Origin of the sequence: Bacillus sp. FSL R7-0685 (genome assembly GCF_038002425.1) — a bacterium.
In the GTDB taxonomy this organism is placed as follows: domain Bacteria; phylum Bacillota; class Bacilli; order Bacillales; family Bacillaceae; genus Bacillus; species Bacillus subtilis.
Genome location: NZ_JBBOCN010000001.1, coordinates 1,433,348 through 1,548,690, shown reverse-complemented (window position 1 = coordinate 1,548,690; position 115,343 = coordinate 1,433,348). Strand labels below are relative to the sequence as shown.

The window sequence follows — 115,343 nt, the reverse complement described above, 5'->3', positions numbered from 1 at the left end:
AACTGATAATCAGCCGCAGCAGCTGCCAGCATGACTCCCGTCACACCGCCGAGCACAAAGGATGGAATAAATGAGACAGCATACAGCATAGCGGTTGTATACTTCACATTTCCTCCCCAAATCGTCAACAGCCAGTTAAAAATCTTAATCCCGGTCGGAATCGCGATAGCCATTGTTGCAACCGCAAAAATCGCATTTGCAATCGGGCCGAGACCAGTCGTGAACATGTGGTGCACCCAAACCATAAAGCCCAGAAAGCCAATGAGCACGATTGCAAAAACCATTGAAGAATAGCCAAACAAACGCTTTCTGGCGAACACAGGGATGACCTCAGAAAAAATACCGAATGCAGGCAAAATTAGGATATAAACTTCCGGGTGGCCGAAGATCCAAAATAAATGTTCCCAAATGACCGTATTTCCGCCAAGCTCCGGATTAAAGAAATTGGTTCCGAACAGCCGATCCAGCATCATGAGAGCCAATCCAACCGTAAGCGGCGGAAACGCGAACAAAATCAATGCCGAGGCCACAAATGTCGTCCATGTAAACAAAGGCAGCCTCATATACGTCATGCCCGGAGCCCTCATGTTGATAATCGTGGCCAAAAAGTTAATCCCGGCTATCAGCGTCCCGAGCCCCGATATTTGGAGTCCGAGGACGAAAAAGTCTATGCCGTGCCCTTTAGAATGAAGCGAAAGTGAGGCATATGACGTCCAGCCCGCATCTGGCGCTCCGCCCAAAAACCAGCTTAGATTTAAGAAAATGCCCCCGAAAAAGAAGAGCCAAAAACCAAGCGCGTTTAAAAATGGAAACGAAACGTCCCGAGCCCCGATCTGCAAAGGCACAACCGCATTCATCAAGGCAAATAAGAGCGGCATCGCAGCCAGAAAGATCATCGTCGTTCCGTGCATAGTCATTACTTCATTGTACGCTTGAGCACTGAGAAACGCATTTTCCGGCTTTGCAAGCTGAATTCTGATAAACATCGCTTCAATTCCCCCGACAAGAAAGAAGAATCCCCCTGCCACTAAATAAAGAATCGCGATTTTTTTATGGTCCACCGTCGTCAAATAATCCCAAAGCATAGATCCGCGCGTCCGCTTTTCTGTAAGCGCATTCAACATATGTGACCTCCCCCAATATCTCCCTTTCTTCCCTACTTGCTTTCCGCTTTTAAGCCTTTTAAGTATTCATAAAGCGCATCTGTTTCGCTGTCTGAGAGCTTTGGATATGTGCCTGTCATTTTGTTCCCCGGCTTTATGCTGTCAGGGTCCTTCAGCCAAGCCTTCACATTTTCTTTGTTGGCCTCTTTCACCCCTGCCACTTTTGTCCTTTCACCGAAGGTCGCCAAGTTAGGTGCCGTTCTAGCGGCTTCTGCACGCTTATCATTCGGCTCTACCGCATGGCAGCTCAGGCAGTTTTTCTCTTTAAACAGTTCTTCACCCTGCTTAGCCAAATCGCTCTCTGCTGTAGACTTATAGTTCTTCATTTCTTTTGTCCAGCCCTGAAATTCTTTTGCAGACATCGTCTTCACCTTAAAATCCATCAGCGCATGTGAAGGGCCGCAAAGCTCTGCACACTTCCCAAAAAACATATCTCCTGCCTCTTTGCTTCGTTTTGAATCAAATGTCAGGAAGAACTTATTTTCATTATCCGTATTCGTATCAAGTTTTCCTCCAACTGAAGGAATCCAGAAGGAATGTTTTACATCAGAGGCTTTTAAATTAAAATATACACGCTGATCTGTCGGTACAATCAGCTCCTGGCTTGTGATAATGCCGTAATCAGGGTACTCAAACTCCCACCAGTATAAATTTGCCCTAACATTGACTACAAGAGCATCCTCAGCTTTGCGGCCTTTTTTATCCATTGGTGATGTGTCCGCTAGCTCCAGCGTATATAATACAACAGGAATCACAAGAATAATGAGCAGCAAAATCGGGATCACGGTCCATGTGATTTCTAAAAATTTATTCCCCTCTACCTGTTTCGGTATCGTGTTCTCACCGACCCGTGATCTTCTGAATCTCACAATCACATAAAAGAAGATAACAGATACTACTGCAACAACAACCACCATAATCAATGTGCTGAGCACTGTCAGGTCATACTGTTTATCAGCCACCTCGCCAGCAGGCTTGAGCGTGGATAAAAAAGGTTTTCCACATCCGCTTAATAGAAGCGGCACTAAGGCTAATAATAAAATAAGACGCCAATGCTTTACCATTTCACCCAACCCCTTTTCTGGTCAATACAAAGGCGGAAAGCGGATCGAAATCTATCGCCATCCAACCTATCACCAATAAAGCACTTACATTTCCTCTTCTCTTAAATTATGAGTTTTTTTACTCAAAATGCCATCTATGTATAAAAGTAAAGCCGCCTGATTAAACAAGAGGTCAAGGCGGCATTTACTAGTTGTCATCGTTTATTTTGAAGCGATAAAACAAGCATCATATCTATTTTTTAGAAAAGCGTCAAGACAACCATGGCAACGAAATAGATTGTCATGTAGTTAAGCGAGTAAACGAACATCTGCGTTGCCCACTTCATGATATTCTTGGAGCGGAATCCCATTAAGCCAAGAATCAGCCAGCCGATATTTAACAGCAAGCCGAGAATGACAATCGGAAGACCCAGGCTACCAAGGAAAAACGGAAGCGGCATCAGGCACGCAACCCACACAATAATTTGTCTTTTTGTCACTTCAAAACCGTATACGACAGGAAGCATCGGAATATTTGCAGCTCTGTAATCCTCAGTTTTCTTAATAGCCAATGCTAAGAAGTGAGGAATCTGCCAAATAAATAAAATCATGAATAACACCCATGCTACGACACCGATATTCCCTTCCACTGCCGTCCATCCAATAAGCGGCGGCACTGCACCGGAAACGCTTCCTACTACTGTGTTAATCGTATAGCGGCGTTTCGTCCACATTGTGTACAATACAACATACGTAAAGACTCCGATAAAACCGATAACAGCAGCCATGACAGTTGTCATCAGCAGCATGATCAATCCTAAAGCAACCAGCAAAATTCCAGACCATAACGCCTGACTCGGCTGAATTTTACCCGTAACCGTCGGTCTTACTTTCGTACGCTCCATAAGATGGTCAATGTCCCGGTCATACCAGTTATTGATCGCGCAGGAGCCCGCAATAATCAGTGAAGACCCGATTAACGTAAGAAGAACGGTGTTTATATTGCCTAAAAAACTCAAACCGGAAATATGCAGTGCAAGCCACATTCCAGTGAAAGTCGTGATGAGGTTAGAATTGACGATCCCTATTTTAATAAGGGACAGAAAATCTTTCCATGCCGTTGTTTCTTCAATTTGTCCGTCTATAGCTGTATCATTTAAGATTCTGGAGTTAGCCATAACGTAAACCTCCCTTACAAACCTAACGCAGGAGAATAAAATAACCTGCAACTCTATCATACAAGATAACATCTTGTAAAAAAACATCCTATTAAATATTAAACGACAAACAGGAATTTATTTGTGAACTTTTTATGAATTTTACCAAAGATGAAGGCAATCTCCAAATCGGCATTGCGTTTACCTTATTTCTATCAGACCCGGCATGAATAATCAAGTGTACATTTTCCAGAAGCCGTCATTCTATTATATTTTTGTGAACAAAAGGCTCTGGGAATTGCCACAAAACACATATTCGCTTACACTTGGAACGTATATAAAATTGCAGCAGTATGTTGAGAAGGTGAATATTGTATGAATAAAGCATTAAAAGCTCTCGGTGTTCTGACGACATTTGTCATGCTAATTGTTTTAATCGGGGGTGCCCTCGTTACAAAAACAGGTTCCGGCCAAGGATGCGGCAGACAGTGGCCGCTGTGTCACGGCCGTTTTTTCCCTGAACTGAATCCGGCTTCAATTATTGAATGGAGCCACCGATTCGCAAGCGGAATCTCTATTATCCTTGTGCTAAGCCTTGCGTTTTGGTCATGGAGAAAAATCACGCCGATTTTTCGTGAAACAACGTTTCTCGCGATCATGTCAATTATCTTTTTATTTCTTCAGGCATTGCTTGGCGCATTGGCTGTCGTATTCGGTTCGAACGCGCTGATTATGGCGCTTCACTTCGGCATCTCATTAATTTCTTTTGCTTCAGTGCTTATTTTAACATTGCTCATATTTGAAGCTGATAAATCAGTCAGAACACTGGTTAAGCCGCTTCAAATCGGCAAAAAGATGCAATTTCACATGATAGGAATTTTGATATATTCCTATATCGTTGTGTATACAGGCGCATATGTAAGACACACTGAATCAAGCCTGGCATGCCCTGATGTGCCGCTGTGCAGCCCGCTGAACAATGGACTTCCGACCCAATTCCATGAATGGGTGCAAATGGGCCACAGAGCAGCAGCCTTACTGTTATTTGTATGGATTATTGTTGCCGCTGTTCATGCTATTATCTCCTATAAAGATCAAAAACAGATCTTTTGGGGATGGATCTCATGTCTTATTTTCATTACATTACAGGCACTGTCCGGGATTATGATCGTATACACTGAACTGGCTCTGGGCTTTGCACTTGCCCACTCGTTCTTTATTGCCTGTCTGTTTGGCGTTCTATGCTACTTCTTATTATTGATTGCTCGTTTCCGTTATGAATCTAGGCAATCATAAGGACTCAAGACCAAAGCCTTAGGCGGCTTTGGTCTTTTTTCGTGTCTTGTTTTGGCGCTTTATTGTTTCAATGGCCAGCCTTTGCTGAATTTGATGATCAGTGAGCAGCTCACTTCGGTCTGTCCCCTTTCTTATCGTGATTATAGAAATTTCATATGGATCTATAGCCCGCGAACATAAGTATTAAAGCCTTTTAAATCAGATAGTGCTTAAAGAAATATGCATGGCATACTACAAAGCATCTAAAATATTGGCTGTATAAGTCTCTATTTATTTTGGGCTTGTGACAGTATTGTATAATCTCTGAAGTACCCTTATATCTCTTCTAACCATCTGTTTCACTCCACATTTTCTATATAAAAAAACAAGAGTGTATATCAAATGATATACACTCTTTGTTTATTATGCTTTTTCAATTTCAAGGAGCAGATCTCCCGTTTGGATCGGCTCACCATTTTTCACATGAACCTGCTTGATTGTTCCTGAGAAAGGCGCCTGAACCGTTGTTTCCATTTTCATCGCTTCATTAATCATCAAATGATCACCTTTATTGACTTTTGTGCCTGCTTCAGCCAATACCTTAATAACTGTTCCAGGCATAGAAGCTGCGATGTGGCTTGGATTTGTCCGGTCTGCTTTCAGCCTTTCCTGAACGGAAGACTTAATGCTTTCATCTTTAATGACTACTTCACGCGGCTGCCCGTTGAGTTCGAAATAAACGACGCGGGTGGCATCAGGCTGAGGCTCACCGATTGAAATCAGCTTAACGATCAGCGTTTTGCCGCGCTCAATTTCAACTTCTATCTCTTCACCTAATGTCATACCGTAGAAGAATGTCGGTGTATCTAATACCGAGATGTCTCCATAGCTTTCTGTCGTTTTCACATAATCAGTGAAGACTTTAGGATAAAGGGCATATGCCACAGCATCCTGATCTGAAATTTCCAAGTTATGCTGCTCTTTAAATTCCTGTTTGATCGCTTCAAATGACACCGGCTCAAGCAGTTCGCCCGGTCTGACTGTAATCGGCTCCTGCCCTTTTAAGATCAGCTTTTGCAGTTTTTCCGGGAATCCGCCATGAGGCTGGCCGATATTTCCTTTGAAAAGCTCCACGACAGAATCAGGGAAATCTAAAGATTCACCTTTTTCGTAAACGTCTTTTTCAGTCAGATTGTTTTGCACCATGTAAAGTGCCATATCTCCGACAACTTTTGAGGAAGGCGTTACCTTGACGATGTCACCGAACATATCGTTCACGCGTCTGTACATTTCCTTGACTTCGTTCCATCGGTCGCCAAGGCCTACTCCCTTGGCCTGCTGCTGCAGGTTGCTGTATTGGCCCCCTGGCATTTCGTGTTCATAAATTTCAGTATGCGGAGACTTCATTCCGCTTTCAAATTCACTATAATATTTACGCACCGCCTCCCAATATTGGGACAGCAATTCAACGCCTTGGACATTCATTTCCGGACGGCGGTCGTTGCCTTCCATCGCATGATAAAATCCGCTCGCGCTAGGCTGTGACGTTAATCCCGCCATTGAGCTGACCGCCACGTCTATGATATCAACGCCGGCTTCAACAGCTTTCGCATACATATAAATACCGTTTCCGCTCGTATCATGCGTATGAAGGTGAACCGGAATGTCGATCGTTTCTTTCAACGCAGAAACGAGTTCATATGCAGCCTGCGGTTTTAACAGCCCTGCCATATCTTTAATCCCGAGAATATGGGCTCCGGCCGCCTCAAGCTCCTTCGCCATCGATGTATAATATGCAAGGTCGTACTTCGTCCGGTTCTTGTCAAGGATATCTCCCGTATAACAAATCGCAGCTTCTGCCACTTTGCCGGTATCCCTAACAGCATCAATGGCTAACGTCATCCCTTTTACCCAGTTTAAGCTGTCGAAAATACGAAACACATCAATACCGGATTGAGCTGATTGCTTCACAAATTCTTTAATCACATTGTCCGGATAATTCGTATAGCCGACCGCATTTGATGAGCGAAGCAGCATCTGGAATAAGGTATTCGGCACTTCTTTGCGAAGATCTTCCAAACGCTTCCACGGATCTTCTTTCAGGAATCGGTAGGCTACATCGAAGGTCGCGCCTCCCCACATTTCCATACTGAATAGTTCAGGCCATAACGCAGCCGTCGGATTTGCGATTTTTTTCAAATCATGCGATCTGATTCTAGTTGCCAATAACGATTGGTGGGCATCCCTGAATGTCGTATCAGTTAAAAGGACAGATTTCTGCTCCTTAACCCAATTTGCAAGCCCTTCTGCACCTTTTTCATCAAGAATTTGCTTTGTTCCTCTGGCAGGTTGCTGATCAACGTCTACCTTTACGCTTAACGGTTTGTCAAACGCCGGTTTTTCTTTTTTCCCGATTCCAGGGAAGCCGTTCACTGTCACATTGCCGATGTAAGTGAGCATTTTCGTTCCGCGGTCTTTTTGTTTAGGGAATTTAAATAATTCAGGCGTTGTATCAATGAAAGACGTATCATATTGCCCTGTCAGGAACTTCTCATGTTTTGCAACGTTCTCAAGGAACGGAATGTTCGTTTTTATGCCTCTGATTCTAAACTCCTGAAGGTTTCGTACCATTTTGGCAGCTGCCTGTTCAAACGTTAAAGCCCAAGTTGAAAGCTTAACGAGAAGTGAATCATAGTATGGTGTGATCACGGCGCCCTGGAAGCTGTTTCCGGTATCAAGACGGACACCAAAACCGCCGCCTGAGCGGTAAGCCATGATTTTTCCTGTATCAGGCATGAAGTCATTTTGCGGATCCTCAGTCGTAACCCGTGACTGAATGGCATAGCCGATTGTAAAAATGTCCTTTTGCTCAGGAATATTTACTTTTTTGCTGTGAAGGCTATGCCCTTGGGCAACAAGGATCTGAGTTTGAACAATATCGACACCAGTAATCATTTCTGTTATCGTGTGTTCAACTTGTACGCGAGGATTTACTTCAATAAAGTAGAACTCGTTGTTTGCAACAAGGAATTCGACCGTCCCCGCATTTATATAGTTTACATTTTTAGCAAGCGCAACTGCCGCCTCACAAATTTGATCCCTTAATTCAAGTGACAGCGAGACACTCGGCGCCACTTCAATGACCTTTTGATGGCGTCTTTGAACGGAACAATCCCTCTCAAAAAGATGGACGACATTTCCCTGCTTGTCTCCAATGACCTGAACCTCAATATGTTTCGGATTCTCAATTAATTTTTCTACATAAACTTCATCATTGCCAAAGGCTGCTTTCGCCTCTGATTTAGCACGCTCATATGCTTCTTTGACTTCACTTTCAGATCTGACAATCCGCATACCGCGGCCGCCGCCGCCAAGCGAGGCTTTAATGATGATCGGATAACCGTTAGCTTGTCCAAATTGTTCGACGGCTTCAAGCGTTTCGGCAGGACCGTCGCTTCCTGGAATCACGGGGATTCCCGCTTTTTCTGCCTGCTCACGCGCTTTTACCTTGTCACCAAACATATCGAGATGCTCGGATTTTGGCCCTATGAATACGATGCCTTCTTCTTCACATCGTCTCGCAAAATGAATATTTTCAGATAAGAAACCGTATCCCGGATGAATTGCATCGACTTTGTTTCTTTTCGCAATATCAATGATACCTTCAATATCCAGGTAAGCATCAATCGGTTTTTTCCCTTCACCGACCAAGTATGCTTCATCCGCTTTGTACCGATGGTAGGAACCGGAATCTTCTTTTGAATAGACCGCAACTGTACGAATATTCAACTCGGTACACGCCCGGAATATTCGGATTGCAATTTCTCCCCTGTTTGCTACTAATACTTTTTGTATCGATTGCTGAGACAAACTTTTCTCCCCCTTACCCGAATGGAATATAATCTATCATAGCGGAATATCCTTCCCCTGTACACACTTGTTTTTTACTGATAAACAGTTTTTTTGAGCTGTTTCTTTTTCATTCCCTTCGGTGCCAAGGGCTCTTTCTTTTTCTTATTCTCTGAATATTTCACAAACATGCTGATATTCGCTAATATCCCCATACTTCCCAGCAGCAGCACCAAAGAAGAGCCCCCGTAACTGATAAATGGCAGCGTAACCCCTGTAATCGGAATTAATCCGCTGACACCGCCAAGGTTAATAAACGATTGTATGGCAATCATGCTTGAAATGCCGATCGCCAGAAGACTTCCAAAGGGGTCCTCGCATTTTCTGGCAATATAAAAACCTTTTATGACGACAAAACCCAATAAGAAAATCACAAACAATACCCCAAAAATGCCGAGCTCTTCAGCAATGACAGCCATAATAAAGTCAGTGTGTGATTCAGGCAGATATCCGTATTTTTGGATACTTTCACCGAGCCCCAGGCCGAAAATGCCGCCTGAGCTGATCGCATAATAAGAATTGATCACTTGCAAACCTGATGAATTTGCATACTTAAATGGGTCTTCAAGACTCTCAAAACGCGCCAAACGGCCCTTGGTTAAAATTTGATCCTGATTTAAATAGAGAATCGGGCTGACTAAAATGAAAACAATTCCGCCGAGCAAAAGCAGCCTCACCAGCGTCTTTCCGCTGAAGCCGGAGCACAAGATCATGCACGTCGCAATCAGCCCTATAATCATGGCTGTACCGAAATCAGGCTGCATGGCAATTAACCCGCAAATCACAAGCGTCATGACTACGGGAGGAGCTACACCCGTTAATAGATGGTCAATATAGCTTTGTTTTTTGGCATATACGGCTGCGAGGTATAAAATCACGACCAGTTTCACAAACTCCCCCGGCTGAATACTCATTCCGCCGATTTTAAACCAGCTCTGCGCGTTTCCGGCAACATGCCCGAAAACAAACAGTGAGATAAGCGCAAGAACAGATACAAGCAGTATCCCCTTCTGAAACTTTTGATGGGCCAGTGCTTTATAAGGAAACAACGCCATGAGAATAAATAGAGCGCCACCCGCAATTAAAGCAAACAGCTGCCGCATGAAGAAAAAATTACTGCTTACTCCATACCGGGAGACAGCCGTAATCATGCTTGAGCTGTATACCATCACTAAACCGAATCCGCATAATAAAACGATTGCGAATATCAGTGAGTAATCATAAGATTTTAGCATTTTTTTTAACATAACATCCTCTTCCCTGCTTCTAACTTCCATTATCTATGGTTTTTATGTATTTATCTTTTTTATTTTACTACAATTTATCAAACGAGACGAAGAATCTCTATACGATTCGGAAGGAATGTGTAAAAAAAGACCGTCTTTTATGAGATGAGAGAAAAATAGCGGTTATAAAAAAACCCAAACTGTTAATAAGTTTGAGTTTTATCATTTATTTAGCTGTAAACGCGTCATGCAAAGCAGACAATTCGCGCTCCAATGTGTATAAAAGGTCTTTACCGTCTTTTTCATTAACCAATCCCAGGCGGACAGCAAAATCGATTTCCCTCGAAAGCCCGAACATTTGAGTATCTAAAACCTCTTCATATAGAGGACATTGAGGCATCGTTAAGTTATCCATTTGTACTCGGATCAGCTTCAAAATCTTCTCAGCGTCCACTTTTAAGAGTTCAAAAGCTTTTTGCCGATGGTCAACTATCATCTCTGAAGCCAAAAGTATCCCTCCGTTCCCCAGGCGAGTACCTAATTCTTCTATTTATCATAAAGGGTATCAACAGAAAATGCAAGAGGATTTAAGCATATGACATAAATTAAAAAATACTCAGCCTGTACATCTCAGACATTATTTCCAAAAGCTTTACACCTGCAATGCTGTTCCCTTTTTCGTCTAATGCGGGGCCGAATATGCCGATCCCGAAATCGTAAGGCGAAATGCCCATAATCCCGCCGGATACGCCGCTTTTCGCAGGAATTCCGACCTTAATTGCGAATTCCCCGCTTGCATTATACATTCCGCACGTCACCATAAATGTTTTGCAAATTCTAGCGACATCTTTTGAGATGACTTGCTCCCCAGTCTCTGGATGTCTGCCGTTCAATGCAAATACAGATCCGATTTTCGCTAAATCCAAGCTGTTCATCTCAATCGCGCATTGCTTCGTGTATAAATCCATTACTGCCTCTACATCATCTTCAAAAATGCCGTACTGCTTCATATAATAACACATCGCCCGATTAATCATTGAAGTGCTGTATTCAGATTCAGCCACTTCCCGGCAGTATGTAATCTCTTGGTTGTTTGTCAGCCTTCTGATAAAAGAAAGCAAATAATCAAGTCTCTCTTTTACCGTTCTTCCTCTTATCAGACTTGTCACTACCAATGCCCCGGCATTAATCATAGGGTTTAACGGCTTGCTCGGATTCACTGTTTCGAGCTTGATAATTGAATTAAACGGATCACCGGTCGGCTCCTGTCCAACATAACTGAAGACCTTATCTTTGCCGTATTCCATTAACACCAAAGCAAGGGAAAGGACTTTCGATATACTTTGAAGCGTAAATGTTTTTTCTACGTCACCTGCTGACAGACAAACATTATTGGAATAATAAATCGCCACTGACAGGTCGTGTTTATCAGCTTTTGCCAAGGCGGGAATATAGCTGGCTACCTCCCCCTTGTCCGTTACTTTTTTCGCCTTTTTCACTAAGGCTTCAAGCTCATCATTATGCCGGCATACCATGCAAACACCCTCGTTCCCTCAGCATTTCAATACACATAATTTGTACACAAAGTGACAATTCATGCGAAAACTTTTATAATTTTGAGAGAAGGGGGTCATATCATGAGCGTTATCCAAGTAAAAGGCAATGTTACATATCCAATTACCATTGATCCAAGCGTATGGATTTTTGATGATCGCAAATTTTCGTTTGACCGCAAAGGGGACAGTCAAGACACATATTTACAATCAGCCGGGGATGAATCCGACCTTGATCCGGAACGCGTCATCAGAGAGGGGCGAATCGCGCCGCCTACATTAAAGACGGAAAAGCAATATGAGAAGCAAAAACTGATGAACGGCAGTTTCGCAATGAGACTTGGGACTGTCCTGAAAAATGCTGAGCCGAACAGCTCTGCGACACAATGTGTATTTGTCACAAGTTCGGGAAAGGCCGCCGTTTCTCTGGAAACCGCTCTGAACAGTATTGTCCATTTCAGTGAGGCAGGCAAGCCGATTCAAGAAGGCGGCCCCGTGCATATTTACTTTGAAGACCCGGTTCATCACAAACAGCCGATTACCGACGTAAAAGAGATCGAAATCATTTAATGTTACAGCAAATCAGCTGCGAGCTGGGCGAGACCTGATCTCTCACCTTTTAACAGCTTCACGCTGCCTGAGATGGGTTGTCCTTTAAACCGCTCAACCACATAGGCTAAACCATTGTTCAGACTGTCTAAATATGGGTGATCAATTTGTTCAGGGTCACCCATTAAGACAATTTTACTGCCCTCACCGACTCTCGTCAGCAAAGTTTTCACCTCATGCCTGGTCAAATTTTGCGCTTCATCAATGATAATAAATTGATCTGGAATGCTTCTCCCTCTGATATAAGTCAGCGCCTCTACCTGAATTGAGCCAATTCCCGCCAAAATAGCATCAAGCTCCCCCGGTTTTTTCGCATTAAACAGAAACTCTAAGTTGTCAAAAATCGGCTGCATCCAAGGCTTTAGCTTTTCCTCTTTTTCGCCTGGCAAATACCCGATGTCCTTGCCAACAGGAACAATCGGCCTTGCGACGACCAGCTTTTTATATATTCCCAAGTCTTCTGTCTGTAATAGCCCTGCCGCCAAAGCTAAGAGCGTTTTGCCGGTTCCCGCTTTGCCGATCAGGGTGACAAGCGGAATATCTTCCCGCAGCAAAAGCTCTAATGCCATTGTCTGCTGTACATTTTTCGGCCTGATTCCCCATATATGTTCATCATCAAATACGAGTCTTTTTAATACCGTTCCGGTTTTATCTGCAATTCCGACTGCCGAGGAGGATCCTCCTAGCTCATCCTTCATTAAAGCAAACTGATTCGGATAAAACGCATGCTGTTTCACATCGTTTACTGAAATTTGATTTTTTCCGTAAAAAGAGCTGAACAGCTGCTGGCTGATATATAAATCTTTATAGCCGCTGTACATTTCATCATTGTCCACAACCCGGTCATTCAAGAAATCTTCAGCAAGCAGTCCGATTGCGTCGGCTTTAACCCTGACCAGTACATCCTTACTGACGAGGATAACCGGCCTGCCATTTTCCTTGGTTTCTTCCTCGAGGCTTAAGTTTTTCGCAACGGCTAATATGCGATTATCGTTCGTCTTTTCAATAAAGATCTCTTGCAGCTGGTGAAACGAACGATGATTCAGTTCAATTCTCAGTGTGCCGCCGGTGTCAAGCGGTACATGCTCATGCAGCCTGCCCTTTTGTCTTAGCGCATCGATTAGCTTAGATACGTGCCTTGCATTCCTCCCAACTTCGTCCATATACCGTTTTTTTGAATCAACCTCTTCTAAAACGACAGCAGGGATGACAACCTCATTTTCTTCAAAAGAAAATATCGCGTTAGGATCCTGTAATAACACATTCGTATCTAACACATAAATTTTACTCAAGTCTCAGCCTCCTGATATAAGGGTCAAAGTTCTTCCTGCTTCTCTTTTGATGAAAAAGGTGAATGCCTGCTAAAATATATGTTTTTGTGCATAAAGATAGAAGGTTAATTCAACAATAAAATTAATGAAAGCATTTTAAGGAGGGAACCCGCAAGTGCGAATTCTTTTCATTATCATACAGCTGACACTTATCCTGTCCGCTTGTGCCTATCAACAAGGAAAACAGGGTCAGAATGTTGAAAAAGAATCAACAAGACAGCAGGAGACTAAACCGATTCACGTAAAGGACACAACTCAAGAAACAAAAGACAATGGAACAAGAACCGATATTGCCAAGCATCTTGTCAGCGTTGCTGAAAAAAACCCCGACGTCAAGGATGCAACAGCCGTTGTGCTGGGAGGCTATGCTGTTGTTGGGATTGATGTCGATGATACTTTGGACAGAAGCAAAGTGGAAACCATTAAATATTCTGTAGCTCAGGCGCTAAAGAATGATCGATATGGCGCAAACGCAGTGGTCATTGCTGATCCCGATACGGTCAGCCGCCTTCGTGAAATGAGCAGAGAAATCAGCGAGGGCCATCCGGTAACAGGCATACTGGATGAATTAGCTGCAATTGTCGGCCGAGTGCTTCCCGAAGTGCCTAACGACGTGATTGACAATGAAGACGAACCGCAAACAAAGCAGCAAAATGACCAATTAAATAGAAAACAGCAGCAGGAAATGGAGAAGGAGCAAAACGATCAATCTGATCATCATATGAAAAAGAACAACAATGACTAAGCTATAGCCTTGCGCTTTAGCTTTTTCTTATTTTGGACAGCTTCTGATCCGTGCTATAATACATGTTAGTGAAAGAGGTGATATGATGAGGGTCAAATGTTCTATTTGCGATAAAATTGAAACAATTGATGATGATACCCTGATCGCGAAACGGCTTCGAAACCGCCCGATCCATACATATATGTGCCAGGAATGCCACGATCGGATTGCCAAAAAAACAGAGGAACGGCTGAAAACGGGAAAATTTACTTTTCACCCGGGACAGCAGAAAAAAGAAAAAGTCAAAAAATAAAGCGGCCGCTTAACCATACAGAACACAAAAAAGACTCAGCTTTCAGCTGAGTCTTTTATGATTTTGCAGACTGTCCTTTTTTCGACTGATACAGCCGGATTTTGTAAATGATTAAAATCAGCGCAGCGACGACCAATCCTTCTGCCACGGGCAAAAACACCCCTAAAAAAGTCAAAACAGTGCAGCCCAAAGCCAAAAATACATACACCACTGCAGATTTTAATACAGGAAGCCGTTTAGCAAATCCAAGCTTAAATACAATAACGGCCAACACAAAAATCGTGCCGTACAGCAGCCACATGCCTGCCGCAGGCTGCCGGTCTACTTGATATAAAGCGGCGAAGAACGACAGACGTTCGCTTACGTCATTCAAAAAGATTCCCTCCCCTGTAAACGTACGGGTTCTATCTTTTCAAATTCTGCACGAGATTAAGACAATCCTGCTGTTTTTTTCTTTTTAGCTGCTTTTTCACGTTCGTTCTTATTGAGGATCTTCTTTCTTAAACGGATGGATTCAGGTGTTACTTCACAATATTCATCTTCGTTTAAGTACTCTAGAGACTCCTCAAGAGACATGATGCGCGCTTTTTTAATTGTAGTTGTCTGATCCTTTGTCGCAGAACGGACGTTTGTTTGCTGTTTCATTTTGCTGACGTTAACAACAAGGTCATTGTCACGGTTATGCTCTCCAACGATCATTCCTTCGTATACTTCAGTACCCGGCTCAACGAAGATGACACCGCGGTCTTCAATTCCTTGAATACCGTATGATGTTGCTTTTCCGTTTTCCATTGACACAAGTACACCTTGACGGCGTCCGCCGACTTGGCCCGCCTGCATCGGCTGGTAGCTGTCAAACGTATGGTTCAAAATACCGAATCCGCGTGTTAATGATAGGAATTCTGTAGAGTAACCGATCAATCCGCGGGAAGGAACTGTAAAGATGAGACGGACTTGGCCGTTTCCGTTGTTGATCATATCAACCATTTCGCCTTTGCGGGCACCCATTGATTCCATGACAGAGCCAGTATGCTCTTCAGGAACATCAATTTGCACACGTTCAACAGGCTCACAGCGTACGCCGTCGATTTCTTTGATAATAACTTCAGGTTTTGACACTTGAAGCTCATAGCCCTCACGACGCATATTTTCAATTAAAATTGACAAGTGCAGCTCACCGCGTCCTGAAACAACCCAAGCATCAGGAGAAGCTGTTGGCTCAACACGCAAGCTCACATCCGTCTGAAGCTGTGATTGAAGACGCTCTTCGATTTTGCGGGCCGTTACATATTTGCCTTCACGGCCTGCAAACGGACTGTTATTCACGACAAATGTCATTTGAAGTGTCGGCTCATCAATGCGAAGCACCGGAAGCGGATCTTGATGGTCTACAGGACATACTGTTTCACCAACGTTGATATCTTCCATCCCGGAAACCGCAACGAGGTCTCCCGCTTTTGCTTCTTCAATTTCCACACGCTTTAAGCCTTGGAAACCAAAAATCTTTGTAACACGGAATGACTTTGCCGTTCCGTCAAGCTTCATAAGAGAAACCTGCTGTCCGACTTTCATTGTGCCGCGGAATACGCGTCCGATTCCGATACGGCCTACATAGTCGTTGTAGTCAAGAAGGGCAACTTGGAATTGAAGCGGCTCCTCTGCATTATCAACAGGTGCCGGGACATGCTTAATAATGGTTTCATATAAAGCTTCCATGTTTTCATCCTGTTGTTTCGGATCAAGACTCGCTGTTCCATTAATCGCGGAAGCATATACCACTGGGAACTCGAGCTGCTCTTCATTAGCATCAAGCTCAATGAACAGATCCAGAACTTCATCGATAACTTCCTCTGGACGAGCAAAGTCACGGTCAATTTTGTTTACAACAACAACAGGGTTCAGGTTTTGCTCAAGAGCTTTTTTCAGAACAAAACGAGTTTGAGGCATACAGCCTTCATATGCGTCAACGACAAGCACTACGCCGTCAACCATTTTCATAATCCGTTCTACTTCTCCCCCAAAGTCTGCGTGTCCAGGGGTGTCCAAAATATTGATACGTGTATCTTTATAGTTAATCGCAGTATTTTTCGCCAATATTGTAATGCCGCGTTCGCGTTCAAGATCATTAGAGTCCATTGCGCGTTCAGCAACCTGTTCGTTGGCACGGAACGTACCAGCCTGATGTAAAAGCTGATCGACTAGAGTCGTTTTCCCATGGTCAACGTGGGCAATAATCGCGATGTTGCGAAGATCATTTCGAAGTTTCACTTTTTCATCTCCTAAAAAAATTAGATAACTTTCATATTATATCACACATCCTCTTTAAAAGCGTCACGTTTTTCTGTAAACTTAATATAAGACGTAAAAGGGGATGGAATTTATGAAAAAAATGAATTGGCTTTTACTATTATTTGCATTTGCAGCGGTTTTCAGCATTATGCTGATCGGCGTCTTTATCGCTGAAAAAAGCCCTGCAGGCATTATCGCCAGCATTGTACTTGTTTGCGCTGTCATGGGCGGCGGATTTACATTAAAAAAGAAAATGCGCGAACAAGGCTTGCTTGATTAAAAGCATTGCCCCACCGGCGACATTGTAATCAAAAAACACCGCAAAGAAAGCGGTGTTTTTCATTTCTTAAGCCTTATCTCCCCTGTTTCTTAGTCAGGAAGATGCAAAACAGCCTTCATACATAGACAATCGTTCTAACGATCACACGTGCAGCCTTCAAAAAGTAGTTCGGCAACGATACACATAAAATACCATAGCGCCTATTCCTCCACCGGAAACTACTCCCTATAATGGAATTTGTAGCACAATTCATAAAAGGGAGAGAAGAAACATGAAGAAAACATTTGTAAAAAAAGCTATGTTAACGACTGCCGCAATGACATCAGCTGCTCTATTAACGTTCGGTCCTGATGCAGCCAGCGCAAAAACACTGGTTGATAACACTGCTGTTCAACTCCAGCATCAGGCGAGCACTAACGAAGATCTCAATACATTCATTGATATATTAAATCAATGTATATACGAACAAGACGGTGTATATTATTTTGACAGCGAAAAAGCTGTCGAGTTAGGAATGACAAAAGAAGAGGCTCAGGTAATTGCTACACTCTGGGAATCGACATCAGAATTTTTCAGCATTGTTTCACAATGTGTGTATCTCGAGGATGGAAATTACAAATTTGATACAGAAAAAGCAGTTGAACTTGGCTTCACAGAAAAAGAAGCACTTGCACTTGAACAATTTTTCTCCGCTGTTTCTCTCAAGATTCACATTCTTCAAGCAGCCATTGTGCTACAAGATGATGTGTACAGCTATGATAAAGACGCAGCGCTACAAGCAGGTGCAACGCCACTGCAAGCTGACGTTTATGAAAAACTCTTCAGTGCCATGTCACAAGAACAGCTTGCCGCTATTTACGATATGATTCATCCCCAGGCTTAATGTGAAAAAGCGCTTGCCGGAATCGGACAAGCGCTTTTTTTATATCAGCAGTTTGATGATCAGCATCATGGCAACCGCCGCTCCAAACCAGCAGGCAGCTTTCATGATCAGTAATCCATAGTACCTCTGTTTAAAACGCAGTTCTTCTTCCGGCAGATAAGCCTCCTCAACGGCCTGTTCGCTTTCCAATTCAAATGGCTCAGCCATCGTGTCATACATGTCTCTGCAGCTGCTGCACATTTTTAAATGCTCTTCTATAACGTGTTCCGTTTCTCTTTTACAATCACCTTCAAGATACAGAGGAAGCAGGTCTCTTACTAGAAAACAGGTCATATCCGCTCCTCCTCTCTACTTTTCGTCATGTTTTTCTTTAGCTCTAATCTAGCCCGGTGCAATGTGGTTTTCACCTTAGAAAGACTCCATCCTAATATCTCAGCGATTTCTTCATAAGAAAGCTCTTGGAATTCTCTTAAAATCAAAACGGATTGATGCTGATCTTTTAACTTCAGGAGCTCCTGCCGCAGTGTTTCGCTTTTCACCGTCCGTGACAGATACTGTTCAGGCTGGTCATAAGTTGTTTGCGTTAACCCTTCATTTTTGCTGATTTCAGTAAATTGGTATTTGACATCCCTTCGGTACCAATTGATAAAGGTATGATGCGCAATGGTGTAGAGCCATGTTCTAATGGAAGAATGCCCCCTAAACGAAGCCAGACCGTTAAGAGCTTTCACAAACGTGTCCTGCGCTAAGTCCTTGGCTGTTTCAAGATGATGAGTCCTTCTGAATAAATAATTTAAAATTTCTTGATAATACTGCCGATACAAGTCCTCAATGGAATCCCTATGCTTCATTAAAAGTAAAACCACACCGTCATCCAAATGGCCAATAAAATGAAACAGATATACATGGAAGACAGGTATACTTTCATATATCTGATTTGGCTTTCTTCTTCAGCACCGGGACTTCTCTTTAAACAAGTTTTACTCTTTAAGTCTTCCGCATTCTTTTGAAATAGGGATTCATGCTGTTTCATCCATTCCATTGATTCATCCTCTAGCTCTCCTTCTTTATACAGGTCGTATAAGTCTACAAAAACAGACTCTTTTTCTTTATGATTCATAAAGACTTTTCACCTCTTGTGTTTCTCCATCCACTACATAGGCATCGTGGCGATTTGAACCAAACGGCTGAATAATGATCAGCCATGCATAATGCCGTTCATCCCCTCTTTGAACGATAATCGGACGCATACGCTTTTTGTAAATGACATCCTGATATAGAGAAGCTACTTTTTCGTAAGCCAATGTTCCATTACGATACGTATAGGGGAATGACTGATCAGGTGTATCACTGTATACATAAACGTTTAGCTGACCTTGAGCTTCAACAAACTCATATGTTTTAGAAGAATCAGTATACATCACCATGTCACCCTGACTGCTTTTTTTCTTCTTTTCTGATCCACGAGCATCGAAGATCGATAATATCTGATGCTGCAGCCGGCTGTTAGCCATTGAGATATTCTTTTTCATCGGAAGCGAAAGACTATGTAAACAACCGGATTCGCCCTCAAATTCCAAAACAATTCCACCTTTTGTTTCCACTCTCACCATGCTTCCGAGCAGGCTGTCGCTTTCAATATCAGTGATCTGATAAGGCTGTTTTGATATGTTCAGCGCTGTAAACATTTGTTCCACTTTGTCGTTAATGTCTTGTTCCGTTATATGAACATGCAGAAGAGAGTCAAGCTGATAAATCGAAGGATCTTCACTAAACCCCATTAAGGTTTCCTTTTCCCAATAAAATACCGCGCCATCATCAGCAGGATCTTTTTTTTGAAGTTGGTTTTTCAGGTATATACGTACGACTGTCTGGCCGTCCTCATTTGATACCTTTGTTTCGATATGATCCTTATGTAACACACGTCCGTGTCGCTCAAGGAAAGCGATGGACTTTCGCTTGTACTCCTGATTCGTTAGCTTTTTCCCATGCGCTTTTTGTAAGTATTCATAATTACGAATCAGCTGCGATACTTCATCTACCTCAGCTTTATAACTCTTGCTTTCAAATGAGTAGAAATAATGCACATCCATGTTTGTATCGTGCAAATAAAGTGTTTCATCCGTAGGAAAAAATGACTTTAGTATCTGTTCCGCTTTTTCTGATGAAATGTGCTCCCCGACAAAATTGAATGAATCATGGACATTTGCTGGCTTTGATACAGCGAAAGCAGCCGTTCCTATGTTATATATCGGATTTAACAGCAGGACAAAAAACACCATGACAGCCATCGTCACCCACTTATTCACACGCACATAAACCTTTCCTGACTTTTGGAACAGATGATAGCTCATCAAAAATCCCGCCATTGCCAAATAAATCGTATATGGCATTACTGCACCATAATCTTTTGAGATTTGATTGGGATATGGCGCAAGCAGCAAGACAAGCATTCCGATAATCAGCGTATAAAATAAGCCTAGTAAAATCTTATTTGTTCTCCAATACAGCTTGAAAAACACAACATTCAACACAATAGGAAGAGTAATAATGAAAAACAGAAACACGAATGCAATTGGCTCGACTCCGTCCGGATTTTCCTTCCAATACGTAAAGAAACTGAATATCATTTGTACGATTGGCAAACTGACAACGGCAAGGTCGAACGTATAAAATTTACCCTTTCCGCCATGATCACGCGGCATCAGCATATAGTGAAAAGCCGTCAGCAGCACATATCCGTATAACAAAAAATGCAGCAGCGGCAGCAGTTCTTTTCCGTCCTCTCTTAAGTAAGCGCTGGTGAAGTTTGTTGATTGCACCTGGTGAATAAGTTCAACAGACACTCCCGCCAGCAGCACAATCCGCAATATAACACCCGCCATGAACATTGTGCGCTGCCGGTTTATTTTGGGATGATGCCCCAAAAGATATAAGCCCGCCAGAACAACAATTGACCATTGAATCAGCAGGGTGCTTTGTCTGCTTAATATAAAATAACGTTCGAAATGCAATACATAATGACTGAATAACTCCAACACGAACAACAATCCTTTACTTCTTATTAAGGCCTCATTCGGTTAGACAGCGGACTTTTCAAAAAGTTTCAAGTTGAAACAAAAATATCTCATCTTCCCCTTGATATGTAAAAAACATAACTCTTGAGTGAACCGTCACATGACACTTGACTCATCTTGATATTATTCAACAAAAACAAACACAGGACAATACTATCAATTTTGTCTAGTTATGTTAGTTTTTGTTGAGTATTCCAGAATGCTAGTTTAATATAACAATATAAAGTTTTCAGCATTTTCAAAAAGGGGGATTTATTGTGGGTTTAGGTAAGAAATTGTCTGTTGCTGTCGCTGCTTCGTTTATGAGTTTATCAATCAGCCTGCCAGGTGTTCAGGCTGCTGAAGGTCATCAGCTTAAAGAGAATCAAACAAATTTCCTCTCCAAAAACGCGATTGCGCAATCAGAACTCTCTGCACCAAATGACAAGGCTGTCAAGCAGTTTTTGAAAAAGAACAGCAACATTTTTAAAGGTGACCCTTCCAAAAGGCTGAAGCTTGTTGAAAGCACGACTGATGCCCTTGGATACAAGCACTTTCGATATGCGCCTGTCGTTAACGGAGTGCCAATTAAAGATTCGCAAGTGATCGTTCACGTCGATAAATCCGATAATGTCTATGCGGTCAATGGTGAATTACACAATCAATCTGCTGCAAAAACAGATAACAGCCAAAAAGTCTCTTCTGAAAAAGCGCTGGCACTCGCTTTCAAAGCTATCGGCAAATTACCAGACGCTGTTTCTAACGGAGCGGCCAAAAACAGCAATAAAGCCGAATTAAAAGCGATAGAAACAAAAGACGGCAGCTATCGTCTTGCTTACGACGTGACGATTCGCTATGTCGAGCCTGAACCTGCAAACTGGGAAGTCTTAGTTGACGCCGAAACAGGCAGCATTTTAAAACAGCAAAATAAAGTAGAACATGCCGCCGCCACTGGAAGCGGAACAACTCTAAAGGGCGCAACTGTTCCTTTGAACATCTCTTATGAAGGCGGAAAATATGTTCTAAGAGATCTTTCAAAACCAACAGGCACCCAAATCATCACATATGATTTGCAAAACAGACAAAGCCGCCTTCCGGGCACGCTTGTCTCAAGCACAACGAAAACATTTACATCTTCATCACAGCGGGCAGCCGTTGACGCACACTATAACCTCGGTAAAGTGTACGATTATTTTTATTCAAACTTTAAACGAAACAGCTATGATAACAAAGGCAGTAAAATCGTTTCTTCCGTTCACTACGGCACTCAATACAATAACGCTGCATGGACAGGAGACCAGATGATTTACGGTGATGGCGACGGTTCATTCTTCTCTCCGCTTTCCGGCTCATTAGATGTGACAGCGCATGAAATGACACATGGCGTCACCCAAGAAACAGCCAACTTGATTTATGAAAATCAGCCAGGTGCATTAAACGAGTCTTTCTCTGACGTATTCGGGTATTTTAACGATACAGAAGACTGGGACATCGGTGAAGACATTACGGTCAGCCAGCCTGCTCTTCGCAGCCTGTCCAACCCTACAAAATACAACCAGCCTGACAATTACGCCAATTACAGAAACCTTCCAAACACAGATGAAGGCGATTATGGCGGTGTACACACAAACAGCGGAATTCCAAACAAAGCCGCTTACAACACCATCACAAAACTTGGTGTATCTAAATCACAGCAAATCTATTACCGTGCGTTAACTACGTACCTCACGCCTTCTTCCACATTCAAAGATGCCAAGGCAGCTCTCATTCAGTCTGCCCGTGACCTCTACGGCTCAACTGATGCCGCTAAAGTTGAAGCAGCCTGGAATGCTGTTGGATTGTAATATTAGAAAAAGCCTGAGATCCCTCAGGCTTTTATTGTTACATATCTTGATTTCTCTCTCAGCTGAAACGACGAAAAGATGCTGCCATGAGACAGAAAACCGCTCCTGATTTGCAAAAAGAGGGATGCAGCCGCAAGTACGCATTTTATAAAAGCTAATGATTCAGTCCACATAATTGATAGACGAATTCTGCTACAGGTCACGTGGCTATGTGAAGGATCGCGCGTCCAGTTAAGAGCAAAAACATTGACAAAAAAATTTATTTATGCTAAAATTTACTATTAATATATTTGTATGTATAATAAGATTCTCCTGGCCAGGAGAATCTTATTTTTTGTGGAGGATCATTTCATGAGGAAAAATGAGTCCAGCTTAACGTCTTTGATTTCAGCGTTTGCCCGTGCTTATCACAGCAAATATGACACACCTCTTATTTTTGATGATTTTATCGCAAAAGATCTCATTAACGAAAAAGAGTTTATCGACATCAGTAAAAATATGATTCAAGGAATATCGTTTTTCAACAAAGAGATCGCCGAACGTCTTCAAAATGATCCTGAAAAAATATTAAAATGGGTTGCACAAATCCAGCTGTCTCCCACGCCACTAGCACGTGCTTCTTATTGTGAAAAAGTCTTGCACAACGAATTAATCCTGGGGGCAAAACAGTATGTCATTCTTGGAGCGGGGCTGGATACCTTCTGCTTTCGGCATCCAGAATTAGAAAACAGCTTACAGGTTTTCGAGGTTGACCATCCGGCTACACAGCAATTCAAAAAAAATAAGCTGAAGGATGCAAATCTGACAATTCCGGGTCATCTTCATTTTGTTCCTATGGATTTCACCAAAACGTTTTCGTATGATCCTCTCTTAGATGAAGGATTTAAAAACACAAAAACATTCTTCAGCCTTCTCGGAGTGTCTTATTATGTAACACGGGAAGAAAATGCAAGCTTGATCAGCAATTTATTTTCTCATGTCCCGCCTGGAAGCTCTATTGTTTTTGATTATGCGGACGAAACACTTTTTACAGCAAAAGGGACGTCGAATCGAGTTGAACATATGGTGAAGATGGCTGCCGCAAGCGGGGAACCGATGAAATCATGTTTCACTTATCAAGAGATTGAACATCTGTTAGAGTCATCTGGTTTACTGATCTATGAACATCTATCACCAGACGACATTAATGACCTTTTGTTTAGTAATCGAAAAGACAATTTGTCAGCGTTTGAAACGATTCATTATATTCATGCGGTAAAAAAATAATTTTCAAATTATCAGAAGCCTCTCAATGTTTGAGAGGCTTTTTATTGAACCCGCATGCAACAAATAAGCTGCCATTATCATATGGCAGCTTCTGCTAAAGGCTTCACCAGGATCATAAATGATTTGCCTTTCTCATCTTTTTCCGTTTTCAGCTGTTCAAAGCCGCATTGGCTTAAAAACAGTATCCATTCCCTGCGCTCAATGGGAACTCCCGCAAACATCGCTTTATGTTTCGCTCTAAGCAATTTGCTGATCTGTTCAATGATCATCTTCGCATGTCCCTTTTTTTCTTCAGCCGGGTCAATCAGAACCGTTCCGAGCCACGGCTTACCGTTTGAAGGAGACCACTCGAGATGGTAGCTGACGGCAACAGGCATACCGTCTTTTTCCCATACAAGCCATGAACCGTTGTACATGGAGTAGGAAATGATATAGTCTTCTGCATCTTTATCTCCAAACTCCTCCTCTTTCCATACAGGATGAGCCTCCGCGAGCTTTTCTAACAAGCTGAGATCATCCTGCTCAAATGGCCTACTTCCCAGCATGAAGATACTCTTCAAATATCGTTTTATGTATAGATGGATTTCCGGCTAGCACACTGTGGTTTTCTAAAAAGGTAAACGGCTCTCCTTCAATGGTCGTATAGGTGCCTCCTACTTCATTTAGCAGCACACAGCCGGCTGCGTAGTCCCATGGCGCAAGCCGCATCGTGATGTAAGCATCTATTCTTCCTGCCGCGACATTTGCCAGCTCTAAAGCGGCAGAACCGTAGGAGCGTGTGCCTCTGACTCTTTTCACGAGTGGCGCTAACACACTTTGATCAATTCTTCTGTTTTCCGTTACCCATGTTGCATTAATGGCAAGTATCGCTTCTTCAATGACGGTTTCTTTTAATGGAGCCAGCTTCGTTTCATTCATATAAGCTCCTCTGCCGCTAAATGCGTGATACAACTCATCGTGCACCACATCATAAATTAAACCGATTTTCCCTTCACCGTTTTCAAAAATCCCAATGGAAATCGCAAAATTTCTTTGCTGGTGCACAAAATTCATCGTCCCATCAATCGGATCAATAATCCATACGACTCCCTCAAGTGAGTGGATTTTGTCTCCTTGCCCCTCTTCACCGAGTATCCGATGTCCCGGAAAAGTTTCTTGAATTCGATTAATGAAAAACTTTTCGGTTTCTTTGTCAATATTGGTGACTAAATCATTCGGATTTGATTTCGTTTCAATTGTCAGGCTTTCATGCATGGATTGTGTAATTCTCGCGCCTGCTTCTCTTATCCACTTCTTTGCAATCTCATCAATTTCCGTCCAATTTGTCATTCGTTCGTACCTCTCTTCTATGTAGACCTTTTATTTTATAGGATACTGATAACGGCAATGAAAAAGCAAGGAAAATGAAAAATATCCCTTCTCACGTAAAAACGAACCATTCATGCGGTTCGTTTTCACTATCGCTTTTTTACCCGTTAAGACGAATCCATTCTTTTCTAAGTCGCTCAAGTTTGTTTTTGCTTTGTTCAATCTGCTCTTCATTTTCTTTCTGCATTGCTTCATATAGGGTTGCCAATTCATAATCAACCTCTAGTCTCCAGACAGCAACACGATTGTTTTTCTCTTCCTTAAATCCCTCTTTTACAACTTGCCTCATTGTCTTTCGCCCCTTCCAGAGATCATTTGTTTGTAAAAAAGCATCCCATTTTGCCATTCAACAATGATTACTTCTTATATCGTATGATTGTTCTATTTACGCGCAACATGATTCTGAAAATTGTGTGTTTACCTACTCGTTTATTACCACATTTCCCCTTACTTCAAACGCGCTCAATCTTTTTGAAGCTCGTATGAACTGTGATAAAATATGTATACTTAGCATGAAGGAGGAAGATCATGACACAAATGCGTTTCACTGAAGAGGACTTTAACACATTTACAATAGAAGGCTTAGACGCGCGCATGGAAGTATTAAAAAAGACGGTCCGTCCGAAGCTTACAGCTCTAGGCGAACATTTTGCCCCAACTTTATCAGCTTTAACCGGAGATGAAATGTTTCCGCATGTGGCAAAGCATGCAAGAAGATCCGTCAATCCCCCTGCTGACAGCTGGGTGGCGTTCGCAAACAGCAAAAGAGGCTATAAAAAACTGCCGCATTTCCAAATTGGTTTATGGGAAAGCCACGTCTTTGTGTGGTTTGCGATTATTTATGAATCCCCTATCAAAGAAGAATACGGCAAATTGCTTGAAATGAACCAAGAAACCATTACGAAAAATATCCCTGACAGCTTCGTTTGGTCTGCAGATCACACAAAACCGGGAGTACATAAACAGTCTGAAATGGACAAGGAACAGCTGAAGACACTGTTTGAGCGTTTGCAGACTGTAAAGAAAGCTGAGCTGTTATGCGGCATCCAGCTCCAAAAAGAAGAAGTGCTGAATATGAATAACCAGGAATTCCTTCAGCGTATCGACGATGCCTTTAAGCAGCTTGCTTTTCTGTACCGTCTCACCCAAAAAGTATCACAAGCATAAAAAAGAGCCGGGATATCCCCCGGCTCTTTTTCTTACATCTTAATCTTCGCGATATCAGATTCTCTCGCCTGTTTGACCGTGCGATAAGGAGAATATGTACTTTGTTCCTCAAACTCGCCGCATAGCTTTTTTTCCTCGGCCTTCCCCGGTACAATTTCCTTGAAACGGCGGTAAGCTTTAAGCAGTTCTTCACGATCCGCCCCTTTTTCATATGCAAGCTCAACCTGCTGGAAAAATGCAATCACATCCACTGCTTCTTCGGTTGTCCAATCTTCATTCATCGGATATTGATACTCCATTTTCTTCACTCCTTGTAGATTTACTTCCCTTAAGAGAAAGCATCTTCATTTGATCATAAATTGTTCTTTACATTCTTTCAAGTTCATAATATAATTCATTTGTTTTACGTCTAAAAGACGGTTGAGAAACTGATTTTAATACACACTATTATGCATAGGTATGATTACAAAGGTGGGAAAACAATTGTCGCAACATGAAACACCCTTATACACAGGACTGAAAAAGCATGCAAGCAGACAGCCTGTTCAATTCCACATTCCCGGCCATAAAAAAGGGGCAGGAATGGACCCAGAATTCAGACAATTTATCGGTGAAAACGCGTTAAGCATAGATTTGATTAATATTGAACCATTAGACGATCTGCACGCGCCAAAAGGCATTATTAAACAAGCACAAGATCTGGCTGCTGAAGCATTTGGCGCGGATCATACATTTTTTTCTGTTCAAGGAACAAGCGGCGCCATTATGACAATGGTAATGGCTGTTTGCGGACCTGGCGATAAAATTATTATTCCAAGAAATGTTCATAAATCAATTATGACAGCTATTGTATTTTCCGGAGCGGTTCCAATTTTTATTCATCCTGAAATTGACAATGAATTGGGCATCTCCCACGGCATTACACTTGAATCTGCTAAACGGGCGCTTACCGAACATCCGGATGCAAAAGGGCTTCTCGTCATCAACCCGACATATTTCGGTGTTGCAGCCGACTTAAAAAGCATCGTAGAACTCGCTCATTCGTTTGATGTGCCAGTGCTTGTGGATGAAGCACACGGCGTTCACATTCATTTTCACGATGAATTGCCGCTTTCAGCTATGCAGGCAGGAGCAGACATAGCAGCGACAAGTGTCCACAAACTGGGCGGATCACTGACACAAAGCTCTATTTTAAACATGAGAGAAGGCCTTGTATCTAAAGACAGAGTGCAATCCATCCTGAGCATGCTGACAACTACGTCAACTTCTTACTTGCTTCTCGCTTCTTTGGATGTTGCCAGAAAACGCCTTGCAACAGAAGGCCACCAGCTTGCTGAGGAAACACTCAAGCTTGCCAATCAGACGAGAGATCGCCTCAATCAGATTGAAGGCATTTATTGTGTCGGTTCTGAGATTCTTGGGTCGAAAGCAGCTTACAGCTATGATCCGACTAAATTGATTATCTCTGTGAAAAGTCTTGGCCTGACAGGACATGACGTGGAAAAATGGCTTCGTGAATCCTTTAATATTGAGGTGGAGCTTTCTGATCTGTACAATATTTTGTGTATTTTCACTCCTGGTGACAGCCAAAATGATGCAGACCGGCTTGTAGAGGCTTTAACTGAGATCGCACAGCAAATGTCAGAACAAGATGTAACACATCAGCAAACTGAGGTTCTGCTTCCAGAAATACCTTTATTGGCAATGACTCCGCGTGATGCTTTCTATGCAAATACGGAAGTCATCCCATTAAAAGAAGCATCCGGACGGATTATTGCTGAATTTGTCATGGTATATCCGCCTGGTATTCCAATCTTCATCCCAGGAGAAATTATTACAGAAGAAAACATCAGCTACATTTTTAAAAACCTTGACGCAGGCCTCCCTGTTCAAGGACCTGAGGACTCGACTTTACATATGATCCGGGTCATCAAAGAACAAAAAGCAATTCAATAAAAAATAAAAAGCATGCGGCTTTAAGCCGCATGCTTTTTTTACTCTTCATCAACAGGACATTGACATTGTCCGCAGCATGTTCCGTATAATGTTGTCACTTTCTCATCTTCAAAGTAATGAATGGCTTCGTTGCAATCTTGGCAAACAATCGTACCCATCTCTTATTCCCCATTTCTTTGAAATTTGAAAACGCTTAATTTCTTTTGTTGTTATTATATTAATATGTCACATTTAAAATGTCAACAATAAACTGTATAACACATTTAATTTTAGATCATCATATAGACCGTGCTTTTCCATTTTCCCTCATACAATATCTTCTTCATACAGAAGCTTTACTCGATATATATGCCACAGCACATAATGTAATTTCACGTTTTCTTGAACTTTCATCCAAGAATGCAGCAAAAAATTCAATATACCCCAGGTTGCTATTTTAAACGATTGATATAATATGTAATCTCACTTTAAAAACGGTTTCAATTATATAACAATTAGGTAACAAGAAGCAGATTAAGCCGCCTCTCGTGATAAACTAAAGCTAGTTAACTACTGTTTATACAGAGGAGAAGATAGATGCGATATCGCGCGGTATTCCCCATGCTGATAATAGTATTTGCTTTATCGGGCTGTACGCTTTCCACCATCAATCCGATGAAAAAAAGCCGGATTGACAACATTCATCATACACAAATCCTGTTTTTTTCTGATGAGAACCAAATAGACCAGGAAGCGCCTTATTACGATGCACTGCTTGATTTAGAAAAAGATTATCCCGAGCAAATAGATAAAATGAAGGTCTATGATAAAAAAGAAGGCTGGGAAGATGAGATTGAAACTGTCCCTACCCTTATGGTTGTTGATCAGCGCCATGTCGTGGTGAAAATCGAGGGATGTGTGAAAAAGAAAGAAGACATCATTAAACCATTACAGCATGTGCTGTCAAAATAAAAAAACAGCCCCGCTTTGAGCGAGGGCTGTTTTTGATATGAAAATTATTTTACGATGTGAATTGGACTTCCGATTGCCACTTCAGCAGCTTCCATTGTGATTTCGCCCAATGTTGGGTGAGCGTGAATTGTCATCGCGATATCTTCAGCAGTCATGCCGCCTTCAATCGCTAAGCTTAATTCAGAAATCATATCAGAAGCACTTGCTCCGGCGATTTGTGCACCGATCACAAGACCGTCCTCTTTACGAGTGATCAGCTTCATGAAGCCGTCTGTTTCGTTAAGAGAAAGCGCGCGGCCGTTTGCGGCAAATGGGAATTTAGCAGCAACAATGTCAAGACCTTCTTCTTTCGCCTGTGCTTCAGTGTAACCAACTGATGCAAGTTCAGGCTCAGAGAAAACAACCGCAGGAATACCAAGGTAATCGATTTCTGCAGGCTCTCCAGCGATAGCTTCTGCTGCGATTTTACCTTCGTAAGATGCTTTATGAGCAAGCGGCGGTCCTTCGATGATATCACCGATTGCATAAATGTTAGGTACGTTTGTGCGGCACTGTTTGTCAGTTTTCACGATACCGCGGTCCGTCATTTCGATACCGACTTGCTCAAGACCAAGCTCATCAGTGTTTGGACGGCGTCCTACTGTAATCAATACGTAATCAGCATCAACAGTTTTTTCTTCGCCTTTTACTTCGAAAGTAACTGTTACGCCGTCTGGTCTTTCTTCAACGCCTTTAGCCATCGCGTTTGTATGGATTTCAACGTTGCCTTTTTTCTTCAGTCTGCGTGTAACGAGAGAACTCATTTGTTTTTCGAAGCCAGGAAGAATTTCATCTCCGCCTTCAAGAATAACAAGTTCAGTACCGAAGTTAGCATACGCAGTTCCAAGTTCAGTTCCGATGTATCCGCCGCCGATAACAACGAGCTTTTTAGGAATTTCTTTAAGAGCCAAAGCACCAGTTGAATTCAGCACACGCTCACTATATTTGAAGTTTGGCAATTCGATAGGACGAGATCCAGTAGCAATGATTGCGTTTTTGAACGTGTATGTTTGAGCAGAGTTCTCATCCATCACACGAACTGAATTGCTGTCTACAAAGTAAGCTTCACCTTTTACAACATCTACTTTGTTGCCTTTAAGAAGACCTGCTACACCGCCAGTAAGCTTGTTGACAACAGAAGCTTTCCATTCTTGAACTTTTGTGAAATCAACTGTTACATTCTCAGCAGTGATTCCCATGTCATCAGAATGTTTTGCATTCTCATAACGGTGACCTGCATTGATCAGCGCTTTTGAAGGGATACATCCAACGTTCAGACAAACGCCTCCAAGAGTTGCTTTTTCAACGACTGTTACTTTTTGTCCAAGCTGTGCAGCGCGGATGGCAGCTACATAGCCGCCAGGTCCCGCACCAATTACAAGAGTATCTGTTTCAATAGGGAAATCTCCTACTACCATAACATTACGCCTCCATTAAAATTAATTGTGGATCGTTCAGTAAACGCTTGATGTGATTTAATGCATTTTGCGCAGTTGCTCCGTCGATCATACGGTGGTCGAAGCTGAGAGAAAGAGCTAAGACTGGAGCTGCTACGATTTCGCCATCACGAACAATCGCTTTTTCTGCAATGCGTCCGATACCAAGAATCGCAACTTCTGGATGGTTGATAACCGGAGTGAACCATTGTCCGCCGGCAGAACCGATGTTTGTAATTGTGCAAGATGCGCCTTTCATTTCAGCTGGAGCAAGCTTGCCTTCACGAGCTTTTGTTGCAAGGCCATTGATCTCATCAGAAATTTCAAAGACAGATTTACGATCTGCATTTTTCACAACCGGTACAAGCAAGCCTTTTTCAGTGTCAGCAGCGATACCGATGTTGAAGTAATGTTTTTGGATGACTTCATCTGTTTTATCGTCAATGGACGTGTTTAAAACAGGGAATTTTTTCAGTGCAGATGTAAGAGCTTTTACAACGTAAGGCAAGTAAGTCAGCTTGATTCCTTGATCAGCAGCAACCTGTTTGAACTGTTTACGATGTGCAACAAGGTTTGTTACGTCCACTTCGTCCATTAACGTTACGTGAGGAGCAGTGTGTTTAGAGTTAACCATCGCTTTTGCAATTGCTTTACGGATACCGCTCATTTTTTCGCGTGTTTCTGGGAATTCGCCCTCTGGAGCTGGTGCAGCAGCCGGTTTAGCAGCTGTTTCTTGTGGTGCAGCTGTTTCTTGCGGTGCAGCTTCTTGCGCTCCTCCGTTTACAAAGCTGTCGATATCTTCTTTTACAACACGTCCGTTGTTGCCTGAACCAGTAACCTTACGGATGTCTACGCCTTTTTCACGAGCATATTTACGTACGGAAGGCATAGCGATCACGCGTTTGTTCGGGTCAACTTCAGCTTGATCCTGCTGTCCTGCGCCAGTAGCTTTTGCAGGCTCTTGAGCTTGCTCTTCTTTCGCAACGTCTTGTCCAGCTTCTGCAGTTGACTGAACTTGTGCTTCAGTTTTCGCATCGTCAGACTCGTCGCTGCCTTTAAATTGAAGATCTTCGTAACCAGGTGCATCAAACGTAATAATCGTTTGTCCAACAGTTGCAACCGTTCCCTCTTCAACTTTTAATTCTAATACTTTTCCTTTAACAGGTGAAGGAATTTCTACTACTGCTTTATCATTTTGGACTTCAGCCAGTACATCATCTTCGTCTACCTCGTCGTTAGGCTTGACAAACCATTTTACGATTTCGCCTTCGTGGATACCTTCCCCGATATCTGGAAGTTTAAATTCAAATGCCACAGTTCTCGACCTCCTAGTTTGATTAAGCAATTTTAAAGTTTACATCGTAAGCATTGAAAACAGATATATAATAGAGGGAAAACGTTCATCTTCCCTCTCGATTATGCAGTTTGATTAAAATTCAAGCACTTTTCTTGCTGTTTCAAGAACGTCTTTATGGTTTGGAAGCCATACGCTCTCCGCTTGAGAGAAAGGAAATACTGTATCTGGCGCTGCAACGCGAAGTACAGGTGCTTCCAAGCTCAGGATCGCACGGTCATTAATTTCTGCTACTACGTTTGCAGCAATACCGGCTTGTTTTTGTGCCTCTTGAACGACAATCGCGCGTCCTGTTTTTTCTACAGAAGCGATAATTGTATCGATATCAAGTGGGCTTACTGTACGAAGGTCGACAACTTCAGCAGAAATGCCGTCTTTTTCAAGCTCCTCAGCAGCTTTTAACGATTCATGAACCATTGCGCCGTAAGTAATGATTGAAAGATCAGTACCTTCACGTTTCACGTCAGCTTTTCCAAGCTCAATTGTGTATTCTTCTTCAGGAACTTCCTGACGGAAAGAACGGTAAAGCTTCATATGCTCTAAGAAGACAACAGGATCATTGTCTCTGATCGCAGAAATTAAAAGTCCTTTGGCATCGTAAGGAGTTGATGGAATCACAACTTTGATACCAGGCTGTTGTGCAACAAGACCTTCCAAGCTGTCAGCGTGAAGTTCAGGAGTATGAACACCGCCGCCGAATGGAGAACGAATTGTTACAGGTGAAGTCCAGCGTCCGCCAGAACGGTAGCGCATACGAGCCATTTGGCCAGAAACTGAATCCATTACTTCATAAACAAATCCGAAGAATTGGATTTCCATTACCGGACGGAAGCCGTTTAAGCCTAAACCAAGGGCAAGACCGCCGATACCAGATTCAGCAAGTGGCGTGTCAAACACACGGTCTTCACCGAATTCTTTTTGCAATCCTTCTGTCGCACGGAATACGCCGCCGTTTACACCAACGTCTTCTCCGAAAACTAAGACATTTTCGTCATTTTTCAGTTCTGTGCGTAACGCATCCGTGATTGCTTGAATCATTGTCATTTGCGCCATGGCTTACTTCGACTCCTTCTGTGTATAAATTTCAAATTGCTCCTCAAGGTTGTGAGGCATTTTTTCGTACATGATTTTCATTAAATCAGTTACTTTTTGCTTCGGTTCAGCATCAGCTTTTTTGATCGCTTGCTTAATTTCTTCTTTCGCATCCTCAATTACTTTTGCTTCTTCTTCTTCAGACCATAAGCCTTTGTTTTCAAGGAACGCACGGAAACGTACAAGCGGATCTTTTTGTTCCCACTCATTTTCGATTTCTTTTGTACGATATTTAGTAGGATCGTCACCAGCCATTGTGTGCGGGCCATAACGGAATGTAAGTGTTTCAATTAGTGTTGGACCTTCGCCGTTGATTGCACGCTCGCGTGCTTCAGCAGTTGCTGCGTATACAGCAAGCGGATCCATTCCGTCTACTTGTACGCCGACAATACCGGCAGCTACAGCTTTTTGTGCAATTGTTTCAGCTGCAGATTGTTTTTCAACAGGAGTTGAAATCGCGTAACGGTTGTTTTGTACCACGAAGATTGCAGGTGCTTTGTAAGCTCCGGCAAAGTTAATTCCTTCGTAGAAGTCCCCTTGAGAAGCTCCGCCGTCACCAGTGTAAGTGATTGCGACAGCTTTCTTACCGCGTTTTTTAAGACCTAGCGCAACACCGGCAGTTTGAATGTATTGAGCACCGATAATGATTTGTGGAGAAAGGGCATTCACATCATCAGGCATTTGGTTTCCTCTGAAATGTCCGCGAGAGAAAAGAAACGCTTGATATAATGGAAGGCCGTGCCAAATTAACTGAGGCACATCACGGTATCCAGGAAGAACAAAGTCTTCTTTTTCAAGCGCGAAATGCGTTGCAATCTGAGAAGCTTCTTGACCCGCAGTAGGAGCGTAAAATCCGAGACGTCCTTGACGGTTTAATGAGATAGAGCGTTGGTCAAGCACACGCGTAAATACCATGCGGCGCATTAGCTCTTTTAATTGATCATCAGTTAAATCAGGCATCGCCGCTTCATTCACGACTTCTCCCTTTTCATTTAAAATTTGGAACGTTTCGAACTGCTTTTTAATGGCATCAAATTGCTTCTTACTGTCAACGATAGCTTTTTTCGTTTTTGCAGCCATACTAAGTCACCTCTTCCTTTCTTTTAAACAGTCATTAGACGTGCATTCCTTTTATACATACAAACTTAGGGTACCCTAAAGTATCAGCAGTAAGTCGTATTATATTTTAGCCGATCCCCAGTTTGCCAAAACCTTTTATGTAGGATAGTTACACTCTGCTTTGAACTGTATTATTTCGAAGTTGTAAAAAACTAATACAACACCGCTTAACATGGATTAGTTTACACCAAATAAAGAAGAACCGTCAATCGTTTTCATCGCTGATTTTCAATAAATGTATTCGCTTTACATTTTCATCAAAAAAACAGATGCCAACCGCACCCAAAACTGTACTAGTATACCTTACTATGCTGTACTACAATAGAAATGAAAATTTTGAACGAAATCCGAATCGCATTTCATTCAAAAAAAGAGCTGATCGAGTCAGCTCTTTTTCACACGATAGCCTGCAGCATCATATAAATCTTCCCGGGCTTTATTATATTTTTCGGTTTGTTCATTAAATTCTCCGCTATATTTAAGGATCTTTTCATAAGAAGCATTGACTTTATCGATCTGCTGATCCAGATCATCTCTTGTCAAATCTTTGTCTTTCAGCTGCATATACAGTTTTTTATTAAGCTCAAGCGCTTTTTTATACTCTTTATACATAGTGCCATATGATGTATATCTTTTCTCCATATGGTTTGCTGCGGCATCGGCCTTTTCTTTTATGTCTTTTTCCTTAATATGTTCCGCTGACGTTTTTGCTTCCTCAAATTCTGTTTCCGATTTTTTCATGCTGTCATTTTCAAGCTTTAGGTGTTCTTCGCGCTTGCTGACATTTTCAAGCGCCTTATTAGATAAAGCAACAATTTTTTTATAATCATCCATATTGAGCTTCATAACACTATCGTAAAGCTGATTTTCTTTGGCCTCTAATTCTTTGAGTGTGTTTTGTTCTTCTTGAAACGGCTTTTCCGATTCCGCGGCTTTTTCTAATGAATGATGAACTGAATCAACCGGGTCCTGTCCCATGCATCCTGTTAATATCAGTGCCATGGCACAAAAAGCTCCGATCTTGATTCCAGGCCGCCGTTTTATAGCGTCTTTCACGTTAAATCCCCCAATCTTGACAATTTCTACTATAGAATCCATGGGGACATTTGGCAATAGCCGTGCTGTATAAATGCAATACTGAAATTAAATCAAAAAAGTGAAAAATCAGGACAGATGACCATACAACTTTTTTGTTTTTACATAGGTTATATTAGACGCTATGCCTACTTATAAAGGCTCTGGCGTAATTAAAAGAGGAGGTTATGTAATATGTATGGATATGGTTACGGCGGAGGCTGCTGCAGTTATGGTGGTTACGGATATGGTGGCTGCGGATATGGCTACGGCCGCACCTTTGCGCTAATCGTTGTTTTATTCATTCTGTTAATCATTGTCGGAGCTGCTTATTTAGGTGGAGGCTGTTGCTAACCACACAGCATGAAATTGACCAGCCATATACGGCTGGTCATTCGTTTCGTTGCACCTTTGTGAAGAAATCCGATATAATTTACATATTAAGCTTTAGGAGTGAAGTTTCTTGATTACTATGGAAAACATCGTACGTGACGGCCATCCAGCCCTCAGAGAGACTGCCGAACCTGTTGAGCTGCCTCCAACTGATGCAGAAAAACAGCAGCTGGCCGACATGATCGAATTTGTTAAAAACAGCCAAAATCCAGAATTAGCCGAAAAATACAAGCTGCGCCCTGGCGTAGGACTCGCAGCTCCTCAAATTAATATCAAAAAACGAATGATCGCCGTTCATGCGGAAGATGCTTCCGGTAAATTATACAGCTATGCTCTGTTTAATCCTAAGATCGTCAGCCATTCAGTTGAAAAAAGCTACTTAACAAGCGGCGAGGGCTGCCTCTCTGTGGATGAAGCGATTCCCGGTTATGTTCCCCGCTATGCTCGCATCAGAGTAAAAGGAACAACACTAGAAGGCGAAAATATTGATATTCGTTTAAAAGGATTTCCGGCTATTGTGTTTCAGCATGAGATCGATCATTTGAACGGCGTTATGTTCTATGATCATATTGATAAGGAAAATCCTTTCAAAGAACCTGAAAATGCAATCGCAATTGAGCGCTAAAAGAGAAAACGGCTGGCACAATGCCAGCCGTTTCTTTATTTTAAAAGGCCCAATTCTTTGACAGCGTATGCAATTCCATCCTCGTCCACCGGTTTTGTTACAAAGTCCGCGATTTCTTTCAGTTCGGGAACAGCATTTCCCATAGCAACGCCTGTCCCAACGTATTCAATCATTTGCAAATCATTTAATCCGTCGCCGAAAGCATATGTATCGCCGATATCAAACGGAAGACGCTCAATCACTTTTTTGATTCCTTCTGCCTTCGAACCTCCGTGCGGCAGAACATCAGTCGATAGCTCATGCCAGCGAACTAGATCAAACTCAGGAAAAGCGGCATAAGCTTTTTCTTCTTCACCCTGACAAAATAAAAGAAGCTGAAAAATTTCTTTTCCTTCATAAAAAAGGTCATCGGTCTCTGGATAATCTGTTTTAAGGCTGCCGATTCCCTCGAGAACATGGGGGTGATCCGCAACAGTCGCTTTCATCGTGTCCTCAGCCATAAACACAACAGGATGCTTGCCTTCATCCGCCTGCTTTAATAATCGCCTGATTGCATTTTCAGGCAGCGGATTTTTATAAATCACTTGATTTTCAAAGACAACAAACTGTCCATTGTAGGAAATAAATGAGTGGATGCCCAGCTCCTCCAAAATCGGCTTAACCAAAAATGGAGACCGGCCGCTGGCAATAAACACATGATGCCCTTGGCGCTGAAGCTCCGCCACGGTTTTTCTCGTACTTTCCGGTATATTCTTATCATGATCATATATTGTGCCGTCAATATCAAAAAAGATTAATTTAGAATCCATCGCAACTTCCCCTTTATCGTCTTGGTCTGCAATTCCCACCCTCATCATACAAAAAGATTGTCATTCAGCAAACAATTTCGTTCAAAAATCATATTAAATTCCATTAATAACCACGAAAAGTCTTCCTCAATCTCCGTATACTATTTGTATAAAAGAACTCTGGGACAAATTTTTCATTAAAGGAGGGACTGGCTAATGCTGCGTAAATTAAGAAAGAAACTCAGAAGACAATGGAACGGAATGCTCCGTAAGAAAGCAATTGCCTGACAAGGGATCTTTCACTTTTTGAGAGATCCTTATTTTGCTCAAGGCTTTCCTTATATTCCGTTTTCGAATATAATAGAATGAGCGAGTCTAACATACGGCATTTAAGGAGAGATTTGGAATGATTTATAAGGTATTTTATCAAGAGAAGGCTGACGAAGTACCTGTTCGGGAAAAGACAGATTCACTTTATATTGAAGGCGTATCTGAGCGTGACGTCAGAACAAAGCTGAAAGAAAAGAAATTTAATATTGAGTTTATTACACCTGTTGATGGTGCATTCTTAGAATATGAACAACAGAGCGAAAATTTTAAAGTATTGGAGTTATGAGCGGTATGAAATTTGTAAAAAATGATCAGACTGCTGTTTTCGCCCTCGGAGGTTTGGGCGAAATCGGTAAAAATACGTACGCGGTGCAATTCCAGGATGAAATTGTACTGATTGATGCGGGGATCAAGTTTCCCGAGGACGAACTGCTCGGAATTGACTACGTCATCCCTGATTATACGTATTTAGTCAAAAACGAAGATAAAATTAAAGGGCTTTTTATCACCCACGGGCACGAAGACCACATCGGCGGTATTCCATACCTGCTCAGACAAGTGAATATTCCTGTATACGGCGGAAAACTCGCGATCGGCTTACTTCGGAATAAACTTGAAGAGCATGGATTATTGAGACAGACGAAACTGAACATTATCGGCGAGGATGATATTGTAAAGTTCCGCAAAACGGCTGTGTCATTCTTCAGAACAACACACAGTATTCCGGATTCCTACGGCATTGTTGTAAAAACGCCGCCCGGAAACATCGTACATACTGGGGATTTCAAATTCGACTTTACTCCAGTCGGCGAGCCGGCAAACTTAACGAAAATGGCCGAAATCGGTAAAGAAGGCGTTTTGTGCCTTCTTTCAGACAGCACAAACAGTGAAAATCCGGAGTTTACCATGTCTGAGCGCCGTGTAGGAGAAAGCATTCATGACATTTTCCGCAAGGTGGACGGCCGAATTATCTTCGCCACATTTGCGTCGAATATTCACCGCTTGCAGCAGGTAATTGAAGCTGCTGTACAAAATGGAAGAAAAGTTGCCGTATTTGGACGCAGTATGGAATCGGCTATCGAAATTGGACAGACACTCGGTTATATTAACTGTCCTAAAAATACGTTTATTGAGCATAACGAAATCAATCGTATGCCTGCTAATAAAGTAACAATTTTATGTACAGGAAGCCAAGGGGAACCAATGGCGGCGTTATCAAGAATTGCAAACGGCACACACCGCCAAATTTCAATCAATCCTGGGGATACAGTCGTATTTTCTTCATCCCCTATCCCAGGCAACACAATCAGCGTGAGTCGAACAATCAACCAGCTGTATCGTGCGGGTGCTGAGGTTATTCACGGCCCTCTTAACGATATCCATACATCCGGTCACGGCGGACAGGAAGAACAGAAGCTGATGCTTCGTTTAATCAAGCCTAAATTCTTCATGCCGATTCACGGTGAGTACAGAATGCAAAAGATGCATGTCAAACTTGCAACAGATTGTGGCATCCCAGAGGAAAACTGCTTTATCATGGATAATGGTGAAGTATTAGCACTTAAAGGCGATGAGGCTTCAGTTGCAGGAAAAATCCCGTCCGGTTCAGTGTACATTGACGGAAGCGGTATCGGTGATATTGGCAATATCGTACTTCGTGATCGCAGAATTCTCTCTGAAGAAGGACTTGTCATCGTTGTTGTCAGCATTGACATGGACGACTTCAAGATTTCAGCGGGTCCTGATTTGATTTCCAGAGGATTTGTGTACATGAGAGAATCTGGCGACTTGATCAACGACGCTCAAGAGCTCATTTCAAATCACTTACAAAAAGTAATGGAACGAAAAACGACTCAATGGTCTGAAATCAAAAACGAGATTACAGACACTCTTGCGCCTTTCTTGTACGAAAAAACAAAGCGCCGTCCAATGATCCTGCCGATCATTATGGAGGTTTAAAAAAAGAGGCACTCCCTAAGGGAGTGCCTCTTTTTATTGCAGTGATATGTGTTGAAATGATTTTACATCGAATAATCCCGTAGTCGTCATTTTAATATCAGGAATGACAGGCAACGCTAAAAACGACAATGTCAAAAATGGATTAAATCCGCCTGTGAAACCGATTAACGGCAATTTATCATGAAGCGTCAGCAAGCTTTGATTCACTTGCTCTGCAGATTGGTCGGATAATAACCCTGCAATCGGCAGCGGTACTGAATGGAGCTCTTCCCCATTTTTTATAATCGTTAATCCTCCGCCAATTTCCTGCAGCTTATTAACTGCCGCCGCGATATCCTCATCATTCGTTCCGACAGCAATAATATTATGGGAGTCGTGTGAAATGGTTGTGGCAATCGCTCCGCTCTTGAATCCAAAACCTTTCACAATACCAAGTCCGGTTTCTTTTAATCCTTTATGCCGCTCGACAACTGCAATCTTTAACAAATCAAACTCAGTGTCAGGCTCAAATTCGCGGGCATCAGGAGCCGGAACTTGTACTAATCGTGTTTCAAGCTGATTTGGTATGATTTGAATGACATTGATCTGCTCCTCTGAATCGATTGGCATATGAAAATCCTGTTTGTTAAGAGGAGCAGCAAGCTTAACAGAATCAAGCAGTGCCTGATCTGGTGCTGCAGTTGAAGCATGATCCTGATAGACCGCTTTGCTGTCTTCAGCAACAGTCTGCCCTTTTACCATCGTCATTGTGACAGTGACATTTTCCAGATCAGATACAAAGAGCAAATCAGCGTCAAAACCCGGGGCAATCGCTCCCTTTGTATCTAATCCGTAGCATTCGGCCGCATTGAGGCTTCCTAATTGATAGGCTAAAAACGGATCAAGTCCAGCTTGAATCGCCATTTTCACCTGATGGTTTACACTTCCCTCTGACAATAAATCATCCACATGCTTATCATCCGTACAAAAAAAGAAACGGCGTGCGTTCTTTTCATTCACCGCCGGAAGCACATTGAGCGTGTTTTTGGCGACTGATCCTTCACGCATCATGACATACATGCCTCTTCTGATACGATCAAGGGCTTCTTCCTTCGATGTTACTTCATGGTCATTTAAGACAAATGCGGTTCTATAAATGTTAATGAGATCTGTTGATAAACCAGCTAAATGACCGTCTATCCGTTTTCCTGCCACACGGGCATCGAGCAGTTTCTGAACCATGTCTTCTTCAGCCTGCTGAACCGACACATAATCCATAACTTCAGCCAGTCCTAATACTTCTTCTTCTTCATAAAAAGGCTTGAGATGGGCAGCTTTGAGAATTGCGCCTGATCGCTCAAAACTCGCGGCAGGCACACTGGAAGGAAGCATAAAATGGATATTCAGCGGTGTATGCCGAGCTTGTTCAAGCATAAACACAATCCCTTTTTCACCAGACACATTCGCGATCTCATGCGGATCTGTAACAACCGTCGTCACGCCATGAGGCAACACTGCTTTAGCGAACTCAATCGGTGTAACCATTGACGACTCAATATGTACATGTCCATCAATAAAACCCGGAACAATCATTTGTCCCTCTGCATCAATGGTATTTTCACCTTCATACTCACCGAGGCCTACAATAACTCCATCTGTAATCGCAATATCTTCATATATCCATTCTTGATTATATACGTCCATGATTTTTCCGTTTTTAATGACGATATCAGCTTTTTGTCTTTTGGCTGAAGCATTCAGCCTATTGACTAGCGCTTCTTTATTCAAATAGGCCCCTCCTCTTTTTTATTATATGGTACAATATGCTATCGGAACACCTGTGCTTAGTCAATGAAATTTCAAGAAATTGACGCTCAGTTCATTAAAGTTGTTATATTCTGATAATATGAAAAACCGCCCTTTGAGGACGGCTTATTTGGCTGCTATTTTGTATGAAGAACTCTTTTTTCGAAACGGGAGATGTCTGTAACTGATCCAATAACAATGAGTATATCTTCTTGGTGGATGACTTCGGTTGCAAGCGGTGATACGATAACTTCCTTGCCCCTTTTTATGGCTACGATATTAATACCGTATTTTGCGCGAATATCTAAATCGAGAAGTGTATTTCCAGCCAGGCGGCTGTTAGCTACGATTTCAACAAGACTATGCTCTTCAGACAGCTCCAAATAGTCAAGTACATTGTTGGACACGATATTATGCGCAATTCGTTTTGCCATATCGCGTTCCGGGTGGACGATGTGATCCGCACCAATTTTAGACAGCACTTTTTCGTGATAATCGTTCTGCGCTTTAACTGTAATCGTATGGACGCCAAGTTCTTTCAGAATGAGTGTCGTTAAAATACTCGCTTGAATATTTTCCCCGATTGCTACAATAACGTGGTCAAAATTTCGCAGGCCTAAATTTTTCAGGACAGATTCGTCTGTCGAATCACCGATAACTGCGTGAGATGCAATCTTGGCATACTCGTTGACTTTATCTTCATCGATATCCATTGCCATAACCTCGACGCCTTCTTCGCTTAATGCTTTGCAAATACTGCCACCAAAACGGCCCAGCCCAATTACCGCAAATTCTTTTTTCATCGTGGTGCTCCTTTATATGACATGATATTGATCAAATTTTATCATATTCTTTTGTTACAGTGTTATCCTTTTGGCAGCGAATTCATATGCCGCTTGAGCTTTTCAGTAAACTCAGGCGACAAATACAGCTCCGCTCCGCGTTCGATTTCAATCTGATAGTGCTGAGGCGGGGCAATTTCCGCTTCTTTTTGGAGGACGAGAAAGGTTAAACAGTCTTTGTAGTGCCTTCCGCCAGCTTCAACGTCTACAAATGCCGGCCGATACGTAAGAGATTCGACGCCCTCCCTTTTATATAGATAGGAGAGAGCAGAATAAGGGATACGGTATAAAACGCCTTCTGTTGTTCCTCCGTCTTCCAACATGTCCGCTCTTGAACCGTCTTCCCTTTTTAGCGTGAAGCGGGTTGTGTATCCTTTTAAAACAGCTCTTCCTACTGGATCTTGAAAATAGTGATCGACTCCCGCTTTTTGAAAGCGGGCATTATCCATGCATGATCCATAGGCAAAATAATAAATGGGATTTTTCGATTTGCTGATCATCTGATGTTCTTTCCAGTCGCCGCTGCTTATTTTCGTAAAACCGGCACACCCGTCTTTGTTCATAAAATAAATAAGCGCAATTTTAATCCCGACATCCGTTTCTACAAACACCGTTTGTTTATGATATCCTTGAAAAAATTGATCGAGCTTATGTATACACAATTCATCTGCTTCATATACTTCGCCATATATATAGCCTTCATCTTCATCATTGAAAACAACTGTGGGCCCCTCTTTTGCAGCAAACAAACTTCCCTTTGTTCTCGCCTGCTCATTGATACATGCCGATTGTGCCAGCAAATGGTGGTTTTTTTCATGCTTTCTTAATGTCCCGTATACAAACAGAAGCGAGTTCACTTTATTTTTCTCCTCTCAGCTGTCTGATTTTAAAGGCAAAACCACTTGAAAGACGCTGCCTTTTCCAGCTTCACTTTCGATTTTCAATTCCCCGTCATGTTCCTTCAGGATTCTCAAACAAATGGGAAGTCCCAGTCCAGTGCCCTTTTCTTTTGTTGAATAAAAAGGTTTGCCAATCTGCTTCAGCTTTTCCTGCGGCATGCCGTTTCCTTCATCCTTTACGCTTATCACTGCATGAGAGGCGGTTTTAGCAGTTGAAATGGTTACGACACCGCCCTTTGGCATTGCCTCAATTCCGTTTTTAATGATGTTGATAAAGACCTGCTTCAGCTGATTTTCGTCTCCATTAATCATACAGCCATCTGTCTCTTTGAAATTTTTCTCTATGACGATATTGGACAGAATTGCATTGGTATCAAGCAATGTCGTGACTTGTTTCAAGATCTCATTAAGCTGGTGTGTTTTAAATGTGATTGCCTGCGGTTTTGCAAGCAGCAGCAGCTCGCTGAGCACTAAATCGATTCTTTTAATCTCTGAAAAGATGATGTCAAAATAGTCTTTTCTGTCCGGATATTGTGTTTTCATAATCTGGAGGAAACCGCTGACAGATGTTAAAGGGTTTCTGACCTCATGAGCAATACCTGCGGCAAGTTCACTTGTGATTGATAGTTTCTGGGATTCCCTCGCCAGCCGTTCATTAATCTCAATGAGCTCATCTTCAGCCTCTTTCCGCTCAGTGATATCTGACATTGTACCCAGGCTGCCTGTAAATTGGTCATCCCGGTCATAGTAAAGTTTATAATGAACTTCTCCCCAAAAAATCGTGCCGTTCTTTGTCACGTATTTTGCCGTAAACATGCCAGCAGACGCTTTGTTTTGGATTTGGGTGTTAATGTGGTCGGCTACGTGCTTTTCTTTTATGAAGTAATCATTATACATTGTTCCCATACATTCACTGATTGAAAACCCGGTTATAGATGCCCACGCTTGGTTTAAATATGTAATTTCGCCTTTTGCATTTGTTTGAAATACGATTTCCTGCAAATTATCCATGATGCGGTTTTTTTCTTCAGAAAGCTGTTTATACTTCCATTCGTTATCCTTCATTTTCTTAACCAGCTGCTGTTTCTCATCAATATAATAAGCCAGCATCCAGACACTTACCAGCGTGACTGCAGTATACACAATATCAACAGGCCAATTAATCGGGTTTTTGCCTATAAAATAAAATAAATAATCCCAAAACATTATAAAAATCATTGCCAAAATGATGGAAATGATACGAGCTTGATATTTTCTCATATGACCACCTGCCGCTTGTGTTTCTCTACTTATTGTACCATTCTTCGACAAATAATTGAGTAAAATATGTAAAGTATCCCAAATCATTCATTACCAAATATCTTGATGTCTTATCTTAGGCGGAGGTAATCAAAAATTGATACGCAAAAAAGGCGGAGATGATATCGCTCCGCCTTTTTTAGCATAATTTTATTCTTTTAAAGCGGCTTGAATTTCTTCGAGAAGCAGCTGTGCACCCTCAGGGCTTAGCGTAATTTTACCGTTGCCGTATTCTTTATTTTCTGAAGTGATTTCTCCAGTCATTAAACAAACGCCATGAGGTTTGTACTTTTTCAAGATAATTTTATCTCCGTCAACAAAAAACTCAATGCTGTCTTTTATGGCAATATCCAATGCCCGTCTCAACTCAATCGGCATGACAATGCGGCCTAATTCATCTACTTTTCTCACAACACCTATTGATTTCATAAAAACCCTTCTTCCTTTAAATGTTTCTTTTCTCATGTAATGTTTTAAGGATGTACCTCAATATATCGTAGACGAATGAAACTTTGAAAAAGTTTCCCGCTTTCTATAAGAATTACAAGATATTTTTTCCATAAAACCGAAAAATGTATTACTTCTATTACACAGTTCCTTGATTTTTTACAAAAACATTTCTTTACCGACACACACCCCCAAAAATCGCAGTATTTCTGAGAAACTTTAAATGTAGAATCATATTAAATTAGGATAGAGATTGGGTGAAAACATGTTTCAATCAACTGAAATCGGGATTGACTTAGGAACAGCTAATATACTTGTTTACAGCAAAAATAAAGGGATTATCCTAAATGAACCATCTGTTGTCGCAGTGGATACGACGACAAAAGCAGTGCTTGCAATCGGAGCTGACGCGAAAAACATGATCGGTAAAACACCGGGAAAAATTGTCGCTGTCAGACCGATGAAAGATGGCGTGATCGCAGACTATGATATGACAACTGACCTGCTAAAGCACATTATGAAAAAAGCCGCAAAAAGCATCGGCATGTCGTTCAGAAAACCGAACGTAGTCGTTTGCACACCATCAGGCTCAACAGCAGTAGAACGCCGCGCCATCAGTGATGCGGTGAAAAATTGCGGCGCGAAAAACGTTCATTTAATCGAAGAGCCAGTTGCAGCCGCCATCGGAGCGGATTTACCGGTTGATGAGCCGGTTGCCAATGTGGTAGTAGATATCGGCGGAGGGACGACAGAGGTCGCTATTATTTCCTTCGGTGGCGTTGTTTCCTGCCATTCTATCAGGATCGGTGGAGACCAGCTTGATGAGGATATCGTTTCTTTCGTCCGTAAAAAATACAATTTGCTGATCGGCGAACGCACAGCTGAGCAGGTAAAAATGGAAATTGGCCATGCTCTGATTGAACATATACCAGAGGCAATGGAAATTCGGGGACGCGACCTCGTGACAGGTCTTCCAAAAACCATTATGCTTCAATCCAACGAAATTCAAGATGCAATGCGTGAATCCCTCCTGCATATTCTTGAAGCCATCAGAGCGACACTTGAGGACTGTCCGCCTGAATTGAGCGGAGATATTGTTGATCGCGGCGTTATTTTAACAGGCGGCGGCGCGCTCCTTAATGGAATTAAAGAATGGCTCACAGAAGAGATTGTCGTGCCTGTACACGTGGCACAAAACCCGCTTGAATCTGTAGCAATCGGCACAGGCCGTTCTTTAGAAGTGATTGATAAGCTGCAAAAGGCAATTAAATAGTCTTTACCCGCAAAATTCTCACACGCGGCAAATTTCTTGCTTCTTTTTTCCTCACTTCCTTCATATTGTGGGAAATGGAGAAACGTTAAGGAGGAAACAGATGCTAAGAGATTTAGGAAGAAGAGTAGCGATCGCAGCCATTTTAAGCGGAATTATTCTTGGAGGCATGAGCATTTCTTTGGCAAATATGCCTCATTCGCCTGCAGGCGGCACTGTAAAACTGAATCATCCATAATATTGAAAAACCCAAGACGTGTCGTTTTGGGTTTTTCACTTTGGGCTCCTTCTTTCCTTTATAGGATCATATTTGATATGATGAGAAAAAAGCTTGGAGGAATGATTCATGGATTCATTTTCACAGAAATTAAATACATATGCACAGCTGGCGGTAGAAGTCGGCGTTAATGTCCAAAAAGGCCAGTATGTAGTCGTAAATGCTTCAACAGACGTCCGGGATTTTGTCCGTTTAATTGTAAAACACGCATATGAAAAGGGCGCAAAAAACGTCACCGTGAATTGGCAGGATGACGAAGTCGCCAAATTAAAATACGAACTTGCGCCGTTTGAAGCATTTGAAGAATATCCTGAATGGGAAGCAAAAGGCAGAGAAGAGCTTGCCAAAAATGGAGCTGCTTTCATTTCTGTTGTGTCGTCAAACCCAGACTTGCTAAAAGGTATAGATTCCAAACGGATTGCGGCATTCCAAAAAGCAGCAGGCAAAGCATTACATACATACAGACAATATATTCAATCAGACAAAGTCAGCTGGACTGTCGTAGGTGCGGCATCAGCAGGCTGGGCTCACAAGGTGTTTCCTGGCAAATCAGAGGAGGAAGCGATCCACCTTCTGTGGGAAGAAATTTTTAAAGCGACGCGCGTAAATGAAGACAACCCGGTTCAGGCGTGGATCAATCATGACCAAAATCTTCATGAAAAAGTTGACCATTTGAACGAGAGACATTACGCTGCCTTACATTATCAAGCTGAAGGAACTGATTTAACAATTAAGCTGCCTAGGAAGCATGTTTGGGCAGGTGCGGGAAGCGTGAATGAAAGCGGCCATGAGTTTATGGCCAATATGCCGACAGAAGAAGTATTCACGCTGCCGCAAAAAGACGGGGTTGACGGAGTGGTATCAAGCACAAAACCATTAAGCTACGGCGGAAATATTATTGAAAATTTCACCCTGACGTTTGAAAATGGCCGTATAGTCGACATTAAAGCTGAAAAAGGTGAGGATATTTTAAAAGAACTGGTGGAAACAGATGAAGGTTCTCACTATTTAGGTGAAGTGGCACTTGTTCCTTACGATTCACCTATATCACAATCAAACATTCTTTTCTATAACACGCTGTTTGATGAAAACGCGTCAAATCATTTGGCGATCGGAAGCGCCTATGCCTTTAATATTGAAGGCGGAAAGCAGATGTCTCGTGAAGAGCTTGTCAAAGAAGGCCTAAATGAAAGCATTACACACGTGGACTTTATGATCGGTTCTAAGGATATGAATATTGACGGAATTACGGCAGACGGGAAAAGAGAGCCTATCTTCAGAAACGGAAATTGGGCTTTTTAAGTAAATAAAAGGAGGCTTTTCCGCCTCCTTTTTTTATTTTTCTGCTTCATACATTTGCAGATTCGCATAAACGGTTTCTAATACTGGTGCTGCGAGAGATAAACGTTTTGCTTTTTCAAGCAAAAATCCATGCAGGTGGTCTCCTTCAGTCGTTTGGCCGTTTCCCATATCCCGAAGCATGGAGGACTTCATATGGTAAGACATGTTGGTCATCGTACGAAAGCTCTCTTCCTCAAGATCCGGATCAGCCGGAACACCTTCTTTTCGTAAAACAGCGCAAATTTCCCCAATAAGAGTTTGGGCCGTGTGACGTCCGGCTTCTGTGGCGAGGATTGGGCCAAGCGGTCGTTGAAATAACGTTGTGATCCCCGCTTGCGCTGCAATAAAGAGATACTTTTTCCAAATGTCCTTCTCGATATGCCCGCTAATGATGACTTCAGCCTTCACACCTGAAAATGCCTCTTCAAGCGCTCTTATCCGCTCCGTACGCTCGCCGTTCCATTCTCCAAATACAAAACGATGCGCTGCGCTCGTATGATGAATTTCTCCTTTGTTGTCTAAAGCACTTTCTATAAAACACAGGCCGCCCAGCACCTGTTCTTTTGAAAATGCCGCAAATAGCTGCTCATAGTGGCGGTACCCATTTAAAAAAGGGATAATGACAGATTCCTGATGGATAAATGGTTTGACATCCTCTATCACTTGACCAAGCGAGTATGCTTTAGAAGCAATGATAACGACATCAAATTGCCCTGTTTCTCCGGCACTGATTAGTTCGGGCTGAAATGATACATTCCCTTTTTCACTATGGATGACAAGCCCGGTTTTTTTAAGCTGCTCAGCTCGTTTTTGGCGCACGAGAAATGTCACATCATTTCCTTTCTCCGAAAGCCGTCCGCCAATATACCCACCTACTCCACCTGCTCCGACAACCAAAAATTTCATGTTGTGATCTCCTTTCATATTTAGGTATCAAAAAAAGCAGAGAAATCTCTGCTTTTTTTATTCCGCGTATAGTTCAGTCAATTTTTTCTGCACATCAGCATTTTCAAGGAACTCGTCATAGCTCATTTGCTTATCGACGATGCCGTTAGGTGTAATTTCTATAATTCTGTTTGCAATGGTCTGCACAAACTGATGGTCATGGGAAGTAAACAGCATAGCGCCTTTAAAGCTGATTAAGCCGTTATTGAGCGCTGTAATGGACTCCAGGTCTAAATGGTTAGTCGGCTCATCCAAAATTAAAATATTGGCGCCAGAAAGCATCGCTTTCGACAGCATACAGCGGACCTTTTCTCCCCCGGAAAGTACATTTGCTTTTTTGTGGACTTCTTCTCCAGAGAACAGCATGCGTCCTAAGAAACCGCGTAAAAAGCTCTCACTTTGGTCGTGCGGAGAATATTGGCGAAGCCAGTCTACAAGGTTCAGATCACTGCCTTCGAAATATTCGCTGTTGTCTTTTGGAAAATACGCTTGAGATGTGGTAACACCCCATTTAAACGTTCCGCTGTCAGCTTCCATTTCCCCGGAGATGATTTTAAACAGCGTAGTAACAGCAAGTTCATTTCGGCCAGTGAAAGCAATTTTATCTTCTCGATTCATAATAAAGCTGACATTGTCAAGCACCTTTACGCCATCGATTGTTTTTGTTAAGCCTTCCACGCGAAGAACATCATTTCCGATTTCCCGTTCCGGCGTGAAGTTAACATAAGGATAGCGGCGGGAAGACGGTTTAATATCATCCAGCGTGATTTTTTCGAGAAGTTTCTTTCTTGATGTAGCCTGCTTAGATTTAGACGCATTGGCGCTGAATCTAGCGACAAACTCTTGAAGCTGTTTAATCTGCTCTTCTTTTTTCTTGTTCGCTTCTTGAGAAAGCTTTAACGCCAGTTGGCTTGACTCGTACCAGAAATCATAGTTTCCGACATAGATTTGAATTTTGTTAAAATCAAGGTCGGCAATGTGCGTACATACTTTATTTAAGAAGTGGCGGTCATGGGATACGACAATAACTGTGTTTTCAAAGTTAATCAGAAACTCTTCAAGCCACTGGATTGCCTGAAGGTCCAAGTGGTTCGTCGGCTCATCGAGGAGCAGAACATCCGGCTTGCCGAATAATGCCTGTGCCAAGAGAACTTTTACCTTCTCCGAACCGCTGAGGTCTGCCATCTTTTTTGTGTGCAGATCTTCTGAGATACCAAGGCCTTTTAACAGGATCGCAGCTTCACTTTCCGCTTCCCAACCGTTCAGTTCCGCGAATTCACCTTCTAGCTCAGCAGCACGAATCCCATCCTCATCTGAGAAATCAGGCTTCATGTAAATAGCGTCTTTCTCCTGCATGACTTCATACAGGCGTTTGTGGCCCATAATGACCACTTTCAGCACTTCATACTCTTCGTACTCAAAATGGTTCTGCTTCAAGACGGCAAGACGCTCGCCAGGACTCATATGCACGTCGCCTGTCTGAGGCTCGATTTCGCCTGACAGCACCTTTAGAAACGTTGATTTACCGGCACCGTTTGCACCAATTAACCCATAGCAGTTGCCTGGGGTAAATTTAATATTAACATCTTCAAATAACTTGCGATCCGCAAACCGCAAGCTTACATTATTTACAGCAATCATTTATTATCCTCCATCATGTCTATCATCAATAAAAGTATACCATGAATGCAGGACAAGAGAAATGATTCCCTGATAAAACAGAGAGAAAACACTTATACACCCAAACCAGCCAGCTGTGTTACAATTAAAGAGAGAGAATGCATCCGCCTGGAAAATTACACACTCTCATGGAGGAACACGTTGAGGCTTTTAACACTTACTGAATATTGCTTACTGATCTTTTTTACGGGCTTTTACCTTGCCGTAACAGGCTTTACCGCCAAAGATATCGGCTTATATATAGGCATAGCCCTTATTTACATATTTTCGCACATTTTTTCTAAACGGCTTTTAGAAAAGCGCGGAAAAGAGAACAAACAGGTTCACCTTTTCTTCAGTGTGCTAGCTATTATCGGTTCAGTGTTCATCACGGTTTTATGCATTGCATTGGTCGCTTCTTTTTCAAAATAAAAACGCCTGCTGTCCTAGGCCAGCAAGGCGTTTTTATTTTGTTTGACGCATTTCGTTAAACGGGAAAAAGACAAACTTCGATGTGCCGACAATTCGATCTTCCGCGATCAGTCCCAGCCCGTTTCGGCTGTCCATAGAATTCAGCCGGTTATCTCCCATGACAAAGTATTTGCCTTTCGGAACCTTAACCGGTCCAAAGTCTCCTGTCAGACTGACACCAAGTTTTTCTGCTTCCTTCTTGTTTTTAGACAAGTAAGGCTCGGCTACTTTTTTACCGTTTATATAAAGCGTGTCATCCTTCATTTGAACGGTTTCTCCAGGCTTTCCGATCAATCTTTTTACATAATGGATTTTAGAAGTTTCACCGTTGATAATAACGATATCTCCGCGCTTCAGCTCGCCGATATAGTTGACTGTTTTATTCACAAACAGCCTTTCTCCGTCATGTAATGTGGGATACATAGATGAACCTTCAACTAAATACGGTTCAAACAAAAAGTGACGGATCAGGAGAGCCAGCAGAACAGCGATGACAATCGCTTTACCCCATTCCAGGTACGTATTGTTTTTTTTCTTCGTCGTTTTCTCAGTATTCGTATTTTTTTCCTCGGTCAAAGTGTTTCCTCCTAGACAATTGCTATGTCAGTTGTTTCTCTTCTTTTACTTTATCATAAAAAAGAATAAAATACATAACTTAACCGCGCTCCCTGCCGGCCGGATAAGAAAAAGCGTCCTTTCGAACCAAGGACGCTTTTTTTCTTATTTTTCTGTAACAGGTTTTTTGACGATACCGAGGATAATTGCCATCACGACAGCACCGATCACGATACTTAAAAGGTAAAGCATCGGATGGTTTGTAATGAAAGCTACGAATACTCCTCCATGAGGCGCCGGAAGCGTTACTCGGAAGAATTCAGTTAATCCGCCGGCAACAGCTGCACCGACTACAGCAGCTGGAATGACGCGAAGCGGATCAGCCGCAGCAAATGGGATCGCTCCCTCTGTTACGAAAGCAGCTCCCATGAAATAGCATGTAATACCAGCTTCACGGTCACGCTGAGTGAATTTGTTTCTGAAAATGGTTGTTGCAAGTGCGATACCAAGCGGAGGAACCATACCGCCGGCCATGATTGCTGCATGAGGCGCATAGTTGCCTGCATCGATCATGGCGATACCGAACGTAAAGGCTGCTTTATTAAGCGGGCCGCCCATATCGATCGCCATCATGCCGCCCAAGATAATACCCATTAACACAAGGTTTCCAGTACCAAGGCTTTCAAGCCAGTTTGTTAAGAAATTCATAAAAGCTGCTACAGGTGTATTGACGACAAATTGCATTAATACGCCAGTGATAAAAATACCGAACAGCGGGTAAATCAAAACAGGTTTTAATCCATCAAGTGACTGAGGGATAAACGTAAATACTTTTTTCAGTAAAATCACGACATAACCGGCAAGGAATCCGGCAATTAAGCCGCCTAAGAATCCAGCATTCGCTTGAGTAGCCATAAATCCGCCGACCATACCAGGCGCAAAACCAGGACGATCTGCAATACTCATCGCAATGAAACCGGCCAGAACTGCAACAATCAGTTTTAATGCATTGTCGCCGCCGATAAAGTTTAATGCTGCTGCAAACGTGTTGTAGCTAGGATCATTCGGATCAGCAGAGTGAATTCCCCAGAAGAATGAAATCGCAACGAGAATACCGCCGCCGACTACGAACGGAAGCATGTTGCTGACACCGCTCATCAGGTGCTTATAAAACGTGTTTCCGATACCGCTTCCAGACTTGCCTTTCGCTTCTTCATCATCGTTTGAAGCTGCTGAACCGCCGCCGCTGCCTTGATAAATCGGCGCATCTTGATTCATCGCTTTTTCGATAAGCTCTTGCGGACGTCTGATACCCGCCGTTACAGGAACTTGAAGTACGCGCTTGCCTTTAAAACGTTCCATTTCAACCTGCTTGTCCGCTGCGACAATGATTGCAGGTGCATCTTCGATTTCTTGGGCAGTGAGCTTGTGCTTAATGCCGCTTGACCCATTTGTTTCGACCTTAATTTCCACACCAAGCTCTTTCGCTTTTTCTTTAAGGGCATCCGCAGCCATGAATGTATGGGCAATACCTGTCGGGCATGCAGTAACCGCTAAAATTTTCCCTTTTCCGGCAGGTGCTGGTGCCGCTTCTTCTTCCTCTTCGTCATCATCTTTATCGTGCTGATTAATAATGTCGATGATGGCATCTTCAGACTCAGCTTCAAGGAGCTGCTTACGGATTTCTTCACGCATTAACAGCGTTGAAAGTCTTGACAATGCTTCAAGGTGAGTGTTGTTTGCGCCTTCAGTCGCCGCGATCATGAACACTAAGTGAGCCGGCTGGCCGTCTAATGATTCATAATCGACGCCGTCTTTTGAACGTCCGAACGCGATCGCCGGGTTGATAACGCTTGCCGTTTTCGCATGGGGGATAGCGATTCCTTCACCGATACCCGTGGAGCTTTGGCTTTCGCGATTTAAAATGGCTTCTTTATAGGCTTGTCGGTCATTTAACTTTCCTGCCTTATCAAGAACAGTGACCATTTCGTCAATAACATTTTCTTTTTCTTTGCTCTCAATATTAAGCTTTATCGTATGCTTCGTTAAAAGCTCAGTTATTTTCACTTGTGTTTCCTCCTCTATAGACGTGTGACCTTAACTTCAGGAAGAAGCTGCTGGACAAATTCTTCTGTTCCAAGTTCTTCAGAGAACGCGGTAGCACTGCCTGAAGTAACTCCTAAGCGGAATGCTTCTTCAAGCGGCAGCTGTTTGGAAATTCCGGCAAGGAAACCTGCAACAACGGAATCCCCTGCTCCGACTGAGTTTACCAATTTCCCCTTTGGCACGTTAGCAAAATAAACAGCTTCGTTCGTAAACAGAAGCGCTCCGTCTCCGGCCATTGATACGATTACATGTTCAGCGCCTTGTTCTACAAGCTTTTTCCCATAAGGAACGGCTTCCTCAACAGATGTAATGGCCGTGCCGAACATTTCTCCAAGCTCATGATGATTTGGCTTCATCAAAAATGGTTTCATTTCTGTTGCTTTCAAAAGAGCCTCGCCTGAGATATCCAGAACAACTCGTGCGTTCTGCTGTTTGCAGGCCTCTGCGATTTTTTCATAAGTATCGTGAGGGAGTGAAGATGGAATGCTTCCTGCAAGAACAACGATATCTCCCTCTTGCAAAGATTGGAACTGTTCTAAAAAGGCTTTGAAATCTTCATCCGAAATTGTCGGTCCCTGCCCGTTAATTTCAGTTTCATCACCCGTTTTCAGCTTTACATTGATACGGGTATCCCCTTTTACTTCAGAAAAAGCTGTTTCCAGGTTTTCTTCCCGTAAAAATGTTTTGATATATTCTCCGGTAAATCCGCCGACGAATCCGAGCGCTTTAGACGCCACATGGTGTCTTTTCAGCAGTCTCGATACGTTGATGCCTTTGCCCCCTGGATACTTGGTATCATACGAAGAACGGTTCAGGCCTCCTACAGAAAAATCTTCAACGTGAACTATATAATCGACAGATGGATTAAGTGTTACAGTGTAAATCATGGTTTCACTACCTTTACGACAGTTTTTTCTTGGTAATTATCGAATGTAAGCTCTTCAGCGTCAGTCGTAATGATTGTTGCGTCGCCTATTCCGGCGAATGCCGAAAATGAAATTTCTCCGAACTTCGAAGGGTCTGCTAAGACGTAAGCGTGTTTTGCCTGTTTGATCGCTTTCTGTTTTAAAAGGGCCTCATCAGGGTCCGGCGTTGTAAATCCAGCCTCTGTATGGACACCGTTTGTCCCCAGAAAACTCTTATCAAATCTGTACTGGTCCATGGCAATCAATGAAGCGCCTCCAATAATCGCGCCCGTTCTGTGCTTTACGTATCCTCCAAGCAGATAAAAAGAAATTTCTTTCCTTATTAATGCCTCGATATGCATTACCCCGTTTGTGACAACGACAATATCTTTGGTTTTATCCATAAAATCAATCATGTGCAATGTCGTCGTGCCTGCATCAAGGTAAATGCAATCCCCTTCTTCTAAAAGAGAAGCTGCTTTTTCAGCAATCTTCAATTTATCGTGAAGGTTTTTGGATGATTTTTCAAGCATATCGGGTTCAAGTCTGATATCAGAAAGCTTGGCCGCTCCACCATGAACGCGCTTTAAAAAACCGCGTTCTTCAAGGGTCGATAAATCTCTTCTGATTGTTGATTCAGAAGCATTAGTCAGATTTATAAGCTCTTGAATCTTTACCACATCATGCTTTTCTATTTGATCAATAATCAATTGATGCCGTTCAGGAGTTAGCATGCTTCACCTCCTAATGAAAACGTATTCATTTTGAATACAATTTCATTGTAAACGCTATTTTCGGTTTAGGCAACTAAAATCATTCAAATTCATTCAATAACTATCAAAATCTTTCACGTTTCTCCATATTAACGTATGTCTATAGGGTTTGTAAACTGTAAATTCGACAAAAATAAGGACAATTGTACGACATTTTCTTCTTATTTTAATGAAAAAAGTCTTTTATATTCATAGTAGAAATCACTAAACATAAAAAAACCTCATGCATGTTGCATGAGGCTACTCATAACGCAGCGCTTCAATGGGATCAAGCTTTGCAGCTTTATTTGCAGGAAGCATGCCGAAAATAACACCAATGAGCATACTGAACAGCACGCCCCCGCATACAACCTGCCAGGATATGAGTGACGGCCAGCCCGCAATGGCTGAAACAAGCGCGGCCCCTCCGTATCCAATACCAATCCCGACCAGACCGCCAATCAGCGTCAATACGACTGACTCAATTAAAAACTGAGTCAGAATCTGTCCCCTCGTCGCACCGAGGGATTTTCTGATTCCAATTTCCCGTGTCCGTTCTGTGACTGATACGAGCATGATATTCATGACACCGATTCCGCCGACCAAAAGGGAAATACCTGCAATTGAGCCGATAATCGTCGTCATAATTGCCGTTACCTTGCCAATTCCGGCCGCAATCTCCTCCATGTTCATCACTTGATACGAATCCTCTGTGCCATGATTGTCATTTACCAGCTGTGCCGCTTCTTTTCCAGCCGATTTTATGTCGTCTGCTGATTCGACCTGCAATGATACGTTACTGAAATCACTTGTGCCAAAAGAGGATTTCATCATATTAAATGGCACATACATTTCACTTAAATCGAAAGAAAGCAAGCCTGTTACTTTTTTCAGCACGCCGATAATTTCAACGGGCTGTCCGTTAATCCAGACAACTTCACCTAGAGGGGAGGTTTTATCAAACAGCTCTTTAGCCATTTTTTGAGAGATGATTCCGACTCTATTCCCCGCGAGAAAGTCATTGTCGGTAAATGTTCTGCCGCTTTCGATTTCTAAAGAATTGACATTCATGTATCCATCATTTATTCCGTTAACCGTAGCATCGGTTTCTTCTTCGTGATAACGCGCTTTCATACTTTCAGAAGTCGAAGCAACGACTTGTTTAATGCCTTCTATTCCTTTTAAACCTTTAATATCGTTTTCTGTAAACGTAGATTCAGCTGCGGCGTTCGGGTTGCTTGCAAGCTCCTCGTCGCTAGGCATATAGTACAGCTCCACAGTATTTCCCGGGCCGCTGATCGACTGCTTCAGCATTTGCTCGCCGCCCTGTCCTACCGCAACGACAACAATGACAGAGCCTACACCAATGATAATGCCGAGCATCGTTAAGATCGAACGCATTTTATGGGCAAGGACAGAGCTTAGAGCCATTCTGATGTTTTCTAACAGGCTCATTCTCCCACACTCCTTTGTCCGGAGCTGGCAGGAACAATGTTTCCGTCACGCACCATGACGATCCGATTCGTGCAATCTGCTACTTCAGGCTCGTGAGTAACCAGAACGATTGTCGTTCCCTCGGCATTTAATGCTGTAAACTGATCCATAATCGCCTCGCTTGTTTTCGTATCCAGGGCGCCGGTCGGTTCATCAGCTAAAATCAATTTCGGCTCATTCACGATCGCCCTCGCAATCGCCACCCGCTGCTTCTGCCCGCCCGACAGCTCGTTGGGCATGTGGAGCATTCGATCGGCTAACCCGACCTTTTCCAATGCTCTCTCAGCCCGCTCTTGACGTTCCTTTTTGCCTATCCCGGAATAAATCATCGGCAGCTCGACATTTTTTTTTGCGTTCAGCCGCGGAAGAAGCTGAAATTGCTGAAATACAAAACCGATGGACCGGTTACGGACTGCCGCCAGTTCTTTATCTTTATATGAAGAAATGTCTTCGCCGTCCAATTGATATGTACCGGAAGTCGGCCGATCAAGACAGCCGATAATATTCATGATCGTCGATTTTCCTGATCCTGACGGCCCCATAATCGAGACATATTCACCTTGATGAATGTCCAAATCAATAGAATGGAGAACATCAAACGTTTCCTTTCCGATCTGGTAGCTTTTTCGCACATTAGAAAGCTGAATCATTTAAGATTTCACTTCCATTCCGTCAGTCACCTGATCAGATGGATTCAAAATGACTTGATCATCTTGGGTAAGCCCCTCTTTAATTTCTGTCAGGTCATCTGTCACTTCGCCGATTTTGACATCAACTCGCTTTGCTTTTCCGTCTTTTACTGTATACACATAATATTGGTCATCTTCTTTTTTGACTGCCTTTGAAGGAAGCGTATTTGCTTTCCGTTTATCTGTTTCAATATTCATGATAAATTTAAAGCCTGGCTTTCCTTCTGGAAGATTTCCTTTTATTTTCACTTGAAGCGGGTATTGGACCGCCTGTTCTGTTCCTTGTGCCGCAGCGCTCTCCTGCTGATCCGGAACAAGCCCGACTGCGGAAACCGTGCCTTTCCATGTTTTACCCTGTATTACATCTGAAGTGAGTGTGACCTTCTGGCCTTTTTTGACTTTCAATGTATCGTATTCAGACAATTTCCCTGAGACGACAAGGTCTTTTGGGTTGCCGATATGTATGACAGGCTCTTGAATATCTGACTTTTTGGATGCCGCCTCTTGGTTGACAGAAATAACGGTGCCTTCAATTTCGCTTTTCACTTCAAGATCTGATACCCGGTTGGCAAGTGACTGTCGCTGAAGCTCGGTTTGTTTTAATTCGATCTCCGCTGTTTTTTTCTGCATTTGAAGCTCTGTTCGTTCAGATTCGATTTGTTTTTCTGCTTCTTTCTTTCCTACCTGTTTTTCCAGTTCTCTTTCTTTGCTGTCTAAGGCTTTTAACTTTTCTTGAATTTGGTCAATTTGAAGCCGATTGGATTCAGACGTTAACTGGTTCTGTTCTTTTTCCAGGCTCAGCTGCTCATTTGTATAGGTGACTAAAGGCGTGCCCTTTTTAACTTTATCGCCTTCCTTTACTTTAATGTCTTCTAATGTCCCTTTATCAGCTTCATAAAAGACATACTGTTCATTTGAAAATTTTAGCGTGCCAGGAACCATAACCGTTGATGAGATTTCATTTTCTTCAACGCTCCCCGCCTGTATCTCCTTGCCGGCGCTGCCGCTTGTTGGAGCGGCAGACCGGTATATATTGATTCCAACAAAAAGAGCGACTATAACTGCGATTCCAATTCCGATCCAGACTTTTTTCATGAGCTTATGCACCCGCCACAGAATTGATTAAACCTGAAAAAAGCGAAAATACAACTAAAATTCCGAATAGAATGATTGCTGAAATCCACCCGGCTTTTTTGGAGATGCCTCCCGTTTTGTGAAGTCCGATTGCTAATAATACAAAGCTCCAGATGCTGAAAATTTCAAAGGTATTTAACACGCTGGCAAGAGCCCCGTCAGATGGGATAATCCCTGCCAGTGACGTCGTGCTGTAAAGAGGATTCACGTCAGTCGTAAAAGCAACGATTCCATTAACCAATAATCCGAGACTGCTAATCAAAGAGACAAACAGACTGAGAGAAAGCATTTTTTTATATGTCGTAACACCGCCTGATACTTTTACACAGAGCCAATAAATAAGAGGGGCAATAAATAATGCTGCGATACCGCCGATAATAGCGCCTGCCATTCCGCCAAATTTGGTTATTGTTGCGACAGTTTCCATTTGTTCAGCAGATAGCCCTTGCGTATCCTGGCTTTTCAAAAGCTCACTATAATCCGTACCGAGTGATTGCAGCACGGCACCGACGATGATAATTGCTGCAACAATCAAAAGCGGTCCCCATACAGCCGGCCTTTCTCTTATTCTTTCAAATTGAACGGACGGACTTGTGATTACTCCGAAAAGTGAAGGCTTTTCAGTCGCCGTTCCGCTGTTTTTTTCTACATTCGTTTCCATTTCAAAACCTCCTTGAGAATATCTAACAAATAGTACGGGAAGGATATCAAAAAGTTTCATGTTTTTCTAATAAATTTCCAAAAACCTTCAATATTGAAGGCTTTTCATATTATTCTATCGCTGTGCTGTATTGCGCTTTCACAAGCCCGGCATAAATGCCTCCTTTAGCGAGAAGCTGATCATGGTTCCCTTCTTCTATTTTCCTGCCGTGATCAAGAACAATGATGCGGTCGGCGTCGCGGATCGTAGACAATCTGTGAGCGATCATCACTGCTGTACGCCCTTTCAGAAGCGTTTTTAACGCTTGCTGAATTTTTACTTCTGTCTCTGTATCAATGCTTGCCGTTGCTTCGTCAAGGATGATAATAGTCGGATCGGCGAGCAATGCTCTTGCAAAGGAAATAAGCTGACGCTGACCGGCAGACAGTACGCTGCCTCTTTCCTCCACCTCTGTTGCGTATCCTTCCGCTAAATCAGAAATAAACTCATCCGCTCCGACCGCTTGGGACGCTTTCATCACCTCTTCATCCGAAGCATTTGGCCTTCCAAAACGAATATTTTCCATGATGGTCCCAGAGAAAATAAATGTATCTTGCAGGACAATGCTGATTTGAGAGCGCAGACTGGCAAGGGAAAGATCCTTAATCGGTATACCGTCTATTTTAATGGTGCCTCCGGTCGCATCATAAAAACGGCTGATTAAATTGGCAATCGTCGTCTTCCCGCTCCCTGTATGCCCGACAAGCGCAAGCGTCAAGCCCGCCGGAATAGAGAAAGAAACGGCGTAAAGGGCTTTTCGTTTTTCATCATACGAAAATTCAACCTCTTCAAAACTGATCTCCCCATTTATCTTTTCATTATGAATGGCATTCGGCTTCTCCTTGACATTTGGCTGTTCGTCCAGAAACTCAAAAATCCGTTCTGATGATGCCATCCCCATTAACAGCTGATTATAGACCTGACCCAGTCTCGAAATAGGTTCCCAAAACATTCCCAGATAGAAAGCAAAAGAAACGAAGACGCCAATCGTAATGGTTTCATTCATGATGAGTGTGGCTCCATACCAAATCAAGACAGCCGTCCCAATCGCATTCGTCATTTCTACCAGCGGACGGAACATGGCATTTTTTCTAGTTGCTTCCCGCCATGATTCGTAGTTCTCCTGATTGACACCGTCAAAATACGCCATGTTTTCTTCTTCCTGCGTAAATGCCTGTGTGACCCGGATGCCCTGAATGCTTTCGTTTAGATGAGAGTTGAGCTTCGATTGCTTCAGCCGTACCGTTTGCCAGGATCGGCGTATTTTTTTTCTGAGACTTGTTGAAATAAAAAACATAATCGGCAATGTCACCATGATGGCTATAGTCAGCTCAGGGCTCAGCGTAAACAAAATAATAATCACGCCGGCCAGAAGCAGCAAGTCGGTCAACAAATTGATGACTCCGCTTGTAAAGAGCTCCTGAAGAGAGTTAATATCATTCATGATCCTGACTAAGATCGATCCCGCCGACCGCTGATCAAAAAATCGATGGGATAAGCGCTGCACATGGGTAAATAAATGCTGTCGCAAATCGTAAATGACATGCTGGCCAAGCTGATTCATCCACCTGATTCTTAACACATTGGCGGCGTAATTGAGGACATATAAACCGCTAATAATAAAAATGAGCTGAATCAGCAGCTCCGAGTTTCTTCCTGTAATCGCTTGATCAAGAACATAAATGCCGATCAGAATGGGGATCACAAGCTTCACAGCAGTGCCAATCAATACGGTGAGAAAAGAAAGCGGCAAAATTGTTTTTCGATATGGTTTGACATAGCTCAGCAGCCGCCACATTTGAGCCCAGTTAAACGGCTTTTCAATGATTTCATCTGAAGAGTAATAGAAACGCTCTAAAATCCCCTGTTTTTTCGTTTGTTTCATTTGGCCCCTCCCTATCCGACCTCATGCGGCTCATTAATCATTTTGACATCACGGTATTGCAAATCGTAAATCTTTTTATAGTAGCCGCCTTTTTCAAGAAGCTCGTGATGTGTTCCCCTTTCACGAATGCGTCCTTTATTAAAAACGAGAATTTCATCGGCGTGTTTCAGTGAAGAAATGCGGTGAGCGACGATAAAGGTTGTGCGGTTTTTCATGACTTCTTTTAAGGCAAGCTGTATGCTGTGCTCCGTTTGCATATCTACTGCGCTTGTGGCATCATCCAATATTAAAATGCTCGGGTTCAAGCAGATGGCTCTCGCAATGGCAATACGCTGTTTCTGCCCGCCGGAAAGCCCCATTCCCCTCTCTCCCAGCATGGTGTCATACCCATCAGGAAGCTCCATAATAAAGCTATGAGCCTGCGCCCTTTTTGCCGCTTCGATGACGTCTTCCATTGAGGCATCCGGCCGCCCATACGAAATATTTGATCTAATCGTAGATGAAAACAGGAAGGATTCTTGAAGTACGACCCCGATATTGGAACGAAGGGTTTTTAACGAATAATCTGTGATTGGTTTGTGATCAATGGTAATCATTCCGCTAACAGGACTGTAAAAACTGGTGAGAAGCTGTGTCACTGAGCTTTTGCCTGAACCTGTCGGGCCCAACAGTCCGATTACCTTCCCGCTGTTTGCCTCAAAGCTTACATTGCACAGCGCGTTTGTTTGTTCTTTTCCGTATGCAAGAGAAACATTTTTGAAATGGACATCTCCGGTTAATTTTTGTTTATGCAAAGCATGAGGATGATCTGTAATGTCTTCTTCTTTTTCCAGAATGTCGAGCAGGCGTTCCCCTGACGCTTTTGCTTGAGAGAACATATTGATGACAAAACCTAAGTTCATAATGGGCCACATCATATAATTGACAAGGCTGAAGAAAGCAACAAGCTCGCCGGGATTGAGCTGATTTTGCATAACCAAGTAACCGCCGTATGAGAGGAGAGCTACAATACAAATGTTACCAATGAACTCCATTAAAGGGAAATACGCAGACCAGATGGATGATGTTTGTAAATACTGCGCCCTGTATTCTGCATTGGCTTTATTGAAAGTGCTGATCTGAAAATCTTCCCTGGAAAGAGATTTAACCGTATTAATGCCGCTGATATTTTCCTGAACTTTTGTATTGAGTTTCGCAAACGATTTGCGGATGCCTCTGAAGGCGGGATGGACTCTTTTGTCAAACCGGTATACCGCAACCGCGAGAAATGGCAGAACAGCTATTGTCACAAGCGTGAGAGGAACAGAATAGTAAAACATAACCGACAGGCTGATGGCTACCAGCAGGCCGAAGCGAATGAGCTCAGCGAGACCATATGATAAGAAAAAACGAAGCCCTTCAACATCAGCAGTCAGCCTGGACATCAAATCTCCTGTTTTCGCGTTATCATAGTAAGAAAAAGAAAGCCGCTGCAGTTTTTCATACAGACCATTTCTCAGCCGATAAACGGATTTGATCCCGAACATATCACCTAAATACTGATGAAAAAAGGTAGCCATTCCTTTCAAAACCATTACCGCAATAAATCCTAAGCTGACCCACGCCGCAAGCTGATACTGCCGTCCCAGCACGATCTCATCAATCGTAATTTGCAGGATAATCGGATAAACGACAGTAATTGCAGTCATCAAAAGCATGGCTAGAAGCGACCACATAAACACTTTTCTGTACGGCCAATAATACATTTTTAATCTTTTAAATGTCTCCATATCCAGCACCTTTCCAACATTTATCATCTTCACTATATCGATACCCGAAATAAATTTCTATTATTTTTCAAAATTTCAGTCTAATTATGGAGTGAGTCTCTTACTTTATAGGGAGTAACATATGTAGAATAAACGCTTACAGAAAATCATTGTATGCTGAGGATACTTGGGGATATGCCAATGAAATACAGAAAAACCAGACGGCTGAAATGCCGTCCGGTTTTCATCCCCCGCTGACCGGCGGTATGATGGCTACCGTGTCACCCGAAGATACAGAGGTATTTTCTTTTACATAGCTTTCGTTAACGGCAATCATAGCCGTATCAATAGATTCAAGACCGTATTGTTCTTTTAGACTCGCTTTTATTTCATCTGTGGTTGCTTGTTCCACATCTATTTCTATTGCTTGTGTACCGGCCTGTTCAGCCAGTCCTGCAAATAAAAGAATTTTAATCATGCTGCTCTCCCTCGCTTAGGTCTGGTTTTCCGTTCGGATAAGCTGTTGTTTCTAGCTGGTCGCCGATCCATTGCTCACCGTCTTCCCAAATTTCTTTTTTCCAAATCGGCACAATCTGTTTAATGCGTTCAATCGCATACTCATTGGCTTCATATGCGGCTTTTCGATGGGGAGAAGATACAGCAATCACTACCGCTGCTTCACCGATATCGAGCACACCTATACGGTGCGTGATCGCAGCTGAGGCACCTTCCCATTTTTCTTCGATTTCAGCGCCGATTTGAGCAAGCATTTGCACGGCCATCGGTTCATATGCCTCATATTCAAGCCGAACCGTTCTTTTTCCGTTTGTCCATTCCCGAACCGTACCAATAAATGTCGTAATGGCCCCTGCTTCCCGTTTCTCCACTTTATTGATGATGTCTTCAGTATTAATGGGTGTTTTCGTAATCTCAAACCGTTCCATTATGCAGATTCCCCCTTCAGCTGTGAAAGCACAAAATCCACGGCAACCGGATCATCCGCATGAAAAACGGGTAATCCCTGATGCTCTGTCATATGCTCTTTTTTTCTATAGATGATGGCGATTATATTTATTGCTTGCAGCGCTTCCAGATCTTCCTTTTCACTTAGGATAACCACTTTAGGATAAGGGGCTTTTTTAAAGCCTTCAATCAGAAGACAGTCTGTTTCGAGAAATTGGTATAACTCGACCAGCCGTGCCAAATCCCAATTGCGGCGGGCAGTCAGCTGTAACACACCAGCACCTTCTACCGCTGTTACATCAGCACCTGCCGCCTTGTAACGGTCCGTGTCTTTTCCTTCCGTGAGCGTTTGCGGTTCACCGCCGTGACCATGGTGCTTCAGGCAGCCCAAATGGACTCCCTGTTCAGAGGCTTTTTCAAGAATGCGCTCAATAAACGTTGTTTTCCCGCTGTTTTGAAATCCTACAACTTGGACGATCGGGAAAGGACGGACCAAGGCCATTCACTTCCATTCTCTTCTCTGATGAGCAGCACTTGAACCGTTCTGCCAGATTCGTAGCCTCGCGTGCCGCCCGGCAGGATAATAAATGCATTGGCATCTGCAAGTGTTGTGACAGAGCTCGACTTATCTAAGCCAACGGGTGTCGCCAACAGCTTCCCTTCCTGATGGTGCACGAGCGCACGAACAAATCGGGTAAATGGGTTCGGCTTCGGAAAATCCTTGGTCAAAACAGCTTCCGCACAAATTGAATGCGGTGTTTCATTGAGCAGCCATGTCTGGATTATCGGTTTGACAAACAGTTCAAAACCGACATAGCATGCCGACGGATTACCAGAAAGGCCAAACAGCAGCATATCATTTGCATGCGCCACCGTTGTCACGCTGCCCGGGCGCATGGCAACTTTATTAAACAGCACGTCCGCTCCGAGTTTTTCATTGATCGCAGGCAAAAAGTCAAAGTCACCGACTGACACACCGCCAGTTGTGATCAGGAAATCCACTTTTTTCATCGCTTCTTTAACTGCAGCAAAGCTTTTATCCAGTTCATCAGAGATTTTCCCTAAATAAAGCGGTGTTGCGCCTGCTTCTATCGCTTGCGCATATACCATACTCGCATTGCTGTTGCGGATTTTTCCCGGTTCCAGCGGATCACTGACATTCAGCAATTCGGTACCGGTTGCGATAATCCCGACTACAGGCTTTCTCACGACAGGCACAGATGCGTATCCGAATGTTGCCAAAAGAGCCGTCACTCCTGGTGTCACCCGGGTGCCCTTTGTCAGTAAAACACTCCCTTTTTGAGCGTCCTCACCTGTTTTTGAAATATTATCCCCCGTCTGAAAGCGGCGTTTTAAAGACATAAATGACTTCCCATTCTCCTCAAAGGTTTGAGTCAGTTCAATCATGACGACTGCATCTGCCCCTTCAGGGATTTGCGCGCCAGTCATAATCCGTACGGCTTGAAACGGGCCAAGTTCTTTTTCAGATACTGCTCCCGCTCCAATATGGTCAATAACTTCAAACCGAACTGGGTTTTCACGTGAAGCTTCTGCCGTATCGCACGCTCTGACAGCAAAACCATCGTATGGCGAACGATCAAACGCAGGTACGTGGTGATCCGCAGTTATATCTTCGGCTAAAAACCGATGAAGGCTGTCTTCAAGCGCCACCCATTCTGTTTCACCTTGTTTTTGAAAATGGCAGACACGCCGAACTGCCTCGTCTACCGGTATCGGTGTTCTTTTCTCCAGCATTCTGACCCCTCCTGTTGTTACAGTCCAATCACTCTTGCCAACACGGAGTTGGCTTCTTTCACATCATTTGTTCCATGCACCAGTGCCCGTCCGTCATTGAAAATGACAATTCTGAAATCCTCGTAAAAAATATGCAGCAAAAACGCATTAGCCTCGACCTTGCCGATTGTTTTCAGCCGCTTAATGAGTTCCTGTTTCGGGATTCTTTTTAATGATTCTGACCTTACCTGCACTGTATCACGGCCGCATAATACAGCAGCTTTTGGTGTATTCCAATCCTGAAGATAAGGATATACCGCATTTGCTCCGCAAGATGGGCAATCCTCACGGCGTACATGATTAACGTTAATCTTCATATGCGAATTGTTCCAGACATCAAATGTCACAAACCCCCGCTGTATTGCTTCTATTTGGCCGGTTAACAGCTTAAATGCCTCAGCCTGCTGATATGCTGAAACGATATGCACAGCAGGCGGAATAATGCCGGCAGTATCACACGTCGCCCCGCCGACAGGAATTTGCTCAAACAAACAAGACAGACAAGGGGTTTCTCCGGGAATGACTGTCATGAACATTCCCTGGCTGCTTACACAGGCGCCATAGACCCAAGGTGTCTTTGTTTTCTGGGCAAGGTCGTTTATCAGCATGCGGGTTTCAAAATTATCTGTCGCGTCGATCACGACATCTGCTTTTTCAATGAGCGGCTCAAGCGTTTCGGCTGTTCCTTCGGTAACATACGCCTCAATATGTATCTCGCTGTTAATCGCTGATAGATGTTCTTTGGCAGCCATGGCTTTCGGCATGCGGAGTTTGGCATCGCTTTCTGTATAAAGCTGCTGCCTTTGAAGATTGCTCCACTCCACATAGTCACGGTCAATAATGGTAATCGTACCGACTCCCGCTCTCGAAAGCCCTTCAGCTCCTGCAGTGCCGAGCGCTCCCGCTCCGACAATCAGCACGTGGCTGTCTGCCAGTCTTTTCTGGCCCTCTTCCCCAATTTGCTTAAATCTGATTTGCCGTGAATAACGTTCCTCCATCAAACCTGTTCTCCTTATCTTTTATGTCATCTTATCATGTTATTGCCCCGTCAGTCCCGCTTGAGGGAGTTCGATTTTTCTTTCAAACAGCTAAAATCATCACGTGTATTAATGTTGATAAACTCTGCCGGGTTTGCTCCGATATTTTCAGCCTGTACGTAACAAACCGAAATTCTGCCTAATAAATCTGATATTCTCAACCTCTTCTCAGAAAGCTGATCGTATAGAACTGGCATGATACGTTTGTGGTAAATCGCAATCAATGGCTGCACTTGTCCGTCTGAAATTGGGACTACCGCGTCCGCACCGGCAGTCATCAGACGTTTGAGCTCCAGCATCGTCCTTCTTTGTATCAGCGGTGTGTCACAGGAAAGAACAGTATAAAGATCACCGTCTGTCTTTTTAAAAGCGGTATATATACCAGCCAATGGCCCCATGCCTTGAAATGGCTCAGCATCTTGATACACTTCATTTTCACCGTTTTCTTGAAATCTATCAATAAATTCGGGACGGCTGATGATAACCGTTTGTTCTCCAAGTGCCTCTTTAGCGCATTCGTAAAGCATCCTGCCCTTCCATTTGACAAACGCCTTCGGTTCTCCAAATCGCCGCGAGGCTCCCCCTGCCAGCAGTACGTTTACATGCTTCATATCATCTCACCTCTAGTTTCGTTAAAAGCATAGCAAAAGCAAAGGCTCAACGCTACTGCTTGTCTGTTTATTAAAGAGGAATAGCTGTTCAGTATTTGCATATTGTAGTGTTAACATCATGAGGGAGATGGTTCGAATGAAAAGATCAGGTCCTTTTTTCCACGACGTGTCTCAGGAGAACCTTTATTTAAAATCCGAGCTTTCAAGGTGCCATAAGCTGATTGCTGAACTTGAAGCAAGCTACTTCCATCAGAAAAATAACAAACTGCTCAAAGAAAATACCGATATGAAAGAAAAACTCCAGCAGCTGTCTGCCGAATTAACACATATGTCAACAAAAGAAAAACATGCCTCCCACACCAGCCAAACCCTGCACCAAATAAGAGCGGAACTGCTTGATAAAATCGTTGTTTTGCAGGAGCTTCTATCTGCTGAAACCTATAAACGCAGAGCCGAAATCGAAGAAAAACATAAACTTCATATTGCTAAAGTCAAAATCGAAGAAGAAAATAAAAATCTTCATAAACGGATCAGCGAACTTCAAGCCTCGATTGAGCAGGAACAAAATGCACTGCTTCAGGCAAAACAGCAAGCCGAATTGATAAAAGCCGAAAACGGGCGTCTAAAAGAGCAAATGGTAGAAAAAGAATATCAGCTAAAACATATTAAAATAGAAGTTGATCATATGAAAGATCGAATCATAGAAACGAAAGAAAGACTGCTAGACATAGAAAAAACGAAAGAAAAATTATTTCACGAAACTATTATATCGTATAAACGGCAGCTTGATGAAAGCGATGCCTGGATTGCTTCTCAATTTGCCGATATTGATGGCGGCACGAAACAAAAAGAAAAAACGGAAGAAGAAGCTCCAGCGGTCTACGCGCAGCCAAATCATGTAGAGACTATCCTTGAAGATGTCACCAAACAGATACATGTGCTTCAAAAACAGCTTGCCCACGCCCAATCATCAGACCAGGCCAAGAGCCATACAATCGAAGAGTTGAAAAACAGAGCCGCTGAAGAAAAGCCTTATCAAAAGTGGGTGTATAAGCTTAATCTTGAAAAAGAAAACAAACCTTTACAGAAAAAACCTCAATAAAAAAACTGCTTGAGCGATGCCAAGCAGTTTTTCTTTATATTTATTCATTTGCTGATTCTGCAGATTCGATTTCACCCTCTAAAATGTACTGCCCGCGATATGGCTTTTTCACTTCCGGGTACATTTTAATTAAGCTTTGCATAAATGTTGTCATATTAGGGATTTCAAGACCGCTTTCTTTTTCAATCTCTTTTTGAAGCTCCGAGCTCTTAATCGCCGCGTTGTGGCGTTTTAATGTTTTAATAGCAGCTTCACGCAGCTTAGCTGCTTTTGATCCCGGTCTTGCCGTTCCTCTTCTTCTTCGTGTTGTTCCGTCTGGTATACCGGCAGGAAGAGAGGAAATAGATTGAAGCTGAGGCTGAACAGACTGCTGCTGTGATTGCGGCTGATAGCTTCTGATTTCCTGAGCCGCAAGCTCAGCGAGAACCGGCAGAGAGTCAGGTTTTTTTTCAGAACGGAAATCCTTTTTGATTTCGGAAGGGCTTCCATTTCTGTCCAGCTCTCTTAATTTTGCGTATATTTTATCACGTTCAATTTGATATTCACGAATGACTTTCACTTCAGCTTCATTTAATTGTTCTAACCGCAAGCGCAAAGCTTCTCTTTCATTAAACATTCCTCAATGTACCCCCTATCAAAATTAACATCTTTAATTAAGATATTAGATTACAAAAGTAATTTTATCAACTATTATTTTAGCATTTTACTATTATATTTACTCTATGAAAAATTCCTTATTTTCTGAAAATGTTTTATTTTTCAAAAGAGTCCTTTATTCTCAAGGGATTAAGGGGCTTTCTAGTTTATTTGGTATAATGTTGAAAATATATATTTTACTTACTTCTTTAAAGAAATTTAGTGTAATATCTACAATTTTCGAGTTATGAGATATGAGATTTATCTAAAATTGAGGAAAAACATCAAAAATTAGCTGTGTTTTCTAGCGTATCAATCAAACAAACCATCAATTCCTATACCCAAATTTGGAAAAATAAGCTTCTTACTCTTCTTCCATTGCTTTTTGCACAAATAAAAAACCTGATGTGATCAGGTTTTTAGGAAATACTATTTAGTCAGATACCTATTCCGTTTCAGCCAGAACGCGGTTCACACGTTTTTCAAGCATTTTCATACCGCTCCCGCCGGCTTGGAAGTGACGGAGCTGTCCTGTTTTATCAAACACATAATACGCAGGTACGTATTCATTTTCAAATGCATCGGTTAAAGCATGGTCACTGTCAACAAAAATCGGCTGAGTGATATCGTGTTCAGCGGCTGTTTCTTTAATTTTACCAAGGTCAAGATCATCTTCGGAACGGGGCATATGCACAGCTACAACATTCAGTTGATCTTGATATTTATCACGAAATTCATTCACTTGCGGCATCGCTTCTTTGCACAAGTGGCAGCTGATGGACCAGAAATGAATAAGCGTCGGCTTTTCCCCAATCAATTGCTCTCTCGTCACTTCACCATTTAACCAAGCTTTTTCTCCCGTCAATTCCGGCATGGGCTGACGTAATTTCATTGCTTTTTCCCTCCTATTTTAAAAGAGAGGCCTAACGAATATGCTAGACCGCTTTTCGTTCATGGAAAGAATTAAAGTGTTTTTTGGCCTGGTTTCCAGTTAGCCGGACAGAGTCCGCCAGTTTGCAGCGCCTGGAGAACACGAAGCGTTTCATCAACATCACGCCCAATGTTGTTATGGAAAACAGTTTGATATTGAAGCTCCCCTTCAGGATTAATAATAAACAATCCGCGCAAAGCCACACCTTCTTCTTCGATTAAAACGCCATATTCCCGGGATACCTCATGGTTTGTATCAGCAGCAAGCGGGTATTTCAGCTGGCCAAGACCGTTTTCTTTGCGGTCTGTATTGATCCAAGCTAAATGAGTATGGATGGTATCAGTTGAAACCCCGATGACTTCTGCATCAAGATCTTCGAACTCGTCATAGCGGTCAGACATTGCTGTAATTTCTGTCGGACAAACAAAAGTGAAGTCCATTGGATAGAAGAATAGCACTGTCCATTTGTCATTTTTCATGTTTTCCTCAAGACTTACTTTGCCGAATTCTTTGCTTGCAAGGACTGCTTCCATTTCAAAACGAGGAGCTTGTTTACCTACCATACGTTCTGCCATATGTATCCCTCCAATTTATTGTTTGGCTTTAAGGTCAAAATCGCATGAAAATAAAGGGTGATTAACCATTTTTAGTTATATTGCAATGCCATTATATAAAAGCAGATTTCCTGAGTCAATTTTTAACAAATCATGTATGTCTTTGGCTTCGACATTTTTAAATAAAACGTTTAACATGGTCATGTACAGGGTAACTAGCCTCAATGTGCAGCAATCAATTAGAAAAGGAGCTCAACATGGACTTTATTAAACAATATGATTGGGCGGGACTGATTACAAATGCCGGTGTTCTGCTCATTAAACTCGCCATTATGATATTGCTCTATTTTATCGTTCGATCATTAGGCATGAAAATCATTAAACATCTGTTTGCAAAATTCGAGGAGCAGAATAGCTTGTCTATCGGACGTGCACATACGCTCCGAAGCCTGACTCTTAACATATTTGCTTATACTTTGATTTTTATATTCTTCGTCATGGTTCTAGATTTGTTTCATTATGATCCAAGCGCTCTTTTAGCGGGGGCAGGAATCGTCGGCCTGGCTGTCGGATTTGGCGCCCAAGGGCTTGTCAGTGACATCGTGACAGGTTTTTTTATTTTGCTTGAGAAACAATTGGATGTCGGAGACTATATTACCGTTTCCACCTTTGACGGAATTGTCGAGCAGGTTGGCTTAAGAACAACTCAAATCCGCAGCTTTGACGGAACATTGCATTACATCCCCAACAGAAACATCACAAACGTGAGTAATCATTCTCGTGGTACCATGCAGGCTCTTGTTGATATTAAAGTGCCGGCTGAAAGAAACATTGATGAAATGATTCATATTTTACAGCAGGTTTGTGATGAGACGGCAGCGGCTCTTCCACAAATAAAAGAAGGCCCAAATGTCATCGGGATTCAAGAACTGGGGACTTCTGAAATTGTGATCAGGGTCATTGCCAAAACAGAAAATATGGAACAGTGGCGAGTCGAACGAGTGTTGAGAAAAGAAATAAAGAACGCGTTCGACCGCGCTTTCCCTAAAGAAACAGAATAAATAAAAGAACCGAAGCTTTTTGCTTCGGTTTTTATATTACTGAATTCTGCTTTCAACTTCGCTGCAAATTTCTTCAGCCGTCATCCCGGAAGCTGTAATGACAGGTGCTTGTGTTACCGTATCGGCTATCCCTTGCACATTATTATCAAGACCTGTTACGACACAGCAGTCACAGCCTTGAGCATCAGCAGGGCTTTTCATCATTACAACGTCATATCCTTTTTCTTTTAAAGCAGCTTCTACATCTGATAATGATTGTTCAATTCCTATTTTTTTAGCCATTTTTGAACACCTCCGTTTACTAGAGTGCTCATTTTATGGAATTTTATTCTTTCATTTGTACTTAATTGGCATAAACAGAAAAATAACCTGTCATGACATTAACCGCTGTTTCTATCGCATTTTCATCGGGATTCAGCTTAGCATGATGAAGCCCATGTTCAGAATCAGCGCCGAGCCAGAACATGAAGCCGGGATATTTTTTCAGCATGTAGCCAAAATCCTCTCCAGTCATTGCTTCTTTTGCTTCAATTACTGTCGCCAGTTGATGTTCAGCAACAAAAGACATAAATTCTTCTGTTAATCCGCTCGTATTGTAAACTTGGTGATATACAGACGGATATGTCACTTTTCCTTTGCAGCGGAATCCGATTTCGATTCCTTTCACTACATCTTCAATCCGTTCCTTTACTTGTTTCATCGATTCTTCAGAAAGCGTGCGGATCGTGCCTTCCAGGTGGGCCGTTTCTGCAATGATATTTTGTGCCGAGCCTCCGGTAATGGTACCAACTGTAATAACAGCACTGTCTAGCGGATCTGTGTTTCTAGAGATAATCGTTTGCAGCTGGGTGACAAGTGTACTTGCTGCTACAACCATATCCTCAGCCAAATGCGGATATGCCGCATGTCCCCCTTTGCCTTCCAGATCGATGACTAGCTCTGATGTATTCGCAAATAGAAGGCCGCTTTTTGTCGCAATGGTGCCTACCGGAAGCTCTGGAGCAATATGAAGGGCAGTGATGAAATCAGGCTGCCATTTTTTTAATACATCGCTCTCAAGCATTGGTTCCGCACCGCCAGGCCCTTCCTCTGCCGGCTGAAACAGAAAAAGCAAATCATGTTTGACTGGGTGGTGAACAAAATGATCAATAATGCCGAGTGCAATTGTCATATGCAAATCGTGACCGCAGGCGTGCATGTTGCCGTGATGCTCTGATGCGAATGGAAGACCAGTTTGCTCTTCTATAGAAAGCGCATCGATATCCGCTCTGTATGCCAGCATTTTTTCCGGCGCCGTCCCGTTCACTTTTACAAAAAGCCCTGTTCGCCATTTCTCAATTTCAATTCTGTCTTGCGGATATTGTTCCAAGACATTTAATAAATACTGCTGGGTTTTGAACTCCTGAAATCCAAGCTCCGGTATACGATGCAGATCTCTGCGAATTGCGATGAGCTCCTCTATCTTCATTTCTATTCCTCCTGCCTATACGAATAAGGCGTGGATATATTATCCACGCCTTTTTTATCAAACTTTTCCTTACAGCTGGCGTAATTCCTGCTTGATTTCAGTTTTGCCTTTTGTTTTTTCATCAATGTCTTTGATTTTTTTAGCTGGTGTGCCTGCAACGACAGTGTATGGCTCAACGTCGTTTACCACGATCGCTCCCGCAGCAACAACAGCTCCTTTACCTACTGTTACACCTTCAAGCACAACAGCATTTGCGCCGATTACGACGTCGTCTTCAATCACAACCGGTTTAGCGGATGGCGGCTCAATAACGCCCGCAAGTACAGAACCCGCGCCGATATGGCAGTTTTTTCCGACAGTAGCTCGTCCGCCAAGCACAACGTTCATATCAATCATTGTGCCTTCGCCGATGACTGAACCGATATTAATAGAAGCACCCATCATGATGACTGCGTTATCACCGATTTCAACTTGGTCGCGGATGATCGCGCCCGGCTCGATACGCGCTTTGATGTTTTTTAGATCAAGCATTGGGATCGCAGAATTGCGGCGGTCATTTTCAACCACATAGTCTTCGATTTTGCTTTGGTTTTCTTCGATTGCTGTTTGGATTTCGCTCCACTCACCGAAAACGACACCAGTGTTTCCGTTGATAAAAGCTTTCGCAGATTCGCCGAAATTGATTCCTTCCAGCTCACCTTTCACGTAAACCTTTACAGGTGTTGATTTTGTACTATTTTGAATAAATGAAATAATTTCATTTGCGTCCATCATTTTCATATGTATAGTCCTCCTCCTGATTTTCTACCTCATTACTGTATCAAAGGAAAGATACAAAGACAAGAAAAAAAGGAACAGCCGTTTTAGCAGTTCCCAGTGAGTGATCAGACAGCGCACCCGCTTTTCTTTGCGAATTGTCTCCCGAAGTTTATTAATTCTTCCTCTTCTTCACCTTCTGGATTATTTTCGATTTTTACCGAAGGCAGCACAATGTCTCCACCGCGTTCTTTTATTTTTGCCTCTAGCGTATCAACCGCTCCGCAGAAAAATTCATATGCTGTATCACCGGAACCGAATACAGCGCATGTTTTGCCGGAAAAATCAATCTCCTCCATGTCTTCAACAAGATCTAAAAATTCATCAGGCAGATCTCCGTCTCCCCACGTGTAGGTTCCCATTATGACATGGTCATAATCGGTAAACAGCTGGGCATCATCAATATCCATTGCTTCGAAACGGTCTACTTCTGCTAACGCCTCCTGAAGCCCCTTTTCAATCAAATCTGCCATAGCTTCAGTGTTGCCTGACATTGTTGCATAAACGAGCAAAATCTTCGCCAATTCCTTGTTCCTCCTCTAATGAATCATTGCTGAAACTTCGTACGGCTGGACAAATTTACATTCATACAAGCCTGCGCAAAAGAAATTCTCTTTCTGATTGGCCACTCTCCATCCATGTCCCTTAATGGTATCGAACCATTTTAACGACCGGGCTTCGAGATCAACCTGGTAAATTCTCGAAAAACCATTTTCATCTTGTGTTGTAGTGACATATATAATGCCATCATCCTCTGAAAGATCAAGAAATGATTCTTCATTTCTGATCATACTGGATTGTATGGTGAATTCTTCACCATTTAAAAGATTCCTTACAGTGACAGCACCGTGCTTTCCTTTCACAGAACCCATCGCCGCCACCAGCCAATTTTCATTGAACACGAGCATGGATGCCGTCATCCGGTTTTTTTCTTTTTTGACAACTTGGACAGTGTCACGCTTAATGTCGTAAGCCCAAATGCCGCCAAAATATTCGTGTATTTGCGTGCCGATAAAAAGATTGCCCCCGTGAAGGCATAACGACCGGATAACAGGGGGATTATGAAATTCGGCAAAAGGTTTGGCTACGCGCCATGAGACACCAAAATCATCCGATACATAAATACAATGCTTACCGTGGGCGCAGACAAACCCGTTGTTTCTGCCGGTAATCGCCCACACTGTTGCATTTGTCGGAAAGCTCGACATCGTCCAGGTTTTCCCTTCATCAGCCGAACGAATGACTGTTCCCTTTTCACCAACGCCAAATAAGTAAGGCCCTATGTAGCTGATACAGTGTATCTTACTTTTCAAACGAAAAAGCTTTCTCCAGCCCTGCTCCAAAGAGTAATGAAAAATGCCTTCTCTTTGTACCGCCACAAAATATCCAGAAAACGCCGATGCCGTAACAGCGGTTGCCCCTTTATGAAACATGGCTTTTTTCCTTGTTCATATAATCTGCCCATGCAAGAAAACCTCTCGCAAACGCTCGGCAGCTTTCCACATCTTCATCTGTTTCAGGCGCTAATTCAATTTTTAGTGTTTCCTGGTAAACAGCAGCTCCCGCCTCTTGCAGCATGACATTGAACAAATTCACCGCTTCGCAAAACTTTGGATAAGAATAATCGCCAGACCCGAAGCAGGCTGTTTTTAAACCATTAAGCTGAATCTGTTTGACCTCTTCGAAAAAATCCTCCGCTTCGTAGGGCAAATCGCCGTCCCCCCATGTATAGGTGCCAATCAGTACATAATCATAGGAGGTTAAACAAGACGCATCCATATCATCTATCTCGACACAATCGATATCCAACTCATATTCCTGAAGCGTATCTTTTATTATGAAGGCAATGTCTTCTGTATTTCCTGACATGCTGGCATATGTAATCAAGGCTTTAGCCATGTTATCACCCCATTAGTTGATAATGATTTTCAATATCATATGTATCACTTTAAATGATAATGATTTTCATTGTCAACAGATAAATAAAAAAAAGACAGCACCTCGCTGTCTTTAAAATGGATTTTCCTGATCCAGCATATCCTTTATCACTTGTACAAAAGCTTGAACTTGTTTCAGTTCAAAGGCAGGCTCATAGCCTAATAACCATGTATCCCGACCGATCGGATGCCCTTTCATGTCTAAAAGAGGCATTTTATTCACTTTATCTTCATTTTGAAGGGTAACAGACGGCAAAATGGCATACCCGATTCCGTGCAGCGCCATCTGTTTGCACGTTTCAATCTGATCAACCAATATCGTCTGTTTCGGCGACGTTTTAAATTTTTGGTGCCACCAGTGCTGAATTTCCTGAAAATAAGTGCTGTCACTTTTAAACTGGATAAACGGCCGTTCTGTATGGGCAATATCTTCGATGCAGGAAATTTCAGTATCCACTAAATACAGATGATCTGTCATTAAGTAATCTTTGCGCCCCTTCCACTCAGGGTTGCCTCTTATAATGCCGATATGAACCTGATCCTCATACAAGCTTTTCAGCATTTCGCTGCTCCACCCGGTTATGAGCGAGATCTTTGCATTCGGATACTTTTCCACATACGTCTTCAGGACTTTAGGGAGCCAATGCTGACCGATTATGGAGGCGACGGCAAGCTTCAATGTGCCGTGAATTTCACCTTCAAGCTCGTCAATATTTTCTCTTATTCTTTCCTGCTCTAATGTCACATCATTCGCAAACTGAATGATTTTCTCACCGGCGGGCGTTACCGTTAATCCTTTTTGTGATCTTAAAAAGATTTTTGTTCCCCACGCCTTTTCAATGGTTTGTAAGCGCTGAGATAAAGCCGGCTGAGATACAAAAAGCCGTTCTGCCGCCTTTCTCATATTTAATTCCTCAGCTAAAACTACGAGCATATGAAGCTCTTGAAGCTGCATGTCGTCCTCCTTTTTGTTATCAATAAGTTTTTCTTATCTCCCATTCTAATAAAATCTTAGTTTCTTATTCAAGCCCTATTCTCGTTTAAATTATGTATGCGCTTTCTTTTTTTCGCTCTGGCTATATAATAAAAATAGGCCGTACAGCCTACTTATTCAACGAGCGTATATGCTTATTCAATTCCTTTAAAACGACTCTTCTCGTAAAAATCCCTTCAAATACCTGCTCGTCATTTTCAACACAGACAAATCCGTTATTAATGACCATGCCGAATCCCTTCATAATCGGATCATTGATATGAAGGCGCGGAATGTCGGTCAGCATGACTTCCTCAACAGTGATTTGGTCAAGCTTTTCAAACTCAATTCGCTCAAGTCCAAAAATACTGTTCATGATCATATTTGTCCCGATTAAGCCATGTAAACGATAGGAAGGATCCAGAACCGGGATGGCTGTGTATCCGGTTTTTGTCAATACTAATAATGCGTGCTCAAGGTTATTTCCGACTTGCACGTGCGCTACTTTGTCCGCCTCAATCATAAATTGTCCGACTGTTGCCTCAAGAAGTTGATCTGATTGTAAGCTTATCATGTTTTCGACCCCTTTTCATTTTCATCATCAATACATTCCCTATATTGCAATAATATAAACTTTATCAGTATTTGTCGAAAAGTTTCCTTTCAATAAAAAAGATACTCTTTGTGGAGTATCAATTATAGGGTGTCCCATTAATTTTCAAATCGAAATCGGTCGTATAGCGTTACAAGTTTTTTGTAGGTGGTTCCGTCAACGTTTTTGGTCCCTGTCTCTATATCGTTGATCTCACTGCTTAATAGCTCGATGGCATACTCATGGTTGATCAGGATATTCAGCAGAAGTTTTTGTTCTTCTTCTGTAAATCGTTCACCGATAAGACTCATTCGCAATCAGGCCCCCTGTTTTATACTGAATACCTCTGAAAGCAAGACAACTTACTTTCAGCTCTACCGCTAGAATAAGTAATCAGATAACAAACGTCAACCGCATAATTCGACATTTACCTTGGCTTTTTCAGCCAAATTATTTTGTGAAACGATTTGCATAGCTGAAGGCAGTGTATGAATCCGGCTTTATTTTGGCCTCAATCCCCATGGAGGTAATACGTCCAGTCATTTCTTGGATCAGATCTTTTGTAAGCCCTTTTTTCCCAATATCCAAGTGAACTTCAAAGGTAAGATCCGCCCCCTCACCGGTAAAGGGCAGGAGCAGATCGGTAATATCCATTAAGTGTCCATCAAGAATATGAGCGGCAGTTTCTTGGCTGTACGCCGTTTCTAACGAAATCTTCTCCCGAAGGCTATGTATGGGTCTGTCGACTGTATGATTTTTCAAGCAGCCCCAAGCTCCCTTGCCTGTACGATGCAAATGCAATGCGGTAATAAACTTTGTGTAGTCGCGGTAAACCTGTGAATCGGTTCCGATCGATAACACATAAGAAGAACGGGGGTCCTTTTGAACAAAGGCTTTAAGCCGTTCCATCACATCTTGAAAGGTCATCTGTGCTTCTGAAAGATTATAAAACAGAAAAGAATCAGCCATCACGACACTCCTTTTCAAGGATTTACAACCATGAAACAAGTATGTTCCTTACCGTTTATTTCGATTACTTTTGCAAAGGTGGAAGCTTGTTCCCCCCTATTTCAGGAATCTTACTGAAGAAGTTCAAAGATTTCGATGGAAACCATGTCGATATTATCAAACGGATATGTGTTAGGTTTTTCACCTTTTTGGAAAACCGTCAGTTCAAACGTTTGATTTTTTTCGAAATATTTAACACTGCATATTTTCTCACCATTCACTTCGAAATAGCGCTGCATTGGCTCGTTAGCCGCTTCCGCTGTTTCTTGCAGACTTTGCAGCCGTGTGATGATACCCATTAATTGTGACATTCTAAAAAAAGACTCCTTTCAAAAAGCAACTTCAAATCAACAAGTATTTATTATAATACAAGTTCTATTGAGCATCATACCATAAAGTCGGACAGGATGGCATTTTCACTGCTGAATTTAAGTAAAGAAAAAAAGTGAAAAAAACTATTTTTCTTTAGTTTGAGGCTTTTTTTGAATGTCATGCACACAATTATAATTTTTTTCGAATCTTTGGCAGCATTAAGAATGCCTTTTTGCAACGTTGTCAAAACCTTCTTTTGAATTTTCTGGTGAAGTCCCGCGTGGCCATAATCAATGGGAGTCATGCTGGATAGAGGTAAACAACGGAACTGAAATAAACATTTCAGAACGAATTTTCCTCCTCACCCGTGCAGCAGTGTCAGGGGTGTTCGGCACTGAATGTTTCTCCCCGTGTTAAACGTTTACCACTAGTTAGGTTTATTGTTTCATTGGATTGTCCTATGCTTTGACAAATAAAAAACTTGGCGGGGGTAGCGCCAAGTTTTTTCGGATCTTGATCTGATAGAGGGGTTGGGGAACAGAGAGTAGCTTCTCTCTATAATTAAATGATAATGATTCTCAGTATCAATGTCAATCGTTTTTTGATATTTTTTTCAATTCATAAAAAAAAACGGCCTTTCAGCCGTTAAATCAGTCCGTCCTGCTCATATAAATAAGAATAAGGCAAGTCTATAAATAAATACATCTGATCATCCATCGGATATGAAAACGTTCTGATCATTTCACCTGTTTCCAAATCACTGTACAGATCACTGAAAAAACCTTTTCTGAGATTTCTCATTCTCATAATGTTCTCCAGAAAATAAGGGCGCCAGCTCCAGTTCTTTTCCGCATATTCCGGCTGATAAATCCATTCTCCATCTTGCTTAAACACATTTCCCGTCAGCTGATCGCCTTCTTCATCACACATGTAAATCCTGAAGCTGCAATCTGTCAGCTCTTCCGCCAGCTTTTTAATAAAGTCATCATCAGAAGACAGATTGTTTTTTCTCAAAGAGGTCACAGCCTGATGCACTCGTTTGTAAAACTGTTCAGAGTGCTCATAGACGGTCTCCAGTTTCTTTTTCTCATGTGTGATAAATTGGTGAAATTCAGTTTTAAGTCTTTGTTTCAATACATCTCTCTCTAGAAACGTTTCAGATGGAGACACCAAGTAATAGCCCTGAAAATAACGGCCTCCGTTTCTCCAGGCGTACTGTAGCTGGAAGTTCGCCTCAATGTCTTCATACAATAGCGCCGCACCGATTTTTCTTGCTAATAAAGATATGCTGTACAGCACATGCTCATATGACGGTGACGGCTGTGACACTTTCAGCGCCTGCAAATCGATTTTTAACAGATCTGGTGAGAGCAGCGCGATTCTGTCCAAGTTGCTGCTTTCTTTTCCGATGTTGTCAACTGCGATTTTAATTCCGTATGTACGATAGTATGCAAGCATATGGTAGAGCTGCTCAATATCCCCTTCAAAATTGTGCTCTGTAATTTCAAGAACAAAACGGTGGAGTTCGATTCCTTTCGCTTCATATTCTTTCAGAAGCTCCAGAAAGCTTTCACCATGATCCAACATCAGCAGATTGGCATCCTGATTCATAAAAATCAGCAGATCAGAATCCGCCTCTAAAAAGCGGTCAAGAGCCTGGCGGATAATTCTGTTATCAACCTCTAGTTTATATTCTTCGGGTATCCCCGCATCTAAAAAGAAGGGCCCGAGACTTTGGATTTCTGAATCTGCCAAAATTCGTCCAAGCACCTCATATCCGACAACCTTCTGCTCCTCGGCACTGAAAATCGCCTGGTAATATGGAAGGACATCATCAATGTTCGTTAAAATATCAAGTGGATCCAACATGTTATCACCTGCTTCTCTATCTTTGTCTGATTATACCACATTGAATCCAAAGATTAATATTCTTTAAAACGGATAAGGATTCAGCCATTGCCCCCCGTCCATTGTGATACAATCCCCGTTTATATAGGATGCTTCATCAGAAAGCAAAAACGCTGCCAAAGCGGCGATTTCCTCCGGTGTGCCCAATCGGCCGAGCGGCACACTGTTCATCGTGCGGGCCATCGCTTTTTCCGATTCAAATAGCTTCTCCGCACCGCCTGTTCGTTCAATCGGTCCGGGGGCTATCGCGTTTGTACGAATGCCGTATTTGCTCCCCCATTCAACGGCCAGCGTTCTTGTCAATGACAATACCCCCGCTTTGGCTGCAGCGGAATGAACGACCCCCGCTCCCGCTCCCCAAGCGTACGTGGCTGCCATATTTAAAATGACACCCTGCTGCTTCTGGTCAATCCAATGCCTTGCCGCTGCTTGGCTGCAAAAAAATGTGCCGTTTAAAACAATCTCAATAACGGCTTTCCATCCATTGGGCGTCAGCTTTTCTGCCGGACAAATAAAGTTTCCGGCCGCGTTGTTAATCAGCGCGTCAAGCCGGCCAAAGGCTTTTACCGCTTCTTTAATCATGTCTGAAGCGGCGGAATCGGAACGGACATCCATTTGAAAACAAGCGACCTGTCCCTCAAAGGTCTGAATTTCTTTTTTTGTTTCCTCAAGTGCCTCATGGTTCCTCCCTGTCACCATAACGTGCCACCCTAATTCAGCCTGTTTTTTTGCCATCGCTTTTCCCATGCCGCTTGACCCGCCGGTAATAATTACCGCCTTTTTTTCCATGTTTATCCCTCCTATTATGAATGAGTATTCATTCAATAATATTCTATCATTATATCCCTGCCTCTGTCAGCACATGCTCATATGAGATTTTTATCAGATACAGATGATATAATAGAAAAACTCTATTAAAGGTTGGTTTGAAATGAAAAAGATGTCCAGAAGACAATTTCTAAAAGGAATGTTCGGCGCTCTTGCTGCCGGGGCTTTAACGGCCGGCGGGGGATATGGCTATGCCAGGTATCTCGAGCCGCATATGATCGAGACAACCGAACACACAATAAAAAGCTCTCTCATCCCGCACGGATTTGACGGTTTTAAAATCGTGCAGTTCAGCGATGCACACTTGAGTGATTACTTTACTCTCGAAGATTTAAAAACCGTCATTCTTACAATTAATGAATCTAAACCTGATCTCATTGTTTTTACAGGTGATATTATCGATAATCCTGATACGTACCAGCACCACCAGGCAGTCATTCCATTATTGAGAAAGCTTAATGCTCCCTTCGGCAAGCTTTGTATTTACGGCAATCATGATCACGGAGGCTATGGAACTGCCGTTTACAAAAGCCTGATGACGGCCGGAGGTTTCACGGTATATCGCAATGGCTATCAAACATTGTCACTCGCAGATGGCAGCAAAATCGAGATTGCTTCGCTTGATGACTTAATGCTGGGAAACCCAGATTATGAAGGCACCCTTTCAAGGCTGAGCGACAGACTTTTTTCCATTCTTCTCGTCCATGAACCTGATGCGGCCTTGAAAACAACAGATTATCCCGTAAACCTTCAGCTTTCCGGCCATACACACGGCGGCCAGATTCAGCTGCCTTTTTACGGACCGATTATTACGCCTCCATATGGAAAAGTCTACACAGAGGGAATGTATCAAACGGGCAGCACTCATATTTACGTAAACCGAGGCCTCGGGATGACCAGGCTGCCTTTGCGGTTTCTGGCCAAGCCTGAAATCACTGTCTTCACCTTAAAAAGCACAAATTAATGTAGCAGGATGGGCTCCTCATCAATACTTATAAGTAAAAAAGGAGGATGAGGAAACTGCTTACGTACCAGGTGAAGCAAGGTGATACACTGAACAGCATCGCGGCTGATTTCAGAATCAGCACGGCTGCATTACTCCAGGCTAATCCGTCACTGCAGGCAGGGCTCACCGCAGGACAGTCCATAGTCATCCCCGGACTGCCGGACCCTTATACAATTCCGTATCATATCGCAGTCTCAATCGGAGCGAAGACCCTTACGCTGTTCCTAAATAATCGGGTAATGAAAACCTATCCCATCGCCGTTGGTAAAATACTAACGCAAACGCCTACTGGCGAGTTTTACATTATTAACCGCCAGCGCAATCCCGGCGGCCCATTTGGCGCTTATTGGCTGAGCCTTTCAAAGCAGCACTACGGAATACATGGGACGAATAATCCCGCTTCGATTGGTAAGGCTGTTTCTAAAGGCTGCATTCGCATGCATAACAAAGACGTGATCGAACTTGCTTCAATTGTGCCAAACGGAACGAGAGTCACGATTAACCGGTAATGTTTTCTTATTTGTTTCAAAAACAGGCGGTTTATAATATGATAAAGTGGGACCTTTAGGGTAAGGAGCGTTTTTATGGATATATTTAAAAATCGTAATTTTGTTCGTCTATTTTTCGCAGCACTCGCTTCTCAAATGGGCACGACAGTAGGCAACATGGCCTTTGCTTTTTTTTTGCTGGACCGATTCAGTAGCCAGCCTTCATATACGACCTTGGCGGAGCTGATGTATTCTCTTCCGACCATATTTGTATTTCTGATCGTGGGAGTCGTCGCGGACCGGTTTGACAGAAAAAAGGTGGCAGAAAATTGTGATTGGATCAGAGCAGGCCTGACTGTCGTGCTTTTTTTCACTTTATTTACCGGCAATATTCCTCTTGTTTTTTGTATCTTATTTATCAGAAGCGCTGTAACAAAGTTTTTCTTTCCGGCAGAAAACAGTTTGGTACAAGCCATTCTGCCGAAGGAGCATTATGCGAAAGCGGCAGGGCTTAATCAGATGCTTTTTAGCATTTTTATGGTGTTTGGAGTCGGTATAGGCGCATTTATGTACAACACCATCGGTATTGAAGGCGCCATTATTCTTGATTTTGTCAGCTTTATCATTTCCGGGCTGCTCATCCGCAGCTGCCGGATTCCAAAAGAAGCCCGACAGCCAAACGGTGCATTCAGCTGGAGAAAGACTTCTGTTAAGGATTCAATAAATGACTTTAGAGAAGGCATCCTCTATATTTTAAAAAACAAATTGCTGGCATCTCTTATTTTTGGCTTCTTTATTTTTGGATTTGTCAATGGAGGATTCGCCGTATTGCCTATGTTTACAATGAAATATGGATTGGCGCCTGACCGTTATGAGTGGCATACGTCTGTATTTACGATCGCACTCGGGTTTGGGCTGCTGGCAGGCAGCGTAATCGGCACGATCATCTCTAAAAAAGTGAAGCCGCACTTTTTAATGTCGATACCGATTTTCATTGCAGGTTTGCTGATCTTCGTCCTCGGCTACACCAATATTTTATGGGTGTATTACGCGGCAGCTTTTGCACTGGGAATGTGCATCGGACCGATCAACATTGCAATCGGAGGCTGGATGCCCAAAATTGTTCATCCAAAACTGATGGGACGTGTAAGCGGCATGCAGGACCCTTTTATGATGTTTGCACAGTCTTTGACACTCGGCTTAGTTGCGCTGTTATTCCCTAAGTTCGTTTCAAACATTGATTATCTTTATTACGGCATGGGTGTTATCATCCTGATCGTTTTTATTTTTTATTTTATTGCACTGCCAAAATACAGTGCCCAGGCTGTGGAAGTGAATGTTCAGGAAGCATTTCAAGAACAGCCGAAAAAGAAGGCAAGATCTGTATAATGCAGGTTAAAAATGCGCTTTTTTTCTTAGAAAAAAGCGCATTTTTACATTCAATATTTGCATTTCAACTTTAAAAAAGTATAATCTAAACATATAGAAATTGATAAGAGCAAAGGAGAGAAATAATGGACGACCATGCATATACGAAAGATCTGCAGCCAACCGTAGAAAATCTTTCAAAAGCAGTTTACACTGTGAACCGCCATGCAAAAACCGCCCCCAACCCTAAATACCTATATCTGCTGAAAAAACGGGCTTTGCAAAAGCTTGTCAAAGAAGGTAAAGGAAAGAAAATAGGGCTTCATTTTTCAAAAAATCCAAGGTTCAGCCAACAGCAATCGGACGTGCTTATCTCAATCGGAGACTACTATTTTCACATGCCTCCAACTAAAGAAGACTTCGAACATCTTCCGCATTTAGGTACACTTAATCAATCGTACCGAAATCCTAAAGCTCAAATGTCTTTAACAAAAGCGAAACACCTATTGCAAGAATATGTCGGCATGAAAGAAAAGCCGCTAGTGCCAAATCGCCAGCAGCCAGCTTACCATAAACCGGTCTTTAAAAAACTTGGCGAGAGTTACTTTTAAAATAAAAACAGCCGTGCCTCTTTCTGGCAACGGCTGTTTTTATTTATTCAATAACATACGTATCCACTTTTTTAATCAAATCACTAATCTCAGGCTTGCTGATTTGCTCATCTGCGCCTACAACTTCGCCGCGGTGACGCAGATCATCCGTAATTAACGATGAGAAAATCATAACCGGCACATCTGAGCTTTTCGGATTTTCCTTCAGCAGCTTTGTGAGCCTGTGTCCGTCCATTTTTGGCATTTCAATATCAGTGATGATCATATCAATCTGTTCTGATAAATCAGTTTCGTTTTCAGCAAGGTTCATAATGTATTCATATGCCTCTTTTCCATTTTCAAACGAAGCGATATTGTTGTACCCTGCTTCTTTTAGTTCATCCTGCAAGAGGCGCATCAAAAGCGGTGAGTCCTCTACAATGATTAGCTTTTTATCAGTTCTTCTTTCATCGAAGCCCTCGGTATGCATATTATACGTGTCAACACCTGAATCTGATTCAATGTCATAAATAATTTTTTCATAGTCAGGCAAAAAGATCATCAGGTCTTCGAGCTTAATAATCCCGGTAAGGTGCCGCTCCATTCCTTGATTTAACGATGTCGGCTTTTCAATCGCTTCCCAGGATACTCTGTGAATTTGAGAAACAGAGCCGACATGAAAAACAATTTTCCGTTTATTAAATTCAGTCACGATATATTTCTCATCTTTTGATCCTTCAGGCTCTACTCCAAAAAATGAGAAGAGACTGATCACAGGGAGGATTTCTCCTCTGAGTTTAATCATTCCTTCTACATGCTGATGGGAGTGAGGCACTGATGTCACCTCGACAGGCTGAATAATTTCTCTTACCTTCATGACGTTAATTCCGAAAGCATTTTCACCCACGCCAAACTTCACAATTTCTAATTCATTTGTACCAGAATCCAATAAAATTTCGTATTGTTGTAACGACAATTCAATCCCTCGCTATTCGCATTCAGTATTGTACTGTATATATCGGCGTAATTTGTAAAAAGTGAATGGCAGCTCTTCAAAATCGAATTCCGAAGGCAACAAGCCGCGTTCCTCAAAAAAGAAACTTTTTTCCTAATAACCATTGACTTTCCAACTAACAGTGATAAAATAGTCAAGGATTTTTCCAAAGAAGGGTGTAAATAATGGGTACCTTAGTAATATTTAAAGAAAACGAAATGACTGTTTTAGAGGATATCAGTGAAGAAACTTACCTGAATATGAAGAAAGAATCAGCTGACCTTCAAGAAGAGCATCCTCCGTATCTGATTTGGCACGAAGACCTTCATTTTGATTATGGCTATTAATGAAATTGGCACATATAAACAATAATAGAACATGATACAATAAAGACAATCAAATCTCTGGTTGTCTTCTTTTTTTCTGAAAAGAAAGGTATGTTTAGAAAAAAGGCGCATACAATCGAAATATATCAGTTAAAAAGGTGACAAATGATCAGCTAGTGGTAAAATAGGATAAACTCATTATATTTGTTAAGGTGATGAATTATGGAACATTTGCTGAATCCGAAAGCAAGAGAGATCGAAATTTCAGGAATACGCAAATTCTCGAATCTTGTAGCCCAACACGAAGACGTCATTTCACTTACAATCGGCCAGCCTGATTTTTTCACACCGCATCATGTGAAAGCTGCCGCAAAAAAAGCCATTGATGAAAACGTGACGTCATATACTCCGAATGCCGGCTACCTGGAGCTGAGACAAGCTGTGCAGCTTTATATGAAGAAAAAAGCGGATTTCAACTATGATGCTGAATCTGAAATTATCATCACAACAGGCGCAAGCCAAGCCATTGATGCTGCATTCCGGACGATTTTATCTCCCGGTGATGAAGTCATTATGCCAGGGCCTATTTATCCGGGCTATGAACCTATTATCAATTTGTGCGGGGCCAAGCCTGTCATTGTTGATACTACGTCACACGGCTTTAAGCTTACCGCCCGGCTGATTGAAGATGCTCTGACACCCAACACCAAGTGTGTCGTGCTTCCTTATCCGTCAAATCCTACCGGCGTGACTTTATCTGAAGAAGAACTGAAAAGCATCGCAGCCCTTTTAAAAGGCAGAAATGTCTTCGTATTGTCTGATGAAATATACAGTGAATTAACATATGACAGACCGCATTACTCCATCGCAAACCATTTGCGGGATCAAACAATTGTCATTAACGGCTTGTCAAAATCACACAGCATGACCGGTTGGAGAATTGGATTTTTATTCGCACCGAAAGACATTGCAAAGCACATTTTAAAGGTTCATCAATACAATGTGTCGTGCGCCTCATCCATTTCTCAAAAAGCCGCGCTTGAAGCTGTCACAAACGGCTTTGACGACGCATTGATTATGAGAGAACAATACAAAAAACGTCTCGACTATGTTTATGACCGTCTTGTTTCCATGGGACTTGACGTAGTTAAACCGTCCGGTGCGTTTTATATCTTCCCTTCTATTAAATCATTTGGAATGACTTCATTTGATTTTAGTATGGCTCTTTTGGAAGACGCTGGTGTGGCACTCGTGCCGGGCAGCTCGTTCTCAACATATGGTGAAGGATATGTAAGATTGTCTTTTGCGTACTCGCTGGACACGCTGAGAGAAGGCCTGGACCGTTTAGAATTATTTGTATTAAAAAAACGTGAAGCAATGCAGACGATAAACAACGGCGTTTAAGCCGTTGTTTTATTTTTTTGGAAATGAAATTTTAAACGCTGTGCCTTTTTCAGGATGGCTGTCCACATGTATAACTCCCTGATGGTTTTCAATGATATTAAATGTCACCATTAATCCAAGCCCCGTACCTTTTTCTTTTGTTGTTAAAAATGGCTCTCCAATCCGGTTTAGTACCTTTTCAGGTATACCTTCCCCTTCGTCTTTGACAGTAACATGAACAGAATGCTCATCTTCGGTTATGATAATGTCTACTGTTCCCCCATCAGGCATTGATTCAACTGCATTTTTGATTAAATTAATGAATACCTGCTTTAATTGGTTTTGATCCCCGTTTATATAAATGCTGTCTTTTTCATAACTTGTTCTGATAAAAATGCCATTTAAATTCGCCTGCGTTTCTAACAGGGCTGAAACCTCACCAATTAATTTTTTCAAGTTCAAATATTCTTTGACAGCATTTTGCTGAGGTTTCGCCAGCATGAGCAATTCACTGAGTATTAATTCGATACGGCTGAGTTCAGAAAACACAATATCAAAGTAATGTTCGTTGCCTTCCATTGTCGGTTTCATCAGCTGTAAAAATCCTTTGATCGCTGTAAGAGGGTTCCGGATCTCATGGGCGATTCCCGCCGCGAGCTGCCCTGCGATTGATAATTTTTCCGATTTCAGCATCAATTCTTCTGTTTGTTTTCTCTCTGAGATGTCCCGAAGAATGACCTGGACGGCCGCTTCACCAAAAAAGGTCGTCGGAATGCAGACCATCTCCGTATAGATGACCCTGTTCTGAAAGGTGAACCAGGATTGCTTGACAATTTCAGATTCTGATTTTTGCTCGGCAATGTTTTGGATTCTCTCTTTTACATCCTCGTGATCGCAAGGATGCAGCTGATCGTATATGTTTTTGCCAATTAAATCCTCATATGTAGCCGCTTCAAACAGGGAAATTCCAGACTCATTCATAAATACCCATTTTCCATTGTGAATCACCGCAATGGTATCAATGGAATTTTGAATCAGCAGCTGATATCGTTCACGGCTTTTTTGCAGGATGGTTTGGAATTTTTTTCTTGAAGAGATATCGATCAGCAGCAGCAGCTCAGCCTGCTGGTTTTTGTAGACGGTCGGGGATGCTTTCACTTCTAAATGAACAGGTGTGCCATCAAGCCTTTTCCACGTCTGTTCAATCATTCCGACTTCCATTCCTTTTTGCATTCGTATAATCCTGTTTTTCACGATATCATGATATTCTTCTTCAATAAATTCATAGGACCATTTACCAATAATAGCATCCTTGCTTTTGGCTCCCAGCATTGAAAGCATCGCGCTGTTTACATAGACGATCTTGCCTTTGACACTGATGCATAGCGGACTCGGGAGATTTTCAACCAACCGTTCATAATCATCCGTTATATATGTAGTCGATTCCGGGCTTGCAGGTTCGATTTCATGTTTTTCGCAGTTTAGGGATTGATGGCCTGTTTCTTCTTCAAGAACCTTCATTTTCAAAATGATTTCCCGTTCTGTCCGCTCAGCTCTTGTCGTAACAATATCTACCGCAGCCTCCACCCACACAATCGTATGATCTTTTTTAATAAAACGAAAGGTGCACGGCATCAGATGATGTTCATTATAAAAATAGCTTTCAACCAAAAATTGGTCTTCCTCATGCAGAAACGTTTTGAGGAATGATCCGATCATCTCTCCTTGGAGATAGCCCAAATGCAGTTTGGAGTTGGCAGATATATAAATGATGCGTCCATTAGAGGCCAAGACTGCATGAATATCGGTTTTTGTTTGAAGTGGTTTAACATGCTGCGTATCCTGTTCCACAGAATCCCTCCTTTGCATGATCATCGTGTTTCGACATATACAGATTGACTTTTACCTAGTATGATTCGCTAGAAAATGAGTATTCTCCTTCTATTCTTATGGTGAACGTCAATTTTTGAATAAAAGAAAGGGCACACAATCTTTTCGTTGTGCACCCTGTTTTTTATTTTTTACTGTGTTTTTTTTCGAGCTCTGCGTAGGCGTGGATAGCTCTTTTGGCAATAATTTTATTGATCTTATCATCATCATTTACTGATGGAACAACAACACTAAAAGCCACTTTTGGATTTTTCGATGGGTAATAGCCGACAAAAGTCAGATTGTATGTTTTTTTCCCCCACCAGTTGCGATTCGTGCCGTAGTAAAATGTTTCCGCTGTTCCCGTTTTCCCTGATACATCTTCTGTAAACGTATTTTTTGCTGTCCCTGAAGTGGTAACTAGCTTCATTCCGGTCTTCACCTGCTGAATGTCACTTTCTGAGTTGTTAATTTTGTTGAGAATGTTTGGCTTTCTTTGTTCAATGGTCTTCCCAAGGCCTTCTTTTTTGCTGGGCTCATGGATACTTGTAACAATTCTTGGCTGAACACGGTAGCCCCCATTGGCAATTGATGAGATGTACTGTGCCATTTGAAGCGGTGTATATGTATCGTATTGTCCAATGGCCAAGTCTAAAATTAACCCCCCTACCGCATCAGGTGTAGTTTGCATTCCGGCTGATTCCTGCGGAAGATCAATACCTGTCTTTACTCCCAGGCCAAATTGGCTGTAGTAATTTCTCATTTTGTTTAAATCCTTCTGGTCAGCAGGAAGAGGTCCATACGGCTTGTATGTGACACCGGCAATGTGCATGGCAACATTAAACATATATACGTTTGAACTTTTTTGCAGAGCGGTTAATTCATTGATGGTTCCCATGTTCATGTAGGATTTCTTCGGTTTGTTACCGTATCCTGCTAAATAAAGAGGTGTATCAACAAAATATTTATAATGCGGGATCCCGTCCTGATAGCCGGCTAGCACGGTGGCCCCCTTTACTGCTGATCCCATTTCATATTGGGTGGTAAATGCCCCTATCGCATAATCTTCAATTTTGTTGGTTTTTAAATCTATCTTTTTCCCTGCCATCGATAAAATATCGCCGTTATTCGGGTCCATCATCACGGCAAAGGCTCTGTCAAGCATGTAATTTCCGCGTGCACGGCTGTTTCTTACTTCTTCTTCAATGATCTTTTCTACCTTTGCCTGAAGCTCCATGTCAAAAGCAAGCTGAAGATCGTATCCCCTGCTGCCTTTATCAATGGTTTTTTGGCTGACGACATTTCCTTTATTATCTTCTACGTATTCCACTTTTTCTTTATGCGAATTTAAATATTCTTCATATTGATACTCTAAATAACTTTTTCCCACCCTGTCATTATTCGCATAGCCTCTTGTTAAGTAGAAATCTTTCCGGTCGCTCAGCAGGCCCTGATCAGGTGTCGTGACGCCCCCGAAAACAGAATAAAGGGTTTTGTCATAAGGATATTTTCGTGTCCAATCGTTTACGATATCGATTCCCGGAAGTTCTTCTAAATGCTCAGAAACAATGGAAATTTCATCATATGTTAAGTCATTTTTTGGTCTTTGCGAGGAGTTTTTCTTCTCATCAAGCAGCGCTCCGTTTTTTCCATTGCTATTGCTCTTATTTGGATTCATTGCCTTTACGATTTGAGGTTCGTAAGCATTTCCGCTTGAAAACCTTGTATATATCGCAGCAGTTTCCATTTCTTCGTCATCTTGCTGAATAGCCTTTAATTCTTGATCCGGAACACGCTCTATTTGAAGCTTGTAAGCTTGGTCTCCTTTCAGATTGCTTTCTGATTCCTTAAGCAGAGCGGCGGCTTTTTTCGGATGAGCTGCGATCCAGTAATCACGAAGATCCCTTTCCTTCAAAAATTCGGTATCAATATGAATGAAAGAAGCAAGCCGCTTCGCTGTTTTGATTTTATCTTCTGTTTTTGTGCTAGATGTTGATACATACACAATTTCTGGAACGCTCTGGTTGTCGACAGCAACTTTCTGGTTTCTGTCGTACATCTTCCCGCGAGGCGCAGGATAGTAAGCTGTTTTTGCATTTGATTTCTCAGCGTCTTCTTCATGCTGTTCGCCTTCAACAATTTGAACAACCCCGAGCTTAAAAATTAATGCAGTGAATAGAACAAAGACAGCTAGGAAAAAAAGGTTCATTCTGATTGCTCTGTTTCCTTTGCTCTTTTTCTTTGGTTCACGTCCTATTTCAGTCACTTCTGGTTACCCCTCTCAAATCATTCAATATATTTACATATACTGAGATTAATTGTAACACCTTTGTAATAGTTGTTACAGCGAAAAGGAGTAAAAAAAGCTGTCAATATAAAAACACATTAAAATATAACTAACGGTTCAAAAAAAAGGAAGCTATGTAACGGTACGATAAAATCATATATACCGCTGATTCCCTTATTCTTAGTGATTCAACGGATTTACTTTACGAAAATGACAATCTCTATTTGTCAAAGGAAATTGCTGGAATCTTTATGACAAAAAAGCTATGTTATGATTTTTCTGTAGAAACAAACAACTCTAGGAGGTTACGAACTAATGAAGAAAGCATTTATTTTATCTGCTGCCGCTGCGGTTGGATTATTCACATTCGGGGGCGTACAGCAAGCATCAGCGAAAGAACTCTCCTGCCAGCCTGTGGTTACAGTAAAAACGGGGAACACAGTACAAAACATGTCACTTAACGATGCAGTGAAAAAACTGCATATTAACACAAATATCAAAACGTTAAACGCTGCAAACGAAAAAGAGATGAAGCAGCTTCTTCAAAAACATGCGAAGCAATCTAACGTGAAAGTTCAGGATGTTCAAAAGACAGAAACGGCCAAACCTGCACAAAAGACTACTGAAAAAGCAGCTGCTGATCAAAACACTGCTTCTAAAGCACCCGCAACTGCTGAAAAAACAAACACAACAACATCTGCACCTTCATCTGTAAGTGCATATGAGAAAAAAGTTGTTGAACTTACAAATGCAGAAAGACAAAAACAAGGATTAAAGCCGCTTCAAATTGATGAAACGTTAAGCAAATCCGCACGCGCAAAATCTCAGGATATGAAAGACAAAAACTACTTTGATCACCAAAGCCCAACATACGGCTCACCGTTTGATATGATGAAATCTTTCGGAATCAGCTACAAAACAGCAGGTGAAAACATTGCGAAGGGCCAAAAGACACCAGAAGAAGTAGTAAAAGCTTGGATGAACAGTGAAGGACACAGAAAAAACATTCTAAACCCTAACTTTACTCACATCGGTGTTGGTTACGTTGAGTCTGGAAGCATCTGGACACAACAATTCATCGGAAAATAATAAAAAAAAGATTGCCTGTTTCGTACAGGCAATCTTTTTTTATTTCACCCAAAGCTTATAGATACTCTGTGTTCCGCTGTTTTCTTCACCTTGAGCAGCTAGCTTGTCATATAAGGATTTTGCGAGCGACAAGCCTGGCATTTCTTCCCCCATTAATTCTGCTTCCTCTAGTGCGATTCCCATATCCTTAATAAAATGCTTCACATAAAATCCCGGTTCAAAGTTGCCTTGCAGCATACGGGGAGCAAGATTTGACAGTGACCAGCTTCCGGCTGCGCCCGTTGTGATGCTTTTCAGAACATTTTCCGGCTCTAGGCCTGATTTTTGGGCATAAGCCATCGCTTCAGCAACACCGATCATACCGGCTGCAATTGCAATCTGATTGCACATCTTGGTATGCTGTCCGCTTCCAGCCGGTCCTTGATACTGAATATTCTCTCCCATTAAAGAGAAAATCGGCATGCAGGCTTCAAAAGCTTCTTTTTCTCCACCGACCATAATCGCGAGTGTTCCGTTTTGTGCACCGATGTCTCCACCGGAAACAGGAGCGTCTAAAGCGAACAATGCTTTTTCTTTGGCCGCTTCAGCAATCTTCTTCGCAAGCGAAGGCTTAGATGTCGTCATATCAATAAGATATGCCCCTTCTTTTGCGTTTTCAATAATTCCATTGCTTCCGAAATACACTTCTTCAACATCACTGGGATAGCCGACCATTGTGATGATAACATCCGCTTCTTTCGAAAGATCTTTGACCGTATCTTTCCAGATCGCGCCTTTTTGAAGTATGCTTTCTGCTTTTTCTTTTGTCCGGGTGTACACCAATACAGGATGGCCGTCATTGAGAATATGTGATGCCATGCTTTTTCCCATTACTCCAAGACCGATAAAACCAATTGTTTTTTTCAAGGTCATTCCTCCCAGATGTTTCGTTTAGATTTTAGTTAAAATTTATCATTTTTCCTTCATTTTCTAGACTACCATATCTATTCATCTTATAAAATAAAAAATCCCCAAAACAAATGATGTTTGGGGATGTAATTGGATTACAATGTGAATTTTGCAATTGTGTTCATAAGCTCTTGGCTTGCATGTTTTAGTGTTTCCGTTGAGTGTTTGACTTTCTCAAGGGTGACAAGCTGTTCATCGGTTGATGCGTTCACTTCCTCTGCTGCGGCAGCTGATTCCTGTGATATGGCTGAAATGCTTTGAATAGCTTCAGATATCGCAAGCTGTTCTTCACTCATTCTTTGAATTTCCGCGTAAATGTGATCAATACCTTGTACCAGTGACTGCATTTCTGCAGTTATCGTATTTAATACCTCTCCAGTTTCGTGAATGGCACTGTTTTGTTCATCATTCATTCTGCTTGCCTCAACCATCGCGTGAGAGGCCTCTTTTGTCTCAAGCTGGATAAGCTTCACAGTCTCGCTGATATGCTTTGTAGAAAGGGCTGATTGCTCAGCTAACTTCCGCACTTCATCGGCTACGACGGCAAAACCGCGCCCGCTTTCTCCGGCTCTGGCTGCCTCAATACTGGCATTTAAGGCAAGCAAGTTGGTTTGATCAGATATGTTTGAAATCGCTGTAACGACTTCTTCAATATTCTTAGTTTGATTTTCCAAATCCAGCAGCATCGTTTCAACCTTTTTCGTTTCCATATTGGCTTCGTTTGATTTCATCAGCAGCTGGCCGAGCGCATCAAGTCCTTTATAGCTTGCATCCTCGGACGATTTTGAGCGTTCTTTAATTCCGCCTGCCTCCTCAGCGATTTGCCTGATTTTCGTTGACAGGCTTTCCGATTTTTCATTAATGGTTTCAACTTCAGAAGCCTGTTCCGATGCCCCTGCGGCTACTTCTTCAATCGCTTTTGCAATTTGTCCGCTTGTTTCATTAGTTTCGGCAGAGACAGCCGTTAGTTGTTCAGAGGTGTCAGATACTTTCCCTGAAGAGAGTCTCACTTGCTCAACCATTTCCTTCATATTTTCAACCATCAGATTGAAATCTCTTGTTAAAATACCGACTTCATCCTTAGATTTTGATTCCGCGCGCACTGTTAAATCGCCTGCGGAAACAGCTTTCGTTTTTACGATCAGCTGCTGTATCGGACCGGTTATCGTTTTGGCCAGGAAGTAGCTGAGAATAATTGTTATGATAAGCGCAATCAATGATATCCAAAGATTTGCCCGATTCATTTTATCTGAAATCCACATTAATTGATCGGTATCAAACTGCGTTCCGACCTTCCAGCCCGTTTCGCCAATCGTTTGGTACACAACCATTTTCCCATTCACATCTTGTATTCCTTGTTTCTCGGATGCGATGGTTTGCAGTGTTTGATCCTTTGATATATTTTTTCCTTGATTTGACGGATGGGCTAAAAGATTGCCGCTCGCATCAGCTAAAAAGGCAAATCCTTTGTAAGGCACCTTTTGTTTATTGACCATACTCTGGATAGCAGAGAGTTTCAAGTCATAGCTGGCAACCCCTATCACTTTTTGCCCGTCTAAGATCGCTTTCGATGCAGTAACAATCATGTCTCCTGTCACGACATCTTTATAAGGTTCCGTCCAAACAACTTGATCCGGGGTTTCAGCTGCAAGCTTATACCATGGTCTTGATGTTGGATCGTAATCCTCAGCGAAATCCGCTTTTGGATATGTAAACATTTCTTTTTTTGCGGTGCCTATGTAAGCCATCGCAACATAATCATCGTTATCTTTGATTTGCTTAATGTCATCGTGAAACAGCCGAGCAACTTCTTTACTTGGTTTCGTTACAAATGTATGCGTTAATTCCCCATTAGCCAATCTTGATAACGAAATGGCATAACTCTTTAATTGCAATTCAATATTTTGTTCAAGTGACTGCGTCACGTTTTGAGTTGTATTTTTCCCATCCTCTGTAATCATCGGTTTTAGCGTCAAATAAGAAGACAGCATTAAAAGAACAACTGTGACGATTAACATAATCGAAACAAAAACAGCAATCTTCATGTGAAGTTTTTTAAACAAACCAATCCCCTCCTAATTTCTATATCGGCCCTTTCGTTTGAAAAATGAATAATCAAAAAATAAATTATAAGAAAATCGGAATATATTTACTGAAAATTCAATCTTCGTTATAATGAAACAACATAAGGAGAGTGATGATCATACTAAAACAAATGTATGTGCATGACGGCAGAAAATTTGAGGCTCTGACCATCAGAAACTACACTGAGACTGACATCGAGAGGCTGATTTCTCTTCAAAAAGAATGTTTCCCTCCTCCGTTTCCCCAGGAATTGCTGTGGTCAGAGGACCAGCTTGCCAGCCATATCAAAACCTTTCCAGAAGGCGCTTTATGCGCGCTCATCAATGGCAGAATTATCGGTTCCATGACTGCTCTTATTGTACAATTTGAGCCTGATTCTCCTGATCATACATGGGCACAAGCAACAGACAACGGATCGATTAAAAACCATGAACCTCATGGAAATACTTTATATGTAGTGGATATTTCTGTTTCTCCTCATTATCGAAAGCTTGGAATCGGAAAATGGCTGATGAATACGATGTATGAGCTGACTGTTGATAAGAGACTGGAGCGCCTTCTCGGCGGCGGCCGCATTCCTTTATATCATAAATACGCACACGAGATCAGCGCTGTTCAGTACGTTGAAGATGTGATGGAAGGCAGGAAAAACGACCCTGTGCTGTCCTTTCTCCTCCGTTGCGGGCGTTCACCTATTCGTGTAGTCAGCAATTATGTAGAGGATAAAGAATCATTGAATTACGGTGTTTTGATGGAATGGAAAAATCCTTTTTATAAAAAGAGAGCTGTTGATCACAACAGCCCGTTTAAGTGAAATATTCAATTTTCGCGTTAGGGAAAAAGGTATCAATATAGGATTCAAGTGCTTCTCGAAGTGCATGCTCTTCATCTTTCTGATAAATATATTTTCCGATCCCGTAACGGCCCCATTTATAACGGCGCTTTTCTTCATCTAATTCGAGCTTCGTCTTCGGATAATTTTTCTCTATCACTCGTTTGGCCGGTTTTGTAAAACGGTGTTGAATTAATTCAAACGTTATGTTATGTCTAACGTCCTGCGGCAAAGCAGCATCAAGCTTTTCAAACAGATGTCTGTATCCTTCTTCCCAGCCTTCATGAATATAAATCGGAGCAACAATAAAGCCTAGCGGGTAGCCTGCTTTTGCAACTTTTACTGCTGCTTCTATCCGCTTATCAAGAGGTGAAGTTCCCGGCTCAAAGTTTTTAATCACATAGTCGGCATTAATACTGAATCTGAATCTCGTTTTCCCGTTATGCTTTGCGTCTAATAGGTGATCGACATGATGAAATTTCGTTACAAATCGGAGCTTTCCGAGATCACTTTGGCCAAAATGTTCAATGGCGCGCTTCAGCGTGTGTGTCAGATGATCAATTCCTACAATGTCTGACGTACATGATGCTTCGAACCTTGTGAACTCTGGTGCGCGCTCCTTCATATACTTATCTGCCTGATCTAAAATCTCTTCGACGTTTACATAAGTTCTGATATACGGCTTTGATCCCATGGTTGTTTGCAGGTAGCAGTAATGACAATGCCCCATACAGCCTGTTGCAAACGGAATGGCATATTCAGCCGAGGGTTTGGATGAATCAAACTTTAATGTTTTCCGGACACCGATAACTAAAGTTGATTTCGCATTGCGATATTGCTGAAGATGATTTTTCCCAGGAATATTACGCACCTGATTGTGGGATGTTGTTTCTCTGATTTCAATGCCCATATTCTCAAATTTTTCTTGTAATTCTTGGCCTAGCGGATATTCCAGCGCCCTCGGTTCTATATATACAAGCTGCGGAACAAATGGGTTCTGCATGATGCCACATCCTTTTCCTTTACTAACGTTACTTTTCTCACTAGGCGGAAAGGATATGAGTTGTAATGATTTCCTTGTTACTCATACGGATCAATATCAAAGAGTTCTTTGTAAAGCGATTTAGCTTCTTCATAGCTTGCAAACACAGCATCGTCCTCTGCGAACGGATGATAGGTTTCATAAATAAACAGGGAAAGCTCGCCTTCATGGTATGGATGGTGCACAATTTTGGCTTCCTTTATGTGGGCTACATTGGCGGCGTGCGGATTTCTGTAGATCACATAAACAGTATCTCCTGCGTTAAATTGGTTTGACATACTATCCCTCCTAGCCATGTTATTGTGTCCTTCTATACCCTTACTTATGAAAAAAACCAGACAGGCCGTAGGCCGTCTGGTTTTTGTACATTACTTGAAGGTTTCTTTTACGAACGCGACAACTTCTTCTGTCGTGCTCATAGATAAGATTTTCTCTTTGAATGACTCAGCTTCTTGTTTAGACAATTTGCTGATCTGTGTTCTTGCCGGAAGAATAGACGTTGCGCTCATTGAGAACTCATCTAAGCCTAAGCCGAGAAGGATTGGAATCGCAATCTCGTCTCCTGCCATTTCTCCGCACATGCCAACCCATTTTCCTTCTTTGTGTGCTGCTTCAATTACCAGTGTAATTAAGCGAAGGATTGCCGGGTTGTATGGCTGATACAGGTAAGATACACGTTCATTCATACGGTCAGCTGCCATTGTGTATTGGATCAAATCGTTTGTACCGATACTGAAGAAATCAACCTCTTTAGCAAACTGATCAGCGATGACTGCAGTTGACGGAATCTCAACCATCATTCCGACTTCAATATCGTCAGATACAGCCTGTCCCGCTTTTACGAGCTTTTCTTTCTCTTCAAGAAGGATCGCTTTTGCTTCTTTGAATTCGTTAACTGTCGCAATCATAGGGAACATGATTTTCAAGTTTCCGTATGTACTTGCACGAAGCAGCGCGCGAAGCTGTGTTCTGAAGATTTCTTGCTCTTCAAGGCAAAGACGAATCGCTCTATATCCCAGGAACGGGTTCATTTCTTTAGGAAGCTGCAGGTAAGGAAGCTCTTTGTCTCCGCCGATATCAAGTGTCCGCACGACGACTGATTTTCCTTCCATACGCTCAAGAACCGTTTTGTAAGCATCAAACTGCTCATCTTCTGTAGGTAGCTGATCTCTTCCCATGTAAAGGAATTCTGTACGGTAAAGGCCAACTGCTTCTCCGCCGTTTTCAAGAACACCTTTTACATCATCAGGAGTACCGATGTTCGCTGCAAGCTCTACATGATGTCCATCTTTTGAGACAGTCGGTTCATTGACAAGCTTCGCCCACTCAGCTTTTTGAGCCAAATAAGCATTATGTTTTTCTTCATACTCTTTTACAGTTTCCGCAGATGGGTCAATAATGACATCGCCATTGATACCGTCAACGATAACAGTCACGCCGTTTTGGATCGTGCCTGTAGCCGCTTTCGTTCCAACAACTGCTGGAATCTCAAGAGAACGTGCCATGATGGCAGAGTGAGATGTGCGTCCGCCGATATCAGTAGTGAATCCTTTTACGAACTCACGGTTTAATTGAGCTGTGTCAGACGGTGTTAAGTCTTCAGCTACAATAATAACCTCTTCTGAGATCATGCTTGGGTTTGGAATTTCGACGCCAAGCAGGTGGCCGGTTACGCGTTTTGTTACATCGCGGATATCTGCCGCACGCTCTTTCATATATTCGTTGTCCATAGATTCAAACATGGTAACGAACATAGAAGACGTTTCTTTTAAAGCGAATTCAGCGTTCACTGAATCAGTGCTGATTTTTTCTTTCACAGGGTTCAGAAGCTCAGGGTCACTGAGAACTAAAAGGTGAGCAGAAAAAATATCAGCTTTATCCTGACCCAGTTCTTTCAAAGCGTGCTCTTTGATTTTTTCGAGCTCTTCTTTTGAACGTGCAATCGCTTCATCAAAACGGCTTACTTCCGCTTCAGAATCAGAGATGTTTTTCTTTTCAACCGTTAAATCTGGCTCTTCAAGCCGGTATGCTTTTGCAATCGCGATGCCGGCTGAAGCACCAATCCCTTTTAATTCTTGCATTACTCGCCGAGTCCTTCGCTTTTCATTGTTTCTTCTAAAGCGTTAAGAGCATCGTTTTCGTCAGCTCCGGAAGCAGAGATTGTGATCTCAGCGCCTTTAGCGATACCTAAAGACATAACACCCATAATAGATTTAAGGTTAACTGTTTTGCCGTTATATTCTAAATTAACGTCAGCGTCGTATTTGCTAGCAGTTTGTACAAGAACTGTCGCAGGACGAGCATGGATTCCAGAATCTGCAGTTACTTTAAATGTTTTTTGTGCCATTTTTATCATTCTCCTTTTAACTTAAAGCTTTATTACTTCACAATATTATATCATACAACCGTACTTGTCATCTGACAAGCACGGCGTACTAACACCCTTATTTTTCAATCTTCACAATATCTTCTTGTTCTCTGTTGACTGAACCGCTTGCTTTAATGCTGACTGTTTCTCCTTCAGCAAGGTTTGTAAATACAATCGGTGTCATGAGAGATGGTACATTCGGTTTGACTGCATCCAGATCAACTTCAAGAAGTTTTTGTCCAGGCTCAACACGGTCTCCTTCTGATACGAAAGACGTAAATCCTTCGCCCTTCAGGCTGACGGTATCAATACCAAAGTGGATTAAAATTTCTCTTCCGCCGTCGGATTGCAGGCCGATCGCATGTTTCGTCGGGAACACATTTAGAATTTTTCCGCGAACCGGTGATACGACAATTCCTTCAGAAGGGAGAATCGCAAAACCGTCACCCATCATTTTCCCTGAGAAGACTTGGTCAGGAACATCCGTAATCGGGTGAATTTCCCCGGTAATCGGAGAAACGAAAACTTCCTCGCCGATTTCATTTTGCAGCGGTTCTGCAATCACTTCCTCAACCTGCTGGCCTACTTCCTCTTGAGCAGATGTTTTCGGTTCAGGTCTAGGCTTGCGTCCCGCAATAATGTCTTGCATTTGTGTTTTTAACCCGTCAGAACGCGGTCCGAAAATAGCCTGAATGTTGTTGCCGACTTCCAGCACTCCGGAAGCGCCAAGCTGTTTCAGACGGTCTTTATCAACCTTTTTCTGATCGTTTACAGTCACACGCAGACGAGTGATACAAGCATCAAGGTGTTTGATGTTTTCCTGGTCACCCATTGCCTGCAGAATCTCATAAGGAAGATCCCCTGCTTCACCTGTTTTCCCAGGTGCTGCTGTTTCTTCCGCAGCATCCTCGCGTCCAGGTGTTTTCAGATTAAATTTGCGGATGGCAAATCGGAATCCGAAGTAGTAAATGACCGCTAACCCTAAGCCGACAGGGATGACAAGCCACCATGCCGTCCGGTTCGGTAAAATACCGAATAGGAAGTAGTCAATTAAACCACCGGAGAATGTCATACCAATCTTAACATTCAACAGCTGCATGACCATGAATGAAAGTCCCGCAAACAAACAGTGAATCGCAAACAGGACTGGAGCAACGAATAAGAAAGAAAATTCCAATGGCTCTGTGATCCCCGTTAAGAAGGATGTCAAGGCCGCTGAACCCATAATACCTGCAACGAGTTTTTTGTTTTGCGGTTTTGCTTCATGATAAATGGCAAGCGCCGCAGCAGGCAGACCGAACATCATAAATGGATATTTACCTGTCATAAACGTACCTGCCGTTAACTGTACGCCGTCTTTAATCTGCGCCATAAAGATACGCTGATCCCCGCGGATGATTTCTCCTGCTGCACTCTTATAGCTGAAGAATTCATACCAGAACGGCGAATAGAAAATGTGGTGCAATCCGAATGGGATAAGCGAACGTTCAATCACCCCGAAGATAAATGCAGCAAGGGTTGGATTCGCTTCCACTAATCCTGTTGAAAAGGCATTCAATCCATGCTGGATCGGAGGCCAGATCACTAACATAATAAGACCCAGAATCAGTGCAGAAATTGACGTAACAATTGGAACGAAACGTTTACCCGCAAAGAAACCAAGGTATTGCGGCAGTTCAATTGTGTAAAATCTGTTAAACAATAATGCAGCTAACACACCGACGATAATACCGCCGAACACCCCTGTCGCCAAGGTAGGTATACCAAGCATGTTTACATATGCAGGATGGTTTTCCGTAAAGAACTTGGCTCTTTCAACTGAATCCGAAGGAATGGTTCCGTTTGCAAGAAGAACCGCACTCATGGATACATTCATTACAAGATAACCGATAATTGCTGCAATCCCTGCAACTCCATCACCATTGGCAAGCCCGATGGCTACACCTACTGCGAAAAGAAGCGGAAGGTTATCGAAAACAATCTGCCCAGCGCTTTCCATCACACCTGCTACAAGCTGAACATTGTCATTGCTCAAGAAATGCAGGACCTGAATCATGTCCTTATTTTGCATCGCATTCCCGATCGCAAGCAAAATACCCGCAGCCGGAAGGATCGCAACTGGAAGCATAAGCGCACGCCCAATTTTTTGAAGAACGCCGAATAATGCTTTAAACATAAGAATTGACCTCCTCTTTTTACTAGTCTGACCTTACAGCTAAAAATCATGACAACGAATTCACAGGCGTAAGTCTTCCAGTTTAACCGTTTACATTTGCCCTTTTACACAACAAAAAGGCATGAGCAAAATTGGGTGCGCAAAAGAACGAGAATGAACTTCCCGTTTTTTTCCCTCAATCACTCATGCCTGATCGAATCAGTAACACGTTATAAGGATAAACTGAATTTATGAAATTTTATTGGTTAATCGGTACAGATGAAGCGTCAGATAAACCGCTTCCGCCTCATGAACTGGTTTCTTCAATGTTTGCTGCAAGATTTTAATCAATTTCCAAGCTGTATTGTAGCATAGCGGATATTCATTTTTCAATAACAACATTAATTTTTCTGGTTCTTTAGTCGGTTCTTCTTTTTTAATTCTTTCTATTGTAAATCTGATATGCCTGATCAGCCGCAAATAGTTGACACTTTCCTTATTTACTTTCATTTGAAATGAGTCTTCAATCACCTCGACAAGCTGCGCCATGAGCTGAGAGTGCTGATTGACCTCGGACAGCGGACGGTTTGTCAACGCTGAATGGATATGCAGAGCGATAAAACCAATCTCCCCTTCCGGAAGGCAGATTCCCGCTTTTTCATTGATCATATCTATGACTTCTTTGGCAATTTGGTACTCCTCAGGATATAGTGACTGAGTCTCCATTAGAAATGGATTTTTCATATCAAATCCCTGCTGCTGCCTTTTGATCGCAAATGCGATATGGTCTGTCAACGCAATGTGAATATGTTCATTTAATGAGTGATTAGTCCTATTGCTTATGTGATAGATGACATCGTTTGAAATATCAACGAGCTTTTCATCAACATAGTCAAGGAGCTTTTTAAACTGCTTTTGTTCCTTCTCGTCTTTTAAAATGAACATTTTATCGTAGCCTTTATCTTCAATGACATCATCTTGTTTTTTTCCGAAACCAATACCTTTTCCGATTAAAACGACTTCGCTGTATTTATGATGAGAAGCAATTAATACGTTATTATTCAGTACCTTTTTCACTGTGAAGGACCCATTCACGATCCTCAGCTCCTTTGTCATTCAATACCTCATATCGTACATAACGAACAGAATGCACGTCAAACCTTTTTTCAATGCATTCACTAAACAGTCGATCTTTCGATGAGACGGTAATCCAGAACTTTCCTTTCAATCGGCTGTCCTTGAATTCTTTTTTCCAATATGGCAAATGCCTGCTTTCCCATTTCCCTTGTCTGAATATCGATCGTTGTGATTCCGAGCGCTTGGCTGATTTCGTGGTTATCAACGCTTAAGATTGCAAGCTCATCCGGTACTGACACCCGCTGGTTCTTTGCTTCAAGAAAAAGTCCTGCTGAGACTTGGTCATTGGCAACAAAAATAGCCGTCGGCTTTTCCTTCCACGTTTTCCATTTATGAAAAAGCGCCTTCCCATCATTGATTGTAATCGCTTTCTCAATTACCCAGTCTTCACGAAATACCTCGCCGATCTCTTCCAATGCCTCTTTGTAGGCTTTGATTCGAAAATGGCTGTTCATGCCTTTTTTTCTTGCCAAACAGATGGCTATTTTTTTGTGCCCTTTGGCAATTAAATAGTCCAAGCCGTTCCGAAATGCTTCTTGGTGAGGAATGCTGATGGTTGGGAAGCGGGCATTATCTGAATTCTGGCAAAGCAAAATCGGGCCCTCCCATTCCATGAGTTTCTCATCAGCAAGCGCCTTTGAGCAAAAAATCAGGCCGTCAACCTGGCGCTGCTTTAATTGGGACAGCGCAAAGATTTCTTTTTGTACCTCATAGTTTGTTTGGAATAAAGAGAGGTGAACCCCGGATTCCGCGGCTGCGTCGGCTATTCCTGCAATCAGCTCTGCAAAATATGGCAGATTAACCGTCGGCAAGACAACACCAATCATGTTTGAAAATCCTTTCGACAAATGTACAGCGTGAATATTTCTCGTGTACTCCAATGATTCCATTGCCTCAAACACTCTTTTTCGTTTGTCTTCACTGACGTATGGATGATTGTTTATGACTCGGGAAACCGTTGTAACAGAGACACCGGCTTTTTCTGCAATGTCTTTAATATTAGCCATAGATTCCCTTCTTTCTAAATCCCCTTGATCTGGAATGCGTTTCATACAATATGATATGGACGTACCAGATATCTTTTTGTGTTTTAAGCTGAAAGGAGAAGATCACATGGGTTTCTTCATTTTAATTGGGTTATGTCTCACTGTTCTCGGTGGCAGCTGTCTTGCTGTAAAACCTCTCAACCAAAAACATGAAATTAAACCCTTTCGAACATTTGATGATTTTTTTATTTAATGCAGATAAAAAAGGACGATGTCGAGAACAAAGTCCTTTTTTATTTCTATTACGGCAGTATGATTAATTCCTTTGGATATTGGGTCAGAGCAACTGCTCCGTCCTTTGTTACGTGAACGTCATCCTCAATGCGCACGCCGCCGATCTCAGGCACATAAATCCCCGGTTCGATCGTGTAGACCATGCCTTCCTGCAGCAGTGTATCGTTGGCCTGGCTCATTGATGGATACTCATGGACAGAAATTCCGAGTCCATGCCCAAGCCGGTGAGGAAAATAGTCACCGTATCCCGCTTTTTCAATGATTCCGCGGGCTGTTAAATCCAGATCTCCGATTCTCACACCGGGTTTGCTTGCCTCAATCGCGGCTTTTTCCGCTTGAAGCACAGTCTCGTAAATGGCCTCCTGCTTCGGATTGATGGTTTTGTATGCAAACGTTCTTGTAATATCAGAGCAATAGCCGTCAAGAATAACACCGAGATCAAATAAAACAAAATCACCTTTCTTCAACGTGGCTGTACCAGGATTTCCATGAGGCTGGCCAGATTTTTCTCCGAATAAAACCATTGTAGAGAAAGACATGCCCTGAATTCCTTTTTTCTTCAGCTCATACTCAATTTGAGCGAGCACTTCCACTTCACTGATGCCTTCACGCAAAGCGGCTGTGCCGACTTCAACACCGTAATCTGCAAGCTTTGCCGCCTCTTTCAGCAAACGAATCTCATTGTCATCTTTAATCAGGCGAAATTGATTGAGTGTTTCTTCTGCTGAAACAAATTGAGCCCCGCCCGTCGCATGCTTCAGCTGTTCTGCACGTGACAGCGAGATTGAATCCTTTTCTACCGCAAGCATATGTATGCTGATATTTCGCTTTTTCAAAGCCTTCTCTATCAGCTCCCACGGATTTTCGTGATCCGCATAGCCAATGATTTCATGATTCCAGCCTGCGTTGCGGGCCTGTCCTGCTTCCATTCCTGGACAAACAAAGAAAGGCTCCTCTTCTTGAAAAATAAATAACCCCATTAATCTTTCATGCGGCTCTGTGTAAAAACCGGTTAAGTAAAAAACATTTTCTTTTGTATGAATAAATGCGGCAGTATGCCCCGCTTCCTTCAGCCATGAAGAGACGCGTTGTATTCTATTCACTTCTTGTTCCTCCCTGCCATTTGCAATGCATTGTTCTGTCTTCCATTGTAACAGGTTTTACCGGTGTTTGCCTTTCACGACGCCTTCATTTTCTAATGCATTTTATTTCCTGCTCCTCTTCCTGTATACTGACAGTAACGTTCAATCGCAGGGGGGTTGTTCCGTTTGCTGATGAATTTTTTCAGACGAAAAGCAGTTATGCTCTTAACGGTTTTGGGAATTTCCGCTCCTTTTATCGGGATGAAGATGGTGGGCTTTTATTATTACAGCTCTATCATAGGCTGTGCAGCGGGTTTCCTTTGCTGCATCCTCGCTCTCATCCTGGTTATGAAAAGATCTGATAAAGACAAAAATGAAGGGAAAGCTTGATACATAAAAAACCAGCAGCCTGATTAGGGCTGCTGGTTTTATTTTAGGAGTCTTAAACCGTTTAGTATGACCAAAATCGTGCTGCCCTCATGACCAATCACGCCAAATGGCAATTCCATCACCTGCAAAAAGTTTGCACAAATCAGCAGGCAGATTACAGCTAGAGAAAACACGATATTTTGTTTGATGATCCTGTTCATTTTCCGAGACAAGCGGCACATGTTTACGAGCTTTTTCAAATCGTTTTTCATGAGGACCATATCAGCGGTCTCAAGTGCTACATCTGTTCCGCCGCCCATCGCAATGCCGACATCCGCCGCTTTGAGTGCCGGCGCATCATTGATTCCGTCACCCACCATTGCAATCGTTCCGAATTCTTCTTTTAACCGTTTGATTTCATTCACTTTTTGGTCAGGCAGGCATTCTGCTACGACAGTTGTCATGCCGGCTTCCTTGGCAATCGCTTGAGCCGTGTCTTCGTGATCTCCTGTCAGCATGGCCGTTTTAATCCCAAGTCGGTTCAGTTCTTCCATGACCTCTTTTGCTTCAGGCCTGATTTGGTCCTTCAGTGCGATACAGCCTGCTATTTGATCATCCTTTTTCACAAATACAATTGTATGACCGCTTTGAATGACATCTGATGCTGTTTGTTTCAAAAATTGTGCTGCCATTTCCTCGCCGATAAAACCTGCTTTACCGACCTTCCATTTCGCACCCGACACTTCTGCCATAACGCCAAACCCTGAGGTTTCTTCTATAGATATGTAGCCGGACTGATTCACGCCGCGGCTTTCAGCGTACGCCGTTATGGCTTGGGCGAGCGGATGGCTTGATTGCGTTTCGATGGCATAGACAGCCTCAAGAACTTCCGCTTCACTGAATCCTTCAGCTATTCTGATCGTCTCTACGGCAGGCTGGCCTTTTGTTACAGTGCCGGTTTTATCAAAGGCGATCATTTGCACTGAGCCCAGCTGTTCAAGAAAGACGCTTCCTTTCACAAGCATACCGTTGCGGGCGCCATTTGAAATCAGGGACAGCGCCGCCGGCATAATAGAGGCGACAAGCGCACAAGGTGACGCGACAACCATAAACACCATTGCGCGGTAGAAGGTTTCACTCCAGCTCCAGCCCAGCGCAAAGTGCGGGACGAATAAAAGGAGCGCCACCGCAATTAGCACACCTTTCACATAAGCATTTTCAAATCGTTCGATGAAAGCCTGCGCGGGTGAAACACTATTTTGCGCTGATTCAACCAGTTTGATAATTTTTCTGAATAACGAATCTTCATTTGCTTTCGTGACACGGACAGTCAAGGAGCCATTGCGATTCACCGTTCCTGTGAATACAGTGTCGCCTGTGTTTTTTTCTACAGGCATTGATTCACCTGTTAAAGCCGACTCGTCAAGACTTGTCGAGCCCGATTCAATGATACCGTCTGCCGCTACGCGTTCTCCAGGTTTGATCACAATCATATCACCGGCCTGCAAGTCTGAAACCGGAACTCTTTTGGTTTCACCATTGACCATCAATGTCGCTTCTTCAGGCTCAAGCTGCATTAAAGACGTTAAATCTCTGCTGCTTTTATTCATCGTGTATGTTTCTAAAGCTCCGCTTAAGGAAAAAATAAATATTAAAATAGCACCCTCTGCCCAGTATCCGATCAAGGCGGAACCAACGGCAGCGAAAATCATTAAAAGTTCTACATTCAGCGTTTTAGATTCGAGTGTTTCTTCGATTCCTTCCTTTGCTTTAGCAAATCCGCCGATCACAAAAGCCAGCAAGAAAAGTATTATGGATAATACCTGATATCCGGATAAGAGCCAGCCTGCCAAAATAAGAGCCCCTGATACAAGTGCTGCAATAAGCTCCGCGTGCTGTGCCCAGTTTTTTTCCCTCTTGTCTGTTTTCAATGGCTCATGCGGGTCGCGTTGAACGATAACTTGTTCATTCATATCGAATTCTCCTCTCTAATTGAGAACGTAAATCATCTTCATTTCTCTTATAAAAACAAAATCGCTGCCCAAAAGGCAGCTTTATCGTCAGTTATTTCTTGATGTCTTCCTTTATTATAGCACGCACGAAGAGAATTTCAATTATAATTATTTTAATTTCTTTTTGATAATAATTATCATTAATGTTTATTCACTTCTTCTCTATATGTAAAAAGCTGAGAGTCGATGCTCTCAGCTATTCTTCCGTCCATTCCTTCAGTTGTTCCGCTGTCATCGGGCCAATTTTTGTTTTTTCAATTTCTCCCTTTTCATTCAGCAAAAATGATGTTGGGATCGTAATGATATGATACTCCTTCATCAATTCCCCTTTTGAGTCAAGGACAATCGGGAACGTCAGCTTGTTTGCTTTAATAAAATCTTCAACGACTTGCTGATTTTGTTCCGAATTCACTAAATTCACCGTTACCAGCTTTACACTGTCGGATGGATGGGCATCATAAAACGATTGAAACTGGGGAAGCTCCTTTTTGCAGGGCGGACACCATGACGTCCAAAAATGGAGAATTGTTTTTTGCCCTTTATTCGGAATCGAGATGTCCTCCCCTTCTATCGTTTTCATAAGAAAAACAGCGGGAACAGCAGGCTGTTTTTCCTCAGCTTGTGCCGCACCTGGAATCCATACAATCAACCCTAATAACATAATGTATATAGTAAGCAAGCGCTTCGTCAACATGGAATCTTCCTTTCATGCTTTTCAATTAGCTTGCCCCTGCTGTTCCTTTATCATCCTTCAATTCGCGGCGTTCTGGTCCCTCCCGTAAGAAATACGGATACCTTCAATGCTTTGCAGATCGTGGCATAGTGCAGGCTCGTCAAAAGAATCATGCCAGTGTTCATTCCAAGGATAATCCCGAGCATTTGCAGATTCTCCATTGATCCCAGTACATACATCATACTTAGCGCAACGATATGGCTCCATACATTGTGATAAAAAGCCTCTTTCACAAAACCCATCCCGATTAAGCACGCCTGCAGCGGCATGACAAACAGATGAAAGAGAAAGTAAGGCCACAACAGCTGCAAGTAATACTGCGCTTCAGGAGAGTGAAAAAACAAATGCGTGAGAGGTCCCGCAAACTGGAACATGACCCAGACGGCAGGTATACCGTAACCTAATGTAATGAAAATCGACTGTTTCAGCCTTTTTAACACGATGTCATACTGAGAAAGTGCATAAGCTTCCGAAATACTCGGTATCATGACGACCATTAACGAATGGGCAATAAAAGCAGGGAACGACCCTATCGTCACAGCCACTCCTGCCAGCATTCCGTATTGATCGATCGCCGCTGTCCCGGCAACGCCCGCAGCCAAAAGAGCTCCTTTTACTAAAAAGGGTTCAATTGCATTGACAACCGCATGAAAAATGCGCAGTCCTGTTGTAGGAATTGAAACAGCAAGCAGTCTTTTCCTTACATCCTTTCCGCGCAAATGAATGTGCTGCTGGCCGGATAACGCCCGCCTTGCCATGATAAATTGTGAATATAAATAAACAAGCACGACCACATCACTCACGACTAGAACAAACAAGGAAATCAGCACAGCCATGTCCAATTCAAATGAGTACCATTGAAAAAAGAGGAATAAGCACAAGAGCTGGATGATTTTTTTCAGCACATTGGCAATTGCGATCTTCCCCATTTTCTGCACACCCATAAAGTAGCCCCTGGCGATTGAAGTAAAGGCGACAACAGGAATTAAGCCGATGACAATCCCTTTAATAAACGGGTGGTATGTATCAAATACCGGAATAAACGGAAGCGCAATACTAGCGGCGACAGTAGAAAAAGCAGTAAAAATGGCTGTCATTCTGAAAGCGTGCCTCAGCATGCTTTCATGAAGCTTAGGATTTGACTCGGCAATGAATTTAGAAATGGATATCGGCAGTTCCAGGCTCGCGATGACAATAATTAAAAAGATCGTGGGCAAAATACTCATGTAAAGCCCCATCCCATGCTCGCCAAGCTCCCGCGCCAAAATCATATTGACGACAAATTCAAGGCATTCAGCGAAAAAGGCGGCAATGGATAAAAGAATGATCCCTTTCACAAATCGATTCATGATGTCTCTCCTTGTCTCTTGTACTACCAACATCATATGAGACAAGTTCAAAAATTATTTTATTTTTACTCTTTATATGAAAAAAAGCACAGCTGAGACAAATTGTCTCTTCTATGCTTAGACGGCAAAAACGTGTCTGCCGATTTTTTCTACGATTTTTCTTGAACGAATCCAATTATCTGACGCTGTTTTCGGATTATAAAAGAATATGGCATCTGTTTCTCTATTTTTTGAGGACAGCGCTTCTTCGGCAGCTTCAATCGATTCTTTATCAGGCTTTTGGTTAATGCTCCCGTTTGCGACCGGTTCAAAGGCGTTTTTCTGATAAATAACTCCTCTTATCGTATCAGGAAAACCTTTTTTCTCCGTCCTGTTCAGTACAACGCTTGCTACAGCGACCTTGCCTTTATATGATTCTCCTTTGGCCTCTGCGTGAACGAGACGGGACAGCAACTCTTTTTCAGACTGTGTATATGTTTCTTTCTCATCATTTGTTTTGTCCGGTTTATCTTTCTCTTTCTTTTCAGTGTGTGCTGATAGCTTAATCGGTTTTATTTCCTTGTCTTTATCAGCAGACAGTGAAGGGAAAGATTCATTCGTATTTCGATCTATATGTGTAAGCCATTTCGCTTCTTCATGTTTTGTCTTCTTTGCGCTCAGTAGTGAAGCTTGTGTATGCTCAATTTTGGCTGCAGGCATGAAACAAAGAAGAAAAACAGCCAGAGCAGTGAATTTCGTTGTCATACAGTTTCCTCCTTAAAGTGCTCCAAAAAACACTCCATAACCTTAACAAGAGATCCATTCATTTTCACGGAAAAAGATTTTCCAACTCTCCCAAGGAGGTATCAGGATGGAATAAAGAGGATGACTCACTGCTTAATGGCAAAAAAACAGTCTGGAATTCCATAAATATTGTCAAATTAAAACATGTTTATCCATCTTTGGCACTTTACATTTTATTTACACCTGTTACAGACAGCTGTAATAAAAGGCTTGTGTTCTGTCATATATGATAAAAAGGCTTCTCACGTATGAGAAACCTTCAGCTTCTTGGCTGTTCTAAGTATTGAAAGATAACATCTCCGCCTTGCTGGGCAATTCCTCGGAAATGTTTAAAATCATCTTGTTTAGATAACACGGCCCTGAAATCAAGAAAATGCTCTTTCTGGACTCTCAGTTCGTTTATGGCGCCGGTGCGCAGCTGTTCAATCATTTCTGTTATTTCTTCGGGACGCAACAAAAATTCCCCCCTTTTCTTTCTATTGACGAAAATCAATATATCATCTTTATAGCGACAGAACAATTCATAAGGGAGATAAAACTCCTTATCGCTTTACTTCTCAATGAAAATACTGCAAAATACTTTCAAAAGGCATTATTATGTTTAAAGGAGAGGAAGCTTGTGAAAATCGCTAAGGTTGGGAATGTCATTGAATTTAAAAACGGATTAACCGGTGTTGTTGAAAAAGTAAATGAGAATTCTGTTATCGTTGATGTGACGATCATGGATAACTATCGGGATCTTGAGTTAGATTCATTGACAGTTGTTAATCATAAAAATTATAAGATCATCAGAGACTCCTATTAAAACCTCCTTATTTCCACATTTATTCAAAAAACTGCAAGACGGACAATTTAACACCTTACATATGAAATTCGCTTTCTCAAAAGCTGCCGGCCGGCAGCTTTTTTACATAAAAAACACCGATCATGAATCGGCGTTTTTGTCTATTTCCGTTATTTCTATATAGAACTCGCTGACGGCCCCTGGTTCGTACAGGTTGGTCAATGATGTTGAATAATTTGTCATTTCCCCCCGGAAGGCAAGATCGCGTTCCGGAACCTCGACATTAAACGTTTTTTCATACAACAGGACAGCGATATCATGGTAAGTCTCACTCGTAACGTTTAAGGTAAATGCAATTTTTCGCTTCGGCTCGCTCTCCTCTTGATATGCAGCCATTTCTAACGTTACATTGTTTAACCGCAATGTCTTCACTTCATATCACTCCTTTATAGTCCATGCATCTTAGCATACCTTAGCGAATGTTTACAATGAATCTGTTCTTAACGGTTATATGAACCAATTCATTCGAAAAGACACCTTTACAAACATACGTTCGTTAAATTATAATAAAACAGACGAGCTGCCATCCAGCATCCCGTCTTTTCATTAGAAAGCGGCGAGTGGAATTCCCCCCGGATTCGCTCGTCTTTTTTATGTAAAAACCCCCTCATTTCTAAGGAGAAACTATATGGTTGATTATCAACAAGTCATGTTTCACCATGCGTACCTTGGCGCCTTGAATTTCCCCATCCTTTAATGAGAGCGGTCAATCAATTCTCATCATGTTTTTTAGATAAACCAGCATCCATTCAGGAAGTATATGAGTGTATGTTTTTAAAGTTCTAGTTATTCGTGCGCTTCCATATCGATCCTGAACAATTCTGAATGAAATGCAATAATCCTGCTATTAAGGTAGCATGTGTATGACTTAAATCATGGAAGCAGAATAAATTCAACACATCCGTAATTACTTGAAATGCGTACTATAACATAAGTTTGAATGGGGATTTCAAGCCCAATGTAATGCCTCGTATAGAACATTTCGGGAGAAGGGCCTATGGAATGCCCACACTGTTTTACCCACACTCGTAATAAACTCCTTTCAGTATGTCCATTTAGAGATTCATTGCAATTATCTTCGAATTTTGTTCTGAACTATAAATCATTATATATTTTTAAACACTGTATTCCAGACTGACGCATCTTCTTGTCCAAGACTCCAGCTGCCAAGACCTTTCAGATTATATTTTTGAGCGAGTTTTATTTTTGCTCTGAGTGACTGTTCATTTTCAAACCATAATGTATATGTTCCCGAAGGCAACGGCCCCTTGTTATCGTGATTGACAGTAAAAATAGCTTTTGGAGATTGACTCTTGGTGTCAAAAATAATTGTTCCGCTATGCCTTTTTACTAATGAGTCAACAAGGTAAAGGGGAATGGCTTGAGAGGCAGATTGGCCTTCCATCCAGCAGCGGCCATAGAATGGCAATCCTAAAACTAGTTTTTGAGGAGAGATTTTTTGGGTCAGAACATATTGAATGGACTTTTCCACCCATCCTACACTTGCGGTAGGCCCAGCAAGGCGGCTTTCATCATAGGCCATAACCATAAGATAATCTGCATATTTAGCTAAATACTCGTAATCATATGATCCGTGCCAGCCCTTCGTCCAGCCAAAAGGATTTGCCGCCACTGCAACTGATACTTCTTTATGTTTAGGAATACTTTTCCTTACTAATCTAATAAAATCTGTAAATAGATTCCGATCTTTTTCTGTAAGGTTTTCTATATCGATATTAACTCCGTCCAAATCCAGTTCTTCTATTGCATGAGAAATTTGTTTAGCTAAAAGAACTCGGTTCATTAATGCAAATCGTCCCAAATCCTGATCCCAATGATTGCTTAGAAAAGGAACTACTTTTAATTTTCTTCTATGAAGAGCTTTAATCACATCGGGATTAGCTGAACGGAGAAGTAATGATCCATCTTTTCTGATATAGAAAAAATCAGGAGACACAACATTTAATACTCCGTTCGTTTGATCAACGTGTTGAATAAAATCCCATCCTAATCCAGAATAGAAATAGCTCATTTGAAACATCTCATAACCCCTTCATCCCCAAAAATATCAAGTTCCCCACAAATAAAAAAATAAGGATTGTCATTTCAATTTGATTCGTTTCCGAAACCTCAAAGATTATCTTTCTCTTATCTTTATAATTTGTCCAGGATAAATTCTATCTGAAGAAAGCTTATTAAGATTCATAAGTTGTTGTACCGGAATTTTAAAGGATTTGGCAATCGTCCATAATGTATCGCCGGATTCCACATGATATACTTCGTATGTCACGGGAAATTCCATATAACGAGGCGTTCTTTTTACTTTATTCGCTCGATTTCCTTTTTTTGGTATTTTCTCCTTCATTCATATTACTCTCCTTTAGAAAAATTTGTTATTAATATTTCTAAACAGTTTCTCTCTAATCTTAATGATTTGTCCAGCATATATTTGATCTGATTTGAAATGATTAAGCTCCATGAGTTGCTGCAGGGAAACATTATACTTCCTGGCAATTATTGATAATGTTTCACCGGGAGTAACATGATGGATCAGGTATTTTTCTTTGAGAACATCTACATAATGAATGGTTTCCCCTAAGTTTCTTATAATTCCTCTGCTTTTTAGCACCTCAAGCATTCTCTCGGCTCTATGCCGATAGGAATCATTCTTTACAGCCTTTTTACCGTTTATCTGAATCTTTTTTCTCTCGCTATCATGATTCAAATAGTATTTAACCTTTTCCAATGTTTCTTTTGGGGAGGAAGAAACGATGAGATCGCGGCCAGGTTTGAATTTACCTCGAACTGCTGGTGTATCCGATGTCAATAAAAACCCCCCGGAACCAAGAATCTCATAGGTGCGTTGTGTAAGTTGGCTTTCACAGTTTTGCAAACCGATAATGATTTTTGCTGAACTGTAAACTTTATATGCTTCAGTATAATCAAGGTATCCATGGATCCAATTGCGGGGAATTTCTCTTCCTATATATTTACTCATTTTTTCCCAGTTTCTCCCCCAAAAATCAATGCGAATACCCTTCCGTATAAGAGGACGAATAAGCGTTTTTAAAGAGGACGAACGGAACACTTCCGGATGTTCTTCAAGAAAATTAGGGTAAGCATTAGCCACCACTGCTATATCACAACTGTATTTCGCTAATGGTTTAATCTGGTGATGTATACTTTCGTGAAATGCAAAGTCTAAGTGAGCTGCTTTAATCCCCATGCTTTCATAAGTTTTACACAGAGAAGGCGTAACCGTGAAAACAAAATCCGGTTTCATCTTTTTAATTAACGGGATAGTAAAGTTTTGAGTGTGCAGCGGGTCTTCAGTTGCCCAATAAACGAGAGGGATATTCACCTTTTTAGTAGCGTTGCGAATCCAGGCCTGCTTTTCCCTTGAATGCTCTGGTGTCCATCCCATAGATACTATTAGATCTGGTTTAAATTCGTCTATCATTTCAGTGATATTTTCCCGACTTACAGGACCGGAAATCATTACGGTATGTCCTGCTTCCCTAAACCCATTCGGTAAACCATAGAGCCACATGGGATGACTCTCAAGGAAAAGAATTTTCACACATTTCCATCCTCTCTTTCACTTTTTAATGTCTACTT

At 42.2% G+C, this 115,343-nt stretch carries 117 protein-coding genes (1 of these 117 cut by a window edge); 31 read left to right on the top strand and 86 right to left on the bottom strand.

What is annotated here, in order from left to right:
- From ctaD to cyoE, 3 genes are all read right to left on the bottom strand, one after another.
- Positions 1-1,124, bottom strand: the 5' portion of a protein-coding gene (gene ctaD / locus MKY50_RS08200; RefSeq protein ID WP_021479350.1) for a cytochrome c oxidase subunit I. The gene continues 745 nt to the left of window position 1, outside the view; only the first 1,124 of its 1,869 coding nucleotides appear in the window; the start codon lies at positions 1,122-1,124; its stop codon lies off the left edge, out of view.
- A 32-nt stretch (positions 1,125-1,156) separates the two neighbouring features.
- Positions 1,157-2,227 (bottom strand): cytochrome c oxidase subunit II, encoded by a 1,071-nt coding sequence (gene coxB / locus MKY50_RS08195; RefSeq protein WP_014663859.1) that lies wholly within the window; start codon positions 2,225-2,227, stop codon positions 1,157-1,159.
- 239 nt (positions 2,228-2,466) lie between these two features.
- Positions 2,467-3,384 (bottom strand): heme o synthase, encoded by a 918-nt coding sequence (cyoE, locus tag MKY50_RS08190; protein ID WP_003232250.1) that lies wholly within the window; start codon positions 3,382-3,384, stop codon positions 2,467-2,469.
- 354 nt (positions 3,385-3,738) lie between these two features.
- On the opposite strand from cyoE, the gene ctaA reads away from it, so the two are divergent.
- A complete protein-coding gene (gene ctaA, locus MKY50_RS08185; protein ID WP_116315523.1) occupies positions 3,739-4,659 on the top strand; it encodes a heme A synthase CtaA in 921 nt (306 codons plus the stop codon).
- Between the two features lie 402 nt (positions 4,660-5,061).
- Here the strand turns inward: ctaA and pyc are convergent, their stop codons facing one another.
- From pyc to glsA, 4 genes are all read right to left on the bottom strand, one after another.
- Complete coding sequence (pyc, locus tag MKY50_RS08180) at positions 5,062-8,508, bottom strand: pyruvate carboxylase (protein WP_230488526.1); 3,447 nt, start codon at positions 8,506-8,508, stop codon at positions 5,062-5,064.
- Between the two features lie 74 nt (positions 8,509-8,582).
- Positions 8,583-9,794: a cell division protein FtsW gene (ftsW, locus tag MKY50_RS08175; RefSeq protein ID WP_029726523.1), complete on the bottom strand. Its 1,212-nt coding sequence runs from the start codon at positions 9,792-9,794 to the stop codon at positions 8,583-8,585.
- A 205-nt stretch (positions 9,795-9,999) separates the two neighbouring features.
- A complete protein-coding gene (locus MKY50_RS08170; protein WP_029726524.1) occupies positions 10,000-10,281 on the bottom strand; it encodes a YlaN family protein in 282 nt (93 codons plus the stop codon).
- A 97-nt stretch (positions 10,282-10,378) separates the two neighbouring features.
- On the bottom strand, positions 10,379-11,308 hold the full coding sequence (gene glsA, locus MKY50_RS08165) for a glutaminase A (protein ID WP_003232263.1): 930 nt from the start codon (positions 11,306-11,308) through the stop codon (positions 10,379-10,381).
- 102 nt (positions 11,309-11,410) lie between these two features.
- Here glsA and MKY50_RS08160 point away from each other — a divergent pair, with 102 nt between their 5' ends.
- The gene (locus MKY50_RS08160) at positions 11,411-11,896 is read left to right on the top strand and encodes a hypothetical protein (protein ID WP_003245279.1); all 486 of its coding nucleotides are present in this window, start codon (positions 11,411-11,413) and stop codon (positions 11,894-11,896) included.
- A gap of 2 nt (positions 11,897-11,898) precedes the next feature.
- Here the strand turns inward: MKY50_RS08160 and MKY50_RS08155 are convergent, their stop codons facing one another.
- Positions 11,899-13,227: a PhoH family protein gene (locus MKY50_RS08155; protein WP_003245272.1), complete on the bottom strand. Its 1,329-nt coding sequence runs from the start codon at positions 13,225-13,227 to the stop codon at positions 11,899-11,901.
- Positions 13,228-13,381: 154 nt separating this feature from the next.
- Here MKY50_RS08155 and MKY50_RS08150 point away from each other — a divergent pair, with 154 nt between their 5' ends.
- Positions 13,382-14,011, top strand: coding sequence for a YhcN/YlaJ family sporulation lipoprotein (locus MKY50_RS08150; protein WP_003232269.1), 630 nt, complete (start codon positions 13,382-13,384; stop codon positions 14,009-14,011).
- A gap of 82 nt (positions 14,012-14,093) precedes the next feature.
- The gene (locus MKY50_RS08145; protein ID WP_003232271.1) at positions 14,094-14,303 is read left to right on the top strand and encodes a YlaI family protein; all 210 of its coding nucleotides are present in this window, start codon (positions 14,094-14,096) and stop codon (positions 14,301-14,303) included.
- A 55-nt stretch (positions 14,304-14,358) separates the two neighbouring features.
- Here the strand turns inward: MKY50_RS08145 and MKY50_RS08140 are convergent, their stop codons facing one another.
- Positions 14,359-14,676 (bottom strand): YlaH-like family protein, encoded by a 318-nt coding sequence (locus MKY50_RS08140; RefSeq protein ID WP_003232274.1) that lies wholly within the window; start codon positions 14,674-14,676, stop codon positions 14,359-14,361.
- 56 nt (positions 14,677-14,732) lie between these two features.
- Positions 14,733-16,571 (bottom strand): translational GTPase TypA, encoded by a 1,839-nt coding sequence (gene typA, locus MKY50_RS08135; RefSeq protein ID WP_003232278.1) that lies wholly within the window; start codon positions 16,569-16,571, stop codon positions 14,733-14,735.
- A 112-nt stretch (positions 16,572-16,683) separates the two neighbouring features.
- Here typA and MKY50_RS08130 point away from each other — a divergent pair, with 112 nt between their 5' ends.
- Positions 16,684-16,872, top strand: a complete 189-nt coding sequence (locus MKY50_RS08130; protein WP_003245500.1) for a YlaF family protein — start codon at positions 16,684-16,686, stop codon at positions 16,870-16,872.
- A gap of 271 nt (positions 16,873-17,143) precedes the next feature.
- On the top strand, positions 17,144-17,755 hold the full coding sequence (locus MKY50_RS08125; protein ID WP_021479358.1) for a hypothetical protein: 612 nt from the start codon (positions 17,144-17,146) through the stop codon (positions 17,753-17,755).
- Positions 17,756-17,794: 39 nt separating this feature from the next.
- Here the strand turns inward: MKY50_RS08125 and sigQ are convergent, their stop codons facing one another.
- From sigQ to MKY50_RS08105, 4 genes are read right to left on the bottom strand one after another with little or no spacing between them, the layout of a single operon-like run.
- Positions 17,795-18,088 carry an anti-SigP sigma factor SigQ gene (gene sigQ, locus MKY50_RS08120; RefSeq protein WP_003232283.1) on the bottom strand — a complete coding sequence of 98 codons (294 nt, stop codon included), beginning with the start codon at positions 18,086-18,088 and terminating at the stop codon, positions 17,795-17,797.
- On the bottom strand, positions 18,085-18,606 hold the full coding sequence (gene ylaC / locus MKY50_RS08115) for an RNA polymerase sigma factor YlaC (RefSeq protein ID WP_038430006.1): 522 nt from the start codon (positions 18,604-18,606) through the stop codon (positions 18,085-18,087). The genes sigQ and ylaC overlap by 4 nt, the downstream gene beginning before the upstream one ends.
- Entirely contained in the window at positions 18,606-18,875 is a 270-nt protein-coding gene (locus tag MKY50_RS08110; protein WP_003232287.1) for a hypothetical protein, read from the bottom strand. Before MKY50_RS08110 ends, ylaC begins: the two co-directional genes overlap by 1 nt.
- The gene (locus MKY50_RS08105; protein ID WP_262119754.1) at positions 18,865-20,805 is read right to left on the bottom strand and encodes a hypothetical protein; all 1,941 of its coding nucleotides are present in this window, start codon (positions 20,803-20,805) and stop codon (positions 18,865-18,867) included. Before MKY50_RS08105 ends, MKY50_RS08110 begins: the two co-directional genes overlap by 11 nt.
- A 284-nt stretch (positions 20,806-21,089) precedes the next feature.
- Between MKY50_RS08105 and nprE the strand changes: the two genes are divergently transcribed.
- Complete coding sequence (gene nprE, locus MKY50_RS08100; protein WP_264099786.1) at positions 21,090-22,655, top strand: neutral metalloprotease NprE; 1,566 nt, start codon at positions 21,090-21,092, stop codon at positions 22,653-22,655.
- Positions 22,656-23,006: 351 nt separating this feature from the next.
- A complete protein-coding gene (locus tag MKY50_RS08095) occupies positions 23,007-23,921 on the top strand; it encodes a class I SAM-dependent methyltransferase (protein WP_015715830.1) in 915 nt (304 codons plus the stop codon).
- 77 nt (positions 23,922-23,998) lie between these two features.
- On the opposite strand, the gene MKY50_RS08090 is transcribed toward MKY50_RS08095, so the two are convergent.
- The 3 genes from MKY50_RS08090 to MKY50_RS08080 form a co-directional block, all read right to left on the bottom strand.
- A complete protein-coding gene (locus MKY50_RS08090; RefSeq protein ID WP_080031034.1) occupies positions 23,999-24,427 on the bottom strand; it encodes a GNAT family N-acetyltransferase in 429 nt (142 codons plus the stop codon).
- 25 nt (positions 24,428-24,452) lie between these two features.
- The gene (gene suhB, locus MKY50_RS08085; RefSeq protein ID WP_264099784.1) at positions 24,453-25,250 is read right to left on the bottom strand and encodes an inositol-1-monophosphatase; all 798 of its coding nucleotides are present in this window, start codon (positions 25,248-25,250) and stop codon (positions 24,453-24,455) included.
- Positions 25,251-25,389: 139 nt separating this feature from the next.
- The gene (locus MKY50_RS08080) at positions 25,390-25,578 is read right to left on the bottom strand and encodes a hypothetical protein (RefSeq protein WP_009967148.1); all 189 of its coding nucleotides are present in this window, start codon (positions 25,576-25,578) and stop codon (positions 25,390-25,392) included.
- Positions 25,579-25,817: 239 nt separating this feature from the next.
- Here MKY50_RS08080 and MKY50_RS08075 point away from each other — a divergent pair, with 239 nt between their 5' ends.
- Positions 25,818-26,456: a YktB family protein gene (locus tag MKY50_RS08075; RefSeq protein WP_230488528.1), complete on the top strand. Its 639-nt coding sequence runs from the start codon at positions 25,818-25,820 to the stop codon at positions 26,454-26,456.
- A 32-nt stretch (positions 26,457-26,488) separates the two neighbouring features.
- Here MKY50_RS08075 and MKY50_RS08070 read toward each other — a convergent pair whose 3' ends face one another.
- Entirely contained in the window at positions 26,489-26,755 is a 267-nt protein-coding gene (locus tag MKY50_RS08070; protein ID WP_014479696.1) for a UPF0223 family protein, read from the bottom strand.
- Between the two features lie 184 nt (positions 26,756-26,939).
- Between MKY50_RS08070 and speA the strand changes: the two genes are divergently transcribed.
- The gene (speA, locus tag MKY50_RS08065; protein ID WP_014479695.1) at positions 26,940-28,412 is read left to right on the top strand and encodes an arginine decarboxylase; all 1,473 of its coding nucleotides are present in this window, start codon (positions 26,940-26,942) and stop codon (positions 28,410-28,412) included.
- A gap of 38 nt (positions 28,413-28,450) precedes the next feature.
- Here the strand turns inward: speA and MKY50_RS08060 are convergent, their stop codons facing one another.
- The gene (locus MKY50_RS08060) at positions 28,451-28,570 is read right to left on the bottom strand and encodes a GapA-binding peptide SR1P (protein ID WP_003232305.1); all 120 of its coding nucleotides are present in this window, start codon (positions 28,568-28,570) and stop codon (positions 28,451-28,453) included.
- A 418-nt stretch (positions 28,571-28,988) separates the two neighbouring features.
- Here MKY50_RS08060 and slp point away from each other — a divergent pair, with 418 nt between their 5' ends.
- On the top strand, positions 28,989-29,363 hold the full coding sequence (gene slp, locus MKY50_RS08055; protein ID WP_003245672.1) for a peptidoglycan-associated lipoprotein Slp: 375 nt from the start codon (positions 28,989-28,991) through the stop codon (positions 29,361-29,363).
- Between the two features lie 44 nt (positions 29,364-29,407).
- On the opposite strand, the gene lpdA is transcribed toward slp, so the two are convergent.
- The 5 genes from lpdA to MKY50_RS08030 form a co-directional block, all read right to left on the bottom strand.
- A complete protein-coding gene (lpdA, locus tag MKY50_RS08050; protein ID WP_003232309.1) occupies positions 29,408-30,820 on the bottom strand; it encodes a dihydrolipoyl dehydrogenase in 1,413 nt (470 codons plus the stop codon).
- Between the two features lie 4 nt (positions 30,821-30,824).
- Positions 30,825-32,153: a pyruvate dehydrogenase complex dihydrolipoyllysine-residue acetyltransferase gene (gene pdhC, locus MKY50_RS08045; protein WP_003232311.1), complete on the bottom strand. Its 1,329-nt coding sequence runs from the start codon at positions 32,151-32,153 to the stop codon at positions 30,825-30,827.
- Positions 32,154-32,267: 114 nt separating this feature from the next.
- Positions 32,268-33,245, bottom strand: a complete 978-nt coding sequence (gene pdhB / locus MKY50_RS08040) for a pyruvate dehydrogenase complex E1 component subunit beta (RefSeq protein ID WP_014113660.1) — start codon at positions 33,243-33,245, stop codon at positions 32,268-32,270.
- 3 nt (positions 33,246-33,248) lie between these two features.
- Positions 33,249-34,364, bottom strand: a complete 1,116-nt coding sequence (pdhA, locus tag MKY50_RS08035) for a pyruvate dehydrogenase (acetyl-transferring) E1 component subunit alpha (protein ID WP_003222294.1) — start codon at positions 34,362-34,364, stop codon at positions 33,249-33,251.
- Between the two features lie 423 nt (positions 34,365-34,787).
- The gene (locus tag MKY50_RS08030; protein WP_080529277.1) at positions 34,788-35,459 is read right to left on the bottom strand and encodes a YkyA family protein; all 672 of its coding nucleotides are present in this window, start codon (positions 35,457-35,459) and stop codon (positions 34,788-34,790) included.
- 213 nt (positions 35,460-35,672) lie between these two features.
- Here MKY50_RS08030 and MKY50_RS08025 point away from each other — a divergent pair, with 213 nt between their 5' ends.
- Positions 35,673-35,831, top strand: coding sequence for a YjcZ family sporulation protein (locus tag MKY50_RS08025; protein WP_003232317.1), 159 nt, complete (start codon positions 35,673-35,675; stop codon positions 35,829-35,831).
- A 109-nt stretch (positions 35,832-35,940) separates the two neighbouring features.
- A complete protein-coding gene (def, locus tag MKY50_RS08020) occupies positions 35,941-36,495 on the top strand; it encodes a peptide deformylase (RefSeq protein WP_003245474.1) in 555 nt (184 codons plus the stop codon).
- A gap of 35 nt (positions 36,496-36,530) precedes the next feature.
- On the opposite strand, the gene MKY50_RS08015 is transcribed toward def, so the two are convergent.
- The gene (locus tag MKY50_RS08015) at positions 36,531-37,304 is read right to left on the bottom strand and encodes a Cof-type HAD-IIB family hydrolase (RefSeq protein WP_341117299.1); all 774 of its coding nucleotides are present in this window, start codon (positions 37,302-37,304) and stop codon (positions 36,531-36,533) included.
- Positions 37,305-37,689: 385 nt separating this feature from the next.
- Between MKY50_RS08015 and rnpZA the strand changes: the two genes are divergently transcribed.
- Positions 37,690-37,899, top strand: coding sequence for an RNA polymerase subunit omega 1 (gene rnpZA / locus MKY50_RS08010; RefSeq protein WP_003222303.1), 210 nt, complete (start codon positions 37,690-37,692; stop codon positions 37,897-37,899).
- Between the two features lie 5 nt (positions 37,900-37,904).
- The gene (gene rnjA / locus MKY50_RS08005) at positions 37,905-39,572 is read left to right on the top strand and encodes a ribonuclease J1 (protein WP_003245660.1); all 1,668 of its coding nucleotides are present in this window, start codon (positions 37,905-37,907) and stop codon (positions 39,570-39,572) included.
- A gap of 33 nt (positions 39,573-39,605) precedes the next feature.
- On the opposite strand, the gene ade is transcribed toward rnjA, so the two are convergent.
- The 5 genes from ade to abhA all read right to left on the bottom strand — a co-directional run bounded on the left by ade (position 39,606) and on the right by abhA (position 44,826).
- Complete coding sequence (gene ade, locus MKY50_RS08000) at positions 39,606-41,339, bottom strand: adenine deaminase (RefSeq protein WP_227057429.1); 1,734 nt, start codon at positions 41,337-41,339, stop codon at positions 39,606-39,608.
- A 155-nt stretch (positions 41,340-41,494) separates the two neighbouring features.
- A complete protein-coding gene (ktrC, locus tag MKY50_RS07995) occupies positions 41,495-42,160 on the bottom strand; it encodes a Ktr system potassium transporter KtrC (protein WP_003222311.1) in 666 nt (221 codons plus the stop codon).
- 62 nt (positions 42,161-42,222) lie between these two features.
- The gene (locus tag MKY50_RS07990) at positions 42,223-43,056 is read right to left on the bottom strand and encodes a gamma-glutamylcyclotransferase (RefSeq protein WP_003245146.1); all 834 of its coding nucleotides are present in this window, start codon (positions 43,054-43,056) and stop codon (positions 42,223-42,225) included.
- 15 nt (positions 43,057-43,071) lie between these two features.
- Positions 43,072-44,358 (bottom strand): two-component sensor histidine kinase KinC, encoded by a 1,287-nt coding sequence (kinC, locus tag MKY50_RS07985; protein ID WP_033883806.1) that lies wholly within the window; start codon positions 44,356-44,358, stop codon positions 43,072-43,074.
- A gap of 189 nt (positions 44,359-44,547) precedes the next feature.
- Complete coding sequence (gene abhA / locus MKY50_RS07980; RefSeq protein WP_003244728.1) at positions 44,548-44,826, bottom strand: transcriptional regulator AbhA; 279 nt, start codon at positions 44,824-44,826, stop codon at positions 44,548-44,550.
- Positions 44,827-45,109: 283 nt separating this feature from the next.
- Here abhA and mreBH point away from each other — a divergent pair, with 283 nt between their 5' ends.
- From mreBH to MKY50_RS07965, 3 genes are all read left to right on the top strand, one after another.
- Positions 45,110-46,117, top strand: a complete 1,008-nt coding sequence (gene mreBH / locus MKY50_RS07975) for a cell shape-determining protein MreBH (RefSeq protein ID WP_003245743.1) — start codon at positions 45,110-45,112, stop codon at positions 46,115-46,117.
- 100 nt (positions 46,118-46,217) lie between these two features.
- On the top strand, positions 46,218-46,352 hold the full coding sequence (locus MKY50_RS07970; protein WP_003238865.1) for a protein YkpC: 135 nt from the start codon (positions 46,218-46,220) through the stop codon (positions 46,350-46,352).
- Between the two features lie 108 nt (positions 46,353-46,460).
- Positions 46,461-47,693 carry an aminopeptidase gene (locus MKY50_RS07965; RefSeq protein ID WP_003232341.1) on the top strand — a complete coding sequence of 411 codons (1,233 nt, stop codon included), beginning with the start codon at positions 46,461-46,463 and terminating at the stop codon, positions 47,691-47,693.
- Between the two features lie 33 nt (positions 47,694-47,726).
- Here the strand turns inward: MKY50_RS07965 and MKY50_RS07960 are convergent, their stop codons facing one another.
- Together MKY50_RS07960 and MKY50_RS07955 are read right to left on the bottom strand one after the other, a co-directional pair.
- On the bottom strand, positions 47,727-48,638 hold the full coding sequence (locus tag MKY50_RS07960; protein WP_341116472.1) for a ketopantoate reductase family protein: 912 nt from the start codon (positions 48,636-48,638) through the stop codon (positions 47,727-47,729).
- A 57-nt stretch (positions 48,639-48,695) separates the two neighbouring features.
- Positions 48,696-50,318: an ABC-F family ATP-binding cassette domain-containing protein gene (locus tag MKY50_RS07955; RefSeq protein WP_341116470.1), complete on the bottom strand. Its 1,623-nt coding sequence runs from the start codon at positions 50,316-50,318 to the stop codon at positions 48,696-48,698.
- A gap of 180 nt (positions 50,319-50,498) precedes the next feature.
- On the opposite strand from MKY50_RS07955, the gene MKY50_RS07950 reads away from it, so the two are divergent.
- Complete coding sequence (locus MKY50_RS07950) at positions 50,499-50,768, top strand: hypothetical protein (protein WP_003232345.1); 270 nt, start codon at positions 50,499-50,501, stop codon at positions 50,766-50,768.
- A gap of 33 nt (positions 50,769-50,801) precedes the next feature.
- On the opposite strand, the gene sipT is transcribed toward MKY50_RS07950, so the two are convergent.
- The 16 genes from sipT to MKY50_RS07870 all read right to left on the bottom strand — a co-directional run bounded on the left by sipT (position 50,802) and on the right by MKY50_RS07870 (position 67,180).
- Positions 50,802-51,383 carry a signal peptidase I sipT gene (sipT, locus tag MKY50_RS07945; RefSeq protein ID WP_341116468.1) on the bottom strand — a complete coding sequence of 194 codons (582 nt, stop codon included), beginning with the start codon at positions 51,381-51,383 and terminating at the stop codon, positions 50,802-50,804.
- A 144-nt stretch (positions 51,384-51,527) separates the two neighbouring features.
- Complete coding sequence (locus MKY50_RS07940) at positions 51,528-53,429, bottom strand: PTS fructose transporter subunit IIABC (protein ID WP_319620614.1); 1,902 nt, start codon at positions 53,427-53,429, stop codon at positions 51,528-51,530.
- Between the two features lie 14 nt (positions 53,430-53,443).
- Complete coding sequence (pfkB, locus tag MKY50_RS07935) at positions 53,444-54,355, bottom strand: 1-phosphofructokinase (RefSeq protein ID WP_033883800.1); 912 nt, start codon at positions 54,353-54,355, stop codon at positions 53,444-53,446.
- The gene (locus MKY50_RS07930) at positions 54,352-55,107 is read right to left on the bottom strand and encodes a DeoR/GlpR family DNA-binding transcription regulator (protein ID WP_116315531.1); all 756 of its coding nucleotides are present in this window, start codon (positions 55,105-55,107) and stop codon (positions 54,352-54,354) included. The genes pfkB and MKY50_RS07930 overlap by 4 nt, the downstream gene beginning before the upstream one ends.
- Before the next feature lie 279 nt (positions 55,108-55,386).
- Positions 55,387-56,580 (bottom strand): sporulation-delaying-protein transporter subunit SkiZ, encoded by a 1,194-nt coding sequence (gene skiZ, locus MKY50_RS07925; protein ID WP_088467647.1) that lies wholly within the window; start codon positions 56,578-56,580, stop codon positions 55,387-55,389.
- Positions 56,577-57,269, bottom strand: a complete 693-nt coding sequence (yknY, locus tag MKY50_RS07920) for an ABC transporter ATP-binding protein YknY (RefSeq protein WP_003232356.1) — start codon at positions 57,267-57,269, stop codon at positions 56,577-56,579. The genes skiZ and yknY overlap by 4 nt, the downstream gene beginning before the upstream one ends.
- Positions 57,270-58,403: an efflux RND transporter periplasmic adaptor subunit gene (locus MKY50_RS07915; protein WP_029317740.1), complete on the bottom strand. Its 1,134-nt coding sequence runs from the start codon at positions 58,401-58,403 to the stop codon at positions 57,270-57,272.
- A gap of 4 nt (positions 58,404-58,407) precedes the next feature.
- Positions 58,408-59,103 carry a toxin SDP protection protein YknW gene (yknW, locus tag MKY50_RS07910; protein WP_003232360.1) on the bottom strand — a complete coding sequence of 232 codons (696 nt, stop codon included), beginning with the start codon at positions 59,101-59,103 and terminating at the stop codon, positions 58,408-58,410.
- Positions 59,104-59,212: 109 nt separating this feature from the next.
- Complete coding sequence (locus MKY50_RS07905; RefSeq protein WP_341116465.1) at positions 59,213-61,027, bottom strand: ABC transporter ATP-binding protein; 1,815 nt, start codon at positions 61,025-61,027, stop codon at positions 59,213-59,215.
- Positions 61,028-61,038: 11 nt separating this feature from the next.
- On the bottom strand, positions 61,039-62,796 hold the full coding sequence (locus MKY50_RS07900) for an ABC transporter ATP-binding protein (protein ID WP_341116464.1): 1,758 nt from the start codon (positions 62,794-62,796) through the stop codon (positions 61,039-61,041).
- 223 nt (positions 62,797-63,019) lie between these two features.
- Positions 63,020-63,253, bottom strand: a complete 234-nt coding sequence (gene moaD / locus MKY50_RS07895; RefSeq protein WP_014476678.1) for a molybdopterin converting factor subunit 1 — start codon at positions 63,251-63,253, stop codon at positions 63,020-63,022.
- Complete coding sequence (locus tag MKY50_RS07890; protein WP_015252181.1) at positions 63,246-63,719, bottom strand: molybdenum cofactor biosynthesis protein MoaE; 474 nt, start codon at positions 63,717-63,719, stop codon at positions 63,246-63,248. The genes moaD and MKY50_RS07890 overlap by 8 nt, the downstream gene beginning before the upstream one ends.
- Positions 63,719-64,240: a molybdopterin-guanine dinucleotide biosynthesis protein B gene (gene mobB, locus MKY50_RS07885; protein WP_080529272.1), complete on the bottom strand. Its 522-nt coding sequence runs from the start codon at positions 64,238-64,240 to the stop codon at positions 63,719-63,721. Before mobB ends, MKY50_RS07890 begins: the two co-directional genes overlap by 1 nt.
- Positions 64,201-65,493: a molybdopterin molybdotransferase MoeA gene (locus tag MKY50_RS07880; protein WP_341116463.1), complete on the bottom strand. Its 1,293-nt coding sequence runs from the start codon at positions 65,491-65,493 to the stop codon at positions 64,201-64,203. The genes mobB and MKY50_RS07880 overlap by 40 nt, the downstream gene beginning before the upstream one ends.
- 17 nt (positions 65,494-65,510) lie before the next feature.
- Positions 65,511-66,530 (bottom strand): molybdopterin-synthase adenylyltransferase MoeB, encoded by a 1,020-nt coding sequence (locus MKY50_RS07875; protein WP_017696813.1) that lies wholly within the window; start codon positions 66,528-66,530, stop codon positions 65,511-65,513.
- Between the two features lie 50 nt (positions 66,531-66,580).
- Complete coding sequence (locus tag MKY50_RS07870; protein ID WP_341116462.1) at positions 66,581-67,180, bottom strand: molybdenum cofactor guanylyltransferase; 600 nt, start codon at positions 67,178-67,180, stop codon at positions 66,581-66,583.
- A 136-nt stretch (positions 67,181-67,316) separates the two neighbouring features.
- Between MKY50_RS07870 and cse15 the strand changes: the two genes are divergently transcribed.
- Positions 67,317-68,282: a spore protein Cse15 gene (gene cse15, locus MKY50_RS07865; protein WP_341116461.1), complete on the top strand. Its 966-nt coding sequence runs from the start codon at positions 67,317-67,319 to the stop codon at positions 68,280-68,282.
- Positions 68,283-68,322: 40 nt separating this feature from the next.
- On the opposite strand, the gene rok is transcribed toward cse15, so the two are convergent.
- From rok to ahpA, 3 genes are all read right to left on the bottom strand, one after another.
- Entirely contained in the window at positions 68,323-68,898 is a 576-nt protein-coding gene (gene rok / locus MKY50_RS07860) for a transcriptional regulator Rok (RefSeq protein WP_003232378.1), read from the bottom strand.
- Between the two features lie 465 nt (positions 68,899-69,363).
- A complete protein-coding gene (gene ykuV / locus MKY50_RS07855) occupies positions 69,364-69,810 on the bottom strand; it encodes a thiol-disulfide oxidoreductase YkuV (RefSeq protein WP_015252187.1) in 447 nt (148 codons plus the stop codon).
- Positions 69,811-69,881: 71 nt separating this feature from the next.
- Positions 69,882-70,424, bottom strand: a complete 543-nt coding sequence (ahpA, locus tag MKY50_RS07850) for a biofilm-specific peroxidase AhpA (protein WP_003245371.1) — start codon at positions 70,422-70,424, stop codon at positions 69,882-69,884.
- 236 nt (positions 70,425-70,660) lie between these two features.
- Here ahpA and mscT point away from each other — a divergent pair, with 236 nt between their 5' ends.
- Positions 70,661-71,464, top strand: a complete 804-nt coding sequence (gene mscT, locus MKY50_RS07845) for a small-conductance mechanosensitive channel protein MscT (protein WP_003244994.1) — start codon at positions 70,661-70,663, stop codon at positions 71,462-71,464.
- 36 nt (positions 71,465-71,500) lie between these two features.
- Here mscT and MKY50_RS07840 read toward each other — a convergent pair whose 3' ends face one another.
- From MKY50_RS07840 to fadH, 13 genes are all read right to left on the bottom strand, one after another.
- Complete coding sequence (locus MKY50_RS07840; RefSeq protein ID WP_003232382.1) at positions 71,501-71,746, bottom strand: YkuS family protein; 246 nt, start codon at positions 71,744-71,746, stop codon at positions 71,501-71,503.
- A 61-nt stretch (positions 71,747-71,807) separates the two neighbouring features.
- Complete coding sequence (locus tag MKY50_RS07835; RefSeq protein ID WP_048655217.1) at positions 71,808-72,932, bottom strand: N-acetyldiaminopimelate deacetylase; 1,125 nt, start codon at positions 72,930-72,932, stop codon at positions 71,808-71,810.
- Between the two features lie 69 nt (positions 72,933-73,001).
- Positions 73,002-73,712 carry a 2,3,4,5-tetrahydropyridine-2,6-dicarboxylate N-acetyltransferase gene (dapD, locus tag MKY50_RS07830; protein ID WP_003218680.1) on the bottom strand — a complete coding sequence of 237 codons (711 nt, stop codon included), beginning with the start codon at positions 73,710-73,712 and terminating at the stop codon, positions 73,002-73,004.
- Between the two features lie 104 nt (positions 73,713-73,816).
- A complete protein-coding gene (locus MKY50_RS07825; protein WP_003245242.1) occupies positions 73,817-74,272 on the bottom strand; it encodes a flavodoxin in 456 nt (151 codons plus the stop codon).
- A 15-nt stretch (positions 74,273-74,287) separates the two neighbouring features.
- Positions 74,288-75,181: a WD40/YVTN/BNR-like repeat-containing protein gene (locus MKY50_RS07820; RefSeq protein ID WP_003232385.1), complete on the bottom strand. Its 894-nt coding sequence runs from the start codon at positions 75,179-75,181 to the stop codon at positions 74,288-74,290.
- Entirely contained in the window at positions 75,171-75,647 is a 477-nt protein-coding gene (locus MKY50_RS07815; protein ID WP_015252191.1) for a flavodoxin, read from the bottom strand. The genes MKY50_RS07820 and MKY50_RS07815 overlap by 11 nt, the downstream gene beginning before the upstream one ends.
- Positions 75,648-75,758: 111 nt before the next feature.
- Positions 75,759-76,640 (bottom strand): transcriptional regulator CcpC, encoded by an 882-nt coding sequence (gene ccpC / locus MKY50_RS07810; RefSeq protein WP_003232387.1) that lies wholly within the window; start codon positions 76,638-76,640, stop codon positions 75,759-75,761.
- A 148-nt stretch (positions 76,641-76,788) separates the two neighbouring features.
- Positions 76,789-77,232, bottom strand: coding sequence for a cyclic-di-AMP-binding protein CbpB (cbpB, locus tag MKY50_RS07805; RefSeq protein WP_003218674.1), 444 nt, complete (start codon positions 77,230-77,232; stop codon positions 76,789-76,791).
- Between the two features lie 137 nt (positions 77,233-77,369).
- Positions 77,370-77,567 carry an AbrB antirepressor AbbA gene (gene abbA / locus MKY50_RS07800; RefSeq protein ID WP_010886502.1) on the bottom strand — a complete coding sequence of 66 codons (198 nt, stop codon included), beginning with the start codon at positions 77,565-77,567 and terminating at the stop codon, positions 77,370-77,372.
- A gap of 133 nt (positions 77,568-77,700) precedes the next feature.
- Positions 77,701-78,219: a ribonuclease H-like YkuK family protein gene (locus MKY50_RS07795; RefSeq protein ID WP_003232389.1), complete on the bottom strand. Its 519-nt coding sequence runs from the start codon at positions 78,217-78,219 to the stop codon at positions 77,701-77,703.
- 110 nt (positions 78,220-78,329) lie between these two features.
- Complete coding sequence (locus tag MKY50_RS07790) at positions 78,330-78,569, bottom strand: YkuJ family protein (RefSeq protein ID WP_003218671.1); 240 nt, start codon at positions 78,567-78,569, stop codon at positions 78,330-78,332.
- 646 nt (positions 78,570-79,215) lie between these two features.
- Positions 79,216-80,439, bottom strand: a complete 1,224-nt coding sequence (locus MKY50_RS07785; protein WP_003232391.1) for an EAL domain-containing protein — start codon at positions 80,437-80,439, stop codon at positions 79,216-79,218.
- Positions 80,440-80,502: 63 nt separating this feature from the next.
- On the bottom strand, positions 80,503-81,267 hold the full coding sequence (fadH, locus tag MKY50_RS07780) for a 2,4-dienoyl-CoA reductase (protein ID WP_003232398.1): 765 nt from the start codon (positions 81,265-81,267) through the stop codon (positions 80,503-80,505).
- Positions 81,268-81,409: 142 nt separating this feature from the next.
- On the opposite strand from fadH, the gene MKY50_RS07775 reads away from it, so the two are divergent.
- From MKY50_RS07775 to MKY50_RS07760, 4 genes are all read left to right on the top strand, one after another.
- Positions 81,410-82,270 (top strand): metallophosphoesterase, encoded by an 861-nt coding sequence (locus MKY50_RS07775; RefSeq protein WP_003232400.1) that lies wholly within the window; start codon positions 81,410-81,412, stop codon positions 82,268-82,270.
- 56 nt (positions 82,271-82,326) lie between these two features.
- Positions 82,327-82,821, top strand: coding sequence for a L,D-transpeptidase family protein (locus MKY50_RS07770; RefSeq protein ID WP_072174092.1), 495 nt, complete (start codon positions 82,327-82,329; stop codon positions 82,819-82,821).
- Between the two features lie 75 nt (positions 82,822-82,896).
- A complete protein-coding gene (locus MKY50_RS07765) occupies positions 82,897-84,189 on the top strand; it encodes an MFS transporter (protein WP_015252195.1) in 1,293 nt (430 codons plus the stop codon).
- A gap of 125 nt (positions 84,190-84,314) precedes the next feature.
- A complete protein-coding gene (locus MKY50_RS07760; protein ID WP_003232406.1) occupies positions 84,315-84,779 on the top strand; it encodes a YkyB family protein in 465 nt (154 codons plus the stop codon).
- A 43-nt stretch (positions 84,780-84,822) separates the two neighbouring features.
- Here MKY50_RS07760 and cheV read toward each other — a convergent pair whose 3' ends face one another.
- Entirely contained in the window at positions 84,823-85,734 is a 912-nt protein-coding gene (gene cheV, locus MKY50_RS07755; RefSeq protein WP_014476655.1) for a chemotaxis protein CheV, read from the bottom strand.
- Positions 85,735-85,937: 203 nt separating this feature from the next.
- Between cheV and MKY50_RS07750 the strand changes: the two genes are divergently transcribed.
- A complete protein-coding gene (locus MKY50_RS07750) occupies positions 85,938-86,099 on the top strand; it encodes a hypothetical protein (RefSeq protein ID WP_003245246.1) in 162 nt (53 codons plus the stop codon).
- Positions 86,100-86,300: 201 nt separating this feature from the next.
- Positions 86,301-87,482, top strand: a complete 1,182-nt coding sequence (locus MKY50_RS07745; protein WP_014476653.1) for an aminotransferase A — start codon at positions 86,301-86,303, stop codon at positions 87,480-87,482.
- Between the two features lie 9 nt (positions 87,483-87,491).
- Here MKY50_RS07745 and kinA read toward each other — a convergent pair whose 3' ends face one another.
- Positions 87,492-89,312 carry a sporulation histidine kinase KinA gene (gene kinA, locus MKY50_RS07740; RefSeq protein ID WP_046380991.1) on the bottom strand — a complete coding sequence of 607 codons (1,821 nt, stop codon included), beginning with the start codon at positions 89,310-89,312 and terminating at the stop codon, positions 87,492-87,494.
- 163 nt (positions 89,313-89,475) lie between these two features.
- Positions 89,476-91,596, bottom strand: coding sequence for a peptidoglycan D,D-transpeptidase FtsI family protein (locus tag MKY50_RS07735; protein WP_130572299.1), 2,121 nt, complete (start codon positions 91,594-91,596; stop codon positions 89,476-89,478).
- 336 nt (positions 91,597-91,932) lie between these two features.
- On the opposite strand from MKY50_RS07735, the gene MKY50_RS07730 reads away from it, so the two are divergent.
- Entirely contained in the window at positions 91,933-92,706 is a 774-nt protein-coding gene (locus tag MKY50_RS07730; RefSeq protein WP_003244693.1) for a CAP domain-containing protein, read from the top strand.
- Between the two features lie 39 nt (positions 92,707-92,745).
- On the opposite strand, the gene MKY50_RS07725 is transcribed toward MKY50_RS07730, so the two are convergent.
- Positions 92,746-93,612 carry an NAD(P)-dependent oxidoreductase gene (locus tag MKY50_RS07725; protein ID WP_003245029.1) on the bottom strand — a complete coding sequence of 289 codons (867 nt, stop codon included), beginning with the start codon at positions 93,610-93,612 and terminating at the stop codon, positions 92,746-92,748.
- A 137-nt stretch (positions 93,613-93,749) separates the two neighbouring features.
- Positions 93,750-95,717, bottom strand: coding sequence for a methyl-accepting chemotaxis protein McpC (gene mcpC / locus MKY50_RS07720; RefSeq protein ID WP_341116458.1), 1,968 nt, complete (start codon positions 95,715-95,717; stop codon positions 93,750-93,752).
- A 134-nt stretch (positions 95,718-95,851) separates the two neighbouring features.
- Here mcpC and MKY50_RS07715 point away from each other — a divergent pair, with 134 nt between their 5' ends.
- Positions 95,852-96,553, top strand: a complete 702-nt coding sequence (locus tag MKY50_RS07715; protein ID WP_341116457.1) for a GNAT family N-acetyltransferase — start codon at positions 95,852-95,854, stop codon at positions 96,551-96,553.
- On the opposite strand, the gene splB is transcribed toward MKY50_RS07715, so the two are convergent.
- From splB to papB, 8 genes are all read right to left on the bottom strand, one after another.
- Complete coding sequence (gene splB, locus MKY50_RS07710) at positions 96,546-97,574, bottom strand: spore photoproduct lyase (protein ID WP_041344840.1); 1,029 nt, start codon at positions 97,572-97,574, stop codon at positions 96,546-96,548. The genes MKY50_RS07715 and splB overlap by 8 nt on opposite strands.
- A gap of 77 nt (positions 97,575-97,651) precedes the next feature.
- Positions 97,652-97,891 (bottom strand): splAB operon transcriptional regulator SplA, encoded by a 240-nt coding sequence (splA, locus tag MKY50_RS07705; RefSeq protein ID WP_072174297.1) that lies wholly within the window; start codon positions 97,889-97,891, stop codon positions 97,652-97,654.
- A 90-nt stretch (positions 97,892-97,981) separates the two neighbouring features.
- A complete protein-coding gene (gene ptsP, locus MKY50_RS07700; RefSeq protein WP_003218638.1) occupies positions 97,982-99,694 on the bottom strand; it encodes a phosphoenolpyruvate--protein phosphotransferase in 1,713 nt (570 codons plus the stop codon).
- Positions 99,694-99,960 carry a phosphocarrier protein HPr gene (locus tag MKY50_RS07695; protein ID WP_003154654.1) on the bottom strand — a complete coding sequence of 89 codons (267 nt, stop codon included), beginning with the start codon at positions 99,958-99,960 and terminating at the stop codon, positions 99,694-99,696. The genes ptsP and MKY50_RS07695 overlap by 1 nt, the downstream gene beginning before the upstream one ends.
- Positions 99,961-100,057: 97 nt before the next feature.
- Entirely contained in the window at positions 100,058-102,157 is a 2,100-nt protein-coding gene (gene ptsG, locus MKY50_RS07690) for a PTS glucose transporter subunit IIABC (RefSeq protein ID WP_003244661.1), read from the bottom strand.
- Between the two features lie 228 nt (positions 102,158-102,385).
- Positions 102,386-103,252 carry a glucose PTS transporter transcription antiterminator GlcT gene (gene glcT / locus MKY50_RS07685; protein WP_003218635.1) on the bottom strand — a complete coding sequence of 289 codons (867 nt, stop codon included), beginning with the start codon at positions 103,250-103,252 and terminating at the stop codon, positions 102,386-102,388.
- 62 nt (positions 103,253-103,314) lie between these two features.
- On the bottom strand, positions 103,315-104,280 hold the full coding sequence (locus MKY50_RS07680; protein ID WP_041344834.1) for a LacI family DNA-binding transcriptional regulator: 966 nt from the start codon (positions 104,278-104,280) through the stop codon (positions 103,315-103,317).
- A 281-nt stretch (positions 104,281-104,561) separates the two neighbouring features.
- Positions 104,562-105,656, bottom strand: a complete 1,095-nt coding sequence (gene papB / locus MKY50_RS07675) for a di/tri-peptidase (RefSeq protein ID WP_033884222.1) — start codon at positions 105,654-105,656, stop codon at positions 104,562-104,564.
- Between the two features lie 165 nt (positions 105,657-105,821).
- Between papB and MKY50_RS07670 the strand changes: the two genes are divergently transcribed.
- Positions 105,822-106,025: a hypothetical protein gene (locus MKY50_RS07670; RefSeq protein ID WP_014476643.1), complete on the top strand. Its 204-nt coding sequence runs from the start codon at positions 105,822-105,824 to the stop codon at positions 106,023-106,025.
- Positions 106,026-106,063: 38 nt separating this feature from the next.
- Here the strand turns inward: MKY50_RS07670 and pfeT are convergent, their stop codons facing one another.
- The 5 genes from pfeT to MKY50_RS07645 form a co-directional block, all read right to left on the bottom strand.
- Positions 106,064-107,977: a metal-transporting ATPase PfeT gene (gene pfeT, locus MKY50_RS07665; protein WP_230488538.1), complete on the bottom strand. Its 1,914-nt coding sequence runs from the start codon at positions 107,975-107,977 to the stop codon at positions 106,064-106,066.
- A gap of 235 nt (positions 107,978-108,212) precedes the next feature.
- Positions 108,213-108,710 (bottom strand): sporulation thiol-disulfide oxidoreductase StoA, encoded by a 498-nt coding sequence (gene stoA / locus MKY50_RS07660; RefSeq protein ID WP_029317723.1) that lies wholly within the window; start codon positions 108,708-108,710, stop codon positions 108,213-108,215.
- 50 nt (positions 108,711-108,760) lie between these two features.
- Positions 108,761-110,098 (bottom strand): sporulation protein YkvU, encoded by a 1,338-nt coding sequence (ykvU, locus tag MKY50_RS07655; RefSeq protein WP_014476640.1) that lies wholly within the window; start codon positions 110,096-110,098, stop codon positions 108,761-108,763.
- Positions 110,099-110,215: 117 nt separating this feature from the next.
- A complete protein-coding gene (locus tag MKY50_RS07650; protein WP_213385259.1) occupies positions 110,216-110,842 on the bottom strand; it encodes a cell wall hydrolase in 627 nt (208 codons plus the stop codon).
- 298 nt (positions 110,843-111,140) lie between these two features.
- Positions 111,141-111,335 (bottom strand): hypothetical protein, encoded by a 195-nt coding sequence (locus MKY50_RS07645; protein ID WP_003218622.1) that lies wholly within the window; start codon positions 111,333-111,335, stop codon positions 111,141-111,143.
- Between the two features lie 165 nt (positions 111,336-111,500).
- Between MKY50_RS07645 and MKY50_RS07640 the strand changes: the two genes are divergently transcribed.
- Entirely contained in the window at positions 111,501-111,686 is a 186-nt protein-coding gene (locus MKY50_RS07640) for a YkvS family protein (protein WP_003232446.1), read from the top strand.
- A gap of 120 nt (positions 111,687-111,806) precedes the next feature.
- On the opposite strand, the gene MKY50_RS07635 is transcribed toward MKY50_RS07640, so the two are convergent.
- The 4 genes from MKY50_RS07635 to ykvP form a co-directional block, all read right to left on the bottom strand.
- A complete protein-coding gene (locus tag MKY50_RS07635; RefSeq protein WP_003245399.1) occupies positions 111,807-112,097 on the bottom strand; it encodes a YkvR family protein in 291 nt (96 codons plus the stop codon).
- A 733-nt stretch (positions 112,098-112,830) separates the two neighbouring features.
- Positions 112,831-113,766, bottom strand: a complete 936-nt coding sequence (locus MKY50_RS07630) for a glycosyl hydrolase family 18 protein (RefSeq protein ID WP_029317721.1) — start codon at positions 113,764-113,766, stop codon at positions 112,831-112,833.
- Between the two features lie 96 nt (positions 113,767-113,862).
- The gene (locus MKY50_RS07625) at positions 113,863-114,090 is read right to left on the bottom strand and encodes a LysM peptidoglycan-binding domain-containing protein (protein ID WP_163138337.1); all 228 of its coding nucleotides are present in this window, start codon (positions 114,088-114,090) and stop codon (positions 113,863-113,865) included.
- A 15-nt stretch (positions 114,091-114,105) separates the two neighbouring features.
- Entirely contained in the window at positions 114,106-115,305 is a 1,200-nt protein-coding gene (ykvP, locus tag MKY50_RS07620; RefSeq protein ID WP_089172532.1) for a spore protein YkvP, read from the bottom strand.
- Between the last annotated feature and the right edge of the window lie 38 nt (positions 115,306-115,343).

Bases quoted from the DNA above. Each gene is read 5' to 3' on its own strand.
- MKY50_RS07795 (WP_003232389.1), bottom strand. From the start codon at position 78,219: ATGGCTGATTCTTTTCTGTTTTATAATCTTTCAGAAGCACAGATGACC.
- MKY50_RS08160 (WP_003245279.1), top strand. From the start codon at position 11,411: ATGAGCGTTATCCAAGTAAAAGGCAATGTTACATATCCAATTACCATT.
- MKY50_RS07745 (WP_014476653.1), top strand. From the start codon at position 86,301: ATGGAACATTTGCTGAATCCGAAAGCAAGAGAGATCGAAATTTCAGGA.
- MKY50_RS08145 (WP_003232271.1), top strand. From the start codon at position 14,094: ATGATGAGGGTCAAATGTTCTATTTGCGATAAAATTGAAACAATTGAT.
- MKY50_RS08070 (WP_014479696.1), bottom strand. From the start codon at position 26,755: ATGGAGTATCAATATCCGATGAATGAAGATTGGACAACCGAAGAAGCA.
- MKY50_RS07750 (WP_003245246.1), top strand. From the start codon at position 85,938: ATGGGTACCTTAGTAATATTTAAAGAAAACGAAATGACTGTTTTAGAG.
- rnpZA (WP_003222303.1), top strand. From the start codon at position 37,690: ATGATTTATAAGGTATTTTATCAAGAGAAGGCTGACGAAGTACCTGTT.
- MKY50_RS07625 (WP_163138337.1), bottom strand. From the start codon at position 114,090: ATGAAGGAGAAAATACCAAAAAAAGGAAATCGAGCGAATAAAGTAAAA.
- dapD (WP_003218680.1), bottom strand. From the start codon at position 73,712: ATGAAAATGATGGACGCAAATGAAATTATTTCATTTATTCAAAATAGT.
- mobB (WP_080529272.1), bottom strand. From the start codon at position 64,240: ATGGCCTTGGTCCGTCCTTTCCCGATCGTCCAAGTTGTAGGATTTCAA.
- MKY50_RS07630 (WP_029317721.1), bottom strand. From the start codon at position 113,766: ATGTTTCAAATGAGCTATTTCTATTCTGGATTAGGATGGGATTTTATT.
- cse15 (WP_341116461.1), top strand. From the start codon at position 67,317: ATGAAAAGATCAGGTCCTTTTTTCCACGACGTGTCTCAGGAGAACCTT.
- MKY50_RS08025 (WP_003232317.1), top strand. From the start codon at position 35,673: ATGTATGGATATGGTTACGGCGGAGGCTGCTGCAGTTATGGTGGTTAC.
- glcT (WP_003218635.1), bottom strand. From the start codon at position 103,252: ATGACAAAGGAGCTGAGGATCGTGAATGGGTCCTTCACAGTGAAAAAG.
- MKY50_RS07930 (WP_116315531.1), bottom strand. From the start codon at position 55,107: ATGCTAACTCCTGAACGGCATCAATTGATTATTGATCAAATAGAAAAG.
- MKY50_RS07915 (WP_029317740.1), bottom strand. From the start codon at position 58,403: ATGAAAAAAGTCTGGATCGGAATTGGAATCGCAGTTATAGTCGCTCTT.
- MKY50_RS07905 (WP_341116465.1), bottom strand. From the start codon at position 61,027: ATGAAACAAACGAAAAAACAGGGGATTTTAGAGCGTTTCTATTACTCT.
- MKY50_RS07820 (WP_003232385.1), bottom strand. From the start codon at position 75,181: ATGTTTCATAAAGGGGCAACCGCTGTTACGGCATCGGCGTTTTCTGGA.
- mscT (WP_003244994.1), top strand. From the start codon at position 70,661: ATGGACTTTATTAAACAATATGATTGGGCGGGACTGATTACAAATGCC.
- MKY50_RS08060 (WP_003232305.1), bottom strand. From the start codon at position 28,570: ATGGGTACGATTGTTTGCCAAGATTGCAACGAAGCCATTCATTACTTT.
- ccpC (WP_003232387.1), bottom strand. From the start codon at position 76,640: ATGCAGCTTCAAGAGCTTCATATGCTCGTAGTTTTAGCTGAGGAATTA.
- yknW (WP_003232360.1), bottom strand. From the start codon at position 59,103: ATGGAAACGAATGTAGAAAAAAACAGCGGAACGGCGACTGAAAAGCCT.
- kinC (WP_033883806.1), bottom strand. From the start codon at position 44,358: ATGAGAAAATATCAAGCTCGTATCATTTCCATCATTTTGGCAATGATT.
- MKY50_RS07775 (WP_003232400.1), top strand. From the start codon at position 81,410: ATGAAAAAGATGTCCAGAAGACAATTTCTAAAAGGAATGTTCGGCGCT.
- pdhB (WP_014113660.1), bottom strand. From the start codon at position 33,245: ATGGCGCAAATGACAATGATTCAAGCAATCACGGATGCGTTACGCACA.
- ykuV (WP_015252187.1), bottom strand. From the start codon at position 69,810: ATGAAATTACGTCAGCCCATGCCGGAATTGACGGGAGAAAAAGCTTGG.
- yknY (WP_003232356.1), bottom strand. From the start codon at position 57,269: ATGATTCAGCTTTCTAATGTGCGAAAAAGCTACCAGATCGGAAAGGAA.
- glsA (WP_003232263.1), bottom strand. From the start codon at position 11,308: ATGGTATGCCGGCATAATGATGAGCTTGAAGCCTTAGTGAAAAAGGCG.
- splA (WP_072174297.1), bottom strand. From the start codon at position 97,891: ATGTCAAACCAATTTAACGCAGGAGATACTGTTTATGTGATCTACAGA.
- MKY50_RS07650 (WP_213385259.1), bottom strand. From the start codon at position 110,842: ATGACAACGAAATTCACTGCTCTGGCTGTTTTTCTTCTTTGTTTCATG.
- ahpA (WP_003245371.1), bottom strand. From the start codon at position 70,424: ATGGCAGAACGTATGGTAGGTAAACAAGCTCCTCGTTTTGAAATGGAA.
- pdhA (WP_003222294.1), bottom strand. From the start codon at position 34,364: ATGGCTGCAAAAACGAAAAAAGCTATCGTTGACAGTAAGAAGCAATTT.
- ptsP (WP_003218638.1), bottom strand. From the start codon at position 99,694: ATGCAAGAATTAAAAGGGATTGGTGCTTCAGCCGGCATCGCGATTGCA.
- MKY50_RS08110 (WP_003232287.1), bottom strand. From the start codon at position 18,875: ATGAATCATAAAGAAAAAGAGTCTGTTTTTGTAGACTTATACGACCTG.
- MKY50_RS07900 (WP_341116464.1), bottom strand. From the start codon at position 62,796: ATGGAGACATTTAAAAGATTAAAAATGTATTATTGGCCGTACAGAAAA.
- lpdA (WP_003232309.1), bottom strand. From the start codon at position 30,820: ATGGTAGTAGGAGATTTCCCTATTGAAACAGATACTCTTGTAATTGGT.
- MKY50_RS07760 (WP_003232406.1), top strand. From the start codon at position 84,315: ATGGACGACCATGCATATACGAAAGATCTGCAGCCAACCGTAGAAAAT.
- MKY50_RS07880 (WP_341116463.1), bottom strand. From the start codon at position 65,493: ATGCTGGAGAAAAGAACACCGATACCGGTAGACGAGGCAGTTCGGCGT.
- cbpB (WP_003218674.1), bottom strand. From the start codon at position 77,232: ATGATAAGCTTACAATCAGATCAACTTCTTGAGGCAACAGTCGGACAA.
- MKY50_RS07870 (WP_341116462.1), bottom strand. From the start codon at position 67,180: ATGAAGCATGTAAACGTACTGCTGGCAGGGGGAGCCTCGCGGCGATTT.
- ctaA (WP_116315523.1), top strand. From the start codon at position 3,739: ATGAATAAAGCATTAAAAGCTCTCGGTGTTCTGACGACATTTGTCATG.
- MKY50_RS08080 (WP_009967148.1), bottom strand. From the start codon at position 25,578: ATGAGGCAAGTTGTAAAAGAGGGATTTAAGGAAGAGAAAAACAATCGT.
- slp (WP_003245672.1), top strand. From the start codon at position 28,989: ATGCGATATCGCGCGGTATTCCCCATGCTGATAATAGTATTTGCTTTA.
- sigQ (WP_003232283.1), bottom strand. From the start codon at position 18,088: ATGACCTGTTTTCTAGTAAGAGACCTGCTTCCTCTGTATCTTGAAGGT.
- MKY50_RS08015 (WP_341117299.1), bottom strand. From the start codon at position 37,304: ATGGATTCTAAATTAATCTTTTTTGATATTGACGGCACAATATATGAT.
- MKY50_RS07875 (WP_017696813.1), bottom strand. From the start codon at position 66,530: ATGGAGGAACGTTATTCACGGCAAATCAGATTTAAGCAAATTGGGGAA.
- fadH (WP_003232398.1), bottom strand. From the start codon at position 81,267: ATGGAAAAAAAGGCGGTAATTATTACCGGCGGGTCAAGCGGCATGGGA.
- MKY50_RS08095 (WP_015715830.1), top strand. From the start codon at position 23,007: ATGAGGAAAAATGAGTCCAGCTTAACGTCTTTGATTTCAGCGTTTGCC.
- MKY50_RS07955 (WP_341116470.1), bottom strand. From the start codon at position 50,318: ATGATTGCTGTAAATAATGTAAGCTTGCGGTTTGCGGATCGCAAGTTA.
- MKY50_RS07835 (WP_048655217.1), bottom strand. From the start codon at position 72,932: ATGAAGATAGAGGAGCTCATCGCAATTCGCAGAGATCTGCATCGTATA.
- MKY50_RS08130 (WP_003245500.1), top strand. From the start codon at position 16,684: ATGAAAAAAATGAATTGGCTTTTACTATTATTTGCATTTGCAGCGGTT.
- MKY50_RS07840 (WP_003232382.1), bottom strand. From the start codon at position 71,746: ATGGCTAAAAAAATAGGAATTGAACAATCATTATCAGATGTAGAAGCT.
- MKY50_RS08075 (WP_230488528.1), top strand. From the start codon at position 25,818: ATGACACAAATGCGTTTCACTGAAGAGGACTTTAACACATTTACAATA.
- ylaC (WP_038430006.1), bottom strand. From the start codon at position 18,606: ATGAAGCATAGGGATTCCATTGAGGACTTGTATCGGCAGTATTATCAA.
- MKY50_RS07965 (WP_003232341.1), top strand. From the start codon at position 46,461: ATGGATTCATTTTCACAGAAATTAAATACATATGCACAGCTGGCGGTA.
- pfkB (WP_033883800.1), bottom strand. From the start codon at position 54,355: ATGATTTACACTGTAACACTTAATCCATCTGTCGATTATATAGTTCAC.
- coxB (WP_014663859.1), bottom strand. From the start codon at position 2,227: ATGGTAAAGCATTGGCGTCTTATTTTATTATTAGCCTTAGTGCCGCTT.
- MKY50_RS08125 (WP_021479358.1), top strand. From the start codon at position 17,144: ATGAAGAAAACATTTGTAAAAAAAGCTATGTTAACGACTGCCGCAATG.
- MKY50_RS07715 (WP_341116457.1), top strand. From the start codon at position 95,852: ATGATCATACTAAAACAAATGTATGTGCATGACGGCAGAAAATTTGAG.
- rok (WP_003232378.1), bottom strand. From the start codon at position 68,898: ATGTTTAATGAAAGAGAAGCTTTGCGCTTGCGGTTAGAACAATTAAAT.
- mreBH (WP_003245743.1), top strand. From the start codon at position 45,110: ATGTTTCAATCAACTGAAATCGGGATTGACTTAGGAACAGCTAATATA.
- stoA (WP_029317723.1), bottom strand. From the start codon at position 108,710: ATGTTGACGAAGCGCTTGCTTACTATATACATTATGTTATTAGGGTTG.
- skiZ (WP_088467647.1), bottom strand. From the start codon at position 56,580: ATGAGCCTGTTAGAAAACATCAGAATGGCTCTAAGCTCTGTCCTTGCC.
- rnjA (WP_003245660.1), top strand. From the start codon at position 37,905: ATGAAATTTGTAAAAAATGATCAGACTGCTGTTTTCGCCCTCGGAGGT.
- cyoE (WP_003232250.1), bottom strand. From the start codon at position 3,384: ATGGCTAACTCCAGAATCTTAAATGATACAGCTATAGACGGACAAATT.
- MKY50_RS07765 (WP_015252195.1), top strand. From the start codon at position 82,897: ATGGATATATTTAAAAATCGTAATTTTGTTCGTCTATTTTTCGCAGCA.
- ykvU (WP_014476640.1), bottom strand. From the start codon at position 110,098: ATGAATCGATTTGTGAAAGGGATCATTCTTTTATCCATTGCCGCCTTT.
- ktrC (WP_003222311.1), bottom strand. From the start codon at position 42,160: ATGAAAAAAGAATTTGCGGTAATTGGGCTGGGCCGTTTTGGTGGCAGT.
- MKY50_RS07890 (WP_015252181.1), bottom strand. From the start codon at position 63,719: ATGGAACGGTTTGAGATTACGAAAACACCCATTAATACTGAAGACATC.
- MKY50_RS07695 (WP_003154654.1), bottom strand. From the start codon at position 99,960: ATGGCACAAAAAACATTTAAAGTAACTGCAGATTCTGGAATCCATGCT.
- MKY50_RS07970 (WP_003238865.1), top strand. From the start codon at position 46,218: ATGCTAAGAGATTTAGGAAGAAGAGTAGCGATCGCAGCCATTTTAAGC.
- moaD (WP_014476678.1), bottom strand. From the start codon at position 63,253: ATGATTAAAATTCTTTTATTTGCAGGACTGGCTGAACAGGCCGGTACA.
- MKY50_RS07815 (WP_015252191.1), bottom strand. From the start codon at position 75,647: ATGGCTAAAGCCTTGATTACATATGCCAGCATGTCAGGAAATACAGAA.
- MKY50_RS07790 (WP_003218671.1), bottom strand. From the start codon at position 78,569: ATGTCACAATTAATGGGTATCATCACACGGCTGCAAAGTCTGCAAGAA.
- abhA (WP_003244728.1), bottom strand. From the start codon at position 44,826: ATGAAATCAATAGGTGTTGTGAGAAAAGTAGATGAATTAGGCCGCATT.
- MKY50_RS07730 (WP_003244693.1), top strand. From the start codon at position 91,933: ATGAAGAAAGCATTTATTTTATCTGCTGCCGCTGCGGTTGGATTATTC.
- splB (WP_041344840.1), bottom strand. From the start codon at position 97,574: ATGCAGAACCCATTTGTTCCGCAGCTTGTATATATAGAACCGAGGGCG.
- MKY50_RS07785 (WP_003232391.1), bottom strand. From the start codon at position 80,439: ATGTTGGATCCACTTGATATTTTAACGAACATTGATGATGTCCTTCCA.
- suhB (WP_264099784.1), bottom strand. From the start codon at position 25,250: ATGACAAATTGGACGGAAATTGATGAGATTGCAAAGAAGTGGATAAGA.
- pfeT (WP_230488538.1), bottom strand. From the start codon at position 107,977: ATGAATGAACAAGTTATCGTTCAACGCGACCCGCATGAGCCATTGAAA.
- MKY50_RS07960 (WP_341116472.1), bottom strand. From the start codon at position 48,638: ATGAAATTTTTGGTTGTCGGAGCAGGTGGAGTAGGTGGGTATATTGGC.
- MKY50_RS07680 (WP_041344834.1), bottom strand. From the start codon at position 104,280: ATGGCTAATATTAAAGACATTGCAGAAAAAGCCGGTGTCTCTGTTACA.
- ftsW (WP_029726523.1), bottom strand. From the start codon at position 9,794: ATGTTAAAAAAAATGCTAAAATCTTATGATTACTCACTGATATTCGCA.
- ptsG (WP_003244661.1), bottom strand. From the start codon at position 102,157: ATGTTTAAAGCATTATTCGGCGTTCTTCAAAAAATTGGGCGTGCGCTT.